Annotated in this window: 98 protein-coding genes and 4 pseudogenes (1 of these 102 only partly in view); 49 read left to right on the top strand and 53 right to left on the bottom strand. The window is 72.6% G+C overall.

Annotated features, from left to right (window positions below; all coding sequences use genetic code 11):
• Positions 1–444 (top strand): annotated as a pseudogene (locus ACH4F2_RS10805) (hypothetical protein); the annotation flags it as partial.
• Positions 445–875: 431 nt separating this feature from the next.
• Here the strand turns inward: ACH4F2_RS10805 and ACH4F2_RS10810 are convergent.
• The 5 genes from ACH4F2_RS10810 to xylB all read right to left on the bottom strand — a co-directional run bounded on the left by ACH4F2_RS10810 (position 876) and on the right by xylB (position 8003).
• On the bottom strand, positions 876–2399 hold the full coding sequence (locus tag ACH4F2_RS10810) for an aldehyde dehydrogenase family protein (protein WP_398132363.1): 1524 nt from the start codon (positions 2397–2399) through the stop codon (positions 876–878).
• Positions 2400–2544: 145 nt separating this feature from the next.
• Positions 2545–3804: a GAF domain-containing protein gene (locus ACH4F2_RS10815; protein WP_398132364.1), complete on the bottom strand. Its 1260-nt coding sequence runs from the start codon at positions 3802–3804 to the stop codon at positions 2545–2547.
• Between the two features lie 121 nt (positions 3805–3925).
• Positions 3926–4531 (bottom strand): N-acetylmuramoyl-L-alanine amidase, encoded by a 606-nt coding sequence (locus tag ACH4F2_RS10820; protein WP_398132365.1) that lies wholly within the window; start codon positions 4529–4531, stop codon positions 3926–3928.
• Between the two features lie 449 nt (positions 4532–4980).
• Positions 4981–6189, bottom strand: a complete 1209-nt coding sequence (locus ACH4F2_RS10825) for an ROK family protein (RefSeq protein WP_398132366.1) — start codon at positions 6187–6189, stop codon at positions 4981–4983.
• 368 nt (positions 6190–6557) lie between these two features.
• Entirely contained in the window at positions 6558–8003 is a 1446-nt protein-coding gene (gene xylB / locus ACH4F2_RS10830) for a xylulokinase (protein ID WP_398132367.1), read from the bottom strand.
• Positions 8004–8225: 222 nt separating this feature from the next.
• Here xylB and xylA point away from each other — a divergent pair, with 222 nt between their 5' ends.
• Positions 8226–9389 (top strand): xylose isomerase, encoded by a 1164-nt coding sequence (gene xylA, locus ACH4F2_RS10835; protein ID WP_398132368.1) that lies wholly within the window; start codon positions 8226–8228, stop codon positions 9387–9389.
• Between the two features lie 406 nt (positions 9390–9795).
• On the opposite strand, the gene ACH4F2_RS10840 is transcribed toward xylA, so the two are convergent.
• Complete coding sequence (locus ACH4F2_RS10840) at positions 9796–11064, bottom strand: SWF or SNF family helicase (RefSeq protein ID WP_398132369.1); 1269 nt, start codon at positions 11062–11064, stop codon at positions 9796–9798.
• Complete coding sequence (locus ACH4F2_RS10845) at positions 11061–13970, bottom strand: DEAD/DEAH box helicase (protein ID WP_398132597.1); 2910 nt, start codon at positions 13968–13970, stop codon at positions 11061–11063. Before ACH4F2_RS10845 ends, ACH4F2_RS10840 begins: the two co-directional genes overlap by 4 nt.
• A 211-nt stretch (positions 13971–14181) precedes the next feature.
• Between ACH4F2_RS10845 and ACH4F2_RS10850 the strand changes: the two genes are divergently transcribed.
• Complete coding sequence (locus ACH4F2_RS10850) at positions 14182–14364, top strand: hypothetical protein (RefSeq protein ID WP_037761886.1); 183 nt, start codon at positions 14182–14184, stop codon at positions 14362–14364.
• Positions 14365–14662: 298 nt separating this feature from the next.
• Here the strand turns inward: ACH4F2_RS10850 and ACH4F2_RS10855 are convergent, their stop codons facing one another.
• Positions 14663–15661, bottom strand: a complete 999-nt coding sequence (locus tag ACH4F2_RS10855; RefSeq protein ID WP_398132370.1) for a hypothetical protein — start codon at positions 15659–15661, stop codon at positions 14663–14665.
• A gap of 140 nt (positions 15662–15801) precedes the next feature.
• Positions 15802–16098, bottom strand: a complete 297-nt coding sequence (locus ACH4F2_RS10860) for a hypothetical protein (RefSeq protein WP_398132371.1) — start codon at positions 16096–16098, stop codon at positions 15802–15804.
• 97 nt (positions 16099–16195) lie between these two features.
• Here ACH4F2_RS10860 and ACH4F2_RS10865 point away from each other — a divergent pair, with 97 nt between their 5' ends.
• The gene (locus ACH4F2_RS10865; protein WP_398132372.1) at positions 16196–17092 is read left to right on the top strand and encodes an oxygenase MpaB family protein; all 897 of its coding nucleotides are present in this window, start codon (positions 16196–16198) and stop codon (positions 17090–17092) included.
• Here ACH4F2_RS10865 and ACH4F2_RS10870 read toward each other — a convergent pair.
• A pseudogene (locus ACH4F2_RS10870) lies at positions 17078–17308 on the bottom strand (PadR family transcriptional regulator); the annotation flags it as partial. The gene ACH4F2_RS10865 and the pseudogene ACH4F2_RS10870 sit on opposite strands and share 15 nt — an antisense overlap.
• Between ACH4F2_RS10870 and ACH4F2_RS10875 the strand changes: the two are divergent.
• Positions 17269–18054, top strand: a complete 786-nt coding sequence (locus ACH4F2_RS10875; RefSeq protein ID WP_398132373.1) for an alpha/beta fold hydrolase — start codon at positions 17269–17271, stop codon at positions 18052–18054. The pseudogene ACH4F2_RS10870 and the gene ACH4F2_RS10875 overlap by 40 nt on opposite strands.
• 14 nt (positions 18055–18068) lie before the next feature.
• Here ACH4F2_RS10875 and ACH4F2_RS10880 read toward each other — a convergent pair whose 3' ends face one another.
• On the bottom strand, positions 18069–18677 hold the full coding sequence (locus ACH4F2_RS10880; protein WP_398132374.1) for a class I SAM-dependent methyltransferase: 609 nt from the start codon (positions 18675–18677) through the stop codon (positions 18069–18071).
• A 151-nt stretch (positions 18678–18828) separates the two neighbouring features.
• Here ACH4F2_RS10880 and ACH4F2_RS10885 point away from each other — a divergent pair, with 151 nt between their 5' ends.
• The 3 genes and pseudogenes from ACH4F2_RS10885 to ACH4F2_RS10895 all read left to right on the top strand — a co-directional run bounded on the left by ACH4F2_RS10885 (position 18829) and on the right by ACH4F2_RS10895 (position 20765).
• Complete coding sequence (locus tag ACH4F2_RS10885; protein ID WP_398132375.1) at positions 18829–19602, top strand: MHYT domain-containing protein; 774 nt, start codon at positions 18829–18831, stop codon at positions 19600–19602.
• Between the two features lie 63 nt (positions 19603–19665).
• Positions 19666–20092 (top strand): annotated as a pseudogene (locus ACH4F2_RS10890) (DUF742 domain-containing protein); the annotation flags it as partial.
• A gap of 67 nt (positions 20093–20159) precedes the next feature.
• Complete coding sequence (locus tag ACH4F2_RS10895) at positions 20160–20765, top strand: GTP-binding protein (protein ID WP_398132376.1); 606 nt, start codon at positions 20160–20162, stop codon at positions 20763–20765.
• Between the two features lie 31 nt (positions 20766–20796).
• On the opposite strand, the gene ACH4F2_RS10900 is transcribed toward ACH4F2_RS10895, so the two are convergent.
• Positions 20797–21225: a PPOX class F420-dependent oxidoreductase gene (locus ACH4F2_RS10900; RefSeq protein WP_398132377.1), complete on the bottom strand. Its 429-nt coding sequence runs from the start codon at positions 21223–21225 to the stop codon at positions 20797–20799.
• Positions 21226–21332: 107 nt separating this feature from the next.
• On the opposite strand from ACH4F2_RS10900, the gene ACH4F2_RS10905 reads away from it, so the two are divergent.
• On the top strand, positions 21333–21746 hold the full coding sequence (locus ACH4F2_RS10905) for a roadblock/LC7 domain-containing protein (RefSeq protein ID WP_398132378.1): 414 nt from the start codon (positions 21333–21335) through the stop codon (positions 21744–21746).
• Between the two features lie 138 nt (positions 21747–21884).
• Positions 21885–22826: a DUF6397 family protein gene (locus tag ACH4F2_RS10910; protein ID WP_398132379.1), complete on the top strand. Its 942-nt coding sequence runs from the start codon at positions 21885–21887 to the stop codon at positions 22824–22826.
• A gap of 1 nt (position 22827) precedes the next feature.
• Here ACH4F2_RS10910 and ACH4F2_RS10915 read toward each other — a convergent pair whose 3' ends face one another.
• Entirely contained in the window at positions 22828–23694 is an 867-nt protein-coding gene (locus tag ACH4F2_RS10915) for an acyl-CoA thioesterase (protein ID WP_398132380.1), read from the bottom strand.
• 19 nt (positions 23695–23713) lie between these two features.
• Positions 23714–26227: a DEAD/DEAH box helicase gene (locus ACH4F2_RS10920; RefSeq protein WP_398132381.1), complete on the bottom strand. Its 2514-nt coding sequence runs from the start codon at positions 26225–26227 to the stop codon at positions 23714–23716.
• A gap of 145 nt (positions 26228–26372) precedes the next feature.
• On the opposite strand from ACH4F2_RS10920, the gene ACH4F2_RS10925 reads away from it, so the two are divergent.
• A complete protein-coding gene (locus tag ACH4F2_RS10925; protein WP_398132382.1) occupies positions 26373–27167 on the top strand; it encodes a metal-dependent hydrolase in 795 nt (264 codons plus the stop codon).
• Positions 27168–27190: 23 nt separating this feature from the next.
• Here ACH4F2_RS10925 and ACH4F2_RS10930 read toward each other — a convergent pair whose 3' ends face one another.
• From ACH4F2_RS10930 to ACH4F2_RS10945, 4 genes are all read right to left on the bottom strand, one after another.
• Complete coding sequence (locus ACH4F2_RS10930) at positions 27191–27463, bottom strand: type B 50S ribosomal protein L31 (RefSeq protein ID WP_398132383.1); 273 nt, start codon at positions 27461–27463, stop codon at positions 27191–27193.
• Between the two features lie 60 nt (positions 27464–27523).
• Positions 27524–27994 (bottom strand): DUF5709 domain-containing protein, encoded by a 471-nt coding sequence (locus tag ACH4F2_RS10935; RefSeq protein ID WP_398132384.1) that lies wholly within the window; start codon positions 27992–27994, stop codon positions 27524–27526.
• 450 nt (positions 27995–28444) lie between these two features.
• Positions 28445–30226, bottom strand: coding sequence for an ABC transporter ATP-binding protein (locus ACH4F2_RS10940; RefSeq protein WP_398132385.1), 1782 nt, complete (start codon positions 30224–30226; stop codon positions 28445–28447).
• Entirely contained in the window at positions 30223–32082 is a 1860-nt protein-coding gene (locus tag ACH4F2_RS10945) for an ABC transporter ATP-binding protein (RefSeq protein WP_398132386.1), read from the bottom strand. Before ACH4F2_RS10945 ends, ACH4F2_RS10940 begins: the two co-directional genes overlap by 4 nt.
• Positions 32083–32333: 251 nt before the next feature.
• Here ACH4F2_RS10945 and ACH4F2_RS10950 point away from each other — a divergent pair.
• Positions 32334–32559, top strand: a pseudogene (locus ACH4F2_RS10950) (hypothetical protein); the annotation flags it as partial.
• A gap of 57 nt (positions 32560–32616) precedes the next feature.
• On the opposite strand, the gene ACH4F2_RS10955 reads toward ACH4F2_RS10950, so the two are convergent.
• The gene (locus ACH4F2_RS10955) at positions 32617–33078 is read right to left on the bottom strand and encodes a MarR family winged helix-turn-helix transcriptional regulator (RefSeq protein ID WP_398132387.1); all 462 of its coding nucleotides are present in this window, start codon (positions 33076–33078) and stop codon (positions 32617–32619) included.
• 143 nt (positions 33079–33221) lie between these two features.
• Between ACH4F2_RS10955 and ACH4F2_RS10960 the strand changes: the two genes are divergently transcribed.
• The gene (locus tag ACH4F2_RS10960; RefSeq protein WP_398132388.1) at positions 33222–35024 is read left to right on the top strand and encodes an ABC transporter ATP-binding protein; all 1803 of its coding nucleotides are present in this window, start codon (positions 33222–33224) and stop codon (positions 35022–35024) included.
• Between the two features lie 43 nt (positions 35025–35067).
• Positions 35068–35937: an endolytic transglycosylase MltG gene (mltG, locus tag ACH4F2_RS10965; RefSeq protein WP_398132389.1), complete on the top strand. Its 870-nt coding sequence runs from the start codon at positions 35068–35070 to the stop codon at positions 35935–35937.
• A gap of 11 nt (positions 35938–35948) precedes the next feature.
• On the opposite strand, the gene ACH4F2_RS10970 is transcribed toward mltG, so the two are convergent.
• A complete protein-coding gene (locus ACH4F2_RS10970) occupies positions 35949–37028 on the bottom strand; it encodes an NAD(P)-binding domain-containing protein (protein WP_398132390.1) in 1080 nt (359 codons plus the stop codon).
• Between the two features lie 109 nt (positions 37029–37137).
• Between ACH4F2_RS10970 and ACH4F2_RS10975 the strand changes: the two genes are divergently transcribed.
• From ACH4F2_RS10975 to ACH4F2_RS11000, 6 genes are all read left to right on the top strand, one after another.
• Positions 37138–37560: a secondary thiamine-phosphate synthase enzyme YjbQ gene (locus ACH4F2_RS10975; RefSeq protein WP_398132391.1), complete on the top strand. Its 423-nt coding sequence runs from the start codon at positions 37138–37140 to the stop codon at positions 37558–37560.
• A 496-nt stretch (positions 37561–38056) separates the two neighbouring features.
• Positions 38057–41374, top strand: coding sequence for a DUF4132 domain-containing protein (locus ACH4F2_RS10980; RefSeq protein ID WP_398132392.1), 3318 nt, complete (start codon positions 38057–38059; stop codon positions 41372–41374).
• A gap of 8 nt (positions 41375–41382) precedes the next feature.
• Complete coding sequence (locus tag ACH4F2_RS10985; protein WP_398132393.1) at positions 41383–42480, top strand: AAA family ATPase; 1098 nt, start codon at positions 41383–41385, stop codon at positions 42478–42480.
• Positions 42477–44810, top strand: coding sequence for a DUF5682 family protein (locus ACH4F2_RS10990; protein ID WP_398132394.1), 2334 nt, complete (start codon positions 42477–42479; stop codon positions 44808–44810). The genes ACH4F2_RS10985 and ACH4F2_RS10990 overlap by 4 nt, the downstream gene beginning before the upstream one ends.
• Positions 44807–45967 carry a VWA domain-containing protein gene (locus tag ACH4F2_RS10995; RefSeq protein ID WP_398132395.1) on the top strand — a complete coding sequence of 387 codons (1161 nt, stop codon included), beginning with the start codon at positions 44807–44809 and terminating at the stop codon, positions 45965–45967. The genes ACH4F2_RS10990 and ACH4F2_RS10995 overlap by 4 nt, the downstream gene beginning before the upstream one ends.
• Complete coding sequence (locus ACH4F2_RS11000; protein WP_398132396.1) at positions 45964–47922, top strand: hypothetical protein; 1959 nt, start codon at positions 45964–45966, stop codon at positions 47920–47922. Before ACH4F2_RS10995 ends, ACH4F2_RS11000 begins: the two co-directional genes overlap by 4 nt.
• A 482-nt stretch (positions 47923–48404) precedes the next feature.
• On the opposite strand, the gene ACH4F2_RS11005 is transcribed toward ACH4F2_RS11000, so the two are convergent.
• Entirely contained in the window at positions 48405–50081 is a 1677-nt protein-coding gene (locus ACH4F2_RS11005) for a hypothetical protein (RefSeq protein ID WP_398132397.1), read from the bottom strand.
• Between the two features lie 492 nt (positions 50082–50573).
• Here ACH4F2_RS11005 and ACH4F2_RS11010 point away from each other — a divergent pair, with 492 nt between their 5' ends.
• Positions 50574–51179 (top strand): class I SAM-dependent methyltransferase, encoded by a 606-nt coding sequence (locus ACH4F2_RS11010; protein WP_398132398.1) that lies wholly within the window; start codon positions 50574–50576, stop codon positions 51177–51179.
• A gap of 33 nt (positions 51180–51212) precedes the next feature.
• Here the strand turns inward: ACH4F2_RS11010 and ACH4F2_RS11015 are convergent, their stop codons facing one another.
• From ACH4F2_RS11015 to ACH4F2_RS11030, 4 genes are all read right to left on the bottom strand, one after another.
• Positions 51213–51983 (bottom strand): aminoglycoside phosphotransferase family protein, encoded by a 771-nt coding sequence (locus ACH4F2_RS11015; protein ID WP_398132399.1) that lies wholly within the window; start codon positions 51981–51983, stop codon positions 51213–51215.
• A 159-nt stretch (positions 51984–52142) separates the two neighbouring features.
• The gene (locus tag ACH4F2_RS11020) at positions 52143–53630 is read right to left on the bottom strand and encodes a tripartite tricarboxylate transporter permease (protein WP_398132400.1); all 1488 of its coding nucleotides are present in this window, start codon (positions 53628–53630) and stop codon (positions 52143–52145) included.
• Between the two features lies 1 nt (position 53631).
• Positions 53632–54192 (bottom strand): tripartite tricarboxylate transporter TctB family protein, encoded by a 561-nt coding sequence (locus tag ACH4F2_RS11025; protein ID WP_398132401.1) that lies wholly within the window; start codon positions 54190–54192, stop codon positions 53632–53634.
• Positions 54189–55175 (bottom strand): Bug family tripartite tricarboxylate transporter substrate binding protein, encoded by a 987-nt coding sequence (locus ACH4F2_RS11030; RefSeq protein WP_398132402.1) that lies wholly within the window; start codon positions 55173–55175, stop codon positions 54189–54191. Before ACH4F2_RS11030 ends, ACH4F2_RS11025 begins: the two co-directional genes overlap by 4 nt.
• 365 nt (positions 55176–55540) lie before the next feature.
• Here ACH4F2_RS11030 and ACH4F2_RS11035 point away from each other — a divergent pair, with 365 nt between their 5' ends.
• On the top strand, positions 55541–57187 hold the full coding sequence (locus tag ACH4F2_RS11035) for an ATP-binding protein (protein WP_398132403.1): 1647 nt from the start codon (positions 55541–55543) through the stop codon (positions 57185–57187).
• On the top strand, positions 57184–58041 hold the full coding sequence (locus tag ACH4F2_RS11040) for a response regulator (protein ID WP_398132404.1): 858 nt from the start codon (positions 57184–57186) through the stop codon (positions 58039–58041). Before ACH4F2_RS11035 ends, ACH4F2_RS11040 begins: the two co-directional genes overlap by 4 nt.
• On the opposite strand, the gene ACH4F2_RS11045 is transcribed toward ACH4F2_RS11040, so the two are convergent.
• Positions 57992–58609: a TetR/AcrR family transcriptional regulator gene (locus ACH4F2_RS11045; RefSeq protein ID WP_398132405.1), complete on the bottom strand. Its 618-nt coding sequence runs from the start codon at positions 58607–58609 to the stop codon at positions 57992–57994. The genes ACH4F2_RS11040 and ACH4F2_RS11045 overlap by 50 nt on opposite strands.
• Before the next feature lie 196 nt (positions 58610–58805).
• Here ACH4F2_RS11045 and ACH4F2_RS11050 point away from each other — a divergent pair, with 196 nt between their 5' ends.
• From ACH4F2_RS11050 to ACH4F2_RS11065, 4 genes are read left to right on the top strand one after another with little or no spacing between them, the layout of a single operon-like run.
• Positions 58806–59408: a 2Fe-2S iron-sulfur cluster-binding protein gene (locus ACH4F2_RS11050; protein ID WP_398132406.1), complete on the top strand. Its 603-nt coding sequence runs from the start codon at positions 58806–58808 to the stop codon at positions 59406–59408.
• Positions 59405–60397 (top strand): FAD binding domain-containing protein, encoded by a 993-nt coding sequence (locus ACH4F2_RS11055; protein ID WP_398132407.1) that lies wholly within the window; start codon positions 59405–59407, stop codon positions 60395–60397. The genes ACH4F2_RS11050 and ACH4F2_RS11055 overlap by 4 nt, the downstream gene beginning before the upstream one ends.
• Positions 60394–62544 carry a xanthine dehydrogenase family protein molybdopterin-binding subunit gene (locus ACH4F2_RS11060; protein ID WP_398132408.1) on the top strand — a complete coding sequence of 717 codons (2151 nt, stop codon included), beginning with the start codon at positions 60394–60396 and terminating at the stop codon, positions 62542–62544. Before ACH4F2_RS11055 ends, ACH4F2_RS11060 begins: the two co-directional genes overlap by 4 nt.
• Entirely contained in the window at positions 62537–63667 is a 1131-nt protein-coding gene (locus ACH4F2_RS11065; protein WP_398132409.1) for an XdhC family protein, read from the top strand. Before ACH4F2_RS11060 ends, ACH4F2_RS11065 begins: the two co-directional genes overlap by 8 nt.
• 43 nt (positions 63668–63710) lie before the next feature.
• On the opposite strand, the gene ACH4F2_RS11070 is transcribed toward ACH4F2_RS11065, so the two are convergent.
• The 4 genes from ACH4F2_RS11070 to ACH4F2_RS11085 all read right to left on the bottom strand — a co-directional run bounded on the left by ACH4F2_RS11070 (position 63711) and on the right by ACH4F2_RS11085 (position 68232).
• Positions 63711–65486: a glycoside hydrolase family 15 protein gene (locus ACH4F2_RS11070; protein WP_398132410.1), complete on the bottom strand. Its 1776-nt coding sequence runs from the start codon at positions 65484–65486 to the stop codon at positions 63711–63713.
• Between the two features lie 4 nt (positions 65487–65490).
• Entirely contained in the window at positions 65491–66318 is an 828-nt protein-coding gene (locus ACH4F2_RS11075) for a polysaccharide deacetylase family protein (protein WP_398132411.1), read from the bottom strand.
• Between the two features lie 105 nt (positions 66319–66423).
• Entirely contained in the window at positions 66424–67350 is a 927-nt protein-coding gene (locus ACH4F2_RS11080; protein ID WP_398132412.1) for a DMT family transporter, read from the bottom strand.
• A 27-nt stretch (positions 67351–67377) separates the two neighbouring features.
• Positions 67378–68232, bottom strand: coding sequence for an SDR family NAD(P)-dependent oxidoreductase (locus ACH4F2_RS11085; protein ID WP_398132413.1), 855 nt, complete (start codon positions 68230–68232; stop codon positions 67378–67380).
• A gap of 254 nt (positions 68233–68486) precedes the next feature.
• On the opposite strand from ACH4F2_RS11085, the gene ACH4F2_RS11090 reads away from it, so the two are divergent.
• The 3 genes from ACH4F2_RS11090 (at position 68487) to ACH4F2_RS11100 (ending at position 70680) form a co-directional block, all read left to right on the top strand.
• Positions 68487–69575 carry a galactosyldiacylglycerol synthase gene (locus ACH4F2_RS11090; protein ID WP_398132598.1) on the top strand — a complete coding sequence of 363 codons (1089 nt, stop codon included), beginning with the start codon at positions 68487–68489 and terminating at the stop codon, positions 69573–69575.
• A 129-nt stretch (positions 69576–69704) separates the two neighbouring features.
• Positions 69705–70091, top strand: coding sequence for a DUF2267 domain-containing protein (locus ACH4F2_RS11095; RefSeq protein WP_398132414.1), 387 nt, complete (start codon positions 69705–69707; stop codon positions 70089–70091).
• An 85-nt stretch (positions 70092–70176) separates the two neighbouring features.
• Positions 70177–70680 carry a DUF1360 domain-containing protein gene (locus ACH4F2_RS11100; protein ID WP_398132415.1) on the top strand — a complete coding sequence of 168 codons (504 nt, stop codon included), beginning with the start codon at positions 70177–70179 and terminating at the stop codon, positions 70678–70680.
• Positions 70681–70683: 3 nt separating this feature from the next.
• Here ACH4F2_RS11100 and ACH4F2_RS11105 read toward each other — a convergent pair whose 3' ends face one another.
• Positions 70684–71088, bottom strand: a complete 405-nt coding sequence (locus ACH4F2_RS11105) for a DUF5997 family protein (protein ID WP_398132416.1) — start codon at positions 71086–71088, stop codon at positions 70684–70686.
• Between the two features lie 110 nt (positions 71089–71198).
• Here ACH4F2_RS11105 and ACH4F2_RS11110 point away from each other — a divergent pair, with 110 nt between their 5' ends.
• Positions 71199–72023 carry a LysR family substrate-binding domain-containing protein gene (locus ACH4F2_RS11110; RefSeq protein WP_398132417.1) on the top strand — a complete coding sequence of 275 codons (825 nt, stop codon included), beginning with the start codon at positions 71199–71201 and terminating at the stop codon, positions 72021–72023.
• Positions 72024–72042: 19 nt separating this feature from the next.
• Here the strand turns inward: ACH4F2_RS11110 and ACH4F2_RS11115 are convergent, their stop codons facing one another.
• The 4 genes from ACH4F2_RS11115 to ACH4F2_RS11130 form a co-directional block, all read right to left on the bottom strand.
• Positions 72043–72783, bottom strand: coding sequence for a DUF4142 domain-containing protein (locus tag ACH4F2_RS11115; protein WP_398132418.1), 741 nt, complete (start codon positions 72781–72783; stop codon positions 72043–72045).
• A gap of 92 nt (positions 72784–72875) precedes the next feature.
• Positions 72876–75704: a beta-L-arabinofuranosidase domain-containing protein gene (locus ACH4F2_RS11120; protein WP_398132419.1), complete on the bottom strand. Its 2829-nt coding sequence runs from the start codon at positions 75702–75704 to the stop codon at positions 72876–72878.
• A 123-nt stretch (positions 75705–75827) separates the two neighbouring features.
• Complete coding sequence (locus ACH4F2_RS11125) at positions 75828–76523, bottom strand: HAD family hydrolase (RefSeq protein ID WP_398132420.1); 696 nt, start codon at positions 76521–76523, stop codon at positions 75828–75830.
• 28 nt (positions 76524–76551) lie between these two features.
• A complete protein-coding gene (locus tag ACH4F2_RS11130) occupies positions 76552–77028 on the bottom strand; it encodes an Lrp/AsnC family transcriptional regulator (protein ID WP_398132421.1) in 477 nt (158 codons plus the stop codon).
• A 215-nt stretch (positions 77029–77243) separates the two neighbouring features.
• Between ACH4F2_RS11130 and ACH4F2_RS11135 the strand changes: the two genes are divergently transcribed.
• Positions 77244–78734, top strand: coding sequence for an FUSC family protein (locus ACH4F2_RS11135; RefSeq protein WP_398132422.1), 1491 nt, complete (start codon positions 77244–77246; stop codon positions 78732–78734).
• Positions 78735–78883: 149 nt separating this feature from the next.
• Positions 78884–79918 carry a lactonase family protein gene (locus tag ACH4F2_RS11140; RefSeq protein WP_398132423.1) on the top strand — a complete coding sequence of 345 codons (1035 nt, stop codon included), beginning with the start codon at positions 78884–78886 and terminating at the stop codon, positions 79916–79918.
• 261 nt (positions 79919–80179) lie between these two features.
• Here the strand turns inward: ACH4F2_RS11140 and ACH4F2_RS11145 are convergent, their stop codons facing one another.
• The 6 genes from ACH4F2_RS11145 to ACH4F2_RS11170 all read right to left on the bottom strand — a co-directional run bounded on the left by ACH4F2_RS11145 (position 80180) and on the right by ACH4F2_RS11170 (position 86429).
• On the bottom strand, positions 80180–81103 hold the full coding sequence (locus ACH4F2_RS11145) for a sirohydrochlorin chelatase (RefSeq protein ID WP_398132424.1): 924 nt from the start codon (positions 81101–81103) through the stop codon (positions 80180–80182).
• A gap of 111 nt (positions 81104–81214) precedes the next feature.
• A complete protein-coding gene (locus tag ACH4F2_RS11150) occupies positions 81215–82228 on the bottom strand; it encodes an N-acetylglucosamine kinase (protein WP_398132425.1) in 1014 nt (337 codons plus the stop codon).
• Positions 82225–82902 (bottom strand): uracil-DNA glycosylase, encoded by a 678-nt coding sequence (locus tag ACH4F2_RS11155; protein ID WP_398132426.1) that lies wholly within the window; start codon positions 82900–82902, stop codon positions 82225–82227. Before ACH4F2_RS11155 ends, ACH4F2_RS11150 begins: the two co-directional genes overlap by 4 nt.
• Positions 82903–82972: 70 nt before the next feature.
• Complete coding sequence (locus ACH4F2_RS11160) at positions 82973–84127, bottom strand: WD40/YVTN/BNR-like repeat-containing protein (protein ID WP_398132427.1); 1155 nt, start codon at positions 84125–84127, stop codon at positions 82973–82975.
• A gap of 217 nt (positions 84128–84344) precedes the next feature.
• Entirely contained in the window at positions 84345–85148 is an 804-nt protein-coding gene (locus ACH4F2_RS11165; protein WP_398132428.1) for a pectate lyase, read from the bottom strand.
• 201 nt (positions 85149–85349) lie between these two features.
• On the bottom strand, positions 85350–86429 hold the full coding sequence (locus tag ACH4F2_RS11170) for an NADH:flavin oxidoreductase/NADH oxidase (RefSeq protein ID WP_398132429.1): 1080 nt from the start codon (positions 86427–86429) through the stop codon (positions 85350–85352).
• Between the two features lie 150 nt (positions 86430–86579).
• Between ACH4F2_RS11170 and ACH4F2_RS11175 the strand changes: the two genes are divergently transcribed.
• Positions 86580–86942 carry a helix-turn-helix domain-containing protein gene (locus ACH4F2_RS11175; RefSeq protein WP_398132430.1) on the top strand — a complete coding sequence of 121 codons (363 nt, stop codon included), beginning with the start codon at positions 86580–86582 and terminating at the stop codon, positions 86940–86942.
• A 22-nt stretch (positions 86943–86964) separates the two neighbouring features.
• On the opposite strand, the gene ACH4F2_RS11180 is transcribed toward ACH4F2_RS11175, so the two are convergent.
• Positions 86965–88311, bottom strand: a complete 1347-nt coding sequence (locus tag ACH4F2_RS11180; protein ID WP_398132431.1) for an FAD-dependent oxidoreductase — start codon at positions 88309–88311, stop codon at positions 86965–86967.
• A gap of 300 nt (positions 88312–88611) precedes the next feature.
• On the opposite strand from ACH4F2_RS11180, the gene ACH4F2_RS11185 reads away from it, so the two are divergent.
• Complete coding sequence (locus tag ACH4F2_RS11185; RefSeq protein WP_398132599.1) at positions 88612–89067, top strand: DUF6214 family protein; 456 nt, start codon at positions 88612–88614, stop codon at positions 89065–89067.
• 18 nt (positions 89068–89085) lie between these two features.
• On the opposite strand, the gene ACH4F2_RS11190 is transcribed toward ACH4F2_RS11185, so the two are convergent.
• Positions 89086–89742, bottom strand: coding sequence for a DUF305 domain-containing protein (locus ACH4F2_RS11190; RefSeq protein ID WP_398132432.1), 657 nt, complete (start codon positions 89740–89742; stop codon positions 89086–89088).
• A 209-nt stretch (positions 89743–89951) separates the two neighbouring features.
• Here ACH4F2_RS11190 and ACH4F2_RS11195 point away from each other — a divergent pair, with 209 nt between their 5' ends.
• Entirely contained in the window at positions 89952–91454 is a 1503-nt protein-coding gene (locus ACH4F2_RS11195) for an LVIVD repeat-containing protein (protein WP_398132433.1), read from the top strand.
• Here the strand turns inward: ACH4F2_RS11195 and ACH4F2_RS11200 are convergent.
• The 4 genes from ACH4F2_RS11200 to ACH4F2_RS11215 form a co-directional block, all read right to left on the bottom strand.
• On the bottom strand, positions 91442–92122 hold the full coding sequence (locus ACH4F2_RS11200) for a TetR/AcrR family transcriptional regulator (RefSeq protein WP_398132434.1): 681 nt from the start codon (positions 92120–92122) through the stop codon (positions 91442–91444). The genes ACH4F2_RS11195 and ACH4F2_RS11200 overlap by 13 nt on opposite strands.
• 281 nt (positions 92123–92403) lie before the next feature.
• The gene (locus tag ACH4F2_RS11205; RefSeq protein WP_398132435.1) at positions 92404–93075 is read right to left on the bottom strand and encodes a phosphatase PAP2 family protein; all 672 of its coding nucleotides are present in this window, start codon (positions 93073–93075) and stop codon (positions 92404–92406) included.
• Between the two features lie 76 nt (positions 93076–93151).
• A complete protein-coding gene (locus tag ACH4F2_RS11210) occupies positions 93152–94087 on the bottom strand; it encodes a M56 family metallopeptidase (RefSeq protein WP_398132436.1) in 936 nt (311 codons plus the stop codon).
• A gap of 203 nt (positions 94088–94290) precedes the next feature.
• Positions 94291–94863, bottom strand: coding sequence for a DUF5134 domain-containing protein (locus ACH4F2_RS11215; RefSeq protein ID WP_398132437.1), 573 nt, complete (start codon positions 94861–94863; stop codon positions 94291–94293).
• A gap of 190 nt (positions 94864–95053) precedes the next feature.
• Between ACH4F2_RS11215 and ACH4F2_RS11220 the strand changes: the two genes are divergently transcribed.
• Both ACH4F2_RS11220 and ACH4F2_RS11225 read left to right on the top strand, forming a co-directional pair.
• A complete protein-coding gene (locus ACH4F2_RS11220) occupies positions 95054–96742 on the top strand; it encodes an FUSC family protein (protein ID WP_398132438.1) in 1689 nt (562 codons plus the stop codon).
• On the top strand, positions 96739–97296 hold the full coding sequence (locus tag ACH4F2_RS11225) for a MarR family winged helix-turn-helix transcriptional regulator (RefSeq protein WP_398132439.1): 558 nt from the start codon (positions 96739–96741) through the stop codon (positions 97294–97296). The genes ACH4F2_RS11220 and ACH4F2_RS11225 overlap by 4 nt, the downstream gene beginning before the upstream one ends.
• 129 nt (positions 97297–97425) lie before the next feature.
• On the opposite strand, the gene ACH4F2_RS11230 is transcribed toward ACH4F2_RS11225, so the two are convergent.
• Together ACH4F2_RS11230 and ACH4F2_RS11235 are read right to left on the bottom strand one after the other, a co-directional pair.
• Positions 97426–98190 (bottom strand): VOC family protein, encoded by a 765-nt coding sequence (locus ACH4F2_RS11230; RefSeq protein WP_398132440.1) that lies wholly within the window; start codon positions 98188–98190, stop codon positions 97426–97428.
• A gap of 102 nt (positions 98191–98292) precedes the next feature.
• Positions 98293–98685 carry a VOC family protein gene (locus ACH4F2_RS11235; protein WP_398132441.1) on the bottom strand — a complete coding sequence of 131 codons (393 nt, stop codon included), beginning with the start codon at positions 98683–98685 and terminating at the stop codon, positions 98293–98295.
• A gap of 118 nt (positions 98686–98803) precedes the next feature.
• On the opposite strand from ACH4F2_RS11235, the gene ACH4F2_RS11240 reads away from it, so the two are divergent.
• Entirely contained in the window at positions 98804–99343 is a 540-nt protein-coding gene (locus tag ACH4F2_RS11240) for a GNAT family N-acetyltransferase (RefSeq protein ID WP_398132442.1), read from the top strand.
• Positions 99344–99362: 19 nt separating this feature from the next.
• Here the strand turns inward: ACH4F2_RS11240 and ACH4F2_RS11245 are convergent, their stop codons facing one another.
• A complete protein-coding gene (locus ACH4F2_RS11245) occupies positions 99363–100046 on the bottom strand; it encodes a glycerophosphodiester phosphodiesterase (RefSeq protein ID WP_398132443.1) in 684 nt (227 codons plus the stop codon).
• A gap of 227 nt (positions 100047–100273) precedes the next feature.
• Here ACH4F2_RS11245 and ACH4F2_RS11250 point away from each other — a divergent pair, with 227 nt between their 5' ends.
• The 4 genes from ACH4F2_RS11250 to ACH4F2_RS11265 all read left to right on the top strand — a co-directional run bounded on the left by ACH4F2_RS11250 (position 100274) and on the right by ACH4F2_RS11265 (position 104205).
• The gene (locus ACH4F2_RS11250; protein ID WP_398132444.1) at positions 100274–101671 is read left to right on the top strand and encodes a DUF6421 family protein; all 1398 of its coding nucleotides are present in this window, start codon (positions 100274–100276) and stop codon (positions 101669–101671) included.
• Positions 101672–101727: 56 nt separating this feature from the next.
• Positions 101728–102474, top strand: coding sequence for an SDR family NAD(P)-dependent oxidoreductase (locus ACH4F2_RS11255; protein ID WP_398132445.1), 747 nt, complete (start codon positions 101728–101730; stop codon positions 102472–102474).
• Positions 102471–103541: a threonine aldolase family protein gene (locus tag ACH4F2_RS11260; RefSeq protein ID WP_398132446.1), complete on the top strand. Its 1071-nt coding sequence runs from the start codon at positions 102471–102473 to the stop codon at positions 103539–103541. Before ACH4F2_RS11255 ends, ACH4F2_RS11260 begins: the two co-directional genes overlap by 4 nt.
• A gap of 85 nt (positions 103542–103626) precedes the next feature.
• The gene (locus ACH4F2_RS11265; RefSeq protein WP_398132447.1) at positions 103627–104205 is read left to right on the top strand and encodes a transglutaminase domain-containing protein; all 579 of its coding nucleotides are present in this window, start codon (positions 103627–103629) and stop codon (positions 104203–104205) included.
• A gap of 21 nt (positions 104206–104226) precedes the next feature.
• Here the strand turns inward: ACH4F2_RS11265 and ACH4F2_RS11270 are convergent, their stop codons facing one another.
• Entirely contained in the window at positions 104227–104955 is a 729-nt protein-coding gene (locus tag ACH4F2_RS11270; protein ID WP_398132448.1) for a lysophospholipid acyltransferase family protein, read from the bottom strand.
• Positions 104956–105256: 301 nt separating this feature from the next.
• Between ACH4F2_RS11270 and ACH4F2_RS11275 the strand changes: the two genes are divergently transcribed.
• From ACH4F2_RS11275 to ACH4F2_RS11295, 5 genes are all read left to right on the top strand, one after another.
• A complete protein-coding gene (locus ACH4F2_RS11275) occupies positions 105257–105637 on the top strand; it encodes a thioredoxin family protein (protein WP_398132449.1) in 381 nt (126 codons plus the stop codon).
• Between the two features lie 146 nt (positions 105638–105783).
• Positions 105784–106293, top strand: a complete 510-nt coding sequence (locus tag ACH4F2_RS11280; RefSeq protein ID WP_398132450.1) for a flavin reductase family protein — start codon at positions 105784–105786, stop codon at positions 106291–106293.
• 221 nt (positions 106294–106514) lie between these two features.
• Complete coding sequence (locus ACH4F2_RS11285) at positions 106515–107312, top strand: electron transfer flavoprotein subunit beta/FixA family protein (RefSeq protein WP_398132451.1); 798 nt, start codon at positions 106515–106517, stop codon at positions 107310–107312.
• 55 nt (positions 107313–107367) lie between these two features.
• Complete coding sequence (locus tag ACH4F2_RS11290; RefSeq protein ID WP_398132452.1) at positions 107368–108330, top strand: electron transfer flavoprotein subunit alpha/FixB family protein; 963 nt, start codon at positions 107368–107370, stop codon at positions 108328–108330.
• 163 nt (positions 108331–108493) lie between these two features.
• A complete protein-coding gene (locus ACH4F2_RS11295) occupies positions 108494–109792 on the top strand; it encodes a DUF6986 family protein (protein ID WP_398132453.1) in 1299 nt (432 codons plus the stop codon).
• On the opposite strand, the gene ACH4F2_RS11300 is transcribed toward ACH4F2_RS11295, so the two are convergent.
• Positions 109773–110567 carry a hypothetical protein gene (locus ACH4F2_RS11300; protein WP_398132600.1) on the bottom strand — a complete coding sequence of 265 codons (795 nt, stop codon included), beginning with the start codon at positions 110565–110567 and terminating at the stop codon, positions 109773–109775. The genes ACH4F2_RS11295 and ACH4F2_RS11300 overlap by 20 nt on opposite strands.
• A 328-nt stretch (positions 110568–110895) precedes the next feature.
• Complete coding sequence (locus ACH4F2_RS11305; RefSeq protein WP_398132454.1) at positions 110896–112017, bottom strand: LacI family DNA-binding transcriptional regulator; 1122 nt, start codon at positions 112015–112017, stop codon at positions 110896–110898.
• A gap of 169 nt (positions 112018–112186) precedes the next feature.
• On the opposite strand from ACH4F2_RS11305, the gene ACH4F2_RS11310 reads away from it, so the two are divergent.
• Positions 112187–112620, top strand: partial view of an ROK family protein gene (locus ACH4F2_RS11310; protein ID WP_398132455.1) — the 5' end (the start) only. 520 nt of this gene lie beyond the right edge of the window; 434 of the gene's 954 nt are visible here — the first part of the coding sequence; the start codon lies at positions 112187–112189; its stop codon lies beyond the right edge, outside the window.

Below are 112620 nucleotides of genomic sequence, written 5' to 3' on the forward strand. Positions count from 1 at the left end.
GTGTTCCTCAGTTTTCTGTTCGCCCTGCGCCGCCTTGTACGGAGTGACCGGAGAGCCACTTTGTGGGTCGCTATCGCCGGGCTGTCCCTCCTGCTGGTCGGTGACTCCCTGCGACTGTGGACGGTCGGCCTGCACGGCCCCGGGGTGATGTCCTGTCGACTGGTGGACGTCTGCGCCACCATGGGGCTGATGGTTGTCGCTGTCGCTCCTTGGGTGTCCGGCGGGGCGAGCGTCCTGGGTACCGCCCGGCCCGCGCTGCGGTGGGGGATGGAGGGTGCGGCGGCGTTCATCCCCTTGACGGTCTGCACGGCCACGACGCTGGGGTACGTGCTGGCTCCGCCCGTCCGGGACCCGGTGCCGCTGTTGGTCGGCGCAATGGCACTGCTGAGCCTCTGGGCCCGCCAGAGGTTCCTGCCGAGCGAGAAAGCCGGACACGACGGCTGAGTCCTCGTGCGGCCGCCCCCGTCGGAGCGGAAAGCGCCGGTTCTTCGTCTGTTGGTGGTACGGCGCAAGCAGCTCGCCCACCCGTGCTCATGGCAGCCGCCGGGATTTTTCCGGGGCCGCCGGCCCGGGGACGGTCCGGGTCTTGACTGATGCAGGCCTCGGGCCGCGGCTCTGTCGGTTCGGCTGCAACCAGCTCATCTGCATGCCCAAGACCTATGCTAGTTGACGCATCAATCACCGACATTCAGCGTAGTGACGCGTCAACCAAGAGGAACCGCCGCCGACACGGTTCGGCCCGCGGTTGGCCCGGGGCGTGCGTACCCGCAACTCGTGCGGCACGCACCATAATGCTCAAGAAGCGTTATGGTGCGTGGCTGCCTCGACGGGTTTCCTGGGGACGTGACCAGGCTCCCCGGCGATCGGCTTGAGTGCTAGAAGAACCCGAGCTTCTGAGGGCTGTAGGAACAAAGAATGTTCTTCGTCTGCTGGTAGTGCTCCAGCATCATCTTGTGGTTCTCCCGGCCGATCCCCGACTGCTTGTAGCCGCCGAAGGCGGCATGCGCCGGATAGGCGTGATAGCAGTTGGTCCAGACACGCCCCGCCTGGAGGGCGCGGCCCGCGCGGTAGGCGGTGTTCATGTCGCGGGTCCACACCCCGGCGCCGAGGCCGTACAGGGTGTCGTTGGCGGTCTTGATCGCGTCGTCGAAGTCGTTGAACGGCGTGACCGACACGACCGGGCCGAAGATCTCCTCCTGGAAGATCCGCATGCGGTTGTGGCCCTCGAAGATCGTGGGCTGCACGTAGTAGCCGCCCTTCAACTCGCCGTCGTGCTCGACGCGTTCACCACCGGTGAGTACCTTGGCGCCCTCCTGTCGGCCGATGTCCAGGTAGGAGAGGATCTTCTCCAACTGGTCGTTGGACGCCTGCGCGCCGATCATCGTGTCGGTGTCCAGGGGGTGCCCCGGCTTGATCAGCTCGGTGCGGGCGACGGCCGCCTCCATGAACTCGGCATAGGTGCCGCGCTGGACCAGTGCGCGGGACGGGCAGGTGCACACCTCGCCCTGGTTGAGCGCGAACATGGTGAAGCCCTCGAGCGCCTTGTCGCGGAAGTCGTCGTCGTGCGCCCAGACATCGTCGAAGAAGATGTTCGGTGACTTGCCGCCCAGCTCCAGCGTGACCGGCTTGATGTTCTCCGAGGCGTACTGCATGATCAGCCGCCCGGTGGTGGTCTCCCCGGTGAACGCCACCTTCGCCACCCGCGGGCTGGACGCGAGTGGTTTGCCCGCCTCCGCGCCGAAGCCGTTGACGACGTTCAGGACGCCGGGCGGCAGCAGGTCCGCGACCAGGCTCAGCCAGCAGTGGATCGACGCCGGGGTCTGCTCGGCGGGCTTCAGGACAACGGCGTTGCCGGCGGCGAGAGCGGGGGCCAGCTTCCAGGTCGCCATCAGGATCGGGAAGTTCCACGGGATGATCTGCGCGACCACACCCAGTGGCTCGTGGAAGTGGTACGCCACGGTGTCGTCGTCGAGCTCGCCGAGTGAACCCTCCTGGGCACGGATCGCGCCCGCGAAGTAGCGGAAGTGGTCGATGGCGAGCGGGATGTCGGCTGCCAGCGTCTCGCGCACCGGCTTGCCGTTCTCCCAGCTCTCGGCGACCGCCAGGCGCTCCAGGTTCGCCTCCATACGATCGGCGATCTTCAACAGGATGCCGGAACGCTCGGTCACCGATGTGCGGCCCCAGCCCGGAGCGGCCTCGTGCGCGGCGTCGAGCGCCCGCTCCACGTCCTCCGCCGTACCGCGCGCGACCTCCGTGAACGGCCGGCCGTTCACCGGTGACGGGTTCTCGAAGTACTGCCCGCGCGCCGGCTTCACGTACTCGCCGCCGATGAAGTGGTCGTAGCGCGACTGATAGGAGACGATCGCGCCCTCGGTGCCGGGCGCCGCGTAACGAGTCATCCTTCTGCCTCCCTCGTCGAGCGCTGCCCGCCGTTGGACAGCTCTGCGGGTGAGGCTAGGCAGCGGGACGTTGCAGGGACGTTGCGTGCGCGGCGGCCGACGACCGAGGGCGGAGACCGGGCCGTGACCGTCGCTCAACGGCCGGTCACCACGGGTTCGGGGCCGCCAGCTCGGACTCCAGCGCGACGAGCCGGGACCGGGCCGTCGGCGTGGGCCGGACCGCGGCCAGCGCGCGCCACACGTCGAGATCGTCCTCGCCCCACGGCGTGTGCGCCCAGTCGGCCAGCAGGTCGGGATCGCGGCAGGCGATCAGCGCGGCGCGCAGACCGTCGGCGAGCCGGTGCCTGTGCCGTACCACCGCCGGAGCCCGGGAGCCGGGCAGCAGCGGACCGGCGTACGCCGCCGCGGCCCCCGTGACCGCACCTGCCCGCAGGCGACGTTCGACGACGATGGCGTCCGACTCGACGGGCATCGCGAGCCGGTACGGCCGGGACGCCAGCCGGCCGGGCCCCAGGATCCCGCGCAGCCGCGCCAGTTCGGCACGCAGGGTCACCGGCGGCACCGTCTCGTCCTCGTACAGCGCACACAACAACTCGTCGCCGGTCAGGCCCTCCGGGTGGTGGGCCAGCAGCACCACGATCTCGCTGTGCCGCCGGCTCAGCCGGACTCGGCGGCCGTCCGCGCTCAGCAGGGCCTCGTCACGGCCCAGCGCGGTCAGCTCGGCCGCCTCGGCTCCGGACCGCTCCGGGGTGAGCAGCGCGAGCTGCGACTCGGCGGCACGCGCGACCGCCTGCACGAACCCCAGACTGTGCGGATGCGCCAGACCGTCCCCGCCGGTGATGTCCACGGCGCCGAGTACGCGACCCGTGCGGGGATCGTGCACCGGGGCCGCCGCACACGTCCACGGCTGGACCCGCCGTATGAAGTGCTCCGCCGCGAAGACCTGGACCGGCCGGCCCACGGCCACCGCCGTGCCCGGCGCGTTCGTCCCCACCGCGGACTCCGCCCACCGGGCACCCGGCACGAAGTTCATCCGTCCTGCCCGGCGCCGGGTGGCCCGGTGCCCCTCCACCCACAGCAGCCTGCCGTGCGCGTCGCACACCGCGAGCAGGTGCTCGCCGTCAGCGGCGAACGCGCCCAGGAGCTCCCGGACCAGCGGCATCACCCGCGCCAGCGGATGCTCGGCCCGGTAGGCGCCGAGGTCACCGTCCATGAGCTCCACGCTCGCGGCGCCGTCCGGACCGACACCTGCCCGGACCGACCGCCGCCAGGACTCCGCCACCACGGCACGCACGGGGCGCGGCACCGTCCCCGCCTCGGTGAACGTCGCGTGTGCGCGCCGCAGCGTCCGGGCGCGTTCGACGGGATCGGCCCCCGGTTCCAGAGCCAGCCATGAATCAGTCAACTCGGCCTCCCCGGACGGTGGTACTGGAGGTGATGCGATGGGAGACATCGTCACTCCGCGGATACGAGCGGACAACCTCTTCGACCGGCCGGATCACCCCGCACGTGAGGACCGCCGACGGTCAGACGAAGTTGACCAGTCTGATGTAACGGGTCCAGTCCCACAGAGGTCCGGGATCCGTATGGTCGCTGCCCGGTACCTCGTGGTGCGCGATGATGTGGGTGCGGTCCTTGGGGATGCCGTACGTGGTGCAGATCGCCGCGGTGAGCCGGGCCGACTGTTCGTACAGGGCGTTGGTGAAGTACTCGGGCCTGTCCACCCACCCCTCGTGTTCGATTCCGATGCTGCGGGTGTTGTAGTCCCAGTTCCCCGCGTGCCAGGCGATGTCCGCCTCACGGACACACTGCGCCACGTGCCCGTCGGAGGACCGGACGACGTAGTGCGCGGACACCTGCTTCTGCGGGTTGCGGAAGATGGAGAGGGTGTCGGCGTACGTCTCCTGCGTGACGTGGACGACCACGTGGTCGACGGGATAGGCGGTGGGGCGGCTCGACCGGGTGCAGTTGGACGTACTCGCCGGCTGCCACTCGGCGTCGGGGTAGTCGACGGCCCGGGGCCGGGCGGCGGCCCGTGTACCGGAAAGCAGGGCATACGGGACGGTGGCGAGCGCGGCGCCCTGCAGGAGACGCCGTCTGGTCGGAACCGGTGCTGTCCTTTCCCTTTCCATGGAGACCTGCCCTTCGTCGGTGGGGCCCTCGGGCTCTGTGTGTGTGGGGGTGCTCAGCTGCGCGACATGGCTGAGAAGGAGACGCTGACGTGACGTCCCCCGCCGGCCGTGCGAGGAGCGTCCGCGCGAATCACCGTACGGGCAGCGGGGGTTGTGCAGAAGGGCGCCGCGCCGTTCCGTGGACAGCCGCCGCCGTGTGGACACCGCGCTCACTCGATCGAGTGGCGAGGGCGTGAAGGGAGGGCATTCGGCGGGTCTCACGGCCGGGCCGGTTCGGCCACGACCGCCGTCCGGGGGTCGGGTCGGGGCTTGGGCCGTGTCCGTCCCGGGTCGGGGCTTGGGTCGCGTCCGTCCTGGGTTCGGGTCCGGGCTGTGGCCGTCCCGGGTTCGGGTTCGGGCCGTGTCCGTCCCGGGTTCGGGCCCGCTCCGTACCTGTCACCAGTCCGGCTTCAGGCCCGTTCCGCCACCACCGAAGGGTCGTCCAGGACGGCCCGCACAACCGAGTGCGCGGCGCCGAGCAGCGGTCCTTGAGGGCCGAGCCGAGACACGGAGACCGGGCAGGCCGGACCTGCCGTGCGCCGGGCCAGTTCGTCCCGCAGCGACGGCAGCAGCCAGGGGGCGAGGCCGGCCAGTGCGCCCCCCAGCACCACGCTCTCGGGGTCGAGCAGGTTGACCGCCCCGGTCAGTGCGATGCCGAGCGCCGTGCCCGCGTCGCGCAGGGCACGCCGTACCGCCTCGTCGCCCTCCTCGGCGCGCCCCGCGAGCAGCCCGACGCGGTCCGCGCCCGGCTCCACGCCCGCCGCGCGCAGTACCGCCTTCTCACCGGCGTACTGCTCCAGGCACCCTCGCCCGCCGCAGGCGCACTCCGGTCCGTCGGGGTTGACCGGGACGTGCCCCAGTTCGCCGGCGAATCCCCGGGTACCGCGCAGCAGCTGCCCGTCGACGACCACGGCCGCTCCGATGCCGATCTCGGCCGAGACATGAAGGAAGTCCCGTGGGGTGCCGTCACCGAGCCATAGTTCGGCGAGCGCGCCGAAGTTGGCCTCGTTGTTCACGGTCAGCGGCAGGTCCGCGGGCAGCAGCGCGCCCAGATCCGTGTCGTGCCAGTCCAGGTTCGGAGCGCGTACGACGGTACGGGCGTCCCGCGCCACGAGACCCGGCACGGCGACCGCGAGCCCGGCCGGCCACAGTCCCTCGGCCTCCGCCTCCGAGACGACCTGCCGCACCAGGCCGGTGAGCTGCTCGATCACCGGCTCCAGCGAGCGGCCCCGGTTGCTGCCGTACCGCACGACCCGCGACCGTACCCGGCCACGCAGGTCGACCGCGCAGACCGCGAGGTGGTCGACGCCGACCTCCGCCCCGATGCCGGCCGGGCCCTTGGCGCTGACAGCGAGCGCCGACCCGGGCCGTCCCACCCGGCCGGGCCGCTCGGGGCCCAGCTCTTCCAGCAGGCCGGAGCGGATGAGCTCGTCCACGAGCGTCGACACCGCCGCACGTGTCAGCCCGATCCGTGAGGCGACGGCGGCCCGGGACAGCGGGCCCTCGGCGCTGACGGTGTGCATCACCCGTGCGAGGTTGCGGCGGCGCATGCCCTGCTGGGTGTCCGGCAGCGCGCGTCCGGGGCGGGCGGGGTGTGCTTCGTGCGGCGGTGCGGTCATGCCTCCGTCAGTCCTTGGTCGGTCTTCGGTCTGTCTCCGGTCCCGGCGGGCGGCGGCCGAGGGCGCCGCCCGCGGTACCGCCGGGCACGCCCATGGGGGACGCCCCTCGACGGCCCGCCTCAGGACGCCCCCCGACGGCGAGCGTCGGCTCGTGGTCCATGTCCCTGCCCTCCGTCGACGAGTGCCGGACGCGGTCCACGCGGACGCACGCCGTCGGTGAGAGTGCCCCGGTCCAGGGGCATGCCCTCCGGCAGTGTGCGCACGGGTCGCCGTTCACGCCGACCGGCCCCCGACGACACCCTCTCGGGGGAGTCCCGCGGGAATCGCCCGTGACGGTTCCCGTCGGTGGCGTCCGCGTGAACGTGTCCTCAGTGGGAGTCCGCGTTCCGCTCCAGCAGCGGTGCCGCGTCGGAGAGTACCCCGGTGATCCTGGTCAGTGTCGTCTCGTCCCGTTCCACGGCGTCGAGTACCGGACCCGCGGCCGTGTTCCAGCGCCGGGCGACCGCCGCCGCGTCCTCGCCGGTCAGTAGTCCGGCCGCCTGCGCCGCGGCGCCGAGGGCGACCAGTTCCTTGGCCTCGGGGATCTGGACGGGACGTCCCGACAGCCGTCGTACGGTCTGCTGCCAGGCAGTCCCGCGCGCGCCGCCGCCGATCAGCAGCAGTGGCGCGGACGGGTCCGCGTCGGCGTCGAGGACCAGGTCGAGCGCGCCGAGCAGCGAGTGGACGGCGCCGTCGTACGCGGCCTGGAGCAGTTGGCCCGCGGTCGTGTCGTGGCGCAGTCCGTGCAGGAGGCCGGAGGAGTGCGGCAGGTTCGGCGTGCGTTCGCCGTCCAGGTAGGGCAGGAGCGTGACGCCGGTGCCGGGCTCCACGGCTTCCCGGTCGAGGCCGAGCAGGGCCGCGACGCGGTCGACGGCAAGGGTGCAGTTGAGGGTGCAGGCCAGCGGCAGCCAGTCGCCTCGCGCGTCGGCGAAGCCCGCCACGGTGCCGGTCGGATCGGCGGCGCGTCGTCGCGACACGGCGTACACGGTGCCGGACGTGCCGAGGCTCATCACCGGCACGCCGGGACGCAGCCCGAGACCCAGCGCGGCGGCCGCGTTGTCACCGGTGCCGGCGGCGACGAGGGTGCCCTTGGAGAACGGCAGTCCGTGGCCGTCGCGCACGGTGCCGGCCACCTCGCCGGGCCGGACCACTCGTGGCAGCAGCGCCGGGTCGAGCCCCACGCGCGCGAGGATCTCGTCGTCGTACGCCTCCGTGCCGGACGCCCACCAGCCGGTTCCGGACGCGTCGCCGCGGTCGGTGGTCCCCTCACCGGTGAGGCGTTCGGTGAGGTAGTCGTGGGGGAGGCGCACGGCCTTCGCCGCGCGCGCCGCCTCCGGCTCGTGCTCGGCCAGCCACGCCCACTTGGTGACGGTGAACGAGGCGCTGGGCACGCTGCCCGTGCGCTCCGCCCAGGTCTTCGGGCCGCCCAGTTCCTCGATCAGACGGCGGGCCTGCGGGGCCGAGCGCACGTCGTTCCACAGCAGGGCCGGGCGCACCGGATCGCCGTGGGCGTCCAGCGTGACGAGCCCGTGCTGCTGCCCGCCGATCGACACCGCGGCGGCCTCCCGCGCGGCGTCACCGCACTGGTGCAGGGCCTCGCACAGCGCGTCCCACCACTGGCGCGGATCGCTCTCGCGGCCGACTCCCGCGGACACGGTGTGGGGCGCCTGGCCGCTCGCCACGACCCGGCCGGTGGCCGCGTCGACGACCAGCGCCTTGGTGGACTGGGTGGACGTGTCCACGCCGACGACGAGCGGACCCTCGGCTGCTGACATCGGACTTCTCCCTCTTCCGCGGCTTAGCGGGATATGACTGGACTGCCTGGACGGACCTGCACTGAACAGGGGTTTCACGGTTCCTCGGGTCCTGGTGACCCGGGCGTCACTCCTTCGGGGACACCTTGTGCCTTCCCAGGACCGTGTGTGCATACTAATTTGTAAAGCGCCATGACGAAATAGTCGGCGGCAAGTGATCGGCAGCGAGCGAGGAGCCACGGAATGAACTACCAGCCCACTCCCGAGGACAAGTTCACGTTCGGTTTGTGGACGGTCGGCTGGCAGGGTCGGGACCCCTTCGGCGATGCCACCCGGCGGGCGCTGGACCCGGCGGAGTCGGTGCGCCGTCTGGCCGAGCTGGGCGCGTACGGGGTCACGTTCCACGACGACGACCTGATCCCGTTCGGGTCGAGCGACAGCGAGCGCGAGGAGCATGTCAAGCGGTTCCGGCAGGCGCTGGACGCTACGGGCATGAAGGTCCCGATGGCGACGACGAACCTGTTCACGCACCCGGTGTTCAAGGACGGCGCGTTCACCGCCAACGACCGCGACGTGCGTCGGTACGCGCTGCGCAAGACGATCCGCAACATCGATCTCGCGGTGGAGCTCGGCGCGAGCGTGTACGTCGCCTGGGGCGGCCGGGAGGGCGCGGAGTCCGGGGCGGCCAAGGACGTGCGGGACGCGCTGGACCGCATGAAGGAGGCCTTCGACCTGCTCGGCGAGTACGTCACCGAGCAGGGCTACGACCTGAAGTTCGCGATCGAGCCCAAGCCGAACGAGCCGCGCGGTGACATCCTGCTGCCGACGGTGGGCCACGCGCTGGCGTTCATCGAGCGGCTGGAGCGGCCGGAGCTGTACGGCGTGAACCCCGAGGTCGGCCACGAGCAGATGGCTGGGCTGAACTTCCCCCACGGCATCGCGCAGGCGCTGTGGGCGGGCAAGCTGTTCCACATCGACCTCAACGGTCAGTCGGGCATCAAGTACGACCAGGACCTGCGGTTCGGTGCGGGCGATCTGCGGGCGGCGTTCTGGCTCGTCGACCTGCTGGAGAGGGCGGGGTACGCGGGACCGCGCCACTTCGACTTCAAGCCGCCGCGGACCGAGGACCTCGACGGAGTGTGGGCGTCGGCGGCGGGCTGCATGCGCAACTACCTGATGCTCAAGGACCGGGCCGCAGCCTTCCGCGCCGACCCCCAGGTGCAGGAGGCCCTCGCCGCGTCCCGGCTGGACGAACTGGCGCGTCCGACCGCCGAGGACGGCCTCGCGGCGCTGCTGGCCGACCCGACCGCCTTCGACACCTTCGACGTGGACGCGGCCGCCGCCCGTGGCATGGCCTTCGAGCACCTCGACCAGCTCGCCATGGACCACCTCCTCGGCGCCCGCTGAGCGGTCCGGCCTCGGTACGAAGGCACCGGCCCCTTCCGGTCCACGGACGCTGTTGGCGAACCCCCGTCGCAGGATGCCGGTCGGAGTGCTTGTCCCGGCGACACGCCGCGTGCGCGCTGTCTGCCGGGGCCGTCACTCCGATCGAGGCCCCAGGGCGGCTGCCTGGCAGCCGCCGGACGGATTCACCGAAGCGTACGGTTCTCGGACGAGGCCGGAGCCCGTCGACCGGTGCCGGGAGGGCCCGGTCTCCGCGCTCGCCGTGGGCGATGTTCCTCGCGGGGACCGGCGCCTTGTCGCCGATGCCGGGACGGCCCTGTCACCCGGCGCTCGTCCTTGGGGACCGTCGCTCCTCGCCCGGTCCCGTTCCCGGTGTCGGCCGATGTAGCCCCGACGCCGGGACCGGGCATCAGGGTTCGTCCCCGGCCGTGAGTGCCGCCGTGGCCAGCGCCGTCGCCGGGTCCTGAGTGGCGCCGCCCACGGGGACCCAACGGCCGCGTTCCTTGCGGTAGGGCCACCAGCGGCCGTCGCGGTCCAGGCGGAGCTGGTGCGGCGCGCCGACGACGGTCCACCGGTTGGACCGCGCCCGCAACGACGGCCGCTCGCCCTCGTCCCACGCCGATTCCAGTGCCGCACGCGCGCGTGCGAGCGTGTCGCCCTCCACCGTCCACTCCTCCTCGAGCACGGAGAGAGCGGCTGCACCCCCGAGCCGCCAGGCGCGTACCGCGACCGCCAGCGCCTCCTGGGAGCGCCCCGAGCCGGCGCCGAGGCGGTGCAGCGCCTCCGCCCCGGGATCGTCCGCGGCCAGGCGTACCGCGTCCTGCGCATCGGTCACCTCCGCACCCACCGCCTGCCGGCCGTGCCCGCTACGCAGGGCCTCGGCGAGCAGGCGGTGTGCCTCCGCAGCCGCCCGGGAGGCCAGAAAGGCCAGGGCGGCCGGGTCGACGCCTGGAGGCGGCGCGCTCTCGGTGTCCAGGGACGGCGGTACACCCGGACGCTCCTGGAGGTCGGGGAGGGCAGGCAGCGGAGGCAGCACGAGCCCCGCCGCGTACGCCTCCGCGGCGTCCACGCCCTCCGGACGGGAAGCGGCATCCTCTGACGGTGCGTTGCCGCGGGACTGAAGGGCGTCGAGTACGGCGTGCTCCGCGCGTCCCCGCATCAGCAGCAGGACGAAGGGGTCCTGATCAAGCAGCCTGGCAACCTGGTAGCAGAGAGCCGCGGTGTGGCCGCAGTGGTCCCAGGCACCGCAGTCGCACTTCGGTTCCAGGTCGCCCAGTCCCGGCAGCAGGTCGATGCCGGCGTTCGCGGCGTCCTCCACGAGATGCGGCGGCATGTCGCGATCCAGCAGTGCCGCGACATGCCCGGACCGCTCGATCGCCATGTCGGCGAAGTGGTCCCACTGCGCGTCGGACAGCTTCTCCAGCAGGACGTCGGCCCGGTGCGCCGTGCGGTCCCGGTCCTGGACGACCGCGGTGATGCGTCCCGGGCGTACCGACACCGCACCGACCGCTCCCGCGCGCGCGAGCCGACGGCCCGTCTTCACCTGCGCCGTGTCCAGGGCCGCGTCCTCCAGTGCCTTCAGCCAGGCCTGACCCCACCAGGTCTGCGCGAAGCCCCGTCCGTGTGCGGGCGGCAGTGCGGCGAACGTCCGTTCCGTGTCATCGTCGTACCGGGTCATCGCGTACCCCCTCGCAGCTCGACCAGGTCGGCCAGTTCCGCGTCGGTCAGCTCCGTGAGCGCCGCCTCGCCCGCTCCCAGCACCGCGTCGGCAAGTTGCCGCTTCCGGTTCAGCAGGGCGGCGATGCGGTCCTCGATGGTCCCCTCGGCGACCAGCCGGTGCACCTGCACGGGCCGGGTCTGGCCGATGCGGTAGGCGCGGTCGGTGGCCTGTGCCTCGACGGCGGGATTCCACCAGCGGTCGTAGTGCACGACGTGCTCCGCGCGCGTGAGGTTCAGGCCGGTGCCCGCGGCCTTCAACGACAGCAGGAAGACCGGGACCTCGCCGTCCTGGAACCGCCGCACCAGCGTCTCCCGAGCCGTGACGGACGTGCCGCCGTGCAGGAACAGCGAGGGGACGCCGCGGGCGGCCAGGTGCTGTTCGAGCAGGCGTGCCATCTGCACGTACTGCGTGAAGACCAGCACACTCGCCTCCTCGGCGAGGATGGTGTCGAGCAGCTCGTCCAGCAGTTCCAGCTTCCCCGAGCGGCCTGTGATCCTCGGCCGGTCCTCCTTGAGGAACTGCGCGGGGTGGTTGCAGATCTGCTTGAGGCTCGTCAGGAGTTTCACGATCATGCCGCGTCGCGCCATGCTGTCGGCCCCGGCGATCTCCGCGAGCGCCTCGCGCACCACCGCCTCGTACAGCCCTGTCTGTTCCGCGGTCAGCGACACCGGGCGGTCCGTCTCGGTCTTCGGCGGCAGCTCCGGCGCGATGCCGGGATCCGACTTGCGGCGCCGCAGCAGGAACGGGCGCACGAGCCGCGCCAGCCGCTCCGCCGCCGCCGGGTCCTGGCCGCCCTCGACGGCCTGTGCGTAGTGCCTGCGGAAGGTGCCGAGCCGGCCCAGCAGCCCCGGGGTGGCCCAGTCGAGGATGGCCCACAGTTCGGAGAGGTTGTTCTCCACCGGGGTGCCGGTGAGCGCCACGCGCGCGCGTGCGCCGATGGAGCGCAGTTGCCGCGCGGTCTCCGAGTACGGGTTCTTCACGTGCTGGGCCTCGTCGGCCACGACCATGCCCCACTGCACGGCGGAGAGCCGGTCGGTGTCCAGGCGCATCGTGCCGTAGGTGGTGAGCACGAACTCGCCGTCGGCCAGCCCTTCCAGATCGCGCCGGGCACCGTGGAAGCGACGTACGGGCGTGCCGGGCGCGAACCGCTCGATCTCGCGCTGCCAGTTGCCCATGAGGGAGGTCGGGCACACCACCAGAGTGGGTCCGGCCGCCGACGCGTCGGTCTGCCGGTGCAGGTGCAGGGCGATCAGCGTGATGGTCTTGCCGAGCCCCATGTCATCGGCGAGACAGCAGCCCAGGCCCAACGATGTCATGCGGGCCAGCCAGTTGAGCCCCCGTCGCTGGTAGTCGCGCAGGGTGGCGTCGAGGGCGGCGGGCTGTGCGACGGCATCCTGGGCCTCGGGGTCGGCGAGCCGTTCCCGCAAGGCCGCCAACCACCCCGTGGGGCGCACCTCCACGCGGTGCCCGTCGACCTCCGTCGAGCCCGTCAGGGCCGCGGCGAGCGCGTCGACCGGTGTGACCTTGCGGTCCTGCCGGGTGCGGGCTCGGCGGGCCTCCTCCGGGTCGACGAGTACCCACTGGTCGCGCAGGCGCACCACGGGACGGTTGGCCTCGGCGAGCTGATCCAGTTCCTCGCGCGTGAGCCGCTGCTCGCCCAGGGCGAACGACCAGTTGAAGGCGAGCAGCGCGTCGGCGGACAGGAATGACGGGCCGGCGTCGGACGAGCCGGTGCGCGGCGCCGGGTCGTCGTCGGGCGGCCCGACCTCCGCGCGGGCGGTCAGGTCCCGGGCCAGCTCCCTCGGCCAGTGCACGTCGACTCCCGCGCCGGCGAGTGCCCGGGAGCCCCACCCGAGAAGCTCGGTGACCTCCTCGTCGGCGAGTTCGACGGCGTCCGGCACGGCGGCGGACAGGAGTGGTGTGAGGGCGGGCCAGGCCCGTGCCGCACGGCGGAGTGAGAGCAGGACGTCCATCCGCGCGCGCGTGCCGAACGCGCCGCCCGCCCACACCTCGGCGGTGTCCGCGACGAGCGCGGGATCGCTCACGCTGTGTACCTGGAGCACGGCTCGGAACGCCGGCCCGGTGTCCTGGGAAGCCACGGCCGACAGGCCACGCACCTCGACACGCAGTGACAGCCGGACGCCCGTGTCGTGTCCCGCGGCGATGTCGGCGGCCCATTCGCTCAGCTCGGGCGTGCGCCTGGTCTCCTGCGCGGCGTAGGCGGGTCCGGCAGTCACGAGTTCGGCGGCGGGGGAGCGGGGGAGTGTGTCGGCCAGGGCGTCCAGGAAAGCGCGCACCAGCCGTTCCGGGTCGGGCAGCCGCAGGGGTTCGACGTCGTCGACGGGTACCGCGTGGGCCTCGGGCGGCATGGCGGCGGCGAGATGGCGTACCCGTTCGGTCTCCTGCGCGCCCAGCGGGCCGGTGCGCCAGGCGTCGTGGTCGGCCGCGGACAGGCCGGGCAGCAGCAGCCCGCGCGCCACGAGGTGCAGTGCCTCGACGGCGACCGCGCCCCAGAACACGGTCGCCCGGTGGCCGTTCGCGTCGGCACGCGCGCGTGTGAGAACCGGCAGGGCCGCCCGCAGCGGCAGCAGCACCGCGGGCACGCGCACCGGACCCACGCCGTCGTCGTCGGGCAGTACGACCGTCAGGTCTTCCACGGACCCCGACGACATGGCCGCGGGGGCCTCGCCGTCGGGCCGCCAGAAGGCGACTGCGCCGGTGCGGGCGGGATCACCGGGTACGAAAACGGCACAGCAGCGGGCGAGTTCGGAAATCTCGGAAAGTGTCGCCGGGAGGGTGGTCTGCACAGCGATGATGTATTCCTCAAATTTGACTAGCCGGGGACGCGGTCGCCGACTGTACATGACTGCCGAGATCTCGGGGTGTGATTGGGGTGTGGCTTGGGTCACTATTCAGATGGGGAGGTGCTCTCTCCGGAAGGAGTCGCCGACGGGCTCTCAGGGGTGCGTGAGGGTACGGCCTCAGGGATGTCTCAGGGTCGCGGTACGGAACTGCCGGGAGCGCGGGTCCGTTTTCAGCACAGAGAGCGGCAGTGGCCGCGAAGGAGGCGACACCATGTCGAAGAACGCCAAGGTCGCAGCAGGGGGTGTGGCGGCCGGGCTCATCCTGCTGATCTGGCTGCCCTGGTGGGCCGCCCTGCTCATAGTTCTGGGGGTCCCGGCGGCCGCGTACCTCACCCTCGACCCCGCGCAGAGGCGCCGGCTGCGCCGCGTCACGCGCAAGGAGATCGGCCGCTGAGGCGCTGACGCCGCGTTGAGGCCGTGTCGGCAAGGGCGGCGAAGGGACCGCGTCACCGTCCGTGGTCCCGTCGGCCGTGCGTTCCGCGGGTGGCGCGGTGCCCCCGCTCCGCCCGCGCGGTCGGCGCCTCGAAAGCCGGCCGGGGGTGGGAGAGGGTCGGCCGCGGCTGCCCGGGCCACGTGGTGCCTGGACCGTCGACGTGCGTGCCGCCCCGGACCGTGCGGTAGTGGTGCGCCTCGCCCGCAGTGTCGACCACGCGCGGGTACACGCCGGAGTCGGCGGGCTTGGGCGCCCCGGCTCAGCTCGGCCGTACGGCCATCTTGTCGAGGGCCTTCAGGAGTCCGGGCAGCGACGGTCCCCGGCCCACCGGCAGGACCTCACCGGGTTCCTCGTCGAGGAGGATGAAGGCGATGTCGTCGGTTCTGGCGACGAGCGACCAGCCGGGGCCGTCGGCACGCAGTGTCCGCGCGTCACCCGGCGCGAAGGACGACCGGACCCGGCCGAGCGGCGGGGGCGTGTCGACGTAGGCGCGGGCCTCCGCGAGCACCCGCCGGACACCGCGGTGCCCGGGCGGGCGGGCACCGGCCTGGTCCGTGGCGTCGGCCTGGTCCGTAGCGCCGGCCTTGTCGGTAGCACTGGCCTTGTCAGTAGCGCTGACCTTGTCGGTCGTGCCGGCCTCGTCCGTGGTGTTGCTCTCCGCCCCATCGCCGGTCCCCGCGTCCCCCTCCGCGGCGTTGTCTGAGGCGTCCCCCGGCGCGCCGTCCGCCGCACCGGCGCCGCCGCGCGCCGCCGAGAAGTCAGCGTCGTCGACCTGCTCCCGCCACTGCGCCCACCGCAGGGCGATCTCGTCGGCCCCCAGGCGCCGCTGCGCCGACCCCCAGACACTGGTGTCCGGCGGCGACAGCGCGGGCTGGTCGGTCGACTCGGGGCCGGGATCGTGCGGCGCGGGCAGGCCGGGGGCCGCCACGGCGACCGCGAGGGGCCAACCGGGCAGCGCGGCGACGACCGTACGCTCGTCCGGCGACAGGTCGTGCTCCATTCCGCAGTCCCAGGACGCCACGGCGACGGCGACCAGCGAGACGTCGTCGATGACGACGGTCCACCGGGCGCCGCCACCGTCCTGACCGAGCACCATGCCGTAGCCGTCGGCCAGCGGTGGGAGACCGATCGCCGCGCACGCCTCCGGGTAGTCGTCGCCGAGCACACTCGGGAACTGCGCCGGTGTCAGCAGCGCCGCCGTGAGCACATAGAGCGCGTCGTCCGCGGCGGCGACGGCGTCCTCGTCCGTCCCGGCCATCCCAGCCTCCCCATCGGTTCGTCCAATGGCGCGCACCCTAGTGCGACCGGGAAGCCGTTGTCACGACTCCCAGACGCACCCCAGCTGCGGCTTTTCCGGGTGGACGGGGGCGAAACGACCACGTGAGCCTGACCGGCGGGTCAGGCCGTGGGCAGTCCCAGAAGCTCGCGGGCCACGCTCCGCGGCGGCTCGTCGCGCTCCCGCGCGAGCGCGATCACCGCCCGGCACGCCAGTTCGTTCACGCCGAACGACAGGGCCTCCGGCGACACCCAGCCCGCCGCCTCGTCCATTCGCTCCTGGTCGTCGTCGGCACACGCCGAGACGTACGCGGCCGCGGCCTCGAACAGGTTGTGCGAGCGCTGCTCCCCTCCCGTTTCGCCCTCTGCGCGCCGAGCGGCGCGAGATCTGTCCCATGCCTCGCGGATCCGGTCGAACAAGCGGACCACCCCTCCCTGCCGATAGCCATGGCCGGACGTACATCCCTCGTTGCTCAACGTAGAGTTGAAGCTTCGACGGCAGAAGGGGGCAGCCACGGTGAAGCGTTACGAACGGCTGGCACAGATCCGGCGGATGGACCCGTACGAGGACGCTTCGGAGATCTACCGCCTCGCTTCGGCCTACGAGTTCCCCTGGGACTTCACCCGTGCCCTCGAGCTGGCGCTCTACCGCACCTACGCCGTTCCCAGCATCGGCCGGCTGCTGGCCGAGACGGCGGAGTTCACGGGCCGGGCGCAGAAGCGGTACGACGACACGGCGCTGCTGCTCGACGCCGTGGTCGAGCACGGTTTCGGCAGCGAGCAGGGCCGCACGGCCATCCGGCGGATCAACCGGATGCACCGCAGCTACGACATCACCAACGACGACATGCGGTATGTCCTGTGCACGTTCGTCGTGACACCCAGACGCTGGATCGACGCCTACGGATGGCGCAGGATGTCGCGCCACGAGACCATCGCCTCCGCCGTCCACTACCGCACGCTGGGGCAGTACATGGGCATCAAGGAGATCCCCGGTTCCTACGAGGAGTTCGAAGCCTGCCTCGACGCCTACGAGGAGGCCCACTTCGCCTGGGACGAAGGTGGTCGCCGGGTCTCCGACGCCACTCTCGACCTCATGGCCTCCTGGTACCCGAGTCCCCTCGCCCCGCTCCTGCGGACCGGGACCCTCGCCCTGCTCGACGAGCCGCTCCTGCGGGCCTTCCGGTACACCCCGCCGAGTCCCGCCACCCGCGCGTTCGTGCGCCGCGCCGTGCGGCTGCGCGGCCGTGCGGTCCGTCTGATGCCGCCGAGGCGTGCCCCGCACCACGCCCGGCAGAACTGGGAGATCAAGGGATACCCGAACGGCTACCGGCTGGCGGAGCTGGGCACCCACCCGGCCCCTGGCGTACGGGGCTGTCCGGTCCGCCACCTCGGCACGTCAGCCGCCGAGTGAACCGATCGTCTCGCGCAGCCAGCTGAGCTCGGCCCGGGAGGTGGCTCGCGCGACGGTCAGCACGCCACGCCGGAACGGGTCGTCCACCTCCTCGGCGCGCAGCGGCCGGTCACCGTCGTAGAAGAAGCTCACGGGCTCTTCCAGGAAGGCCAGCCGACGGCGTAGTACGGCGGTCTGTGCGGCGGCGTCGTCCAGGTGCCGGAGGAAGGCGAGCACCCGGGTTCGACGGCGAGGGAAGCCGCATCCGCTGGACGGAGACACCGGGGGCGGAACCCGCGCGGGTGTACGTGCACGGACTCGGATCGGTCTCGTCCGTGTACCACGCCCACATCGCGGCACGTCCGGAACTCGCGGGCCGGCGCAGTCTCTTCGTCGATCTGCCCGGACACGGTGTCAGCGACCGGCCCGGGCACTTCGGTTACACCCTCGACGACCACGCCGACGCGCTGGCCGCCGTGCTGGACGCGGCGGGTCTGGCCGGCGCCGAACTGATCGCGCACAGCATGGGCGGCGCCGTCGCCGTGGTCCTCGCCCACCGGAGGCCCGAGCTGGTCTCCCGCCTGGTCCTCCCCGAGGCCAACCTCGACGCCTCCCCGCCGCCGACCGCGGGCAGCAGCCGCATCGCCTCCTACAAGGAGGACGATTTCGTCGACCACGGCCACGCGCGCGTGCTGGAGAGCGTCGGCCCCGTGTGGGCGGCGACGATGCGACTGGCCGACCCACGCGCCCTGCACCGCTCCGCCGTCGGACTCCGCCGGGGAACGGAACCTGTGATGCGCACGCTCCTCGAAGGGCTTCCGGTCGACCGTGTGTACCTGCAGGGCGAGCTCAGCGGTGAACTGGAGGGCCGGGAGGGACTGGAGGCCGCGGGCGTGCGTGTGGTGACCGTGCCGGGGGCCGGGCACAACGTCATGTTCGACCGTCCCGACGCGTTCGCGGCGGCCGTCGCGGGACGGAGCTGACCGGCCCTTCCCGCTCAGGCGGTCAAGCCCTCGCGCACGGCCAGGGCCAGGAAGCGGACGTCCTCGTCGACGTACGACGTCATGCGCCACCCCGAACCGGCCAGCATCGACCGGAGGCTGGGCTCGGCACGCAGATCGTCCGGGGCGATCCGCCGTCCCTGCCGCGCCGCGAGCGCCGCCCTTCCGATCGGGTGGAACAGCGCCAGCACACCGCCGGGACGTACGACGCGCGCCAACTCCCGCAGAGCCCGGGCGGGGTCGGGCAGATGTGCGACGAGGCCCGCCGCGAACACGGCGTCGAGCGACCGCGACCGCAGCGGCAGCGCCGCGACGTCGGTCAGCAGCAGCTGTCCGTCACGGTCCCTCCCGGCCCGTGCGGCGGCCTGGAGCATGGCAGGTGTCAGATCAGCCCCGACGACGAGGCCCGACGGCCCCACGGCCGCACGCAAAGGGGGCAGGGCGCGTCCGGTGCCGCAGCCCGCGTCGAGCACGTGGGCCCCCTGGCGCAGGCCCAGCTCGGCGACCGCGGCCGCATAGGCGGGTCCGTCGTCGGGGAACCGGCTGTCCCAGTCGGCGGCACGGGCGCCGAAGAACTCCTGGACGTGCGTGTGGTCGTTGCTCATCACCGCATGATCCCCCAATGGCACAGAAGCTGCCGCAGTGCACATGTTCGAGCGTGACGCGATCGTTCCAGCGTCTTCCTGCGTCAGACAGCAACAACTTTCGAAAGGTGCCCCCACTGTGCGCCCTCGCCGGGACTAGCGTCCCGGGGTCATGGGACACCTGGACCACGCCGCCCTGGGCTGGCTGACCCCCGTGCTGTCGTACGCGATGGCCTGTACCGGCGCGGCCCTCGGACTGCGATGCACCGTGCCCGCCCTCGCCACCACCGGGCGTGCGCGCCGCAACTGGCTCCTCACCGCGGCCTCGGCCATCGGGACGGGCATCTGGACGATGCACTTCGTCGCCATGCTCGGCTTCCGGGTCAGCGGCACCGACATCCGCTACGACGTGCCGCTCACCCTCACGAGCCTGCTCGTCGCCGTGCTCGTCGTCTGCGCCGGTGTCTTCTCGGTCGGCTACGGACGCGACCGCGGGCGGGCACTCCTGCTCGGCGGACTCACCACGGGGCTCGGCGTCGCGAGCATGCACTACCTCGGCATGGCGGCCGTGCGCCTGCACGGCGACGTGAGCTACGACCCGACGCGCGTCGCACTCCCCGTCCTCATCGCCGTCGCCACGGCCACGGCGGCCCTGTGGGCAGCGCTCAACACCAAGGCACCGCTCGCGGTCGCCCTCGCCTCGCTGATCATGGGCGCGGCGGTGAGCAGCATGCACCACACGGGCATGTCCGCGGTGACCGTGCGGGTCACGCCCTCCGGGGAATCACTGCCCGGGGCCACGGCGATGCAGTTCATCTTCCCCCTCGCCGTCGGCCTCGGGTCCTACCTCTTCCTGACCTCCGCCTTCGTCGCGCTGTCGCCGACCGCGGGGGAGCACGCGGCGTCCGCCTCGGCCCGGCACCCCGTCGACAGCACCGCCCGGTAGCGGCGGCCCCGGGGCGCCACCGGCCCGGACACAACGCCCGACCCCGTCCCGAGCGAGGAGGCCATGCCCACACCCCGTACGACACGCGCGACCGGCGCCGAGGCGCCGCCCCAGCCACCCGTGCGCGGCCGTCGCGCGCACGCGGGACCACCGGCGGCCGAGGAGGAGCCGGTGGCACCCACGGGCGAGGCACCGGACCCGCCGCTCACGCGCGTCCCTGACGCACCGGGCGTCGACGACGCCCGTGCTCGGGCCCGAACACCGGACCCTGATCGCCTTGTGCCGCACGGAGCCCCAGTCGGTCGCCGAACTCGCCGCGGACGCTGATCTGCCCGTGGGCGTCGTCAGGGTGCTCCTCGGTGACCTGGTGGAGCTCGGCTCCGTGACCGTCAGCCGCCCCGTCCCGCCCGCGCAGTTGCCCGACGAACGCATTCTGCGCGTGCCCGACGAACGCATTCTGCGCGAAGTGATCGACGGACTGCGCGCACTGTGGAGGAGACCGAAAGACCATGACCGGCACATACGTTCACGACCGTCCGGACCGGGAGAAGTGATCGATGGGCTCCGAGCACTCCGACGCCACGGACGGCGACACGACCGCGCTGGCGTTGAAGATCCTGGTCGCCGGAGGATTCGGCGTGGGCAAGACCACCCTGGTGGGCGCGGTCAGCGAGATCAGGCCGCTGCGCACGGAGGAACTGCTCAGTGAAGCCGGACGGCTGGTGGACGACACCGACGGCATCGACCGGAAGGTCACCACGACCGTCACCATGGACTTCGGGCGCATCACCATCCGGTCCGGCCTCTCCCTGTACCTCTTCGGCACACCGGGCCAGGACCGCTTCTGGTTCCTCTGGGACGAACTCGCACAGGGAGCACTCGGCGCCGTCGTCCTCGCGGACACCCGGCGTCTGTCGGACTGCTTCCCGGCGGTGGACTACTTCGAGCACCGCCGCATTCCGTTCGTGGTGGCCGTCAACTGCTTCACGGGGGCGCGCCGCTACGACGCCCAGGACGTCCTGCGCGCCCTCGACCTCGACCCGGGAACCCCGGTGGTGCTGTGCGACGCCCGGGACCGCGCATCGGGGAAGGAGGTGCTGATCCGGCTCGTCGAGTACGCCGGGCGGATGCACACCGCCCGGCTGCTCGACTCCGTGCGCTGACCACACCGGCCTCCCCGGGGCCCGGCCGGCCTCAGTCCGCCACAGCCGCCTGGGCCAGGACCTTTTCCACGGTGACGCGGACGAGGAGCTCGCCCGGGACGCCGTTGCGGGCCCCGAACTCCTCGGCGCGTTCCTCGCCCATGTACCGGGCCCCGAGGCGGGCGGCCCAGTGACGGAGTTCGTCGAGGTCCTCCGAGATCCGGGCGCGTCCCTGCAGCACGACGAAGTCGAACGGCGGCCGGTCGTCGTCCACGCACAGGGCGACCCGGCCGTCACGGACCAGATTGCGTCCCTTCACGGTGTCCTTGCCGGTGTTGAACACCACGTCGTCCCCGTCCAGCAGGAACCAGATCGGCGCCACGTGCGGGCTGCCGTCCGCCCGCACGGTCGAGAGCTTCGCGGTACGGGTGCCGTCCGAGACGAACGCCCGCCATTCCTCATCGGTCATCTTGTGTGCCATGCCCCCATCCTCCTTGCCCGCAGCACGGGCGTGGTGAAGGCTTGCGGGCAGATCCTCCGAACAGGAGGGCGACCATGCACATGGGGACGACACGGGGAGATCGGATCATGGTGCAGAATCAGGGACTCGGCTGGCTGCTGGACGACCTGACCGAGCGCGTCGAACACGTCCGGCACGCGTTGGTCCTGTCCAACGACGGGCTGGTCACCGGAGCCAGTACGGGCCTGCGACGCGAGGACGCCGAGCACCTCGCCGCCGTCTCGTCCGGCCTGCACAGCCTGGCCAAGGGCTCGGGCCGCCACTTCGGCGCGGGGCAGGTACGGCAGACGATGGTCGAGTTCGACGACGCGGTGCTGTTCGTCACCGCGGCCGGCTCGGGCAGCTGCCTGTGCGTGCTCAGCGGCGCGGAGACCGACATCGGGCAGATCGCCTACGAGATGACGCTGCTCGTGAACCGCGTCGGTGAGCACCTCGACGTCGATGCGCGACAGCCGGGACGAATAGCACCCACGGAGCTGTGACCTGGGCATTCAATGGACCGATGGGGTCGGCCGCAGAGTTGTCCACAGGCCGGCCATGGATGTCGCGACAGCAGCTACGGTTTTTGTGTCAGGCGGGCGCGGACGGCGTCGGCCGCACACTCCACGGGGGAGACGAGCATGTCCGGCAACACCGCCACGCACGAGATCACGGCCACCACCGAGCCGGTCACCACGAAACGCGGCACCACCCGCGACAACTCGCTCGCCCCGAGCCGCGCGGCGCGAGAACTCGGTCTCAAGCGCCGTGACTTCGACCTCGCCGTACGTCTCGGCCGCATCCGCACCGTGCCCGACGAGGGAGGAGGAGGCGGCCGGCGCGTCGACCGCGACGAGATCGAGCGGCTCCGAGCGAGGGAGGGCCAGGCCGAGGCGCTGAGGGACAGCGTCCGAGCCGTCGGGACCACCGAGGGGGCGGCCCTCATGGACGTGACCAGGGCCCGCTTCACCCGCCTCGCGCGGCTGGGGCTACTGGTGCCCGTGGCCTTCTACGTCAACCGCTACCGCGCCGTCGTCTGGCTCTACCTGGCCGACGACCTCCGGCAGTTCGCGGCCGACGAGAGGAATGCCGCACTGCTGCGGGGCCGAACGCCCGAAGGACTGCGGGACCAGTTGACCGAAGGCCTCGACCTGCGTCCCCGTAACTGGCGGGGCCGGCACCTGGGATTCCTGCTCCGCCAGGCCGACGACCCGTGGGCCCGGGCCGCGGCCGTGGCGTCGCTGCTCGACCCGGTCGAGGTCTCGGAGGTCGTCAAGGACCCCTACGAGCGTTCCCACCTGAACCGGTTCCGTCCGGTGTCGCCGGCCCACGGCTCGCCCGGCTCGCCCGCCGCGCAGCTCGTGGAGGAGATCACGACGGCGGCCGACCCGGACGAGATCGACTGGCTCCGCACGGACCTGGCGGGCGCGGTGGAAGCCGCTCGCCGGCAGCGTCCGGCGCCACGCCCCGCCCAGCGCCAGGTGCCGCCGCTCCCGCCCGAACGGGAACGCAGGGGGCACGAGGCGGAGCAGACCGGACGGTTCCGCGGCCTGTTCGGCCGGCTGTGGCGCCAAGACGCCTGACCTACAGGGCCCGGAACAGCCCTTCCTGGACGACGGACACCAGCATGCGCCCCTCCGTGTCATAGATCCGCCCGCGGGCCAGGCCCCGCCCGCCGGTCGCGATCGGCGACTCCTGGTCGTACAGGAACCACTCGTCCGCGCGGAACGGCCGGTGGAACCACATGGCATGGTCCAACGACGCCATGTCGAAGCCCCGCGGCCCCCACAAAGGTTCCACCGGGATGCGCACGGCGTCCAGGAGGGTCATGTCGCTGGCGTAGGTCAGGGCGCAGGTGTGCACGAGCGGGTCGTCGCCGAGCGGCCCGACCGCGCGCATCCACACCGCGCTGCGGGGTTCGGCGCCCTGGACGTCCTCGGCGTTCCAGCGCAACCGGTCGACATAGCGGATGTCGAAGGGCTGACGGCGGGCCATCCGCTCGAACTGCTCCGGCAGCGCCCCCAGATGCTGCCGCACCTCGTCGGCGACCGTCGGCAGGGACTCGGGATCCGGCACCTTGCGGGCCGGCGGCAGCTGGTGCTCGAAACTCCCCTGCTCAGGCTTGTGAAAGGAGGCGGTGAGATTGAAGATCGTGCGGCCCTGCTGCACCGCGGTGACCCGGCGGGTCGTGAACGACCGCCCGTCTCGTACCCGTTCCACCTGGTACACGATCGGCACGCCAGGGCGTCCCGGGCGCAGGAAGTACGCGTGCAACGAGTGCACCGGGCGGTCCCCCTCCGTGGTGCGGCCCGCGGCGACGAGCGCCTGGCCGGCCACCTGGCCTCCGAAGACCCGCTGCAGCGACTCCTCGGGGCTGCGGCCACGGAAGATGTTGACCTCGATCTGCTCCAGGTCGAGCAGGGCGACGAGGCTTTCGGCCGGGTTCGTCATCGGTGGGATTCTCCTGTGCTCACAGCTGGCCGACATCGGTGATGCGGACGACCGCCCGGCCCTCCGCGTCGGAGGCCGTGAGGTCGACCTCCGCGCTGATGCCCCAGTCGTGGTCGTCGTTCGGGTCGTCGAAGATCTGCCGCACACGCCACAGGCCGTTCTGCGGCTCCTCCTCGATGACCAGCAGCTTGGGGCCGCGGGCGTCGGGACCGGTGCCGAGGTCGTCGTACTCGTCCCAGTACTTGTCCATGGCCTCGCCCCACGCGTCGGCGTCCCAGCCGGCGTCGGAGTCCATCTCGCCCAGCACCTCGACCTGGTCGAGGGCCGCGAGCTCGACACGGCGGAACATGGCGTTACGGACGAGGACACGGAAGGCGCGCGCGTTGGCGGTGACCGGCCGCACCTGGTCGGCCTTCTCCTGCGCCTCCTCGGCGGTCATCTCCTCCGGGTTGGCGAGCTGCTCCCACTCGTCCAGCAGGCTGGAGTCGACCTGGCGCACCATCTCGCCGAGCCACTCGATCAGGTCCTGCAGGTCGTCGGACTTCAGATCGTCCGGCACCGTGTGGTCGAGGGCCTTGTAGGCGCTCGCCAGGTAGCGCAGCACGATGCCCTCGGTGCGGGCCAGTTCGTAGTGGGAGACCAGCTCCGTGAAGGTCAGCGCCCGCTCGTACATGTCCCGGATGACGGACTTCGGCGACAGCGGGTGGTCACCGACCCAGGGGTGGCTCCTGCGGTAGGTGTCGTAGGCGTGGAAGAGCAGCTCCTCCAGCGGCTTCGGGTACGTGACGTCCTGGAGACGCTCCATGCGCTCCTCGTACTCGACACCGTCCGCCTTCATCGCGGCCACGGCCTCACCGCGCGCCTTGTTCTGCTGGGCGGCGAGGATCTGCCGCGGGTCGTCCAGAGTGGACTCGACGACGGACACCATGTCCAGCGCGTACGACGGCGACTCCGGGTCCAGCAGCTCGAAGGCGGCCAGGGCGAACGTGGAGAGCGGCTGGTTCAGCGCGAAGTCGTGTTGCAGGTCCACCGTGAGACGGACGATGCGTCCCTCGGCGTCCGGCCGGTCGAGCTTCTCGACGATGCCGCCGTCCAGCAGCGAGCGGTAGATGGCGATCGCCCGACGGATGTGCCTGAGCTGCTGCTTGCGCGGCTCGTGGTTGTCCTCCAACAGGTGCCGCATCGCCGCGAAGGCGTCGCCGGGCCGGGCGATCACCGACAGCAGCATGGTGTGCGTGACCCGGAAGCGGGACGTCAGCGGCTCCGGATCGGAGGTGATGAGCTTGTCGAACGTGGTCTCCGACCAGGCCACGAAGCCCTCGGGGGCCTTCTTGCGGACGACCTTGCGCCGCTTCTTCGGGTCGTCACCGGCCTTGGCGAGCGCCTTCTCGTTCTCGACGACGTGCTCGGGCGCCTGGGCGACGACGAAGCCCTCCGTGTCGAACCCGGCGCGCCCGGCCCGGCCGGCGATCTGGTGGAACTCCCGGGCCCGCAGGGTGCGCACCCGGGTGCCGTCGTATTTGGTCAGCGCCGTGAACAGCACGGTCCGAATGGGGACGTTGACGCCCACGCCGAGCGTGTCCGTTCCGCAGATCACCTTCAGCAGGCCGGCCTGCGCGAGCTTCTCCACCAGCCGCCGGTACTTGGGCAGCATGCCGGCGTGGTGGACACCGATGCCGTGCCGGACGTAACGAGAAAGGTTGCGGCCGAACTTCGTGGTGAAGCGGAAGTTGCCGATCAGCTCGGCGATCCGCTCCTTCTCCTCACGCGTGCACATGTTGATGCTCATCAGGGCCTGCGCCCTCTCCACGGCCTGCGCCTGCGTGAAGTGCACGATGTAGACGGGAGCCTGCCGGGCGGCCAGCAGGTCGGTGAGCGTCTCGGTGAGCGGCGTGTAGCGGTACTCGTAGGAGAGCGGCACCGGCCGGGTGGCCGAGCGGACCACCGCGGTGGGACGACCGGTGCGGCGCGCGAGATCCTTCTCGAAGAAGGAGACGTCACCGAGCGTCGCCGACATCAGGACGAACTGGGCCTGCGGCAGTTCCAGCAGGGGAATCTGCCAGGCCCAGCCGCGGTCCGGTTCCGCGTAGAAATGGAACTCGTCCATGACGACCTGACCGATGTCCGCGTGCTTGCCGTCACGCAGCGCGATGGACGCCAGGACCTCGGCGGTGCAGCAGATGACGGGGGCGTCGGCGTTCACGGAGGCGTCGCCGGTGAGCATGCCGACGTTCTCGGTGCCGAAGATCTTGCACAGCTCGAAGAACTTCTCCGACACCAGCGCCTTGATCGGCGCCGTGTAGAAGGTGACCTCGTCCCGGGCCAGGGCGGCGAAGTGGGCGCCTGCCGCGATCATGCTCTTGCCGGAGCCGGTGGGCGTCGACACGATCACGTTCGCGCCGGAGACCGCCTCGATCAGCGCCTCCTCCTGGTGGGGGTAGAGCGTGAGACCGCGCTCCTGGGCCCACGCCTCGAAGGCTTCGTACAGGGCATCGGGGTCGGCGGTCCGCGGCAGCTGGTCGATGAGGGTCACGCCCCCATCTTGCCTGCCCCGAGTCGTGATGGGGGAATCGGCTGTCCGTGTGAAGATCACGAACGCTACGCTGGGTCGCCGACGAGGCATCAGCGGACCCGGACAACTGCACAGCGGTACACGAGGAATGGGGCGGGCAACGGCGATGATGGGACCAGCGCACTCACTCTCGGGCGCCGCGGCGTGGCTCGGCGTCGGGGCGGCGACCACCGCCGCGGGGCATCCGATGCCCTGGCCCGTGCTGCTCGCCGGGGCCCTGATATGCGCCGGAGCGGCGCTCGCCCCGGATCTCGACCACAAGGCGGCCACCATCTCCCGGGCCTTCGGGCCCGTCTCACGGGGATTGTGCGAGATCGTCGACAAGCTGTCGTACGCCGTCTACAAGGCCACGAAGAAGCAGGGCGACCCGCGCCGCTCCGGCGGGCACCGCACGCTGACGCACACCTGGCTGTGGGCGGTCCTCATCGGTGGGGGCACATCGGTTCTGGCCATCACGGGCGGCCGCTGGGCGGTCCTGGCGATTCTCTTCGTGCACATGGTGCTGGCCATCGAGGGCCTGCTCTGGCGGGCGACCCGCGGCTCCAGCAGCGACGTGCTGGTCTGGCTGCTGGCCGCGGCCAGCGCATGGATTCTCGCCGGGATACTGGACAAACCGGACGGCGGCGCGGACTGGCTGTTCACCACACCGGGCCAGGAGTACCTGTGGTTGGGGCTGCCGATCGTGCTCGGCGCGCTGGTGCACGACATCGGGGACGCGCTGACCGTCTCCGGCTGCCCCGTGCTCTGGCCGATACCGATCGGCCGCAAGCGCTGGTACCCCATCGGCCCGCCGAAGGCCATGCGGTTCCGGGCGGGCAGCTGGGTGGAGCTGAAGGTGCTGATGCCGGCGTTCATGCTGCTCGGGGGAGTGGGCGGCGCGGCCGCCCTCAACTTCATCTGAGGGACGCGAGGGGTCCCGGCCGGTCAGCCGCTCCCGTCGGCGCTCTGCCCCTCGCCCGTGCCGTAGCGCCGTTCGAACCGGGCGACACGTCCCTCCGAGTCCACTGTCCGTGCCTTGCCCGTGTAGAAGGGGTGGCTCTCGGAGGAGATCTCCACATCCACCACCGGGTAGGTCTCGCCGTCGTCCCACGCGATGGTCTGATCGCTGGTCGCGGTGGACCGGGTGAGGAAGGCGTACCCGGCGCTGCGGTCCCGGAAGACGACGGGCCGGTACTCGGGGTGCTTGTCCTGCTGCATGGCTGCTCCTCGTGCGGCGGGGATCATCGGGGCGACGGCGCGGGACCGCCGCGGGTGGTGTCAGCCGGGCAGGGAGTCCTCGTCGACGACGTGCATCGCGGCCTCCTCGGCGGAGGCAGCCGCGCCGTCGATGCCCACGTCCACGGCGACCAGCGCCGGCTCCTCGTCCTCGTGCGCGCCCTCGTCGGGTGCCACGAGCCGGCCGGAACGGTCCGCGCCGACCTCGTTGTCCAGCAGTTCCCCGTCGGTACCGTCCAAGTCGCCCAGGCCGTCGCCGTCGGGCGCGAGCACGTCAGGCCGCTCCTCGGCGAGCCGCTGCTCCAGCGTCTCGCCCTGGTGGCGTTCGGCGGCCGTCACACCGGTGTGCTCCACCGCCCAGGGGCGCTCGGGCGGGGACCAGCCCCGGTCGAGGGGATCGTCGACACCGTCGTACTCGAGGGTGTCCTCGCCGTCGAGCAGCCCGGTGTCCTCCCTCTGCTCGGAACCGTCGGGCTGGTAGACGTCATCTCCCCATCCGTCGGCGCTGTTCACGGGTACCTCCAGGGGGTTGGACGGGCCCCTTCTGTCCGCGGACCGCGGCGGGCCGCCGCTGCACGGGGGCACAGGCGTCGCCCGTCGCGGAACCGCATGGTCCCAGGGCCTGCCCCGAGCCGGTGCCTCCTTCCAGCCTTCCACTCCCGTTCGGGACCCCGCAACGGCACGGCCGCCGACCGGGCCACCGACGACCCGGCCCACCGGGCCGGCCGGCGGCCCGCTCCGGCCGGCCAGGGCCCGGAGCCTGCCGAGCGTCGACGGAGTCCGGCCGAACACCGCCGGGGCCCCATTGGGCACCAACCGCCTCCCTGCCCTCACCGCGCCCAACCGCCGCCGGCACGTCCGAACGGGCACCGCGGCCGCAGCCGGCCGATGCCGGCAACCGCCCGGGTGGGGCGTGTCCCAGCTGCCCGGGCGGGGCGTATCCCCCCGCCCGGGAGGGTCCTGCTACCCGTGCCAAGACCGCCACAGGGCCGCATACGCGCCGTCCGCCGCGACCAGCTCGTCGTGGCTGCCGAGTTCGCTGATCCGGCCGTTCTCGACGACGGCGATGACGTCCGCGTCGTGGGCGGTGTGCAGGCGGTGGGCGATCGCGACGACCGTTCGGCCGTCCAGGACCCGGGCCAGGGACCGTTCGAGGTGGCGAGCGGCCCGGGGGTCGAGCAGGGACGTCGCCTCGTCCAGTACCAGGGTGTGCGGGTCGGCCAGTACCAGGCGGGCCAGCGCGATCTGCTGGGCCTGCGCCGGAGTGAGCGCGACACCGCCCGAGCCGACCTCGGTGTCGAGTCCTTCGTCGAGGGCGCGGGACCAGTCGTCCGCGTCGACCGCGCCCAGTGCCGCCCACAGCTCGGCGTCGGTGGCGCCGGTCCGCGCGAGGCGCAGGTTGTCGCGCAGGGAGCCCACGAAGACGTGGTGCTCCTGGTTGACGAGGGCGACGTGCGAGCGGACCCCTTCGGCGGACATCCGGGACAGTTCCGCGCCGCCCAGGGTGATCCGGCCGTCACGGGGACCGTAGATGCCGGCCAGCAGCCGGCCGAGGGTGGACTTGCCGGCACCCGAGGGCCCCACCAGGGCCAGCCTCGTGCCGGGGGCGACCTCCAGGGACACCTTGCGTAGGACGTCCACGCCCTCGACGTAGCCGAAATGCACACGGTCGGCGTGCACGTGCCGTCCGTCGGGGGTCAGGGAGGGGTCACCCGCGTCGGGCTCGATGTCCCGCACGCCCACCAGCCGGGCCAGGGACACCTGGGCCACCTGGAGCTCGTCGTACCAGCGCAGGATGATGCCCACCGGGTCGACGAGCATCTGCGCGATCAGGGCCGCCGTGGTCAGCTGGCCGACCCCGATCCAGCCCTGCAGGACGAAGACACCACCGATCAGCAGGACGGAGGCGAGCACCGTCACATGAGTGACGTTGATGACCGGGAAGAGCACCGAGCGCAGCCACAGCGTGTAGCGCTCCCAGGCCGTCCACTCCTTGATCCGGCGCTCCGACAGCTCGATGCGGCGGGCGTCCAGACGGTGGGACTCGACGGTGCGTCCGGCGTCCACGGTCTCGGCGAGCGCGGCCGCCACGGCGGCGTACCCGGCGGCCTCCGAACGGTACGCGGAGGGCGCCCGCCGGAAGTACCAGCGGCAGCCGACGACGAGCAGCGGCACCGCGATGAGCACCGCCGGTGCCAGCGCAGGCGCAGTGACCACCAGCCCGCCCAGCAGCAGCACCACCCACACGACGCCGATCGCCAGCTGGGGCACGGCCTCGCGCATGGCGTTGGCGAGCCGGTCGATGTCCGTGGTGATCCGGGAGAGCAGATCACCCGTGCCGGCCCGCTCCAGCACTCCCGGCGGCAGTCCGACCGACCGCACGAGGAAGTCCTCGCGCAGATCGGCCAGCATCCGCTCGCCGAGCATGGCCCCGCGCAGCCGCACCTCCCGTACGAACACGGCCTGCACGGCGAGCGCCACTACGAAGAACGTGACCGTGAGACCGAGGTTCGGTTCCCGGGCGTCGTCCGACACCCCTTCCACGAGCCCGCCCAGCAGATAGGGCCCCGCCATCGAGGCGATGACGGCGACGGTGTTGACGGTGACGAGGAGGAGGAACGCGCGGCGGTGCCGGCGCAGCAGTTCTCCCGCGTACGCGCGTACGGTCGCGGGCGCGCCGACGGGCAAGGTGCTCGCCGTGGTCGGGGCCGCCGGGTCGTACGACGGTGGCGCGACGCCGATCATGCCGTCTCCTCGATCTCTTCCAGTCGGTGCAGTACGTCGTCGCCGAGGACGTCGCCGTCCAGGGCCTTCGCCGGCTCGTCCCCGGGCGTTGCCCCGGCTGTCCCGTCGGGGTGCGCCGCGGTCTCCTCGTCTGTCTCGCGGGTCACCACCGCCCGGTACCGGGGCTCGGTCCGCAGCAGGTCCCGGTGGGTGCCGACCGCCGCGACCTCGTCGTCGTGCAGGAACACGATCCGGTCCGCGCGGTCCAGCAGCAGCGGCGACGAGGTGAACACCACCGTGGTGCGTCCCGCCCGCAGTGTCCGCACGCCCTCCGCGATCCGTGCCTCGGTGTGCGAGTCCACGGCGGAGGTCGGTTCGTCCAGGACGAGCGCCTCCGGGTCCGTGATCAGGGACCGGGCCAGCGCGAGCCGCTGGCGCTGGCCGCCCGACAGCGAGCGGCCCCGCTCGGTGATGCGGGCGTCCATCGGATCGTCGGCGCCGAGTGATCCCTGCGCGAGTGCCGCCAGTACGTCCCCGCACTGGGCGGCGGCCAGCGCGTCCTCGGCGCCGACGGTGCCGGACGCGGGTACGTCGAGCAGTTCCCGCAGCGTGCCGGAGAGCAGCACCGGGTCCTTGTCCTGCACCAGCACGGCGGTGCGCGCGGACTTCAGGGGCAGCTCGTCCAGCGGCACTCCGCCCAGCAGGGCCGACGTGCCCTCCTCGGAGGGGTGTCCGCCGAGCCGTTCGGCCAGGCGCCCGGCCGCGTCGGGGTCGCCGCACACCACGGCGGTGAACCGGCCCTTCGGCGCGAGGAGACCGGTGGTCGGGTCGTACAGGTCCCCGGCCGGGACCTCGGCGGCACGCGACCCCGCGGTGTCGGTGGCCCGCTCCAGCGCCAGCACCCGTGCGGCCCGTTTTGCCGAGGGCCGGGAGAAGGAGTACGCCATGGCGATCTCCTCGAAGTGCCGCAGCGGATAGGTGAGGATCATGACGGAGCTGTAGACGGTGACCAGTTCGCCGACGCCGATGCTGCCCTCGCGCGCCAGGTGGACGCCGTGCCAGACCACCGCGACCAGCAGCAGTCCCGGCAGCAGCACCTGGATCCCGGAGATCAGCGACCACATCCGGGCGCTGCGCACGGCCGCGTGGCGCACGTCCTGGGAGGCGCTGCGGTAGCGGTCGAGGAAGAGCTCCTCGCCGCCGATGCCGCGGAGCACGCGCAGCCCCGCGACGGTGTCCGAGGCGAGTTCGGTGGCGCGGCCGGCCTTCTCGCGCTGCACGTCGGCCCGCCGGGTGGCCCGGGGGAGGAGGGGCAGTACCGCGAGGGCCAGCACCGGCAGGCCCAGGATCACGACGACACCGAGCGCCGGCTCGTAGACGACCAGGGCCACGCAGACCAGCACGATGGTGAGCGCGGCCGCGGTGAAGCGTGAGACGGCCTCGACGAACCAGCCGATCTTCTCGACGTCGCCGGTGGATACGGCCACGACCTCGCCGGCCGCGACGCGACGGGTCAGTGCCGAGCCCAGCAGCGCGGTCTTGCGGGCCAGCAGTTGCTGGACGCGGGCCGCGGCGGTGATCCAGTTGGTGATGGCGGTGCGGTGCAGGAAGGTGTCGCCGATCGCGTTGCCGAGGCAGCACAGCACCATGACCCCGCCGGCGAGGGCGAGCCGGGTGCCGGAGCGGTCGACCACGGCCTGGATGGCGAGACCGACGCAGAACGGCAGGGCGGAGACGGAGGCGAAGTGCAGCAGGCCCCAGGCCAGTGACTTGAGTTGTCCGCCCAGCTGGTTCCGGAACAGCCACCACAGGAATCGGGGGCCCGAACGCGCGTCCGGCACGCCCGGGTCGGGAAACGGAAGGTCTCGGATCTGCATGGCATCCCAGTGGCTCGTGTCAGGGGGTGCCGTTCACGACGGCATCAGGCTGCAAACTGTGAAAGGTTCGCGTCGCGGCATGCCCAAAATCAAGCGGTTTTCCGCGGTGGGGTACGAATCAGGCTGCATCCGCCACCCACCTTCCGCGCCGGTGCGGCGCGCGTGCGACCCCGGACCGATGCGGAGCCGTCGTGACGGCGTACGGCGGTCGCGACGGCGGCCCTCGGATCCCTGCGCTCAGTGCTGCCCGCCACGACTTCGACCACGTCACCGCCATCGACTGGAGCCGGGCCAAGGGCACTTCACCGAACGACCCGGCCTGCCCGGAGGGCGTGTCCAGGGGTGGGATCTGGCCGCATACGGACCACGGCAGCGGACGCCGGCCTGCCCGGGCCGGCGATGGAGCATCTGCTGCGCACGCTGGATCCCGACCGGCACCCGGTGGTGGTCATGGGGGACAGGGCACGGCTGGAAGCCCGACCAGGCATCCGGAAACCTGACCACGCGTCCGAAGGCGTGACCGCGAGCCCTCGGTCACGCCGTCCGTCGGCCCCGCCCGACGTCGGGTCCGTCGATCAGCGTGTCCAGGAGCCCGCCGAGCACCGCGCGCTGCTCGTCCGTCAGCGGGGCCAGGATCTCTTCCGCGGCGCACCGGCGCGCGCCGTGCAGTTCCCGCAGGGCCGCGTGCCCTTCGTCGGTGAGCTCGATCCGGATCACCCTGCGATTGGCCGGGTCCGGGACACGGCGCACCTTCCCGGCCGCCTCCAGTCCGTCGACCAGCGTCGTCACCGCCCGCGGCACGACCTCCAGGCGCTCGGCCAGATCCGCCATACGGGGCGGCGAGCCGTAGTGCGCCAGAGTGCGCAGCAACCGGGACTGAGCCGGTGTGATGCCGAGGTCGCGGTGCTCGAGATGGCGCTTTTGGATGCGGTGCACGCGGCGGGTGAGCCGCAGCAACTGCTCTGCGAGCAGGCCGTCGGGATCGGGGGCGGTCATGGGGGAACAATATCAGGATGATGTTCATTGTGAGTATAGGTAACAATGACCTATGATCCGTAAGGTCCGCGCAGGCCTGCCGAGAGCAGGCGGCGCCGGCCACCCCCACCGTCTGGCCTCCCCCGCCGTCTCCGAAGGAGCCCATGCACCCCGAGCGCGAATCCACCTGGACCGCACCCGCCGACGCCAAGGAACAGCCCCGGCAGGTGCGCCGCATCCTGAAACTGTTCCGTCCCTACCGCGGCCGCCTCGTGATCGTGGGACTCCTGGTCGGCGCCGCGTCGCTGGTGTCGGTCGCCACGCCCTTCCTGCTGAAGGAGATCCTCGATGTCGCGATCCCCGAGGGCCGCACGGGCCTGCTGAGCCTGCTCGCCCTCGGCATGATCCTCGGTGCCGTCCTCACCAGCGTCTTCGGCGTGCTGCAGACGCTGATCTCCACTACCGTCGGCCAGCGCGTCATGCACGATCTGCGCACCGCCGTCTACGGCCGGCTGCAGCAGATGTCCCTCGCCTTCTTCACCCGCACCCGCACCGGCGAGGTCCAGTCCCGCATCGCCAACGACATCGGCGGCATGCAGGCCACCGTCACCTCCACGGCGACCTCCCTGGTCTCCAACCTCACCAGCGTGGTCGCCACGATCGCCGCCATGGTCGTTCTCGACTGGCGCCTGACCGTCGTCTCGCTGCTCCTTCTCCCCGTCTTCGTCTGGATCAGCCGTCGCGTCGGCAGGGAGCGCAGGAAGATCACCACTCGGCGCCAGAAGCAGATGGCCGCGATGGCCGCCACGGTCACCGAGTCGCTCTCCGTCAGCGGCATCCTGCTCGGCCGCACCATGGGCCGCTCCGACTCGCTCACCCGCGCGTTCTCCGACGAGTCCGAGAGCCTGGTCGACCTGGAGGTGAGGTCGAACATGGCGGGCCGCTGGCGGATGGCCGTCATCACGATCGTCATGGCCGCCATGCCGGCCGTCATCTACTGGACCGCGGGCATCGCTCTTCAGCTCGGCGGTCCGGACGTCTCCCTCGGTACCATCGTCGCCTTCGTCTCGCTCCAGCAGGGACTGTTCCGTCCGGCCGTGAGCCTGCTGTCGACCGGCGTCCAGATCCAGACGTCGCTCGCGCTCTTCCAGCGCATCTTCGAGTACCTGGACCTTCCGGTCGACATCACCGAGCGCGACAATCCGATCCGCCTGGACCGCGTCAAGGGCGAGGTCCGCTTCGAGGGCGTCGAATTCCGCTACGACGGAAAGGCCGGCCCGGTCCTCGACGGCATCGACATCACCGTCCCCGCGGGCAGCAGCCTCGCCGTCGTCGGCCCGACGGGCGCCGGCAAGTCCACGCTGGGCCACCTTGTGCCGCGGCTGTACGACGTGACGGGCGGCCGGGTCACCCTCGACGGGGTCGACGTGCGCGACCTCGACTTCGACACCCTCGCCCGCGCGGTCGGCGTCGTCTCGCAGGAGACGTACCTCTTCCACGCCTCGGTCGCCGAGAACCTGCGCTTCGCCAAGCCGGACGCCACCGACGAGGAGCTGGAGGCGGCGGCGCGGGCTGCGCAGATCCACGACCACATCGACGCTCTGCCGGACGGCTACGACACGGTGGTCGGCGAGCGAGGGCACCGCTTCTCCGGCGGTGAGAAGCAGCGCCTGGCCATCGCCCGCACCATCCTGCGCGACCCGCCCGTCCTCGTCCTCGACGAGGCGACCAGCGCCCTGGACACCCGTACCGAGGCCGCCGTGCAGGACGCCATCGACGCCCTGTCCGCCAACCGCACCACGATCACCATCGCGCACCGCCTGTCCACCGTCCGAGGCGCGGACCGGATCGTCGTCCTCGACTCCGGGCGCCTGGCCGAACAGGGAAGGCACGAGGAGCTGCTGGAGCGGGACGGGCGGTACGCGGCCCTGGTCCGCCGGGACGCCCGACTGGAGCCGACAAGATGACGATATGCCGGGTTTGCGTGCAAGCGGAGGTTACCGTGCCCGCATGCAGACGAACACTCCGCGACGGAGCACGAGAGGCACCAGGAGAACGATCCGACTGACGCGCCGGGGCCGCATCGCCCTGATCGTGACCGGCGCCGTCGTGGCCGGTACCGCCGTGGCGGTGCCGCTGCTGACGACGGACGAGGAGGGCGAGTCCCGCCCCACGTCCCTGGTGATCCCGGAGGGCTGGCGCGCGACCCAGGTGTACGAGGCCGTCGACAAGACCCTTGCCCTGCCTCCCGGCACGACCGGGAAGTCCCTGGCCAAGGCCAACCTCAAGCTGCCGAACGACGCCCAGGGAAACCCGGAGGGCTATCTCTTCCCGGCGACCTATCCGCTCGGCGAGAACCCGACGCCCGAGAAACTGCTGACGGCCATGGTCGACACGGCGAACGAGAGATTCGCCGGCGCGCCGATCGCCGCGGGCGCCCAGCGCAACGCGCTGAACGTCTATCAGGCGGTCACCATCGCCAGCATCGTGCAGGCGGAGGCCGCCACCGAGGAGGACATGGGCAAGGTCGCCCGGGTGATCTTCAACCGGCTGGAACGCGGTATGCCGCTCCGGATGGACTCCACCATCAACTACGCCCTGCGCCGCTCCACCCTGAAGACCACCACCGAGGACACCAAGGTCGACAGCCCCTACAACTCGTACCAGCGCATGGGCCTGCCTCCCACGCCCATCGACAACCCGGGCGACGCGGCGATTCGCGCCGCGATCACGCCGACCCCCGGCGACTGGCTGTACTTCGTCACCGTCAAGCCGGGCGACACCCGCTTCACCGCCGACTACGCCGAACACCAGCGCAACGTCGCCGAGTTCAACCGCGTCCGGCCGAGCACCTCGAAGGAGCCGGCCGCGGGCCGGTGACCCGGCGGGATTCACAAAGCGACCGGCGCCGGTTCGGCCAGCAGTCGCCTGATGTCCCGTACGGCCGCGCGCCCGGCCCTGTTGGCGCCCACGGTGCTGGCCGACGGGCCGTAGCCGACGAGATGGACCCGAGGGTCGGCGACCGCGCGCGTCCCCTCGACACGGATCCCGCCGCCCGCCTCCCGCAGCCGCAGCGGCCTCAGGTGGTCGATGGCGGCCCGGAACCCGGTCGCCCACAGAATGACGTCGGCGGCCGCCCGCCGCCCGTCGCTCCACTCGACCCCCTCGGTCGTGATCCGGTCGAACATGGGCCGCCGGTCCAGCACACCCGACTCCAGACCCGCCCGGATCGCGTCGTTCAGCGGCAGTCCGGTCACCGACACCACGCTCTTCGGCGGCAGCCCCTGCCGCACCCGTTCCTCCACGAGGGCCACCGCTGCCCGGCCGGCGTCCTCGTCGAAGGGCCCCTCACGGAAGACGGGGGGCCGCCTGGTCACCCACGTGGTGGCCGCGGCGTACGGGGCGATCTCCAGCAGATGCTGCGTCCCCGAGGCGCCCCCGCCCACCACGAGCACGCGCTGCCCGGCGAACTCCTCGGGACCGGCATACTGCGAGGTGTGCAACTGCCGCCCCCTGAAGGTCTCCTGGCCCGGATAGCGCGGCCAGAACGGCCGGTCCCAGGTGCCGGTCGCGTTGATCAGTGCCCGCGCCGTCCAGAGGCCGGCCGACGTCTCGACGAGCAGCCGCCCGCCCGCCCCCTCGCGCACCGCCCGCACGTCGACGGGTCGCCGCACCCGCAGGTCGAAGGTCCGCTCGTACGCCGCGAAGTACTCGCCGACCACCTCGGCGGACGGCCGCGCCGGGTCCGCACCGGTCAACTCCATACCCGGCAGGGAATGCATTCCGTGCACCTTGCCGTACGTCAGCGACGGCCAGCGGAACTGCCAGGCGCCGCCGGCCCGGGGCGAGTGGTCGAGCACCACGAAGTCGCGCTCGGGCTCGAACCCGGTGCGCCGCAGGTGATGGGCCGCGGCGAGCCCCGCCTGACCGGCACCGATGACGACGACCTCGACCTCGTGTGTGTTGTTCACGTTTCTACCAACGAAGCCGGCGGCCCCGATCTTCCCCGGAACCGCCCCAGGACGAGCACGGGCCCGACGCTCCCACGCCCGGCTCGCCGCGTACGTCAGGATGGGAGACATGCCAGATGCCTTCACCACCCGAGTCCTGAACCTCGCCACCGGCTCGTCGGAGCGGGTCGCCGACATCACCGGTGACTGCGAGTCCTTCCTGCGCGAGACGGCGGCCGGCCGCGACGGTCTCCTCAACGTCTTCGTCCCGCACGCAACCGCCGGCATCGCGATCATCGAGACCGGCGCCGGCAGCGACGACGACCTGCTGGCCGCCCTGCACACCCTGCTCCCCGCCGACGACCGCTGGCAGCACCGCCACGGCAGCCCCGGCCACGGCCGCGACCACGTCCTGCCCGCCTTCGTACCGCCGCACGCCACGCTGCCGGTGATCGACGGACGGCTGGAGCTCGGCACCTGGCAGTCGGTGTGCCTGGTGGACACGAACGTCTCGAATCACAACCGTCAGGTGCGGTTGAGCTTCCTCGGATAGGGCGCCGGCTCGGTGCGGAGTGTAGACGGCAAGTCCGGCCGCACCAACTGCCCCGGAGTGAGGCTGCTGTCAAGGCTGCCGACGGGTTCCTCGCCTGCTGGCGGTACAGCAACCTGCACCCGCGTACACGTTCATGGACACTCGATTCTGGTCGATGGACATGGCGGAACGTCCGCAGGAGTCGGCCCACGTGGGAACGTGGCATCCAGGAATCGGCCTCAGCCGCCACTTCCCGTCGCTGCCCTTGACGGCGCGCGTGTTCACGTACTGACCGCCAGATTCGACAGGGTTCGGGATCTGTCCGCCCCACTTCGTCGGCATGCCGGCACTTTGGTAGGGCGAGGCGGACGGGAACTCGGGGGCAGGGGATCCTGCGATGCGGATGTGCCGCCGCCCGGGCGTGCACGGGCCCGACCGTTGTCAGTGCCCAGGTCTAACGTGATCGGTAACTGCTCATGAGGTCCCCGTGCAACGGGTGACGGGGAGGAACAGCGCCATGCACCAGGACATTGCAGACGAGGACCGGTTCGAGATGCCCGCCGCCTGGCTGCGGGCCCTGCCCACGCTTCGGGCCGCCGCGAAGCCGGCCGAGGACGCGGTGGAGAAGGCCGCTCGCCGCTACGCGCAGGAGGCGGTCTGGTTCGAGGAGATGTTCTCCTCCGCCGGCAGCGACCCGGAGCTGGTGAAGGAGGGCCGGGCCCACCGGGAGGGCAGTCCCTCTCCGCTCGGAGCCGCCGTCGAGATCGCCGTCGGCTGGCACTACGCGATGGTGGACGCGCTCGTCGACGCCTGCGTGACCGAGCACGGCCTGCCGTTCGCCGCCCGTGCCGTCGTGGAACTGGGATGTGTCAACCCCCATTACATGCAGGCGGGTTCCCGACGGTACGACGCCGAGCTGCGAAGAGCGACCGGTTACCAGACCTACTACGTGCGGGAGACCGCTGCCCGTGTCCGGGACCTGCTCGCGGCTGTCGACGAGGAGACCCGACGGCGGACCGTCGAGGCCCTCGCCGGCCTCCGGGACAGCGCCGAGCGCCGCATCGTGGTCTCCTACCTGGTACCCGAGGAGCATGCCTGGGTCGACGAATGCTGCGACGGCCCGATACCGAACGACTCCGTCCTGCGGCGCATGCTCCTTCTCTCCCTGTACCGGCCGAAGCAGATCGCCCACATCGGCGAAGGGGTACGACTCGGCTGGAACGGCTGGAACCTCCAACTGCTCGCCACTCTCGCGAACCGGCTCGGTCCCGCCGTCGGGTCCCTGCTGGAGGACGCGTTCGACGGAGCCTACGGATCCGACGGACACCGGGACGTCGCGGGCTGGGCCGCCGAACTGCCCACCGACGACGCCTTCCGCCTGCTCCTGAAGAAGGGCGGCGACCGCAATGTCCGCCCCGCCCTGCTCGACGCCATGAACCGCTACCCGCGGCGGGCCCTGCGGCTGCTCTCCGCCGCCGCGGCGGGCGACGGCGAAGAGGCGTCCCTCTCCCGGATGCTGCTGCCCCTGCACGTGGTGACCCACCCGGAGCTCACGAAGGAGACGTTGCCCGCCCTGCCCGAAGCGTCCGCAGCCGTCGTCGCCCCGCTGCTGAAGCGAGGTGGACGGGACGCGGAAGCGCCTGCGGAGGCGCTCCCCGCCCTGCTGGTCGCCCCGCCGTGGACCCGGAAGCGCACCAGCCGCAAGACCCGCGTGGCCCGCGACGTTCCCCGGGCGCCGCAGGCCGAGGTGGCCTGGAAGCCCGGGGAGCAGGAGGCCTGGGCGGCCACCGTCGTCGACGAAACCCCCTGGTGGCGCGAGCACGACTGGTCCCGCGAGATCCAGCAGATGCAGCAGGGGACATGGCGGGGCAACATCCACGCCGCCCGCCTCTTCGTCACCGGCCCCGAGGACGTCGTACGCCCACTGCTCGACGCCTTCGCCCCCGAGCACGTCTGGGACACCGAGAGCCACCTCAGGCCCGTCGCCGCCCGCCACGGCCTGCACGCCCTGCCGATGCTGAGCCGGCTCGCCGCCCGGTACCCGGCCACCGCCCGCGGCCTGCTGCTGCCCTACCGCAGCGTCGAGGTGGCCCGGCAGATGGCCGAGTGGCTGGTGCGCCGCCAGTCCCTGAGGCCCACGGTTCTTGCCTGGCTCCGCCGCCACGGCCGGGCCGCGGCCGCCCTCCTCGTTCCCGACGCCGTCGGCCCGGCGGGCACGCCCCGCACCCACGCCGAACACGCCCTGCGGCAACTCGCCGCGGAGCTGGGCGCCGAGGCCGTGCGGGAGATCGCCGTCGGCTGCGGCGCCGAGGCCGAGGAGATCGTCGCCGACCTCCTCGCCGGCGATCCGCTGGAGGCAGCCCTCCCGGCGAGGATGCCGTCCCCCTGTACGTGGGCCGACCCCGCCCTGTTCCCGCAGATCGGGCTCACCGACGGCCGCGGCGCCCTGCCCGCCGACGCCGTCCGCCACATCACGACCATGCTGCAGATCTCCAAGCCCGGTGACGTCTACCCCGGCCTCGCCACCGTCACCGAGCAGTGCGACGCCGGCTCCCTCGCCGAGTTCGCCTGGGCCCTCTTCGAGACGTGGCGGTTCCACGGCATGCCGGCCAAGGACAGCTGGGCCCTCCACGCCCTCGGCCTGCTCGGCGACGACGAGACCGTCCGCCGTCTCACCCCCCTCGTGCGTGCCTGGCCCGGTGAGAACGCCCACCACCGGGCCGTCGAGGGCCTCACCGTCCTCGCTGCGATCGGCACCGACACCGCCCTGCGCCATCTGCACGGCATCTCCCAGCGTGTACCGTTCAAGGCCCTCAAGAAGCGAGCCCGGGAGAAGATCGACGAGGTCGCCGAAGGACTCGGCCTCACCACCGACCAGCTCGCCGACCGGCTGATCCCCGACCTCGGCCTCGGCGACGACGGCAGCACCGTCATCGACTACGGCCCGCGCCGCTTCACCGTCACCTTCGACGAACAGCTCCGCCCCTGTGTCCGCGACGAGACCGGCAAGCTACGCAAGACCCTGCCGGCCCCGGGCGTCAAGGACGACCCGGAACTCGCTCCCGCCGAGCGCAAGCGGTTCGCCGCCCTCAAGAAGGAGGTCCGGACCATTGCCTCCGACCAGCTGCGCCGCCTGGAGGCCGCCATGGTCACCGGCCGCTCCTGGACCGCCGCCGAGTTCCGCGAACTGCTCGTCGAACACCCCCTTCTGCGCCACTTGGTGCGCCGCCTTGTCTGGCTCGGCGACGGCGACGGCGACGGCGACGGCGACGGCATGGTGACCGCGTTCCGTGTCGCCGAGGACCTCACCCTCGCCGACGTCCACGACGACGCATGGGCCCTGCCCGCCGACGCCACCGTGCGCCTCGCCCACCCCCTCCATCTGGGAGACGAACTCGAGGCCTGGGCCGACCTCTTCGCCGACTACGAGATCCTCCAGCCCTTCCCGCAGCTCGGGCGCCCCGTGCACGCCTTCACCGACGAGGAGGCCAGCGGCCACCGGCTGACCCGCTTCGAGGGCGTCACCGTCCCCGTCGGGAAACTCCTCGGCCTCACCAAGCGCGGCTGGGAACGCGGCACGCCCGAGGACAACGGCGTGGAACGCTGGTTCTCCCGCCCGATCACCCGCGACCGCCACCTCGTCATCGCCCTCGACGAAGGCATCGCCGTCGGCATGGTCGAGGAGTTCCCCGACCAGACCCTCGAGACCATCTGGATCGACACCGCCCCCGGCGACTACTGGCCCAGCCACGCGTACCCGCACCGCCTCGGCGAGATCGACCCCGTCATCGCCTCCGAGATCCTCGCCGACCTGACCGACATCACCGCCAAGTGAGCGCCGCCATGACCACAGTGAGCGACCCGCACCCGCCCCGCCTGCAGCGCCCGCCCGCAGAAGCGCGCCACGCCGACGAACTCGCAGAGCTGCGTGCCGGGGACACCGACCCGCGGCCGCCCGGCTGGCGGCTCAGCCTCCGTGCCGCCCTCCGCTTCGTGGTCGGCGACCCCGACGCCGGCATCAGCCGCAAGTTCGTCGGCAGCCCCTCGCTCGTCGAACGGGCCCTGGTGACCCTGGCCACCAACCGGGGCCTGATGCTCGTCGGCGAACCCGGCACGGCCAAGTCGCTGCTCTCCGAGCTCATCGCGGCAGCCGTCAGCGGCACCTCCACACTCACTGTGCAGGGCGGCGCGGCCACCACCGAGGACCAGATCAAGTACTCCTGGAACTACGCCCTGCTGGTCTCCGAAGGCCCCTCCCGCCGCTCCCTGGTACCCGCCCCCATGTTCCGCGGCATGGCCGAGGGACGCATCGTCCGCTTCGAGGAGATCACCCGCTGCCCTCTTGAGGTTCAGGACTGCCTGCTCTCCCTGCTCTCCGAACGCGTCGTCGCCGTCCCCGAACTCGACGGCGACGACGGCATGGTCTTCGCCCGGCAGGGCTTCAACGTCATCGCCACCGCCAACACCCGCGACCGCGGCGTCAATGAGATGAGCGCCGCACTCAAACGCCGTTTCAACTTCGAGACCGTCTTCCCGATACCCGACCTCGACACCGAACTCGCCCTCGTCGAAGCCGAGTCCACCGCCCTGCTCCGCGACTCCGGAGTCGAGCGGGCACCCGACCCGGACGTCCTCGAGGTACTGGTCGGTACCTTCCGCGAACTGCGCGGCGCACCCGGCCAGGGCGACCGGCCCTCCGCAGTGATGAGCACCGCCGAAGCCGTCTCCACGGCCCACGCCGTCGGCCTGCGCGGCTGGTTCCTGCGCGGCGAGGCCGGCAACGCCGCCGACATCGTCTCCTGTCTCGCCGGCACCGCCGCCAAGGACAGCCCCGAGGACCTCGCCCGCCTGCGCCGCTTCCTCGAACAGCAGGCCCGCCTGCGCCGAGGCCCCCAGTGGCAGGCCCTCCACGACGCCCGGCACCTGCTGGACCAACGGTGAGCGATGCCCGCGTCACCTTCCTGGGGGTGCGCCACCACTCACCGGCCTGCGCCGGCCTCGTCCGCCGCACGATCCGCGAACTGCGCCCGGCATACGTCCTGGTCGAGGGCCCCGCCGACATGAACGACCGGATCGGCGAACTGCTCCTCGGACACGAACTGCCCATCGCCGTCTTCAGCCACTACCGCGGCACCGAACGGGTCGCCACCTCCTGGGCCCCGCTGTGCGCGTACTCCCCGGAATGGGTGGCACTCACCGAGGGCAGTACCGCGGGCGCCGAGGTCCGGTTCATCGACCTGCCCGCCTGGCACCGCGCCTTCACCGACCGCCCCGACGGCGCGGCCAACCGCTACGCCGACGCCGAGGCCCGCTACAGCCGCGCCACCGAACGGCTCCGCGCCCGTTACCGGGTTGACACCGTGGACGCCCTGTGGGACCGCGTCTTCGAGATCGCCGATCCGGACGGCCTGCAAGACCGTCTGGACGCCTACTTCGCCCTGGTGCGCGGCGACACCGAGGCCGACGACGGGGACCGCGCCCGCGAGCAGTACATGGCCTCCTGGGTCCGTGCCGCAGTCGCACACGCCGGCAACCGGCCGGTCCTGGTGGTGACCGGTGGCTTCCACCAGCCCGCCCTGCGCGCCCTCACCGCCGCCCCCGGCACGTCTGCGGGCGCGGAACCCGCCGCATGGCCCCCGGTGCCCGTCCCGCCCGACGGGGCTGCGGGCGGCAGCTTCCTGGTGCCTTACTCCTTCCGCCAGATGGACGCCTTCGCCGGCTACCAGTCCGGCATGCCGTCCCCCGGCTACTACCAGCACCTGTGGGACGAAGGCCCCGACGCGGCCGCGAAAATCCTCCATCGCACCGTCGTGGAACGGCTCCGCGCCCGCCGCCTCCCCGCCTCCACCGCCGCCCTGATCTCCGCCCACACCCTCACCGAAGGCCTCGCCGCCCTCCGCGGACACCCCCGCCCCGCCCGCGTCGACGTCCTGGACGGCCTCGCCGCCGCACTGATCACGGACGACCTCGACCAGCCGCTCCCCTGGAACACCGACGGCCCCCTGAGGCCCGGCGCCCACCCCGCCGTCGTCGAAACGGTCGTCGCCTGCACCGGCGACCGCACCGGTCGCCTCCACCCCGACACCCCGCTGCCACCCCTGGTCCACCACGTGACTGCCGAGGAGATCCGTCTCGGCCTCGACGGCGACCGCACCCTCGACCTCGACCTCACCAACCCCCGAGGGCTCGAACGCAGCCGCTTCCTCCACCAGCTGCGCATCCTGGGCATCCCCGGCCACACCCGCCTCACCGGCCCCGACCACGGAGCCGACCCCCGCGACCACGAAACCTGGGAACCCTGCCCCCGCACCGGCCGCGACGCCGCACTGACCGAGGCCGGCGCCTACGGAGCCCGCCCCGACGAGGCCGCCACCGCCCTCCTCGCCCGCCGCGTCCGCGACACCGGTACAGCCGCCGACGCCGGGACCACCGCCGCCCTCCTTTTCGACGCCGTCCTCTGCGGAGCCGGAACCCTCTCCCGCGACCTCCTGGACGGCCTCGCACACCGGATCCGCACCACCGCCGACCCCGGCTCCCTCGGGCGGGCCCTCGCCGTGGTCCTGGGACTCTGGCGCCATGACCGCGTCTTCGGTACCGCCCGTGACCCGCTGCTCGGCACCGTCCTCGACCACGCCGTCGACCGGCTCTTCCACCTCGTGGAGGGCCTCCACGGCGGCTTGCCCGGCGTCGACGTCCCCCGCCTGCGGGCCCTGACCGCCGCCCGCGACGCCCTCCTCCACGCCGCGCCCGCCCTTGCGCTCACCCCGGAAACCGCCGCCGCAACCGCCGCCCGCATCGCCCGCGACCAGCACGCCCCCGCCGACCTGCGCGGCGCCGCCCTCGGCCTGCGCCGCGCCCTCGGAGCCCCGGCCGAACCCGCCGGCGAGGCCGAAGCGTTCGCCGCCGCGGCCGACCCCGCCGTCCTCGGCGACTGGCTGGCCGGCCTGCTCGCCCTCGCCCGCGAAGAAGTCCTGCGGCCCGCCCCGAAGGGCGAACAGTCCCTGCTCGACACCCTGGACGGCGTCGTCACCACCATGACCGACGACGACTTCCTCCACGCCCTGCCCGCCCTGCGTCAGGCCTTCGCCTTCTTCCCGCCCCGCGAACGCGAACGCGTCGCACAACTCCTCCTCGACCGCCGGAACCTGCACGGCTCCGCCCGCACCCTGCTGCGCACCACCGCCGACCCCCTGCTCCTCGCCCGTGCCGCGGTCCTCGACGAGCACACCGACCTCCTGCTCGACCGGCACGCCCTCGGAGCACCCCGATGACACCCGACGACCCCCGCGCGGGACTGGAACGCTGGCGGCTGATCCTCGGTGCCCCCGCCGAACGCCGCACCGGCGGCCTCGACGGCCCGGACGCCGCCCGCGACACCGCCCTCCAGTGGCTCTACGGCCGCGCCGACGACCTCGCCCGCCGTGGCGAACGCCGCGGCACCGCCGACGGCCGGGAGGGCGGCGACGGCCCCTCCACGCTCGCCGTCGTCGACTGGCTCGACGACATCCACCGTCTCTTCCCCCGGGAGACGGTCGAACGCCTCGAACGCGACGCCGTGGAGACCTACGGCATCGACGAGATCGTCACCGATCCCGACGTTCTTCTCCGCGTGGAACCCAGCACCAGCCTGCTGCGGGCCGTGCTGCGGACCAAGCACCTGATGAACCCGCAGGTTCTGGCCGCCGCCCGGCGCATCGTCGAAGCCGTCGTGCGGGACCTGACCGAGCGGCTGAGGCCGGAGATCCGGCGCGCCCTCACCGGAGCCCGCTCCCGCCGCCCCAGCCGAACCCCCCTCGCCCGGAACTTCGACTTCAGAGCCACGATCCGCGCCAACCTCGCCCACTACCGGCCCGAGGACCGCCGCATCCTCATCGAGCAGCCGCACTTCCACTCCCGCACCCGCCGCCACATCGAGCAGTGGCAGCTGATCCTCCTCGTCGACCAGTCCGGCTCCATGGCCGGATCCGTGATCCACTCCGCCGTCACCGCTGCCTGCCTCTGGGGCCTGCCCGGACTGCGCACCCACCTGGTCGCTTTCGACACGCAGGTCGTGGACCTCACCTCCGACGTCACCGACCCCGTCGAACTCCTGATGAAGGTCCAGCTCGGTGGTGGCACCGACATCGCCCGCGCCGTCGACTACTCCGCCGGCCTCGTCGGCAACCCGCGCCGCACGATCATCGCCCTGATCACCGACTTCTACGAGGGCGGCGACGCCCACCGCCTGACCCGCACCGTCCGCGACCTGACCGGACAGGGCGTCACCGTCCTCGGCCTCGCCGCCCTCGACGAGGAGGCCGCCCCCTCCTACGACCGCGACCTGGCCGGCCGCGTCGCCGAGGCCGGCGCACACATCGGTGCCATGACCCCCGGCCACCTCGCCGAATTCGTCGCCGAGAGAATGGCCCACGGAGGACGAACGGCATGACCCGCACCGACCTGCTCGCCCTCACCCCCGACACCCTCGCCGCCCTCGCCAACCGCGGCCTGGTCAAACGCGCGGCCAAGGACCTCGACGCCGGAGCGGGCCCCGACCTGGACGTCGCCGGCGACCACACCGTGCACGGTTGCTTTCCTGACGGCACCGAGACCCGACTGCCGCCCGGCACCACCCTGCAGGACGCCCACTGCAGCTGCGAAGCCCACGGAGTCTGCCGCCACCGCATCGGCCTCGTCCTCGCCTACCAGCGCACCGCGACCGCATCGGACACCCCGCCGCCTTTCACCGACTGGTCCCCCGGAAGCATCGACGACACCGCCCTCGCCGAGGCCTTCGGCCGTCCCGCCCTCACCGCAGCCCGTCGCACCCGCGACCGCGGCTACCGGGCCGTCCTCCACCGCCCCACCCCCGCCGACCCCGTTCCGGCCGTCGAACTCCCCGCCTGCACCGTCCGCTTCCCCGTGCCCCACCGCCCCGGCTTCGCCGTCACCGACGCCGCCGAGCCGCTGCGCGGCGCGACGGTCGTACTCGCCGTCTGGGCCTTCCGAGCCGCCGACACCGAGGGCAGCGACCGAGTCACCGTCGGAGGAAAGGGAACAACCCCGGACCACGGTGACAGCGCCCACCGTGCGGCCATGGACCTTGTCGACGAACTCCTCGTCGAAGGCGTCCCCCAGGCCGGCCCCGTCCTGGACGGAACCCTCCGCCGTGCCGGCGCCGCCCTCACGGCCGCCGGCCGCCACTGGCCCGCCGCGGCCCTCGAGGGGATACGCCACCAGCTCGCCGAGCACGCCGTCCGCGGCGCCCGCCACGACCGCGAGACCCACGCCCTGCTCCTCGCCGAACTCCACGCCCGCCACCGCGCCGCCCCCACCGACCCCGCAGCCGTCCTCGGCACTGCAGAGACGGCCCGCACAGCCTTGCGCCGAGTCCGCCTCGTCGCCCTCGGCTGCCACGTCGACGGATCCGCCCGCGACCGCACCGCCGACGTCTTCTTCGCCCACCCCGATGCCGGTATCGTCCTCGTTCTGCACAAACGCTGGGAGCTGCCCGACGGTCAGGCGCCCACCGGCCACGACCTCGGCTCCCGCCGGATCCTCGGTACAAACCTGCGCACCCTTGCCGCCGCCAACGTGGTCAGCGAGGCCACCTCCCGCACAGCAGGCCGCGCCGTGGAGATCTCCCGCGGCCGGATCGCCACCACCTCCGTCACCCCCGTCGGCGCCTCCTGGGACGACCTGCCGCCCGGGCTGCTGGTCACCGACCTCGCCGCACAGTTCCCGGCCCCAGGTACCCTCCCTCCCCGCCTCGTCCGCCCTCGAGTGGAGGCCGAGTCCATGCGCGTCCTCGCCGTCACGGAGGCCGGACCCGTGCGGTACGACGCGGCCGCACAGCGCCTCGAAGCCGTCCTTCGCGACCCGGCCGGCAACGAGGTCCTGCTGAGCACCGCGCACAACCCCCACTGCCCCGGCACCCTGGACGCCCTGGCCGACGCCCTCGCCTCCGGCACCGCCGACCGGATCAGCGGTTCCCTCCGCCATGACCGGGGCAGGGTCCTCCTCGCCCCCCTCGCCGTCCGCACCTCCCACGGCGTCCTCGTCCCCGACCTCGCCCCCGGCGACGGCGACACCGCCCTCCCCGTCGCCCCGCACCCCCCGGACGACCCCCTCACCACCGCCCTGGAACAGGCCCTCGCCGCCCTCGCCGAGGCCGCCCACCACGGCCTGAAGAACCTGACTGCCACCGACCACGACACCCTCGAATCAGCAGCCGCCCTCCTGCACCGGACCGGCTTCCACACCACCGCGGACAAGGTCTCCGCTGTGACAACCACCCTCCGCACCCACGGCCCGGCCGCCGCCACTTCCCACTGGCACACCGCCGTCATCCGCCTCGCCACAACCCTGGAACTCCACCGGACCGGCCCGTACACATTGCCGTGACGGGAAATGATGGTCCGGTGCATTCGCGTTGAGCCCCAGCATCCTGTGCACGTCATCCTCGATCTGCTTTCGGTTCGGTGGGGCCGGCCGGGTCCACGTGGGGCGGTCGTGGGGCGGGCGGCTGATGGCGCCGACGCGGACGCCGTCCTGGCCGGAGACGGAGCCGACGGCCGGGACCAAGAGGTCCTGACAAAGGGTGTGCGAGCGCTCAAGAGCGGCGGGCCCCGGGAGGACAGAGGAGCGCGACCAGCCTCCCTTCAGGCAGGCCCGCTGTCCTCGGGGTTGCCTTAACGGAGGTTGGCGGACACGAACGTCTCGAATCACCACCGTCAGGACCGGTTGTCGTTCCTCGGGTAGGGCTGTGTCCGCCGTCAGGAGGGGCGGCTTCGGGCCGCACCGAACGCCCCTGTCTCACAAAATGAGACAGGGGTACTCGTTCGACAGCCCCCTCACCCGGTCGTGACCGGTCGACGGGAGGCCGCTCAGACGGAGTAGGTCCCCGGCGGGGGTGTGCTGGCCCAGGCCGGCTCCCTCACGGTGGGCGAGCGGGCCAGGTCCTCGCAGAGCCACGTGTACTCGGCGAGCGCGTCCTGCAGGGCCAGGGCCGCCTCGCGGCGGGCCACCGCCCTCGTCTCGGGGTCGGCGAGGAGCATCCACCCGGTGCCCCGGGCCGCCGTGTCCACCTTCTCACGCAGAGCCCGGTACCGGCCCGCCAACTGCTCGCCGTCGCCGTCGGCGTCGGCCGTACGATCGTGCTGCTTCACGGCCTCGCCCAGGCCGATGAGGTCCTTGCGCAGTTCCGCGATCGTCTCCCGCATCGATTTCAACAGGGTGCCGGGGCGGTAGTCGGCCAGGCCGGCGCCCCGGTCCAGCATGTTGTAGGAGACACCGAAGTTCGACGCCATGTCGAGGGTCTCGTGCAGGGTGTGGTACGCCAGCCGCGACGTGTGGTCGTAGTTGACACGCCAGAACGCGAACAGCGCCCAGGCCATCGCTCCCAGCTCCCCCGTGGTGCCACCCGCCTCGGCACCGAGGTGGAGCATGCGGACCGTGGTGAAGGACTGGCCGGGCCCCACCGGCACGTTGTGCCGCCGGGCCAAGAGGGTGGTGGGGTCGGCCTCGTCGCGGGTGGCGAGGGGCCCCCTCCAGTTCTCGGTCCGCATACCCCGTGACTTTGTGCTCTCGGTCCGCCGGCCGGTGACGGGGTCTATCTCCTTGGTGCTCAGGAACCGGCTGCTGGGAGGGGACAGGAGCAAGTCCGTACCCGCGGTGCGCGGGTTGCCGTGCCCGGGGTTCCCCAGATACTCCATCACATCGTGCAGCACGACGATCTTGTCCGCCTGGCCGTACTTCTCCGGATGTTCCATTACGGCGGCCATGTCCTGCCCGATCCGGGTGGCCTCACCCCGCCCTTTCCCGGCCATCCGAGCGGTGTGCTGCCGGTAGACGCCCAGCGGGACCGTCTCCCCGTCCGGTCTCCTCACCTGGCTGGTCCGCAGCTCCTGCCACAGGCGCTTTCGCAGGACCGGATCGTCGTTCATCTCCGGCTGGTCGTCGATCCAGCGCTTGACCTTCACCAGCAAGGCGTCGAGCTGACGGTCGATGTCGGAGGAGCCGCGGACCTGATCGGCCAACTCCCGCTCCTCATGGCGTCCCGGCTTCTGCTTGACCCAGCCCAGCAGGCCCGCGTACAACTCCTCGACGCTGCGGTAGGACCGCGCCTGCTGCTTGCGGCCCCGAGGGTGGGTACGGGCCTTGTCCGGGTCCGGGTGCAGCCGGCCGACCGCGCGGTCGTCCACCCACTTGTCCAACTGCGCCCGCATCTGCCGGCGGTACGTCTCGAACTCCGCCCGTTCCTCGTCCGTCCCGCCCTCGGCGACCTGGACGACGGACTCCCACAGCGACTCGACGGACGGCTCGCTCTCGGGCAGCCGGAGATCGTTGGAGTACACCTTCCCCCCGAGCTTGACCAGACGCTGCACCGGCATCGTGGCTCTGCCGGAGCCGAGCATCCGGTTCGTCGCGATGTTGCCCGCGGTGCGTTGCAACGCGAGGACATGAGGCACAGCCCCCTGGCGCGGGGCGGACGGGCGTCCGACGGCAGGCCGGTCCCGGACCGCTCCGTCCCGTCCGTCCTCGCGGGATCGTTCAGCATGCATGGCGGTCTCTTCCGCGAGCGTGGGTGTTTGCGGTTACACCTACCGCGCCCGCGATGCCACCGGCAGGTGCTTATGGGCGATGACGGGGGCAGCGCCCGGCCCCCACCGGGGCAACTGCGCCCGGCGAGACCCCGCGTGAGGTGGGCCGCCGGGCGAGGTGGCAGCGGAGCTGCCCCCTTTCCCAGCGGCCTCCTCCTCCCGGACCCGTCGTGCGACGTTGCTGACTTCGGCCCATCAGGGTCCGTCCGGTCTGTCGAGCGCGAGGCCCGTTCCGGCGAGGCGTCCGTCACGGTCCGCCCCTGTCGCTGGGCGCCTCCGGCCCCGACTCCTGACGCCGGTCCCGGCCTGGCGCCACTGGTACGCAAAATCCCGCCGATCCGCTCCCGGCGCGGGCCGCGCCGCCGACGACCGGCCGAGCTCCTCGCCGGCAAGGGCTACGACTACGATCAGCCACTGCCCCAGCCCTCATCGAGTCGGTCTACAGTTGCCCTCATGAGCCGCTGGACGGAGTTGGCAGGGAAGACGTCGGGGGAGGACTACGCCGCACGGTTCGCGAGCCTGGCCCGTGGCGGCGCAGACGTGCACGGTGAGGCGCGGTTCTGCGCGGCTCTCGTGCCTGTCGGAGCGCGGGTGCTGGACGCCGGGTGCGGTACTGGACGGATCATGATCCGGCTCGCGGAGCTCGGGTACGACTGTGTCGGGGTGGATCTCGACGCGTCGATGCTGGCGGTGGCGCGGAAGCAGGCGCCACAACTGTCCTGGTTCCAGCTCGATCTGGCCGAGTTCGAGCCGGCCCCGCTCGGTCTCGCAGCGGACTTCGATCTTGTGGTCGCCGCCGGCAACGTGTTCCCGTTGCTCACTGCCGGCACTGAGGCCACGGTGGTCGGACACCTGTCCGCGGCCCTGCGCCCGGGCGGCCTGATGGTCGCGGGCTTCGGCCTGGACGAAGCTCACCTGCCCGTGGAGCCGAGCCTCACGCTGTCGGACTACGACGACTGCTGCGCCGCGTCCGGCCTCACCCTCGTCGACCGCTTCGCCACCTGGGACGCCGACCCCTACGACGGCGGCGGTTATGCCGTCAGCGTCCACCGCCGGTGAGGAGGGGCCGGTCTTCTCCGACGCGCGAATCGGCTACTCGACCAGATGCCGGTGTGTCTTGCTCCAGTCGATCCTCTTGCCGAGTTCGGTCAGGAGCCCGTCGGCGACCCAGGTGGCCTGAGGCTCGTGCCCCTGCTCAGCCAGTCGGCGCACGAGGTCGGCGTTGTCCTGCTGCCTGGCGATGACGGCGTCGACGATGCCCGCGGTCGACTCGAGGCCGTACGCGTCGCAGAAACCCTCCAGTCGCGCACGGCGGTCGGGCGGCGCCGGGTAGTGCAGCCAGCGCAGGCAATCGGCGTCGTCGCGGAACGGAGCGACGTACTCCAGGGCGTAGGCCACGTCGTGCAGGCGTGGTGCCGGCCGGGCGAAATCCCAGTCGATGATGCCGACCGGCTGGTCGCCCTGCCAGACGACGTTCCAGGGCCCGAAGTCCCCATGGCAGACGACCTCGTCGCCGCCCGGGTCGACCGCGTCCGTGGACCAGGCCGCTCCCGGCGGGGGCGTGAAGCCACTGCAGGCTTCGTGGTAGTCGCGCAGCAGCCGGGCGAAGTTCCTGAGGCCTCGGTCGTCCGCGACCTTGGCCCAGCCCGACGGACCGGATTCCCCCTCGATGTAGGTGAGGACCTCACGCCCCTCGTCGTCGAATCCCAGTGGCCGCGGCGCGCAGGCGAAGCCGACCTTCGCCAGGTGCCGCAGCAACGCGTGGATGGTGGGAGTCCACGGCTGGACGGGTCTGCGGACGGTGTCACCGATCCGCACCACGCGACGATGGGCACCGTCCTGCATCACTTCCTCACTCGTCACGTGGTTCACAGTACCCAGGCTCCTGAGGAGTCGGACCGTGGAGCCCGCAGCGGAAGGTGACGGAACCCGGTCCGGCCGGGACGTTCCGCCACGCGCGCCGGGTGCCGTGGCGGTGATCACGTCGTGGCCGCAGGCTCGGCGTCCCCTCCGGCTGCCGGGTCAGCCACGCCCCCGGCGCACCAGCCGCTTCAGCAACGGCCACGCGAGCAGCAGCACGATGACCGCGTAGACCGTCACCGCGAACGGCGTGTCGACCAGGCCCGTCACGCTGCCGTCGCTGATCTGCAGGGCCCGGCGCAGCTGTTGTTCGGCGTTCGGGCCGAGGATGACACCGATCACGGCCGGCAGGATCGGAAGGCCGTAGCGCCGCATGCCGAAGCCGACCAGGCCGATGATCAACAGGGTCACCAGGTCGACGACCTCGCCGCCGACCGCGTAGGCGCCGACTGCCGCGAAGAACATGATCCCCGCGTAGAGGTACGGCCGCGGGATGCGCAGCAGCTTGGCCCACAGCGGTGCCAGCGGCAGGTTGAGCGCGAGCAGCAGCACCATGCCGACGAAGAGCGAGGCGATCAGGCCCCACACCAGTTCGGGTTCGCGCTCGAAGAGCAGCGGGCCCGGCTGGATGCCGTACTGCTGGAAGGCGGCCAGCATGACCGCCGCGACCGCCGTCGTCGGCAGACCCAGCGTCAGCATGGACACCAGCGTGCCCGCCGCCGAGGCCGACGCCGCCGACTCCGGGCCGGCCACCCCCTCGATGGCGCCCTTGCCCCACTCGTCCTTGTTCTTGGACAGGCGCTTCTCCGTGACGTACGACAGGAACGTGGGGATCTCCGCGCCGCCCGCCGGGATGGCGCCGAACGGGAAGCCGATGAACGGGCCGCGCAGCCAGGACTTCCAGGTCCGTTTCACATCGGCGCGGCCGAGCCAGGGGCGGCCCACCGGGATCGGCTCGGCCGCCCCGCGCCGCAGGTGGGCCGCCACCCACAGCGCCTCGCCGATCGCGAACAGACCGACCGCCACGATCACCACGTCGACGCCATCGGCGAGTTGGAGGGAACCGAAGGTCAGACGCTGCTGTCCTGTCATCTGGTCCAGGCCCACCAGGCCGATCGTCAGACCGATCAACAGGGAGGCCAGACCTCTGACCCGCGACGAACCCAGCACCGACGTCACGGCGATGAACGCCAGCACCATGATGGCGAAGTAGTCCGGCGCGCCGATGTCCACCGCCAGGTCGGCGACCGTCGGTGCCAGCGCGACGAGCAGGACCGTGCCGATCATGCCGCCCGCGAAGTGACCGATGGCGGCGGCCGCCAGCGCCTGGGCGCCGCGCCCCGCCTTGGCCATGGGGTTGCCCTCCATGGCGGCCACCACGGCGGCGCTCTCGCCGGGTGTGTTGAGCAGGATGGAGGTGGTCGAACCGCCGAACATCGCGCCGTAGTAGATGCCGGCGAACATGATGAACGCGGCGACCGGATCGAGCCCGTACGTCACCGGCAGCAGCAGCGCCACCGCCATCGCCGGGCCGATGCCGGGCAGGACGCCGATCGCCGTGCCGAGCAGCACGCCGAGGGCGGCCCACAGGAGATTGAGGGGGGTGAGGGCCGTACCGAAGCCGTCCATCAGGGAGTTGAGGGCGTTCATGTCAGAGCACTCCCATCAGCGGACCGCCGGGCAACGGCACTCCGAGCAGTTTGTCGAAGACGACGTAGGTGAACAGGGACAGCCCCGCGGCGATCAGCGGATCGCGGTCCACGCGACGGCTGCCGAGAGCGAAGGCGGCACCCCAGAACAGCAGCGCCCCGGCGACGGGGAAGCCGGCCGGCTCGATCAGCACGGCCGCGCCGAGGAAGATCCCGGACAGCAGCAGGACCGTGCGCCAGTCGGCCGGCTCGGACAGGTCGATGTCCTCGCCGCCCTCGGCCTCGCCCCGGCCGCCGCGCAGGACGTCGACGGCGAGCAGCGCGGCGATCACCAGCAGCCCGATGCCGACCACCATGGGGACGGTCTTGGGGCCGACCGGCCCGCGCTGGGTGATGTCGACGTCCATGGTGAGCGCGTCGGTCAGGACGAGCGCGCCCAGCGCCAGCAGCAGTACGCACACGCCCAGTTCGGAGTGCTCGCGCAGCCATGAGCGCCGGGCGGCCGCCGGGGACGGAGGCGGGGGAGGGGTCGGGCCCGGGGAAGAGTCGGTCCGCGTCGTCACAGTCCAAGCTCCTTCAGTACCGACACCACACGCTTGTCCTGGGCGTCCAGGAACGCACCGAACTCCTCGCCCGTCAGGAAGGCGTCGTCCCAGCCGTTCTGGTCCATCGACTTCTTCCATTCCGGGGAGTCGTGCAGTTCCTCGGCCAGGCGGATCAGCTTGTCCCGTTCCGCCTCCGACAGGCCGGGCGGGGCGACGATGCCGCGCCAGTTGGTGAAGTCCACGTCGTAGCCGGACTCCCTCAGCGTCGGCGCGTCCTTCAGGTCGTCGACCCGCTCCGGGCCGGTCACGGCGAGCACCCTCAGCTCACCCGCCTTGATCTGGTCGAGGTACTCGCCGACGCCGGAGACCCCGAAGCCGACCTTGTCGCCGAGGATCGATGCGAGCAGCTCGCCACCGCCGTCGAAGGGGATGTAGTTGACCGACTTGGGGGAGATCCCGGCGGCCTGCGCCATCAGCATCGGCGCGAGATGGTCGGGCCCGCCCGGCGACGAACCGCCGCCGACGGGAATCTTGCCCGGGTCCTTCTTCCAGGCGGTGATCAGCTCGTCGATCGTCTTGTACGGAGAGTCCTTGCCGACCACGACGACGTCCTGCTCCTCGGTGAGCCGCGCGATCGGCGTGGTGTCGGCGAGGGTCTTGGGCGCGTGGTTGGAGCGGGCGGCGCCCACCACACCGAGGCCCATGGACATGGCGAGCTTGCCGTTGCCGTGCTCGCTCACCAGCCGGCTCAGGCCCACGGTGCCACCCGCGCCGGGCAGGTTGAACACCTCGATGTTGTGTGTGAGCCCGGCGTCCTCGGCGTTCTTCGCGGCCGTGCGGGCGGTGATGTCGTAGCCGCCGCCGGGCGTGTTCGGAACCATGAAGCGCAGGCCGGGGATCTGTGTGCCGGTCTCGGAGTCGCTGCCCGTGGAGAGCAACGGCGGTCCCGCGAGCACGAGCACGGCGGCCCCGAGCAGGGCAAGGGGGGTGCGCAGGCGCACGTATGACACCACCTGTCGGTTGGGTAGATCGGTACGGGGGAGCCCTGTGGGGGAGGGTGACGTGGGCCACATGGTGCCCGTGCGGCGGCGCCCTGTCTTCCTTCCGGAACCAAGGGAGGTTGTGGTCATTGCGGTCGCCGGTGGGTCGCCGGTTTGTTGCGAAGACAGCACATCTCTTTCTTTCGCCGCAGGTGGGCGCCATGATGGCGACCCGGCACACCCCGCCGGTCGCCCCCGCCCCGTCTCCCGTTCCCGCCTACGTCTCCCGTCCCCCCGCCTACGTCCGCCGTCCCCCTGCTTACGTCCGCCGTCCCCCTGCTTACGTCCGCCGTCCTGCGCCCCCGTCAGCCGAGATCGAGTCCGCCGTGGCCCCCACCTTCCGTCGTCAGACCCTCGCGGGCGAGATGCTGGTCCTCCAGCTCGCCATCGTCGTCGTGGTCCTGCTCGCGGTCGCCGCCGTCTCGCTCGCCCAGTCCAAGGCCACCTTCAACCGCGTCGAGGGCCGCCGGGTCACCGCTCTGGCCGAACAACTGGCCGCCACCCCCCTGGTCCGCAGCCAGCTCCTGCGCCCCGTGCCGCGGGAGGCCCTTGCTCCGCTGGTGAACTCCACCCAGACCCAGTCCGGGGTCACCTCGGTCACGGTGGCCGACGCCGACGGCCGCGTGGTCAGTTCCACCGACCCCACGATGATCGGGGGCCGGCTGCCGCGCGGCGAGGACGCCGCCGAGGGACGTGGCTGGTCGGGCCCGCTGACCGTGCAGGGCAGCCGGGAGCTCGTCGCGCAGGTCCCGGTGCTCGGCGCCACCCGCCAGACCCTCGGCCGGCACCTCGGCACGGTGATGGTCGGCGAGGCCGACCCGACGGTGTGGCAGCGCCTGAGTGGTGCCTCCTCCTACCTCCTCGCCTACCTCGGCATCGCCAGCTGTCTGGGCGTGGCCGGCTCCTGGCTGCTCGCCCGGCGCGTCAAACGCCAGACCCTCGGCCTGGAGCCGCGCGAGATCGCCGGGCTCGCCGAGCACCGGGAGGCCATGCTGTACGGCATCGCCGAGGGCGTGGTCGCCCTCGATCCGCAGCACCGGATCACCCTGGTCAACGAGATGGGCCGGCGCCTGCTCGGCCTGCCGGCCGATTGCGTGGGCCGGAGCCTGGACGGCCTCGGTATCGACGGAAGGCTGCGCGACGTCCTGGCCGGCGCCACGGCGGACACGGCCGAGCCTCGCGACGAGGTCGTCGTCCGGCACGGCCGGGTCCTGGTGATGAACCGCATGACCGTCAGCAAGGACGGCCGGCCGCTCGGCTCCGTCACCACCCTGCGCGACCGCACCGAACTGGCCCGCCTGGAACGGGAGATCGGCTCCTTCCGCAGCACCTCCGAGCTGCTGCGCGCCCAGGCCCACGAGTTCGCCAACCAGCTGCACACCATCTCCGGGCTCATCGAGATCGGTGAGCAGGACGAGGTGGTGCGCTACATCCGCGCGCTCAACCAGCGCCGCCAGTCCCTGGACGTCACCCTCAGCCGTCGGGTGCGCGACACCGCCGTCGCCGCGCTGCTGACGGCGAAGTCCTCCCTCGCGGCCGAGCGCCGGGTCGCCCTGCGGGTGTCGGACCGCACGGCTCTGGACCGGCTCGCCCCCCAGGACGCCGCGGACGTGGCGACCGTGGTCGGCAACCTCGTCGACAACGCCGTGGATGCCGCCGCGGCGCCCGGCACCGGCCATGAGGCCTGGGTCGAGGTCGAGCTGAGTCACGACGCCTCCAGCGTGGAGATCGTGGTCCGCGACTCCGGGCCCGGCGTGGCGCCCGAACTGGCCCGCGAAGTCTTCTCCCACGGCTTCACCACCAAGGCCGCCCGGCAGGGCGAGCGCGGTATCGGCCTGGCGCTGACCAGGCTGGTCTGCGAGCGTCACGGCGGTGAGATCTCGGTGACCAACACCCCCGAGGGGGCCATGTTCACCGCACGCATGACCGTCAGCCACCTCACCGACGCGGTGGCGGAAGGAGCAGCACCATGACGGGTAGGAGCGGCACGGTCGACACGACCGCTGCGACCGGTACGGCCCACGCGGCGGCTACGACGGGTAGGACCGGTACGACCCACGCGGCCGCTGCGGCCGCAGCGACGGAGGCCGTGTCCCATGCCGCCGGCGCCGCGATCGGCGTGCTCGTGGTCGACGACGACTTCATGGTGGCCCGGGTCCACCGGGCCTTCGTCGAGCGCGTCGAGCCCTTCCGGGTCGTCGGGGTCGCCGGCACCGGAGAGCAGGCGCTCGCTGCCGTCGGGGAACTGCGCCCCGACCTCGTTCTGCTCGACCTGTACCTGCCGGACGTCTTCGGCCTCGATGTCATCCCCCGGCTGCGCGCCGCCGGCCACGACTGCGATGTCATGGTCATCAGCGCGGCCAGGGAGGCGGACGCGGTGCGCGGCGCCGTCCGGCACGGCGTGGTCGACTACCTCCTCAAACCGTTCGAGTTCGAGGACCTGCGGGTCCGGCTGGAGCGCTACGCCGTCCAGCGGGGCCGCCTGCTCGGCACGGTGGTGCGCAGTCAGGCCGACGTCGACCGGGTACTGGCGGGAGCGGCGGCGCCGGCCGCCGCGGTCCCGGCGCTGCCCAAGGGCATGAGCGTCGAGACCGCCGAGTTGGTCGAACGAACCCTGCGTGAGGCCGACGGCACGCTGTCCGCCAGCGAGTGCGCGGCTCGGACCGGCGTCTCCCGGGTCAGTGCCCGCCGCTATCTGGAGTACTTCCACACCGTGGGCAGCGCGGAGGTCTCCCTGCGCTACGGCGTCGCGGGCCGCCCCGAGCGCCGTTACCGCTTCAGGGGCGCGGTGGCCGGCCTGGCGCTCCCGCCCGCAGCCCGTCCATGACGAAGTCCAGGAACCGGGTAACCCGAGGCTGCCAGTCCTCGCCGGGATCGATCAGCCAGAGACCGCCGATGACGAGGAAGAAGTCGTCGGCGCAGACCCCGGGCCGGATGGTGCCGGCCACCTCGTTGGCGTGGAGCAGGAGTTGGGCCGCGTCCATGACCGGGGTGGGGCGCGGTTTCTCCGGCCCGCCGGGCGCGCTGGTGACCAGCCGGATCGCGTCCGCCAGACCGGCCTTGGTCATGGCGAACCCGGCGAGTCGGTCCATCCACTCGCGCAGGGCCTGTTCGGGCTCCCGGGTGGACAGCAGTTGGGGCGCGGCGTCGGCAACCTGCCGCATCTCGTAGCGGTAGACCTCCAGGACGAGAGCCTCCCGGTTCGGGAAGTTGCGGTAGAACGTGCCCTGGCCGACGCCCGCCTTCTTGGCGATGGCGCTCAGCGGGGCGTCCGCACAGCGCGTCAGCTCCTCCGTGGCCACGTGCAGGATGCGCTCGCGGTTGCGCAGAGCGTCCGAGCGCAGGGGAGCGTCCTTCTTGTCCCTGTCCGACTTTTCGTGGTCCGACTGCGGCACTCGTCCTCCTTCCGGGTTCGTGGCCGAATCCCGTCCTTGCTAAGCGGACAACTGTCCGTTACGTTTCCAGTGAGCGGACAGTTGTCCGTTTGTTCGCCCACTCTAGCGGCGGATACGGCCGGCGGCCCCGGCCACGCACGAACCCCACCGCCTACAGCCCGTTTTCACTGTCACCAGACACCAAAGAAGGCTGATCATGGCCCCAGCGCCCTCGTCGACGTCCAGCGCCGTCATCCTGAACATCAACGGCGAGAAGCACGAGCTGACCGTCGACCACCGCACCACCCTCCTCGACGCCCTTCGCGAGCGCCTCGACCTCACCGGCACCAAGAAGGGCTGCGACCAGGGGCAGTGCGGCGCCTGCACCGTCCTGGTCGACGGGCGCCGCGCCGTCTCCTGCCTGAACCTCGCGGTCGCCGCCGAGGGGCGCGAGATCACCACCATCGAAGGCATGGCCGAGGGCGACCGGCTGCACCCGGTGCAGCAGGCCTTCCTCGATCTCGACGGCTACCAGTGCGGCTACTGCACCCCCGGCCAGATCTGCTCGGCCGTCGCCGTCATCGAGGAACACGCGGCCGGCTGGCCCAGCGCCGCCACCGACGACGTACGGCCCGAGGCCGGACCGCCACCTTTGACACCGGACGAGATCCGCGAACGGATGAGCGGCAACCTGTGCCGTTGCGGTGCCTACGTCTCCATCGTCCAGGCGGTCGCCCGCGCGGCGGAGGCCCATGAGAAGACCCGGGGCGCGTCCCGGACGGAGACGGCGCAGGAGACAGTGAAGGGGGCGGCGGCATGAGGGAGTTCGGCTACCAGCGCGCCGACGACGTCTCGGGCGCGGTGGCGCTGCTCGCCGCCGACCCGGACGCCCGCTACCTCGGCGGCGGCACCAACCTCGTCGACCTGATGAAGACCGGCGTCGAGCGCCCCGCCCGGCTCGTCGACGTCCGTGAGCTCCCCCTGGACCGCATCGGGCCGACCGCCGACGGCGGCCTGCGCGTCGGCGCGACCGTCACCAACAGCGACCTCGCAGCCCACCCCGAAGTGCGCCGCCGCTACCCGGCGTTGGCCCAGGCGGTGCTGGCCGGCGCCTCCGGGCAGCTGCGCAACATGGCCACCGTCGGCGGGAACCTGCTCCAGCGCACCCGCTGCGGCTACTTCACCGACGTGAGCAAGCCGTGCAACAAGCGTGCCCCCGGCAGCGGTTGCCCCGCGATCACGGGCGAGCACCACAACCACGCCATCCTGGGCGCCTCCGACCACTGCGTGGCGGTGCACCCCTCGGACATGGGCGTCGCCCTGACGGCCTTCGACGCCGTCGTCGCCTACGAAACCCCCGAGGGGCCCGGGGAGTCGCCGCTCGCCGACTTCTACCTCCCCGTGGGCGACACCCCGGACCGGGAGACCGCCCTCCCGTCCGGCGCGCTGATCACCGGCATCACCCTGCCGCCCGCCCCGGTAGCCGCCCGCTCCCGCTACCGCAAGGTGCGCGAGCGCGCCTCGTACGCCTTCGCGATCGGCTCGGTCGCCGCCGCGCTCGACGTCGAGGACGGCGTCGTACGCGACGCGCGGCTGGCCTTCGGTGCGGTCGCCTCCCGGCCCTGGCGGGCCCGCGCGGCCGAGCACGTGCTGATCGGCCGACCGGCGGGCGGCGATACCTTCGCCGCCGCCGCGGACGCCGAACTCGCGGCCGCGAGGCCGCTGTCCGACAACGGATACAAGGTGACCCTCATGCGCAACCTCGTGGTGGCCGTCCTGACCGAACTCGCCGAGGAGGCCGCCCGATGAGCACCGCCACGACCGGCCGTACGACGGTGAGGGGTGCCGTCGGCACCGCGCACACGCGTGTGGAGGGCCGCGACAAGGTCACCGGAGCGGCCCGCTACGCCGGCGAGATCCCCTTCGCCGACCTCGCGCACGGCTGGCTGGTGCTCTCCACCGTCGCCCGCGGCCGCATCCGCTCGATCGGCACCGACCCGGTCCTCGGCATGCCCGGCGTCCTCGCCGTCCTCCACCACGGCAACGCCCCGCGCGTCGACACCGACTACGTCGGCATGCTGGGCATCCCGCCCGACCCGACCGCCGCCGTCTTCCAGAACGACCGGGTGCCGCACGCGGGCTGGCCGGTCGCCCTCGTCGTCGCCGCAACGTCCGAGCAGGCGAGGGAGGCCGCCGAGGCCCTCGTCGTCACCTACGACGCGGAACCGCACGACGTCACGCTCACCGCCGACCGCCCCGACGCCTACCCGGCCGACGGACACATGCCCGCCCGGACCGGGAAGGGCGACCTGGCGGCAGGGCTCGCCGCGTCCGCCGTCGTGGTGGACGAGGAGTACACCACTCCCGAAGAGCACCACAGCATGATGGAGCCGCACGCGGCCACGGCCCTCTGGGACGCAGGCCGCCTGGAGGTCGTCGACTCCAACCAGGGCGCCACGTGGATCCAGAGCGAACTCGCGAAGATGTTCTCCCTCGACGAGTCCTCGGTGCGGGTGCGATCCGAACACGTCGGCGGCGGCTTCGGCAGCAAGGGGCTGCGTGCCCACCAGGTGTCCGCCGTGATGGCCGCGACCGTGCTGCAACGGCCGGTGCGGGTCGTGATGACGAGGCGTCAGATGTTCTCGCTGGCCGGCTACCGCAGCCCCACCGCCCAGCGCGTCCGGCTCGGCGCCGACCCCGACGGCAGGCTGCGCGCCCTGGAACACCGCTCGCTCAACCAGACGTCGACCGTCCACGAGTTCGTCGAGCCCGGCACCGGCGTCGCCAGGATCATGTACGACGCCGAAGCGCACCACACGGCCAACCACGTCGTACGGCTCGACGTGCCGTCGCCCACCTTCATGCGTGCGCCGGGCGAGGCGCCGGGGTCCTTCGCGATCGAGGCGGCCCTCGACGAACTCGCCGAACGCTGCGGCGTCGACCCGATCGAGCTGCGGCTGCGCAACGAGCCCGAGGCCGGCCCGGTCTCCGGGCTGCCGTTCAGCAGCCGCAACCTGGCCGCCTGCTTCAACGAGGGAGCCCGCCGCTTCGGCTGGGCGGAGCGCGATCCGCGCCCCGGGGTGCGCCGCGACGGGCGCTGGCTGCTGGGCACCGGCACGGCCGCGGCCTCCTTCCAGGCGGGAGCCGCTCCGTCCACCGCCGCCGTGACCGCGGAGGCCGACGGCACCTTCACCGTGCGGATCTCCGCCGCCGACATCGGCACCGGCGCCCGTACCGCGCTCACCCTGATCGCCGCCGACGCGCTCGAGGTCACGCCCGAGCGGGTCCGGGTCCGCATCGGAGACAGCGACTTCGGACCGGCGATGATCGCGGGCGGTTCGATGGGCACCCGCTCCTGGGCCTGGGCGATCACCATCGCGGCCGGCGAACTGCGGGAGCGGCTCGCCCTGGGCGCGAGCATCCCGCCCGAGGGCATCACCGTACGGTCCGACACCACCGAGGCCCTCGGTGCCCTCGCGCAGAAGGAACGGCACTCCTTCGGGGCGCAGTTCGCCGAGGTCGCCGTGGACACCACCACAGGCGAGGTGCGGGTGCGCCGCATGCTCGGCATCTTCGCGGCGGGCCGCATCGTCAACCCGCTCACCGCCCGCAACCAGCTCGTCGGCGGCATGGTCTGGGGCATCTCCATGGCCCTGCACGAGGAGGCGGTCCGGGACCGGGCGAGCGGCGGCCTCTACGGCCCCGACCTCGCCGGCTACCACGTGGCCACGCACGCCGACGTCCCGGACATCGAGGCGGACTGGGTGGACGACCCCGACCCGGACGACCCGGTCGGCATCAAGGGCGTCGGCGAGATCGGCATCGTGGGCGCGGCGGCGGCCGTGGCCAACGCCGTGTGGCACGCGACCGGTGTACGTCACCGGAGCCTGCCGATCCGGCCCGACCGAGTGCTGTCGGCGACGGTGCCCGCGGTCGGGGGCGGGACGGATGCTTGACATCGCCGACGAGCTGGACCGCTGGCTCGCCGAGGGCAGGGAGTTCTCCGTCGCCACTGTCGTCTCCGTCGGCGGCAGCGCGCCGCGCGGGCCCGGCGCCGCCCTCGCCGTCGACAGCGCGGGCACGGTGATCGGCTCCGTCTCCGGCGGCTGCGTGGAGGGTGCGGTGTACGAGCTGTGCACCACGGCCCTCCGGGACGGCGAGACGGTGCGCGAACGGTTCGGCTACAGCGACGAGGACGCCTTCGCGGTCGGGCTGACGTGCGGCGGGGTGATCGACGTGATGGTCACGCCGGTCGGCGCGCAGGCGCCCTCGCGGGAGGTGTTCCGGGCGGCGCTGTCGGCCGCCGCGCGGGGCCGGGCCGCGGCCCTCGCCCGGGTCGTCCGGGGCCCGGCCGGCCTCCTCGGGCGGTCCCTGCTCGTCCGCCCCGACGGCTCGCACGAGGGCACCCTCGGCGGGCATCCGGACCTGGACCGCACGGCCGTGGCAGAGGCCGGGGCCCTGCTGGACACCGGCCGCACCGGCACGGTCGGCCTCTCCGAGGACGGTTCGCACTGCCCCGGCGGGCTCACACTGCTCGTCGAGTCCAGCGTGCCGCCGCCCCGCATGATCGTCTTCGGCGCGGTCGACTTCGCGGCGGCGCTGGTGCGGGCCGGCAAGTTCCTCGGCCACCACGTGACGGTCTGCGACGCCCGGCCCGTCTTCGCCACGCCGGCCCGCTTCCCCGAGGCGGACGAGGTCGTCGTCGACTGGCCGCACCGCTATCTGCGGAGCACTCCTGTCGACGGGCGCACGGTGCTGTGCGTCCTCACCCACGACGCCAGGTTCGACGTACCGCTGCTCACCGAAGCCCTGCGGATGCCGGTCGCGTACGTCGGCGCCATGGGCTCGCGCCGCACCCACGAGGACCGTGACCGGCGGCTGCGGGAGGCCGGCCTCGGCGAACGCGAACTGTCCCGGCTCCGCTCGCCGATCGGCCTGGACCTCGGCGCCCGGACGCCCGAGGAGACCGCCCTGTCCATCGCGGCGGAGATCGTCGCCACCCGGCGCGGCGGCACGGGTGTGCCGCTGACGGGCGGGGCGGCGCCGATCCACCGGGACCTGACCGGGGCGGCTGCCTGACGGAGAGGGCGGGGGACACTCCTGGGGGAGGTCGTCCGTCGGGTCAGGGCAGCGCCGACTCGCCGGCCAGGCGGACGGCGCACTCCAGCATCATCGCGTGCACGAAGGCCTGCGGGAGATTGCCGCGCAGCTGCCGCTGGCGCACGTCGTACTCCTCGGCGAACAGCCCGGGCGGCCCGCAGGCCGCCCGGGTGCGTTCGAACCAGCGGAACGCGCCGACCCGGTCACCGACGCGGTGCGTGGCGAGTGCCATGGTGAACCCGCAGAGCAGGAAGGCTCCCTCGGCGTCGCCGAGTGGCTCTCCGGGATGCTCGAAGCGGTACAGGTACCCGTCCTCGGCCAGCCGGGACTCGATGTACGCCCGGGTGGTGGCACCGTCGTCCTCCCCGAACGCGCAGCCGCGGGCCATCGGCACCAGCAGCGCGGCCTCGGGCCCGTCGTCGTCGGCGGCCCGCCGCCAGCGGCCGTCGGCGTCCAGGCACCGTCGCCGGGTCTCCCGCAGCACGGCGTCGGCGAGTGCGGCGGGGCGGCGCCCGGCCTTCCCGGGCAGCGCTTGCGCCATGCGCCGCAGACCGCACACCACGCTCAGCCGCGAGTGGGTCCACCAGCGGTCCTCCAGCTCCCACAGCCCGGCGTCCGGCTCGAGCCACCGCCGTTCCACGACGTCCACGGCGACGGCGGCGGCCCGCTGCGCCTCCTGCGTCAGCCGGTCGTGCGCCGCCGCCGCGGCGAAGAGCTGCAGCGCCTCGCCGAAGGTGTCCAGCTGGAACTGGGCGCCCGCGTCGTTGCCGATGTGGTCGGTGCCGCCGGGATAGCCCGGCAACCGCAGGGAGCGTTCCCCGCCCACCGGCCGCCCGTCGACCGTGTAGGCGGGGCGGACCCTGTCGCCGTCCTCCAGGATGCGCTCGGCGACGAAGCGCACGGCGCCGTCGGCCAGCGGGTGGGGGCCGTGCGCGGCGACCGAGAGACCGGCGTAGCACTGGTCGCGCAGCCAGGCGAAGCGGTAGTCGTAGTTGCGTCCGCTGTTGGCCCGCTCCGGCAGGGAGGTGGTCGCGGCGGCCACCATGCCGCCGGAGACGCTGGTCAGCCCGCGCAGCACGGCGTACGCGTGGCGGGCGTCACGTGGTGCGACCAGCCGTGAGCAGTCCGGGACGGCCCGCCGCCACTCGCGCTCCGTGGCCCGCCACAGCGCGCCGGCGTCGAGCGGTTCGGTCTCCCGCCCCTCGGCCAGTTCCAGCACCAGGTCGTGCGTCTCGCCCTCGCGCAGCCGGAACTCGCCGCACAGTCCGGCGCCGGCCCGCCACACCGCCTCGGGGGCCCCGGCGAGCCGCATCCGCAGTCCCGCCGCCTCGGCCGTCCAGACCCCGTCCTCCTGCCGGTGGCCGCGCATCCGGCCGTCTCCGAAACCGGGCCGGGGGTCCAGGTCCAGGCACAACCGCGCCTCGCCGCGCCGCACGCCCATCCGGCGCAGCAGGACGAGACGGTCGGTGCGGGCCGGCAGGGCCAGGGCCTCACGGCATTCGATCACGCACTCGGCGGTCACCCACCGGCTCACCCGGATCAGCGTGCCCTCCTCGTAGGAGCCGCCCCAGACGTGCCAGGGGTCCGTCGGCTCCACGGTGAAGTGCCCGGTCCCGCCGATGAGCGCGGAGAACACCGCGTCGTCGTGCCACCGAGGGGCGCACAGCCACACGATCCGGCCCAGGGGATCCAGGACCGCTCCCCGCTCACCGTCGGCGAGCACGGCGTACTCGCGCAGGACCCGGGGAGGAGACGCCGGATCCGGCGCCGCCGCGCACTGATCGTCCCTGTCCGTCATGACGCTACGGCCGTCCCGGCGCCGTCGACCGAAACGGTGACGCCACCGGCATCACCGGGGTGCGCCCCGACGGCCCGGCCCCTGGGTACGGGGGCGTCCCGACCACCCCGTGCTCCTCCAGCGGCCCCACCGTCAGTCCCGCCTCACGGCAGTCGCGCACGATGTCCGCCAAGGCGCCGAGGGCGGCTCGCCAGCTGCCCTCGGCGCAGGCGTGGTCGGTGTCGTGCAGGAGGACCGTGCCGCCCCCGCGCAGGTCCGCCGCGACGGTCGCCCGTACCGAGGCGGACGTGGCGTCCTGCCGCCAGTCCTTGCCCCACGCCGTCCACAGCACCGGCCGCAGCCCGGCCCGGCGGGCGGCGGCCCAGCGTCCGGAGGTGAGGATGCCGTAGGGCGGGCGGTACCAGCGCGGAACGCGTCCGGCGGCCTCGCCCACCGCGCGGACGGCACGCAGCAGCTCGCGCGCGTCCCGCGCCGGCGACGGCAGCCAGGGGCGGTCGTGCGCCCAGCCGTGCACGGCGAGTTCGTGCCCCCGCCGGGCCAGCTCGCGGGCCGGCGCCGGGTGGCGTACGACGTTCTCGCCGAGAAGGAAGAACGTCGCCCGTACACCGAGCCCGTCCAGTACGTCGAGGAAGTGCGGCGTGGACGCCGGATCGGGGCCGTCGTCGAAGGTGAGGGCGACGTGGTCGGGGCGGCCCTGTCCGGCCAGGCCCGGGAACCGGCGCCGGCGCAGCTCCGGCAGCCAGGTCGCGGCCGGACCGATGTGGGCCAGCGCGGCGACGACGACCGGCGCGACGGCGTACACCGTCGGTCCGGCGTGGAACCCCTCACGCATCGGTGTGCCTCCTGTCCGTCCGCTGTCCCGCTGTCCCGCTGTCCCGCTGTCCCGCCGTCCCGCCGTCCCGCCGTTCATCTGTTTCGGCCGTCCGGCGCAGCTCGGTCATGCCCGCCGCCGCTCCTGTGTCCGGCTGCCCGGCCCGGGGCCGTCCCGTGCCGCCGGCACCGTGTCCCACGCACCGTGGACCGACGGCGCGCGGGCCAGCCCGACACTGCCGAGCCCGATCAGCGCCACGCCGATCAGCTCGGGCAGCACCCGCACCCCGAGGGCGATCTGTTCACCGAACAGGGCCCAGCCGAGGGCGACGCTGGTCAGCGCGTCGCCGAGGGTCAGCGCCGGCTGCGACGCCGCGAGGGTCCCCGCCCGCAACGCGCTCTGCAGCAGCAGGAAGCTGATCACCCCGACCACCGCGGTGGCGTACGGAGGCCATTGGGTCAGGACGGCGCCCACCCCCTGGGGGAGCCGCCCGGTGACCTCCTTCAGCAGCCCCGCCGTACCGCCGAACGCCACCGCGGACGCCGATCCGAACAGCGCGGCGCGGGGCGCGCCCCGCGCCAGGCTGCCGATCGAGGTGAAGGCGGTCACCACGACGAAGAGCGCGAGGCCCGCCCAGCCCCACCGGCCCGGAGTGGCGGTGTCGTGCCCGGCCGAGGGTGCGGCGGCGCCCAGGAACAGCGCCAGCCCCACGGCCAGTGCCACGAACGCCAGCCAGGTCCGCGGGTCGGGACGCCGGTGGAAGACGACGCTGCCCACCATCAGGGTGAACAGCAGCTCACTGGCCATCAATGGCTGGACGACGGCCAGACTGCCCACCGCCAGCGCGGCCGCCTGCAGCACCGTCGTCAGCGCGAGGAGCGCCGCGCCGCCCACCCAGTACCGGTCGCGCACCAGTCGCAGCAGCGAGCGCACCACCGTGTGGACGGCGCCCGCCCGGCCCTCGTCCTGCGCCGCGGCCCGGCGCTGCAGCACCGACGCCGCCGCGTTGGACAGCGCCGCGAAGAGGGCCAGAAGGACGGTGAGGACACTCACCGCCGCGGGCTCCCGCTCATCCGGAGTTCATCCGAACCGCGCCGCCAGCCGCCGGTACAGCCCCGGAGCCGCGCCCCGCACCCGGCACGGCAGTCGCAGCCAGCCGGGGACGTAGACCTCGTCCAGCCCCCGCACCACCGCGGTCCGTACCGCCTCGGCCACGCGCTCGGCGGGCACCGGACGCGGCCTGGACCGGAGGTAGGGAGCGCCGCGGCGCTCGAAGAACGGTGTGTCGACGACACCGGGCACCACATGCGTGACCCCCACGCCGGTGCCCCGCAACTCGTAGCGCAGGGCGTCCGCGAAGGCGCCGACCGCGGCCTTGGCGGCGGAGTACACGGCCTCGTCGCGTACCGCCACACAGCCCGCCAGCGAGCCGACGAGCACCACTCGCCCCGACCCCGCCTCGACCATGCCCGGCAGCAGCAGCCGCACCAGCCGCAGCGTGGCCAGCACGTTGATGTCGAGCACCTCGTCGATGGTGTGCGGCGGCATGTCCAGGAACTCCCCGGCCCAGCCGACCCCGGCACCGGCCACCAGCAGATCCACCCGCCCGACCGTGGACTGCGCGAAGTCGGCGAGCCGCCGGTCGGCGCCGGGCAGGGTGAGGTCCGCGGCGAAGGCGGTGGCCGACGCGTCCTCGGCGACCTCGCGCAGCCGGGACGGGTCACGTCCGCTGAGTACCAGCCGCCAGCCGCCCTCGTCGCCCAGCCGGCGGGCCACGGCCGCGCCGATGCCGGAGGACGCCCCCGTCACGAGCGCCGTGCGGGTGCGCGTGCCCCGGCCACCGACGGGCTCCCGCCGGGGCCTGGCGTGGTCCGCGTCGGGCGCGACGACCTGCGGTCCCGGAGCGGACCGGGGGCGGGAGAAGGCATGGACCATGGGCACCACCTTGGCTCGGGGCGGACACCGGCGAAGCGGCCGACCAGGAGGTCGGCTTCCGGCGGCCGGCCGGACGGGCGGTCACGGAGTATCCCTGACGCGGCGCCCGAAACGTCCGCTTATGGGGCGGTTTGGAACATGCCGGGTGGGCAACTTGCACCGCCGTGCGTTCCCGCAGCTCATCAGCGCCCCGCCGTCCCGCCGCCCCGCGAGCCCCGCGGGACGGCAGACGGCTGCTGGTGGTCAGCGCGAGCATGGGCGCCGGGCACGACACGGTCGCCGCCGAACTGGTCCGCCGGGCCCGGGAACGCGGTGACGACGCCCTCGTCGTCGACGTCCTCGCCCTGCTCCCGTACGGCCTGGGCGGTGCGCTGCGGCACTTCTACCGAGGGTCGGTACGCCGCTTTCCCTGGGCGTACGCCGCCCTGTACCGCCTGTTCCTGCGCCCCGGCGCGGGACACCGCCCCGGCGGCACGCCCCTGGCCCGGCTCGCCGGCGGCCGCCTGCGCGAGCTGGCCGAGCGTACGGAAGCGGACGTGGTCGTCCCCGTCTTCCACCTCGGCGCCCAGCTCACCGGCCACCTCCGGGCCCGAGGTCTGCTGGACGTGCCCAGTGTCGTCATCGTGATCGACTTCGCCGTCCACCGTCAGTGGCTCCACCCGGGCAACGACCACTGCCTGTGTCTCACGGAGGACGCGGCACGCGAGGTGCGGGAGAGCACCGGTACGTCCGCGTGGACGTGCGGTCCGGTCGTGGCTCCGGAGTTCTTCGCGAAGACTCCCGACGTCCCCGACACCCCCGGAGCGGCCGGGTGGCGGGGGCTGTTCGACCGTCTCGGCCCCGGGCGGCCCGCCGTGGTGCTGTCCGCCGGCGCCTGGGGAGTGGGCTCACGCCTGGACGCCACCGTCCGGCTCCTCACGGACCACGGCATCCTCCCGGTCGCGCTCTGCGGGGACAACGAACGGCTGCGCCGCCGACTGTCCGGCACACCGGGCGTGGTCGCGCTGGGCTGGGTGACGGACATGCCCGGCCTGATGCACGCCGCCCGCGCCCTGGTCGACAACGCCGCCGGCCAGACCGCCGTACAGGCGCTCGCCGCCGGACTGCCGGTCGTGGGGTACCGCCCCATCCCCGGCCACGGCGCGGACGGTGTCCGGCGGATGGCCGCGCTCGGCGTCTCGGACGTCGCCGAGGACGAGACCGCGCTGCTCGGCGCGCTGCGGCGGCTCACCGCCCCCGGCCCGGCCCGGCGGGAGCGGATCGCCGCCGGACACGCGCTGTTCAGGGACGACGCCATGACCCGGGTGGCCATGCTTGCCGACGCCGCCCGCGCACCCCGGTGAGACCGCGCCGTTTCCCCGAGACCGCGCCGTTTCTCCGAGACCGCGCCGTTTCTCCGAGACCGCGCCGTTTCCCTGGCCCGTGCCGAGGGCACCCGGGGCCGGAGCGAGAACCGGCGGAAGGACGACGCCATGCGCCTCGACGAATTCCTGACCCTGGTCCGCGACCGCGGCGAGTACCACAGCGAGGAGGAGGCCGAGCAGGTCAGTACGGCCGTCCTGTGGGTGATCGCGTCCCGCATCGCCCCGGAGGAGGCCGCCGGCCTGGCCGCGGACCTGCCCGCGCCCCTGGACGACGCGCTGCGCCTGGAACGCGGGCGTCCCGAGTCCTTCGGCCGTGAGGAGTTCCTGCGGCGCGTGGCGCAGCAGACCGGCGCCCGGCCGCGCACCGCGGAGTGGGACGCGGGCGCCGTGCTGTCCACCCTCACGGAGGCGGTGCCCGGCGAACGCATCGACCATCTCCTGGCCGACCTGCCCGCGGACTGCGCCGACCTCTTCGGCGGACCGGCGCCGCACTGACAGCGGCTCCCGCGCACGTGCTGGACACGGGACGAAGCGGGTACCCGGCCCCGGCGAAGAGGCGGGGCCCGTACAGGAGGCATTCATGACGGACGGCGAGCAGAGCTACGTCGAAGGCCACGACAGAGACGACGACACCCCCCTCGGGGGATACGCGGCGCTCGCGACGACCTTCGCGGCGGGGGCCGCGGTGTTCGCCGTGACCGCGCGGCGCCGTGGGCTGCGGCTGCCCGACACCGTCCCGGCCTGGGACGTGGCGCTGCTGGGGGCGGCGACGTTCAAGGTGTCCCGGCTGCTGACCAAGGACAAGGTCACCAGCTTCCTGCGGGCGCCGTTCACCCACCGCGAGCGGGAGAGCAACGCCAACGAGGTGATGGACGCGCCGCGCGGCAGCGGCCTGCGCCGCGCCGTCGGCGATCTGGTGTCCTGCCCGTTCTGCACCTCGACCTGGGTGGCCGGCGGGCTCGTCGGCACCTACGCCGTCGCGCCGCGGGCCGTGAGGCTGCTGTGCGCGGGGCTGAGCGCCGTAGTGCTGTCGGACTGGCTCCAGTACGCGTGGAGCGTGACGGAGCAGAAGGCCGAGGGGTGAGCGTCAGCCGCGTTCCGCGCGTTCCCGCTCCGCGCGCTCGGCGTGCAGCTTCTTCACACGGGCCGCCTCCTTGCGGACGTCGGCCTGGACGGCCTGCTCCCGCTCCAGCCACTCGGGGCGCTCCTGCTTCAGCGCCTCGATCTGCTCCGTGGTGAGCGGTTCCGTGACCCCGCCCCGGTGCAGACCCGCGATGGAGACACCCAGCTTGGCGGCCACCACCGGCCGCGGGTGCGGACCGTCGCGCCGCAGGTCCCGCAGCCACTCGGGCGGGTCGGCCTGGAGCGTGTTCAGCTCGGCGCGCGTGACGACGCCCTCTTGGAACTCGGCGGGTGTGGCCTCGAGGTACACACCCAGCTTCTTCGCCGCGGTCGCGGGCTTCATGGTCTGGGTGTTCTGGTGCGACGTCATGGTGTCAAGGGTATCGAGCGTCTGCGCGAGTGCCGACCACGCCCGGTGACCGGGGGTCCCAGCCGTGCCCGGTGGCCGCCGCCCCCGGCCACGCCCGGTAACCTGGCCGGGTGACAGGCTCGGAAGAACCCCCCTCGTTCCGGCTCGCGTACGTCCCGGGGGTGACGCCCGACAAATGGGTGCGCATCTGGAACGAGCGGCTGCCCGGTGTCCCGCTGTCCCTGACCCAGGTCACCGCCGGCGAGGCGGGCGGCGTGCTGCTGCGCGGCGACGCCGACGCCGGGCTGGTGCGGCTGCCCGTGGACCGGACCGCCCTCAGCGCGATCCCGCTCTACACCGAGACCACGGTCGTGGTGGTCCCGAAGGACCACCTCGTCACCGCGGCCGACGAGGTGACCGTCGAGGACCTGGCCGACGAGCTCGTGCTGCACCCCCTGGACGACGTCCTCGGCTGGGAGCGGCCGCCCGGCCGGCCCGCGCTCGAGCGTCCGGCCACCACGGCGGACGCCGTCGAACTGGTGGCGGCCGGGATCGGGGTGCTGCTCGTGCCCCTGTCGCTGGCGCGCCTGCACCACCGCAAGGACCTCACCTACCGGACGGTCACGGACGCCCCCGAGTCGAGTGTGGCGCTGTCCTGGCCCGAGGACGCGCACACGGACCGGGTGGAGGACTTCATCGGCATCGTCCGGGGCCGGACCGTCAACAGCACCCGTGGCCGGCAGTCCGCTCCGGCGTCGGCGAAGGGCGAGCGCACCGAAACGGCCTCCACGCGGCGCAAGCCGGCGGCCGGGAAGCAGACCGGCGGCAGCGGCAGGAGCGGCGCCAAGGGCAGCGGCAGGAGCGGCGTCAAGGGCGGCAGCAAGGGCAGCACCAGGAGTGGCAGCCGGAGCGGCGGCACCAAAGGCGGCAGGGGCGGCAAGCCCCGCCGCGGCTGACGCGGCGGACGCCCCCGGATCAGCGGACCGTCGGACTGGGCGTCGGCGCCGAGGTGTTGACCTCCAGTCCTGGCGGCGCGGTCAGGGAGAGCACCGGTTCACCCGGCTGCGGAGCCGGCGGCGTGAGCTGCGCCTCGGGCAGGCTCGGCGGGGCCGACTGCTGGAAGTTGACCTGGTCGAAGTTGACCAGGCCGGTCTTCTCCAGCACGGTGATGTGGTCCAGCACGGTGTCGTTGGCCTGGTCGGCCAGCTGCCGCACGAGGCTGTTCTTGGTGTTGGCGCGGATCTCGGCGATGGCCGGGAAGATCTGGCCGTGCGTGATGCGCATGATGTTGACCGCGGTGGTGTCGAACTGCCGGCCCGTGGTCCCGTCGACGGTCGACACGAACTGCTGCTGCTGCGGGGACGCCAGGTTGGGCAGGGTAATGCCCAGCTCGGGCGCGATCCTGCGGCAGGTCGCGTCGAGCCGGGCGTGCCCGACGACCAGGTGCTCGCCGGCTTCCTTCATCTCCGGTGTCGAGCCCCGCTCGATGGCCATCAATCCCAGAGGGTGTTCCCACAGCCCGGCGGCACGGACCTTCACCACGAAGTCCCGGTCGGCCTCGGTGAGCGGCCCGAACAGCGTGTTGGTGATGACCCGGTCCTGGGTGCCGGCCGTGTTCCGCACTCCGAGCACGGCCGGGTAGGCGAGCGCGGTGACGGTGAGGACCAGGGCACCGGCCACGAAGGCGGTCCCTGCGGTGGTGCGCGTGATGCGCATCGTGCCTCCTGGGACGAAGACAGGCTCGGACACCAGGAGGTACGGACGCGGGCCGCGAACCGATCACTTCCGCGGGTAAAAACTCGCTCCCGTCAGTCCGCGAACGCCGCCCTCCGCGCGGTCCGCACCACCCGCTCGCCCTCGTCCTCCCCGAGCAGCCCGGCCTCCACCCACGCGCCCACCGTCGACCGTACGTGTGTCACCAGCGCGCCCTTGTCGCGGAACGGTGCCGCCGCCCAGATGGCGTCGAGCAGCGTGGTGCCGTCGTCCTTCGCCGGGTTGGCGACGCCCGAGTCGGTGCCGCCGAGGACCACCCGGGGTTCCGAGCGGCGGAACCAGGCGTGCGTCGGGTCCTCGGTCCCCTCGGCGAACGGCGCCCACTCGGTGCCGTCCAGCGTGTAGTGGAGCGGCTTGCCGGGCACGGGGGTGAGCGTGGGCAGCAGGTCGCCGGAGAGCCCCGCGTCGCGGTACAGCCCGCACTCCAGGAGGTCCGTGGACGGATTGCGGCCGACCAGGTTGACCGGTCCGTAGAACAGGGCCTGCAGCGACGGGTCGTCGAGTGCCTTCTCCACCCGCAGCCGGAAGGGCACCCGGACCCGCACCGTGTCGCCCCGGCGCCAGGTCCGAGACACGGTGAAATAGCTGCCGGGAGTCGCAGTCCCCGGTACGGCACGGCCGTTCACGGTGACCCGGAACCCCGCGGTGGCCCAGGCCGGCACCCGCAGCCGCAGCGCGAACGAGGCGTCGGCGCCGCCGATGGTGAGGGTGCTGCCCTGCTCCCGGGGATAGTCCGTGGCCTGGGTGACGGTGACGCCCCGCTCGGCCCAGGTGAGGGTGGACCGGCTGTAGAGGTTGACGTACAGGGCGCTGCCGTCGGCCGCGGCGAAGTACACCGAGTCCTGGTACTTGGTGGCGCTCTCCATGCCGGTGCCCTCGCAGCAGGTCGTGCCCTGCTTGGGCGTGTAGTCGCGCACATGGCCGGGCGTCAGCCCGATGAAGTAGGTGACGAGCGGCTTCTCCGCGTCCGGGGTGTCCTGCTTGGAGCCGAGCACCTGGTTGTACAGAGCCCGCTCGTAGTAGTCCATGTACGCCGGGTCCTGGTCGTGGAAGAACAGCGTCCTGCTCAGCTTGAGCAGGTTGTACGCGCAGCAGGTCTCGGCCGTGGTGGCACCGATCGTGCCCGCGATCACGTCCCGCGCCTTCCAGAACTCACCGGTGCTGGTGCCGCCGATGGCGTACATGCGGTGCGGTACGACCATGCCCCAGAAGTTCTTGGCGGCCGTGAGGTAGCGCTCCTCGCCCGTCTCGTCGTACAGCCGCACCAGGCCGGTGAAGATCGGTATGTGCTGGTTGGCGTGCAGGCCGTCGAGGACGTCGGTGTCCGCGGCGCAGGCGTCGATCAGCCGGTCGAGGTCGAACAGCCTGGCCAGCGCGAGGTGGTCCGCCTCACCGGTGACCGCGTGCAGGTCGCAGATCGCCTCGACGATGCCGCCGAACTCCCCGCTGGAGAAGATGCCCCACATCCGCTGCAGGGTGGCCGCGGGCAGCACGGACAGCCGGGCGTACATCCAGTCGCACATGCCCGACGCGAGGTCCAGCGCCCGGTCGTCGCCGGTGGCGAGGTGGGCGTCCAGCAGTCCCTTGAGGATCTTGTGCGCCGTGTAGTACGGCGCCCAGACCTTCGTGTAGTCGCTGCCGGTCATCGACTCCAGCTGGACGAACTGCGTCTCCGGGTACGCCGCGAGGAAGCCGGGGTGGCTGGGCCCGCCCCAGGTGCGGCGGAGCGTGGCCGTCAGACCCCGGCCGGAGGCGTCCGCGAACGTCCCGCCGTCCCTCTCGTCGAAGGCGTACGACGCCAGGTCGCCCCGGCCCGCCGGTGTCCCGGCGGCGCGGCTGTCCCGCAACGCGCCGACCTCGGCGGCGCTCAGGGCGCGTGACCAGACGTTGAACTCCTCGAAGGCGCCCGCGAAGACGGGGTCGGCGGGGTAGTGAGAGCGGCCGAGCCAGTGGTGGGCGAGTGGGCCGAGCACCGCCGGGGTCATGGTCATGGCCGTGTTCCGGGCCACGGCGACGCCGTCGACGTAGAGGGTGCCGGTGCCGTCCGCGAGCGTCACGGCCAGATGGCTCCACTCGCCCGGAGGCAGCGCGGCCGTGCCGTCGAGACCCTGCTCGCCCGCGGCACCGCTGCCGGTGATGGCGAAGCGCGGCACGCCGTCGGCGTTGCGGGCGGCGAGGTAGAGGTAGCGGTTGGTGTCGTCGCCGAAGTCGAGGACGCGGGCCCAGTCGTCGTCGTGCGTGGGCTTCACCCAGGCGGCCAGCGTGATCGCCGGGGTGTCGCCGAGCACGCCGGCGGGCAGGTCGACGTACTGGTAGGAGCCGCGCACGTTCTCCGCCGCGGCGCCGAAACGTCCGTCCGTGCTCAGCACGGCGGGATCGTGCCGCAGGGCCTCGCGTACCTCGGTCAGCGCGCCGACCATGGTGTCGATCCGCTCGGCGAAGACCCGCTCCCCGGTGCTGCGGTACGCCTGGGACAGCATGGTCAGGAAGTGGCCGGTGTAGTGACCGCGGAGGTTGCCGTTGGCCTCGCCGTCCAGTCCCTCCCAGCCGCCGGGGGCGACGGCGCCGAGGGTGGAGAGGCCGGCGTTGGCGCGGAAGACCTGGAGCAGCCGGTTCACGTCGTAGCCGCGGGCGTGGTCCAGCATCAGCCGCCGCTTGTCGGCGAAGACGCCCCGGCCGAGCGTCACGTCCTCCAGTCCGAACGGCCGCACGGACCAGGCCGCCGGTGCCGCGGGTCCCGCGAGCGCGGCCGGTGCCTGTGGCGCGGCGCCGGGCCGGCCGCCCGCCGCGTACGAGACCGCGGGCGTTCCCGCGGCGATCGCCGTGGCCAGCAGAAGGGTCCGCCGGGAGAGGGGCGCTGCCATGTGCTCCTCGTTTCTTCGGTGTCTCTTCAGTGTCATTCGGTTCGAAATACCGGATGCCGTTCGAGAGTTCGCCCAGAAGATAGGCAAGGGGCACCGGAGCGTCAACGGTACCGACGAGTACGTTCAGGCCGGCCGTGCCGCCCGCACGAGCCAGTCGTACGCCGCCCGCGCGGTGAACTCCGCCTGACCGCCGCGCACCAGCAGGCCGGCGCTCGCGAACTCGGGCGCCTCGGCCTGTGCCGCGACGTACGGGATCGCGATGCAGCGCATGCCGGCCGCGTGCGCGGCGGCGGCGCCTGGAACGGCGTCCTCCAGGACCACGCAGTCGGCCGGGGCCGTCCCGAGCCGGCGCGCCGCCTCGAGGAAGACGTCGGGAGCGGGCTTGCCCCGCGCGACCTCGTCGGCCGAGACGACCGTGCGCAGATGGGCGTCCAGCCCGGTACGGGACAGGATCGCCGCGATGGCCTCGGCCGACGAACCCGACGCCACCGCCAGCGGAACGCCCTCGCCGGCCAGCAGCTCGACGAACTTCCGCATCTCCGGGTACGCGCGGGCGGAGGTACGGGCCAGCTCCAGATAGTGGCGGTTCTTGACGGCGAGCAGTTCCTCCACGGGGGCGCGCAGGCCGTACCGCCGCTTCCAGTCGGCGACCGTCTCCTGGGTGCTGATGCCCACGTATCCCTCGTGATCGGCCCACGTGAAGCCGGGTACGCCGTACTCGGCGAGGGTCTGCCGGCCCGCCTCGTAGTAGTTCGGCTCGCTGTCCACGAGTGTTCCGTCGAGATCGAATACGACCGAGATGCCGCCGAGAGTGCTCATGGGGTACAGGATGCCAAGGACTCGACGGTCACTTCCGCGCCGTGCGGCCGATCGACTCCACCAGCGGCAGCAGCCGGTGCGGGACGCGCTCGCGCAGCGCCACCTCGCTGCGGGTGCGGACCACCCCGGGCAGGCTGATCAGCTTCTGGACCACGTCCTCCAGGTGCGCGTTGTCGCGGGCCACGACCCGGGTGAGCAGGTCGCCGCCGCCCGTGATGGAGAAGGCCTCCACGATCTCCGGGACGGCCGCCAGCGCCTCGCCCACCTCGTCCAGGTGGCCCTGGGTGACCTCGATGTGCACGAACGCGAGCACCGGGTGGCCCAGCGCGGCGGGGGAGAGGGACGGTGCGGTGCCGGTGATCACGCCGTCCCGCTCCAGGCGGTCGAGCCGGGCCTGGAGCGTGCCGCGGGCGATCCCGAGGAGACGGGCGTACTCCCGCACGCTGGTGCGTGGCTGCTCCAGCAGCAGCCGCAGGATGCGGGTGTCCAGTTCGTCGACGGCCATGGCGTCCGGGTCCCCTCGTCGGCCATTGGCTCTTCGGTGGCCGTAGTAATGCCGAGATGACTGTACCAATGGACCACTCCAGAAAGAGCCTGTTGAGCCACTGGTGCCGGAGATGCTCCTATGGACGGGTCGATGGCGCTGCGGATACCGCGGCGCCTTTTTCGTGCCAGTGGCTTCGGGCCGGTGGGCGCCAGTACACGAGGGGGCGGTAATCAGTGCTGAAGAGGGTGTTCGTGAGCCCGGACCCGGGACGGTCCCGGCTGCGGTTCGCCGCGCGGGCCGTTCTCGGTATCGGACTGGCCGTGGTCGTGTGCGGCGTGGCCGGTACTTCTCTCGTGGGCGCCGTCATCGGCGGGCTCGCCGCGCTGCTCGCGCTGTTCACCGTCACCGACGCCACCGTGCGCGGCCAGGCGGTCACCACCGCGCTGCTGCCGGTGGCCGGACTGCCCGTGCTGGCCGCCGCGGCCGCGCTGCACGACCACCCCGTGGCCAGGGACCTCACCTTCCTCGCCGTCGTCGGCGCCGGCGTGTACGCGCGGCGCTGGGGCCCGCGCGGACACAGTCTCGGTGTGTTCGCCTTCATGACCTACTTCATCGCCCAGTTCCTGCACGCGACCACGGACCGGCTGCCCGAGATGTACGCCGCCGTCCTGCTGTCCGTGGCCGCCGCCGCGGCGGTGCGCTTCGGCCTGTGGTGCTACGAGCGCCGCCTGCCCCCGCCCGCCGTCCCCGCGCCGCCCGCCGGTACCGGACTCGCCCGCATCACCACCCGCCAGGCCGTCCAGGCCACCGCGGGCGCCGGCTTCGCCCTGGTCGTGGGCCAGCTGGTCTCCGACGAGCGCTGGTACTGGGCCGTCGGCGCCACCTGGTGGGTGTTCGTCAACACCACCTCGCGCGGCGAAACCCTGGTCCGCGGCTTCCGACGGGTCCTCGGCACCGTCGTCGGCATCGGCCTCGGCTTCCTGGTCGCCTTCCCGCTGGCCGGATCCGCGGTGCCCACGGCCGTCCTCGCCGCCGCCTGCGTCTTCGGCATCTTCTACACCGCCGCGGTCTCCTACACCTGGATGATGCTCTGCGTGACGCTGCTCGCCGAGCTGCTCTACGGCCTCCTGGACGTCCTCAGCCCCGGCCTGCTCGCCCTGCGGCTCGCCGAGACCGGCGTCGGGGCGCTCGGCGCCGTACTCGCGGTGCTCTTCGTCCTGCCCGTCACCACGCACGCCGTCACCGACGCCTGGATCCAGCGCGCCCTGCGCTGCGTCCACGCCTGCACCGCAGAGGCGGCCGCCCGCCTCGCCGGAACCGAGGGCGCCGATCCGGCGCCGCGCGTGGCCGAACTGGAACAGCTGCTCGGCCGGGTGCGGCTGTCGGTCGCCCCCCTCGTGCACCCGCTGAACCCGATGCGCGAGCGCAAGCGGCGCGCCCGCCGCGTACTGGCCCTGCTCGACGACTGCGCCCGGGAGATCCGCGGCCTGGTCGCCGTCGCGGCCGACCCGGAGGCCTCGCACGACGCCCGGCTGGCGGCAGCCTGCTGGCGTGTCGAGACCGCGGTCGAGGCGCTCACCGGCGGTGGAACCGTCCCGGCGCACGAGGGCGGCCCGCGCGCCGCCGAACCCGCGTTGGCCCACCTCCACGGCCTGGAACACGCCCTGGCCGAACTCGCCGCGCCCCTGCGCAGCCCCTCCGGCTCGCCGCTCGTCGGCGCCTGAGCCGTCCGGAGACCCACGCCACCCATTTGGTCTAGACCGCAGCTGATCGACTGCTACCGTCGCCCCGGGGCAGACGATCGGTCGGCACCCGACGAGGCGCGGGGCGACGCGAGACGGCGCGGGACGGCGCGGAACGAGAAGGAGCAGCGGTGGCAGACGGCGGCAGGCGGCAGCGGCGGGCGTTCATCGGGTCGTTCACGGCGGCCGGCGGCCCCGGCATCGTGACGGCGACCGTCGCACCCGGCAGCGGCGCGCTCACGGTCCTCAGCGGCACGGACCGCGTGCCCGACCCCTCCTACCTGGCCCTGGCCGCCGACGGGGACATTCTCTACGCCGTCAGCGAGACGGCCGAGGGCGCGGTGGCCGCCCTCCGCGTGAGCGGGGACAAGCCCGAGCCCGCCGGGCGGCCGGTGCACGTGGGAGGCGACGGGCCGACCCACCTCAGTCTGTACGCCGGGCACGTCCTGACCGCCAACTACGGCTCCGGCAGCGTCACCGCCGTGCCCCTGCGCCCCGACGGCTCCCTCGCCCGGTCCGCGTCCGGCGTCCTGCGGCACACCGGCTCGGGCCCGCACGCCCAACGCCAGCAGGGGCCGCACGCCCATCAGGTGCGGCCCGACCCGAGCGGGCGGTGGGCCGTCAGCGTTGACCTCGGCACCGACTCGGTGCGTGTCTGCACCCTGACGGACGGCACCCTCGCCGTGCACCGGGAGATCGCGCTGCGCCCCGGGTCGGGCCCGCGGCACCTCGCCTTCCATCCGGACGGCTCCCGCGCCTACGTGGTCAACGAACTGGCGCCCACCGTCACCGTCTGCCGCTGGGACGCCGCCGACGGCGTACTGCAGCCCCTCACCGAGGTGCCGGTGCTGCCCGAGGCCCCGGCCGGCGACGCCTATCCGTCCGGCATCGTGGTCTCGCCCGACGGCCGCTTCGTGTGGACCGCGACCCGCGGCGAGGACGTCCTGTCCGTGTTCGTCGTGGAGCAGGACGGGCTGCGGCTGTCCGCGACCGTGCCCTGCGGCGGGCACTGGCCGCGGGAGATCGCCGAGTCCGACGGCTTCCTGTACGCGGCCAACGAGCGCTCCGGAGACGTCACCTGGTTCGCGCTCGACCCGGAGACCGGCGTACCCCGGCGCACCGGCTCACTCGCGGTACCGGCGGCGTCCTGCGTGGTCTTCGGCTGATCGGGGCGGCACTGCGCCCTCACCCCTCGGCCCGTACCCGCGCCGCCCGGCTCACCCGCGTCCACCCGCACGGCACGGCGAAGGGCTGTACCCCCGTACCGGCGTGCGCTGTCGCCCGCGGGTGTACGGCGCGGGCCCGTGCGGCTCCTCCGGTCGCCCCGGCGACAGCCCGCCGGCCCGTCGTACGGCATGACGAAGGGCCCGCTCCGGTATGTGAGCGGGCCCTTTCGGTCGGGCTTGCGGGGCGCGGGCACCCGTGGGTCAGCGGACCGGCGTGCCCTGCGGCTGCTGCGGCGAGATGCCGAGCGCGGTCGTGTACTTGGCCAGCGTCAGCTTGCCGATCGCCGGGTACGGGCCGAGCGGCTCGGCAGTCGAGCAGCCCACCTCCTCGGCCGCCTCCGCCAGCAGGGACGCCTCGATCTCCGGGCCGATCAGATACGGAGCGAGCGCCAGCTGCTGCGAACCCGAGGAGCGCAGCTGCTCGGCGACGGACGCGATCGAGCCCTCCTCGTCCAGGGCCGCCGCCATCACCGGCACGGCGAGGCGCGCGGCGAGCAGCATGCCGGTGATCCCGGCCGCCTGGACGGCCTCGTCACCGCCGACCGAGGCCAGGATGATGCCGTCGGCGGCGGTCGCCACGGTGAACAGACGGGCGCGGTCGGCGCGGGCGAGGCCCGCCTCGGAGAGCCGCACGTGCAGCGCCTCGGCCAGCAGCGGGTGCGGGCCGAGCACGTCGGTCAGCTCGGCAGCGATGCGGCTGTCCATGACGGCCTGCCGGATCCGGCGCAGCAGCGCGCCGTCCGGGCCGGCGAGCAGCGGCACGACGACGGCGACGGGGCCCTCGGGCTCCTTCACCTCCAGGCCGGCGGCGCGCGCCTGCTCGTAGCGGGCGGTGCGCTCCTCGGCGGCCCGCACGAGGACGGTCGACAGGGAGAGGTGTTCCCCGTCGTCCCCGTCGAGGTGGCCGATCCTGGCGTCGAGGCCGGGCAGCTCGGACCGGGCGATGCTGATGACCTCGTCGGCGAGGCCTCGGGTGGCGCTACTGGGCGTCCCCGGCACCGCGAGGACGAGCGCCGGCGCGCCCTCGGGAGCCACCAGGGGTTCGGGACGGCGGTGCCGTCCGGGCTGGCGGGGGCGCGGCATTCGTACTGGCAGGCCGGACGCGGGCCCGGTGGGGGAGCTCATGGCGCCGCATGTTACTGGTTTCCTGGGCTTCCCTGTTCGGGGAGGGTGCAGGTGAGCGGTATCCGTCCGGTTTTGTCTGATGAGTGATGTACGGATCGGCCGACATCGGCACTATTCACCTCGCCGGCGGACCGATTGTCGGCCACCCGGCGCAGTCGTCACCCACAGCATCCTGTCGTCACTCGGAAGGGTGAGTGAGCCGGTCGCCAGGCCGGTCGCGATCCGCACCGAACCGTGCAGGGGATCACCCTCGGCGGCCGTCCGCCGCGCATGCGGCAGCCGCTCCGCCAGCTCCTCCTCCAGCGGTACGACGAGGGGATCGCCCAACCTCAGCAGACCACCGGTGACCGCGACACGGGGCTCGCCGCCGGGCGGGCAGACCGCGGCGGCCGAGTCGGCCATCTGCCGGGCGGCGGCCCGCAGGATCTCCGCGGCAACGGGGTCGTCGGCCGCGCAGGCGGCCACCTCGGGAGCGAAGGACGCGAGGACGGCGGGACGGTCCGTACGCGGATACAACTGCCCGGGCAGCCCCGCCACCGGCCCGAACCGCTCCTCGGCGCGGGTGAGCAGCGGGGAGGAGCCGCCCTGTCGCCCGTCGTGCGCACGCAGTGCCGCCTCCAGGCCGGCCCGCCCGATCCACGCGCCGCCGCCGCAGTCACCCAGCAGGTGGCCCCAGCCGTCCGCCCGGCGCCAGCGAGTGAGGTCGGTGCCGATCGCGATCAGACCGGTGCCCGCGGCGATCACCGCACCGGCCCGGGGGCCGAGGGCGCCGGCGTACGCGGTGACGGCGTCGGCGGCCAGCGCGACCGTCCGCGCGCCCAGCTCCCGGGCCAGCGCGCCCGGCAGTTCGGCGCGCAGGGCGTCGCCCAGGGTGGCCAGTCCGGCGGCCCCGACGACGACGGTGCCGATCCGCGTCACACCGGTCTCGGCGGTCAACGCCCTGGCCATCGGCAGCAGTTGGGCCATCAGATGACCGGGATCGATGCCGCGCGCACCGGTGCGGACCGGTTCCCGCGACGCACGCCGCCCGAGCCCCTCCGGGCCGCGTCCGTCGCCTCCCGCCGCACCGACGACGACGCGCAGCCCCGAGCCGCCGGAGTCCACGGCCAGGAAGCCGCCGCTCACGGCAGGCGCCAGTCGACCGGCTGACCTCCCAGCCGGACCAGCAGGTCGTTGGCCCGGCTGAAGGGGCGGGATCCGAAGAAGCCGCGGTCGGCCGACATCGGCGACGGATGCGCTGACTCCACGGACGGCAGGTCGCCGAGGAGCGGGCGCAGATTGCGGGCGTCGCGGCCCCACAGGATGGACACCATGGGCTTGCCGCGTGCCGCCAGGGCGCGGATCGCCTGTTCGGTGACCTGCTCCCAGCCCTTGCCGCGGTGGGCGGCGGGTTTGCGCGGGGCGGTGGTGAGCGCCCTGTTGAGCAGCAGCACGCCCTGCCGGGTCCACGGGGTCAGGTCCCCGCTGGAGGGCTGCGGGAGCTGCAGATCGGCGTTCAGCTCCCGGAAGATGTTGACGAGGCTGCCGGGCAGCGGACGCACCTCGGGCGCGACCGAGAACGACAGCCCCACCGCATGCCCCGGGGTCGGATACGGGTCCTGTCCGACGATCAGGACCCGGACGTCGTCGAAGGGCTGCTGGAAGGCCCGTAGGACGTTCGCTCCGGCCGGCAGGTACGTGCGTCCGGCGGCGATCTCCGCGCGCAGGAACTCACCCATCGAGGTGATCTGCCCGGCGACGGGTTCCAGAGCCTTAGCCCAGCCCGCTTCGACGATTTCATGCAAGGGTCGTGGTGCCACGGGCGTCACCCTACTGCCGTACGGGTGACGCCGATCAAGCGGTGGCCATGGCCGGCCCACTGGTCCGCCTCTATCCGACTACCGCGGCCCGCACGCACAGCACGTCCGGCAGGTGGGAGGCCAACTGCCGCCAGCTGTCCCCGTCGTCGGCCGACGCGAACACCTCGCCGTTGCGGTTGCCGAAGTACACGCCCGCCTGCTCCGCTTCGTCGGTGCACAGCGCGTCGCGCAGCACCGTGCCGTAGTGGTCCTCCTGGGGCAGCCCCGCCGTGAGCGGCTCCCAGCTCCTGCCCGCGTCGGCCGTGCGGAAGACCCGGCAGCGGCGGTCCGCCGGGACCCGGTCCGCGTCGGCGTTGATCGGGAAGACGTACGCCGTGTCGCCGCGGTGCGGATGGGCGGCGACCGCGAAGCCGAACGTGGACGGCAGACCCTCGCCGATGTCCGTCCAGTGCCCGCCCGCGTCGTCGCTGCGGTACACCCCCCAGTGGTTCTGCAGATACAGCCGGTCCGGTGCAGCGGCGTCCCGCGCGACCTTGTGCACGCACTGGCCGAACTCCGGGTTCGGGTCCGGCAGGAAGACCGCGGAGACCCCGGAGTTGGACGGCGCCCAGCTCGCGCCGCCGTCCAGCGTGCGGAACACGCCCGCGGCCGATACGGCGACCGTCACCGACTTCGGGTCCCGCCGGTCGGTGAGGACGGTGTGCAGCCCCTCGCCGCCGCCGCCAGGCATCCACTGGGACCGCGTGGGGTGCTCCCACAGGGGGCGGACGAGCTCGAAGCTCTCGCCGCGGTCCTGTGAGCGGTACAGCGCGGCCGGTTCGGTGCCCGCGTAGACGACGTCCGGCTCGGCGGCGGCCGGATGCAGCTGCCACACCCGCTCCAGTGAAGCGCCGGTCTCCTTGGGGAACTTGACGGCCGGCTGCGCCGGTTCGCTCCAGGTGCGGCCCAGGTCGTCGGAGTGGAACACCGACGGACCCCAGTGCGCGCTGTCGCCGCCGGCCAGCAGCCGCGGGGTGTCACCGCGGGTGTCGAGCGCGACCGAGTACACGGCCTGCGCGTTGAAGTAGGGACTCTCGTCGAACTCCCAGGTGCCACCCCGCCGGCGCCCGATGAACAGGCCCTTGCGGGTGCCCACGGCGAGCAGTACCTCGGTCATGCCGATCACCTCCGCGGCGTCGTCGTCGACGCCTTTGTCTCGGACACGGGCCAGTCTGCACCCCGGCACTGACAGTCAGCCCCGCAAAGGGTGACGTCGCAGGTCAGGGCGGTGGCGTCGCAGGGCCCGGTCCTGCCCCACAACCGCGCCGCGCCGTGCCGGGCCGGCCGGCCCGGCACGGCCCTGCGGGCCGACCGCGTGCAGTACCGGCGGGAGCAGCCGGACAGGTCCGGGCGCGGGGCACCCGGACCTGCCGCGGAGGGATCATCCGTCCATCACGCGCGCATCACCTGTAGGTGATGTCGGACGACGCGTACTTGCAGTGCGTGCCGTCGGGGCCCGAGCCGTTCGAGTCCGGCTCGTCGCCGTCGTCGTTGCCGATGTACTTCTGGCACGGGACGATCTTCTTGCTGCTGTCCCCGACGATCGTGATGTTGCGCAGGGTGACGCTGTCGCCGTAGTTGGTGTTGATGCCGGCGATCCGGCTGCCCTTCCAGCTCACCTCGAGGGTGTTGAGGTTGATCGTCCGCTTGTACTGCGTCGAGCAGTTGCCGCAGGAGCGGATGAACGTGCCGAAGTTCTTGACGGCGAAGTTGGACACGTTCAGCGTCCCGGCGCCGTTGAACTGGAACACCTTGTCACTGGCCTCCTTGGCGCCGCCGCCGGAGACGGTGTAGACGTTCGACGACGAGGAGCCCCGGAAGGTCGCCGCGTCCTCGCCGACGTCCTCCCACCAGACGTTCTGCAGGGTGCAGCTGCCCTTGCAGTGGATGCCGTCAGCCGCCGGGGCGCCGATGATGACGTTCTTGAGGACGGCGCCGGGGGCCAGTTCCAGGATCGGGCCCTGGTCCTCGTCCTGGCCGCCGGAGCCCAGGTCGCCGGTGCCGTAGAGGCGCTTCATCCCGTAGTCCTTGGTTCCGGAGACCGAGATGGTGGAGGAGACCCCTTCGCTGCCGTTGGGGGCCGGCCAGGTGGCGGCGTGCGCCGACGAGGCTCCGGAAGTCATGAGCATGCCAACCGAGAGGCCGAGCGCGGCCAGCGCGCCGGTCGCGGCGCGTCGCCGCACGCGGGGGCGTGTCGCAGCGGTCATGTTCTGATCCCTTCCATTAGGGAGTGGGGGTGGAACGGAACATGTACGTGAACGATGTGCATCAAAATGACCGGCGTTGCGAACGCGGCGGGCGCTGGTGGGGATTTGGCGACCCGCAGCGTTCGCGGCGGTCATGCTGATGAACGGACCGTAAAGGGCAAGCGCTTTCTAGTCAACGCTTCGGGCAGGATGAAGACCGGCTCACATACCCCAGCCGTACTGGTCCGGCATCCGGGCGTCCGCCCCCAGCTCCCGTGCCGCATGCTGGGCCCAGGACGGGTTGCGCAGCAGCTCCCGGCCCAGCAGCACCGCGTCGGCCTCGCCGTTGGCCAGGATCTTCTCGGCCTGCTCCACGTCGGTGATCAGGCCGACGGCGGCGACCGGCATGGTGCTTGCGGCCTTCACCCGCGCGGCGAACGGGACCTGGTAGCCGGGCCCGGTCGGGATCCGGACGCGCGGGACGTTGCCGCCGGTGGAGACGTCGAGGAGGTCGATGCCGTGCGCCCGGAGGTCGCCGGCGAAGCGGACGGTGTCGTCGGGCGTCCAGCCGCCCTCCTCCAGCCAGTCGGTCGCCGATACGCGGAAGAACAGCGGCTTGTCGGCGGGCCACACCTCCCGCACCGCGTCGACGACTTCGAGGGCGAACCGGGTGCGGTTCTCGTACGAGCCGCCGTAGGCGTCGGTGCGGTGGTTGGAGTGCGGCGAGAGGAACTCGTGGATCAGGTAGCCGTGGGCGCCGTGGATCTCGACGATCTCGAACCCGGCCGCGAGGGCCCGGCGCGCGGCGTCCGCGAACTGGCGGACGACCTCCTGGATCTGCGTGGCCGTCAGTTCGGCGGGTACCGGGTGCCGCTCGTCGAACCCGAGCGGGCTCGGGGCCACCGGCTGCCAGCCGTGTGCGTCCGGGCCCACCGGCGCCCCGCCCTTCCAGGGCTGCGCGGTCGACGCCTTGCGGCCCGCGTGGGCCAGCTGGATCGCCGGAACCGTGCCCTGGGACCGCAGGAAGTCCGTGATCCGGCGGAACGCCTCGACCTGGGTGTCGTTCCACAGGCCGAGGTCCTGCGGGGAGATGCGGCCCTCCGGCGACACACCGGTGGCCTCGACGACGATCAGGCCGGTGCCGCCCACCGCGCGTGCGCCGTAGTGCGCGAAGTGCCAGTCGCCGGGGACCCCCGCCGGCGGGCCCTCCGGTGCGGCGGAGTACTGGCACATCGGCGGCATCCAGACCCGGTTCGGGATCGTGGTGTCACGCAGCTGGAGGGGCTGGAAGAGGGCACTCATGACGGGCTGCTCCCTTGGTCGCGGCAGGACGGAACAGCTCGTACGATAACTCTCGTAGTACGTCAGGTGTCAAACTACGGCGTCCTTCGTACAATGGAAGCCCATCGGAGCCCCCTGAACGGCGGGGCTCCCGGACCGACTGGAGCCGCCGTGACCTCCGCAGCCACCGCCGCCGGCACCCGTGACCTGCCGCACCCGGCGCGCGAGGAGATCCGGCTGGAGGGAGTGCTGCACGCACTCTCGGACCCGGTACGACTGCGGATCGTGCGGGACCTCGCCGCCGACAGCGACGAGCTCTTCTCCTGCTCGTACTTCGACCTGCCGGTCACCAAGTCCACCACCACCCACCACTTCCGGGTGCTGCGCGAGAGCGGGGTGATCCGGCAGACCTACCGGGGCACGGCCAAGATGAACGGCCTGCGCAGGGGTGACCTGGACGCCCTCTTCCCGGGCCTGCTCGACGCCCTCCTGGCCGCCGCGGCCCGGCAGGCCGCCCGCCTCGGCGCCGGCTGACAGCGGGCGAGGGCGGACGCGCTCAGGCCGTCGCCCTCCGGGCCGCGGCCAGCAGCGACTCCCAGTCGGGCAGCTTCACCACGCGCCGCCCCAGTGAGGCGCCGAGTTCCGCCTCGGCCCGCTCGATGGCCCGCCACCCGGTCCACTCGACCGGCTCGACGCCCTCGGCGCGCAGGATCCCAAGGGGGTCCGCGAGGAGGCCTCGGTCCGCGAGCGCGGGGGCGTCCGCCAGCAGGGACGTCACCGTCTCCTTCGCGCAGGGACGGTTGGTGCCGATGACACCGGTGGGACCCCGCTTGATCCAGCCGGCCACGTACTCACCGGGGGCGACGGCGCCCGCACGCAGGACGCGCCCCGCCCGATGCGGCACCGTGCCGCTCGCCGCGTCGAAGGGCAGCCCCTCCAGAGGCACCCCCCGGTAGCCCACCGACCGCAACACCAGTCGGGCCTCGATCTCCTCGTACCGTCCGGTGCCCGTCACGCCGCCGCGCCCGTCGGGCGCCGTCCGCTCGAAGCGCACGGCGCCCACGTGCCCGTCGCCGTCCGCCGTCAGCTCCACCGGGCGCAGGAAGAAGCGTGGCCGGATCCGCCGGGCGGCGTCCGGCCAGGCCTGCCCGGCCCAGCCGCGCAGCACCTCCACATTGCGGCGCAGCGGTCCGGGGAGTCCCGCCGGGTCCCGGTACGCCGGGTCCAGTGCCAGCTCCGCCGGGTCCACCAGGACGGCCGTGTCCGGCAGGGCGCCCAGCTCGCGCAGCTCCTTCGTGGTGAAGCGGGCCTGCGAGGGACCCCGCCGGCCCACCATGTGCACGTCGGCCACCTGCCCGGCGGTCAGCGTGTCGAGCGCCGCCTGCGGCATGTCGGTGCCGCTCAGCTCGGCCACGCCGCGGACCAGCATCCGCGCCACGTCCACGGCGACGTTGCCCACTCCGATCACGACCGCCGACCGCGCCCCGCGCAGGAAGCCGTCGTCCACGGCGTCCGGATGGGCGCTGTACCAGGACACGAACTCGGTGGCCGACCAGCTGCCCGGCAGATCCTCGCCGGGGATGCCCAGCCGCCGGTCCGCGGCGGCGCCCACGCAGTACACCACCGCGTGGTACAGCTCCCGCAGCCGGGCGGACGGCACACCACCGGGGCCGACCGGGACGCCGCCGAGGAACCGCACCCGCTCGTGTTCGAGGACCGTACGCAGGGTGCTCTGGAGCGACTTGATCTTCTCGTGGTCCGGCGCCACGCCGTACCGCACCAGACCGTACGGGCACGGCAGACGGTCCAGGACGTCCACGTACACGTCGCGGCCGAGCTGGACGAGGCTCTGGGCGGTGTAGCACCCGCTGGGTCCCGAGCCGACGACGGCGACATGCAGCACGGCGGAACTCCTTGTCCGGGAGTCGGATGGCCCGGGAGTCGGATGGCCCGGGGGTGGCCGGTCCGGGAGTCGGCCGGTCCGGGAGCCGGGCGGTCCGAACGCAGGAGGGGATCGTTGGTCTCCCAGCATCCCACCGCTTTCGCTCCGCTGACAGGGTGCTGCGTCCGGTGAACGGCACGTGTTCTGTGCGTGTTCCGTTCTTATGGAATGTGATCATGCGGTTACGTATGGTGTGTGCTCGAAGCATCCTTCGTTGATCGTTCTCTTCAGCTTTCCGACCGCTGTCCGGACGACGGTGAGATGTCCGTGCGGCACACCTGGGTGGTGCGTGAGGGCACCACCACCACCTCGTGGTTCGACGTGCGGCTGACGTTCACCGACGGCGCCCGGGTGGACGCGCTCGCCGTGCTGTCGGGCCGGGACGTGCGGGTGGAGGACGTACGCGCCGAACCGCCGTTGTCCCTCGACGACCTGGCCATGCTCGCCGAGTGGCTGGAGAACCCGCTCTTCGAGGCCTGCGTGCCGGCCTCCGCCCGTGCCGTACCGGCCGCGTCGCGGCGTGCGCGCCCCGCGTGGCCGGGCGGCAGGGAAGGGCGCCGGCTCCTCGCGCAGGAGTACCGGGCGGCCCGGGAAGAGGGCGGCGACCCGGTCCTCGCGGTGATGCGCGTGACCGGGCACAGCCGGCGGAAGTCGCTCAGACTGATCGGCCAGGCACGCGACGAGGGCTTTCTGGCCCCGCGCCGCGCACGGCGCTGAAACGCTTCCGTGGGGCCGTCACAGCATCCCGCGCATCCGTGCGATCTCGCTCGTCTGCTGGGCGACCACGTCGTCGGCCATCTCCTCGACCTGCACGTTGTTGCCCTGCGACTTCACATCGGTGGCCATGGTGATCGCGCCCTCGTGGTGAGTGATCATCAGCGTGAGGAAGAGCTGATCGAAGGCCTTGCCCTCTGCCGTGCGCAACGTCGCAAGCTGGGCCTCGGTCGCCATCCCCGGCATCGCGGCGTGGTCGTGCCCGCCGCCCGTCTCCTTCTCGCCGTGGCTCTTCAGCCAGCCCTTCATCGCCGTGATCTCCGGCCCCTGCGCGGCGGAGATGCGTTCGGCAAGCGCTTTGACCCGGCCCGACTCGGCGCGTTCCGGAACGAGGTCGGTCATCTCCAGCGCCTGGGTGTGATGCTGGACCATCATCCGCGCGTAGGAGACGTCCGCCGAGTTGGGGGAGTCGTCGTCGGCGCGCTGCTCCTCGGCGTCCTCGGCCGACAGGGTCCGGTTGCCCTCGCCCGGTTTGCCCGGAGCGATCACCGAAGGTCCGGCCGCGGCCGCCGACCCGGTGTCCGAACCTGAGTCGCAGGCCCCGAGCCCGAGCACGGCCAGTGCGGTCAGCGAGGCCGTGAGGAGCGACGCGCGGGACGACGCGGGACGAAAGGGCACAACAACCTCCTGTGCGGCTGGGGATACCCCCTCTGGGGGAGGGACGCGAGACACCTCGTGAGTGTCATGACCGTCCTAGCACGCTTCCGCGCGTCACTGATCAGAAAACTTCGTTGCGTGTTTGTTTCCCACTGTTGATATGTGCATGGCTAAGACGATACTGCGGGGGCGTGAACCGTTCCGACGGGAACGGACGTAGGGAGGAAACAGTGACCCTGTTGAACGACCCGCGAACACGGCGCAGACGCCTGGGAGTCGCGGCCGCCGCCGCCGGACTCCTTTCCGCTCTGCTCACCGCCGGGCCGGCCGTCGCGACCCCTGACCCGGGGGACAGTCCGGCCACGCCGAAGGAGGTGTCCAAGAGTGCGCGCGCCGAGGTGCGCGACGCGATCGAGAGCGGAGAGATACCCGGACAGGACGAGACGGTCCACTCCGCGAACATCGAACACCTGGCCAACATCCCCAAGGACGCGCTGTCCGGCACCAATTCGGACCTGGCCTTCCAGGGCCGGTACGCCTTCGCCGGCAACTACGACGGCTTCCGCATCTTCGACATCAAGAATCCGAAGAAGCCGAAGACCGTCGCCCAGGTGCTGTGTCCCGGCTCGCAGAACGACATATCCGTCTCCGGCGACCTGCTGTTCCTGTCGACCGACTCCTCGCGCAGCGACAGCAGTTGCAACAGCACCACGCAGCCGGCGACCGAGAAGTCCTCCTGGGAGGGCATGAAGGTCTTCGACATCAGCGACAAGCGGAACCCGAAGTACGTCGCCGCCGTCGAGACCGCCTGCGGCTCGCACACCCACACGCTGGTGCCCGAGCGCAGGGACGTCTACATCTACGTCTCCTCGTACTCGCCGAACGCCGCCTACCCCGACTGCCGGCCGCCGCACGACGGCATCTCCGTCATCAAGGTGCCGCGCAAGGCGCCCGAGCGGGCGGCCGTCGTGGGCTTCCCGCTGCTGTTCCCCGGTGAGGGCCCCGACGGCGGCGGCAACCCGGGCGGGCCCACCAACCCGGGTGTCTCCAAGACCACCGGCTGCCACGACATCACCGTCCTGCCCTCGAAGGACCTGGCGGCGGGCGCCTGCATGGGGGACGGCATCCTGTTCTCCATCAAGGACCCCGAGCGACCGAAGGTCATCGACCGTGTCCAGGACAACGTCAACTTCGCGTTCTGGCACTCGGCGACCTTCAACCAGAAAGCGGACAAGGTCGTCTTCACCGACGAGCTGGGCGGCGGCGGCGCCGCCACCTGCAACGCGGAGATCGGCCCCAACCGCGGCGCCGACGGCATCTACGACATCGTCGGCAGGGGCGACCACCGCGAGCTGGTCTTCCGCAGCTACTTCAAGATCCCCCGCCACCAGGCGGACACCGAGAACTGCGTGGCCCACAACGGCTCGCTGATCCCGGTCAAGGGCCGCGACATCATGGTCCAGGCCTGGTACCAGGGCGGCGTCTCCGTCTGGGAGTTCACCGACTCCGCGCGTCCGAAGGAGATCGCCTACTTCGAGCGCGGCCCGCTGACCACGGACGGCACCAAGACCGGCGGTTCCTGGTCGGCGTACTACTACAACGGCTACATCTACTCGAACGACATGGCCAAGGGCTTCGACGTCCTCAAGCTCAGCGACCGGCGCACCGACCCGGCCGAGCGGGTCCACCTGCGTGAGCTCAACACGCAGACACAGCCGGACTACTTCGACTGAGCCGGCCGACCGGGCACACCGGTCGCGAAGAACCGCGACAGATCCGTGTCGCACGTCCCGTCGGGCGCTTCCGCGTCCGGCGGGACGCCCAGCTCCCAATCCAGCCGGTAACGCCCGAACAGCTCGGCGCGCAGCACCGGCACGGGCATCGGCACCCCCGGTACCAGGGCGGCGAAGACGGCTCCCATGAGCAGCGCGCGCAGCATCGGGTAGTCGCGGTCGACGTCCCGTGAGCCGTGACGGGCCACGGTGTCCCGCAGCAGCTCCGCCAGCCGCCGCTGCTCCGGGCACGGCACGAAACCCACTTCTGCCTGGAGCAGGCCCGCCATGTGCTGGCGCATGAGCACCGGCCGGTCACGGGCGAGGCCCAGGATCGCGTCGATGGCCCGCGCCATCCGCTCCGGCCCCTCGGCGGTGCGCGGCTCGCGCTCCAGCGCCTCCTCCAGCGTGCGGTGCATCAGCCGGTGCACGGCGGACTGCAGCAATTGCCGCTTCCCGGGGAAGTAGTACGAGACCAGACCGCGCGCCGAGCCCGCCCGGTCGGCGATGGCGCCCAGCGTGGTCGCGTCGTACCCGTACTCGCCGACGAGCTCCACCGCGGCCTGCAGGAGCCGCTCCTTCGAACGCCGCCGCAACTCTTCATTGACCGAGGCGCTGCGCGGGGACATGCTGTACTCCTGCGTTGACTGGCTGGCAGCCAACTATACTCGGCGCAGGCGGACGGGCCCCCTCGACGGGTTCGTTCCGGATACCGTCTGCCTCGGGCGACACGGGGGATCGTCCGAGGCGGACGGTGGCCCCACTGGTTGCCTCGGGCTACCCGCGGCGGGATCGCGCCGCCCGGCAGCGCCTCGCCGTCCGGAGCGCCCGGACCGTCGCGGCCGGCTCGGGGCCGGACAGCCTCACTCCGGGACCGGCGAGCGCCGCGTGCCACCGTCCATCCGCGTGGTCACGGGTGCCGGCGCCGGTGGACCAGTACCGCCAGGGCTACGACCAGGACGCCCAGGAGCCAGCCGCCGACGACGTCCGTGGCCCAGTGGACGCCGAGCCAGACCCGCGTCACGCCGACGCCGGCCACGGAGACCACCGCCACGGTCAGGGCGGTCAGGCGCAGGGGGCGGGCGGCGCCGTAGTGGTGGAGGAGCCAGACCAGGAGGCCGCACACGAACGTGGCGGTCATGGCGTGGCCGGAGGGGAAGGCCGCGTAGTGCGCCAAGTCCACCGGGTCGGGCCAGACCGGGCGGGCGCGGTTCACCGCCGCCTTCAGAGCCTGCTGCGCCAGACTGCCCAGCAGGCAGGTCATCCCCAGCCACACCGCCGTCCACCGGTCCCCGCGACGGAACCACAGCCACAGCACCACCACCGCGCACAGCAGTCGCATCGTCCACGTGTCCCACACCCAGTCGGTGAGGATCCGCATGGCGTGCGTGATGCCCGGTTCGTCGACCGCCCAGCGGTGCGTCGTGCCGGCGATGTCGTCGTCCAGGCCGATCAAGGGGCGCCACTCGAGGGCGACCAGGGTGAGGAGCAACGCGGAGCACACGGCCAGGATCCAGGTGGCGTGGAGGGCGGTGCGGGGCCGCGTCGGGCAGGGCAGGGAGTGGACGGGCGGCGTCTGCATGCTGCGATACTCCCGGAACCGGGGGGTCCGGGGCCAATTCCCGGGGCGTTTTCCGGGACGGGAGAGCGGCGCGGGACTACCCGAGCGCCCGCAGCCCCGGCACGAAAGCCACCAGTACCGGCACCACCGGAACCAGCGCTGCCGCCGCCGTCAACCGCAGCCGCCGCCCCGCCGTCAGCCGGTTCGGCGGGGTGAGCAGCCGGTGCACCCGCTGCGGGACGTGGGCCTGCGTGGTCGGGCAGGGGCCGAACACGCCCCGGTCCTCGTTGAGTTCGACCAGCGCCAGCGCGGTCGTCAGCCGGCCGAAGCGGCGGGAGGCCACGTCGTCTGCGGCGAGTTCGACCAGGCGGTGCATCTCGTCGCGGAACGCGGCGAACACCGGGACCTGCGGAAACCCGTCCGCCAGTGCGGCCGAGCAGTGCAGCAGCCAGTCGTGCCGCGCCTGCGCGTGGCCCTTCTCGTGGGCGAGGACCGCGTCCAGCTGCCGGCCCCGCAGGCGGCGCAACGCGGCGGTGGTGACGACCAGTTGCGGGGGAGTGCCGGGCAGCCACCAGGCGTCGGGCCGCTCACCCTCCAGGACGACGAGCGGTTCCGTGCCGGGCACCTCACCGGGCAGCGCCGGAGCGCGCAGCAGGAGTTCGGCCCGGCGCCGCCGACGCCTCGTCCGGGCCCGCACGACTTCCCGGGCCAGCATCGCGGCACTCCACAGTCCGCCGCAGGCCAGGGTGACGGCGGTGGTGTCCGCCCAGAGACCGGACGTGCCGAGCGCGTAGGCCTCGACCACCGGGCCGGGCGCCGTCGAGAAGACGGGCCCGCCCACCGCGTGCCAGGCCGCCGCCGCGCTGAACGTCATCGACAGCGCGCAGCACACGAGCACGGCCGCCACCACGCACTGCCACACCCACAGGGCGACCACCGGTTCCCGGTCCGGCCAGTCGGCCCGGGCGAGCAGCCTGGGGGCGAGCACGGCGGTCAGGGCGCCGAGCAGCAGCAGTGCCGCGGGGAGTGTCATGGGGGCAGCCTATGAGCGTCGTGCTCGCGGCAGTACGGCCCGGCGCGCGAAGTGACGCAGACAACGGTTGGGTACACGGTGTGCCGGGTAAGTGACCGCGGCCGCCGGGTGCCGATCGGCCGCCACCGCGTGGCCGCCCCGTGTCCCATGGCCGCCCTGCGGCCGTCCGGCGCCCATGGCCGCCATCGTGGTGACCGCTCGTGTCACATGGCCAGCAGCATGGCCAGCATCGCGATCCCCATGGAGAGCCGGCAGGCCCGCGCCAGCTCCGGGCGGTCGCCCCACCCGGCCGCAAGGCTGCCTCCGGCCCCCGGGCCGCCCCCGGCCACGGCGGCGACGGGTATCAGGCGTACGCCGGTCAGCAGCACGTATCCGGTGAAGTAGAGCAGCAGTACCCCGGTCAGCGCGGGGATTCCAGAGGTGCCGTGGGCGTGGGCGTGGGCGTGGGCGGGGGAGCCGGCCATCACCACCGCCATGTAGACCATGGCACCGGCCCCGACGAGATGGTGCAGATGGTGACGCCCGGACCGGGCGGCCCACAGGGCGTGCAGCCCGGTGGCGCCGAACACCACCGCGTAGCCGGCCCAGGTCCATCCGGGCGGGGTGAACACCGCCGTCGGCACGGCCATGGCGGCCATGCCGAAACCCATGAGGGCCTCGCCGCCCGCGGCGCGGCGCTGCTCCTCGACGCTGCTGCGCATCCGCAGCAGGCAGTAGGCGCCGGTCGCCGCGCAGAGCGCGACCAGCAGCCAGCCGGACGGCGCCGGTCCGTGCACACGTGCCTCCCCGCTAGACGCTCGACGGTCGGTCAAGGACTGCCCGGTCCGTGCGGCGCGCACGCGAGCGCAAGGGTGTACACGCGGGGCATTGGGGGAGCGCGGGAGGCACCGTGCCTGGTGGGCGGCCGGACCGGCGTCACACCGGAGAGAGTTATTTACTGGTAAAACACCTGTTAAGGTTAATCGTATGAGCAGTGCGACCCCCACCACCGGCACCTCACTCGGCCGACGTCTGTCCCTGACCGGCGTGCTGCGGCTGCGCCGGCCCTCCGAGATCTGGTTCAAGCCCGCCCTGAGTTCGGTCGCGGCCGTCGCCCCGCCCAACCTGATCCTGCTGGCGCTCGGCCGGCTCGACCTGGCGATGTACACCATGGCCGGGTCCCTGTGCGCGCTCTACGCCCACAGCCGCCCCTACGCCGCCCGGGCCCGCACCCTGGCGTGGGTGGTGGTCGGCATGCTCGGCGGCGTCGCCGTCGCCCTGGTCGCCGCCTCGCTGACGCAGAACGCCGTCGTCCTGGTCACCGTCGGTGCCCTCCTCGCCGCCGTACAGAAGGCGCTGTGCGACGCCACCCGCGTCGGTCCGCCGGGCAACGTGGTCCTGACCTTCATCAGCTCCGCCGCCCTGTTCGTCCCGCAGACCCTCGGCCAGATCCCCGGACACCTCGCACTGGCCGCCGCCGCGGGCGCCTGGGCCTGGCTCGTCGGCATGGCACCCGCACTGGTCCGCCCGCACGGCCCGGAACGCCGGGCCACCGCCCAGGCCCTGAACGCCGCCGCGGCGTACGCCGACACCAGCGGCGCCGGTGACGGCCACACCGCCGCCCGCGCCGCCGGGTACGCCGCCGTGCAGGCCGCCTGGCAGACGCTGCTGTCCCTCCCGGCGACGGGCACCCGCGCCACCACACGGCACGCCCTGGAACACCTCGTCGTCCGCGCCGAGGTAGCGCTCGCCGCGCCCGCCGACACGGACCCGGAGCGGCTGCGCGCCTGGGCCCGAGCCCTGCGCGGCACCGGCCGCGTCCCCCGCCCCGGCGCCACCCCGGGGGCCACCGAAGAACTCCTCGGCGTGGACGCCGAACTCGCCGCGCGCCCCGCGCCCCTGTGGCAGCGGCTCGGCCCGCTGGCCCCGATCGCCGCCCGCACCGCCCTCGGCTGCGCCCTGGCCGGCTACGCCTCCCTCGCCCTCGGCATCGGCCGCCCCTACTGGGCGCTGGTCACCGCCGCCGCCCTTTACCAGGCCAACATGGCGCTGACCTGGAGCCGTGCCGTCCAGCGCGTCGTCGGCAACATCGCGGGGGTGCTGCTGTTCGCCGTCATCGCCCCGCTCGCCCACCTCGGGCAGGCCCTCCTCGTCCTGCTCTGCCTCGCCCTCAACTTCGGCGCCGAGGCGCTCATCACCCGCAACTACTGGCTCGGCAGCGTCTGCGTGACCCCGATGGCGCTGCTCATCACCGAGTTCGCCGGCTATCAGGCACCCGGCGAGCTGATCACCGAGCGGGTGGTGGACACCCTCGTCGGCGCCCTGGTCGGCTTCCTGGCCGCTGTCGCCGTCACCAACCGGCGCGCCGGGAACCGCGTCGAACAAGCGGTGACCGCGGCCGACCGCGCCCGCGAACGTGCCGCCCGCCTCCTGGCGGAGTCAGCCCCCGCCCCCGGTGCCCTGGAGGCCGCCCGCCGGGGTCTGGCCGCCGCACTGACCGACCTGCGGGCCACCGTCGACGCGGCGGCCGGCGAATGGCGGGGGCGCGCCCTGCCCCAGGAGAGGGTCGTGCTCGCCGAGCAGTCCGGACACCGTACGCTCGCCGCAACGGTGCGACGCCAGGCAGCGCGTCCGGACCGGGACACGGGCACGAGAACGGAGGACGTACGGCCATGACCGCAACCGACGGGGGCTCGGCGACCGAGGGCGACGGGAGAGGCGGACCGGGCGGTGACACCGTCGCCGCGGTCGTGAGGCAGTGGCGGGCCGTCCACCCCGACCTGGACACCGGCCCGATGGAGATCATCGGCCGTATCAACCGCTGTGCGGCCCTCCTCCAGCAGGCCGAGGACGCCCCGCTGCGCCGGGCCGGCCTCAGCCGCTCCGAGTTCGACCTGCTCGGCGCGCTGCGCCGCACCGGCCACGAGCTGACCCCCGGCGACCTGGCCCGCGAGACCTTCTCCTCCGGCGCCGCCGTCACCAAGCGCCTCAAGCAGCTCACCGAGCGAGGCCTGGTGGAGCGGCGCGGCGACACCCGCGACCGCCGGGTCGCCCACGTCCGCCTCACGGACGCCGGACGCGACCTCGTCGACCGCATCCTGCCCGAACAGCTCGCCTACGAGTCCGCCGTCCTGTCCGGCGTCGACGGCCCCGAGCAGAGCGAGCTGGCGGCGCTCCTCGGGGCACTGCTGGGCCGGCTGGAGGGCCGCCTGGGCGCGCTGCGGATCTGACCGGCCGGCGCGGTCCAGTGGCTCAGAGCACGGCGCGTCACAGCCCGCCCCGGCGTCCAGGATCCGGGCGCCGGTCTCCTTCGCGGCGCCGTGTTCGAAGCCGCGGCCCGGCCGGGCGGTGCCCGAGGCTCAGCGCTCGTCGTCCGCCCGGTACACCCCGAACATCGCGCCCTGCGGATCCCGCAGCACCGCGATGCGTGGTCCGTCGGGAGGCGAGGTGGGTTCCATGAGCACGGTGCCGCCACCGTCGGTCGTGTCGACCGCGGCGGTGTTCACGTCCGCCACCGCGAAGTACGGCAGCCAGTGCGCCGGTACTTCGTGCGGGAACTTGTCGTCCATCGTCACCATGCCGCCGAAGTCCGCCCCGTCGATCCCCCACTGCGGGTAGCGGTCCGAGGCGGTGACGCTCCAGCCGAACACCGTGGTGTAGAAGTCGGCGGCCCGGTCGGGCTCCCGGGTCAGCAGCTCGACCCAGCCCAGCGAGCCGGGGGCGTTGAACAGTCCGGCCCCCGGGAACGAGCGTCCCTGCCACAGCTGGAACACCGCACCGGTCGGATCGGCGGCCACCACGAACCGGCCCGAGTCGAAGACGTCCGTGGGGCCCTGCGGGACCGCCCCGCCTGCCGCCGTCACCTGCCGGACGGCGGCGTCCGCGTCGCGCACGGCGAACGACACGTTCCACGCGACTGGCTGCGCCTGCTGGTACAGCGGGGCCAGGCCGGCGACCGCCGCGTCGCCGAGGCGGGCGATCGTGTAGCCGCCCGCCTGCTGCCGGGAGTCCGTCTCGGGACGCCAGCCGAACAGCTTGGTGTAGAACCGCTTGGCCGCTGCCAGATCACTGGTCCCCAGCTCGGCCCAGCAGGGCCCGCCGGTCACCGGTTCGTGAAGTCTCATCGTGTGGGGCGTCCTTCCGCAGAGCCGCAGACCGTCCGTCCCCCACGAGCACGCTAAGGCCGCCTCCGGAACGCGGCCATCCGGCACGTACCGTCCTGGGGCTCAGATCCCGGGCCGGTACCGCAGCGGATGGTCGGCGGGCACTTCCACCAGCACGATCCGGGTGCCGTCCGGGTCCGCGATCCACATCTCCACCAGTCCCCACGGCTCCTGGACCGGCGGCCGGACGATCGCGACGCCCTTCGCGCGCAGTTCGTCGTGGGCCGCCGCCGCGTCCTCCACCTGGAGCCACAGCCGCAGCGCGGGGGAGAGCGGCGCTTCGGAGCGGCCGGAGACCTCCAGGAATCCGCCGCCGAGGAAGTAGACGGTGCCCCGCTCGGGGCCGGTACCGAACTCCCGGTGGACGGCGAGGCCCAGCTGCTCGCCGTAGAAGGCGCGGGAGCGGTCGGGGTCGGTGGGGCGGAGCAGGATCCGGCTGCTGAGTACATGCACCATGCGCCCCGAGACTACTGGCAGCGTTACCCTCATCGGTGCCCGCGCCGCGCCCGGGAAAGAACCGCCGGCAGCGAACCGCCGGCAGCGAACCGTCGAGAACGAACCGGAGACGCCCCACATGGACACCGCCGCCAGCCCACTGACCTACCGCGACGCCACCGACGCCGACGTGGACGGGATCGTCGCGCTCATCGAGTCCGCGTACCGCGGGGAGTCCAGCCGGGCCGGGTGGACCACCGAGGCGGACATCCTCCACGGCCGGCGCACGGACCCGCAGGGCGTGCTGGAGGTCGTCAAGGCACCGGACAGCCGCCTGCTGACGGTCGAGCGGGACGGCGGGATCGTGGCCTGCTGCCAGCTGGAGCACCGCGGGGCGCACGCCTACTTCGGGATGTTCGCGGTCAGTCCGGCGCTCCAAGGCGGGGGCCTCGGCAAGACGATCATCGCGGAGGCGGAGCGGCGGGCCCGCGAGGCGTGGGGCGTGACGGAGATGCACATGACCGTGATCTCCGTACGCGAGGACCTCATCGCCTGGTACGAGCGCCGTGGCTACCGCCGTACGGGAGAGATGACCCCGTTCCCGTACGGCGACGAGCGCTTCGGCATTCCGCAGCGCGACGACCTTCAGTTCGAGCTGCTGGTCAAGCCGCTGACCTGACGTGGACCCGCCGTGGCGTTCACGCGGTGAAGCGGCCGGTGCGTTTGATCTCCGGGTAGTCGGTCGTCGCGCCGTCCAGGCCCAGGGCGCGCACCAGCCGCAGATGGTCCTGGGTGTTCACCGTCCAGGAGAAGACCCGCAGGCCCGCCTTGCGGGCCCGCTCCACGATCTCCAGGGTGATCCGGTTGATGTCCAGGCACAGGGTCTTGGCCCCGGCCTCGACGGCACGGTCCACGACCTCGGGGCCGTAGTACTGCGCGACGAGTGCGGTCCGCACCCCCGGCACCAGCCCGGCGATCTCGACGATGGCCTCGTCGTGGAAGGAGATCACCTCCACCCGGTCCACCAGGTCCCGCCGGCGCATCACCTCGGCGAGCGCCCGGGCGGCGGCCGCGTCCTTGATCTCGGCCTGCAACGGCACGGACACGGCGTCCAGCACCTCCTCGAAGACCGGGACCCGCTCGCCGCGGCCCGCGTCCAGCGCGCGCAGCTCGTCGAGGGTCTGCTCGGCGATCGCGCCCGTGCCGTCGGTGGTGCGGTCCACGGCCGCGTCGTGCATGACGACGAGCGCGCCGTCCTTGCTCAGGTGCAGGTCCAGTTCGACGACGTCGAGGCCGGCCTGCTCGGCGGCGACGAAGGAACGCAGGGTGTTCTCGGGTTCGACACCCATCACTCCGCGGTGACCGATGGTGAGGAAGTTCAAGGCTCGACTCGCTTCCGTCGACGGCGGCGATGGCAGGGCGCAGCCTAACGGCCCTGCGGGACCGTTTCCCCTCTGCCGCGCCTGGTATACGGAGTCCGGCATCCCGCAGGAAAAAATGCGGTGAGGGATGGGGTGAGGCAGGATAATTTACGGGGCCTCCCCTTGCTGGGAGAAACCCCATATGCATACGGTGTCCTGACGCAAGCTTCTCCCGTGGAGGATGGGACATGACGGAAATTCTTGTGCAGGTGGGTGCGGAGGAGAACATTCCTCCGGCGAGCAGGGTGGTGGAGCACCCGGCGTGGCCCGTGCTCAAGGATGCCGTGGAGCAGATCCGGCCATGGCAGTCCAAGGACGGGTCGATCGACTTCGACGCCGAGGGCGCCCCGGAGCGGGCCGTCGCCGAGGACGCCGTACGCCGCGTCGCCGGTGCCGTCGAGGAGCTGTCCCCGCTGCTGCCGCACGACCACGCCTACCACGAGGCACTGGTGACGGACCTCGGCCGCTGGGCCGACGACGGCTTCCAGGTGCCCGACTTCCTCGACTCGCTGCTGGCCTTCCAGCCCGCCGCGAACCGCGCGGACGGCCTCCAGCACCTGGTCGTCTTCCCGATGTACACGCAGAACGGCAACCCCGACCGCAACCTCGAAGCGGTCGTGCTGCGCATGGTCTGGCCCGACTGGCTGGCCGAGCTGGAGCGCACCCGCTACGACAACCCGCTGTTCTGCGGCATCACCTTCGAGGACTTCACGGCCGGCTACGACACCAACTCGGCCGTCCTCTTCCCGGAGACCATCGCCGTGCGCGAGGCGCCCGAGCGCTTCTCCTGGGGCGGCATCTTCTGCGACCGCGAGGCCGCCCGCTTCCGCCGTGTCACCGAGGCCGCCGTCGGCATCCTGGGCCTGGAACTGCCCGAGGACGTCGCCGCCATGGTCCACGACCAGAAGCGCTGCGAGGAGGCCTTCGTCCTGTGGGACATGGTCCACGACCGCACCCACAGCCACGGCGACCTGCCCTTCGACCCGTTCATGATCAAGCAGCGCCAGCCGTTCTGGATGTACGGCCTGGAGGAGCTGCGCTGCGACCTCACCGCCTTCAAGGAGGCCGTGAAGCTGGAGGCTGACGGCGTCCCGCAGGCCCGCGACGTGCAGTACGCGGTCCTCTTCGACCGCATGTTCCGCTTCCCGGTCACCGGCGAGCGCGTGCGCAACTACGACGGTCTGGGCGGACAGCTCCTCTTCGCCTACCTGCACAAGCACGACGTCGTCCGCTGGACCGACAACAAGCTCTTCATCGACTGGCAGCGCGCCCCGCAGGTCACCACCCGGCTCTGCGCCGAGATCGAGACGCTGTACCGCGACGGCATCGACCGCCCGAAGATCGTCCACTGGTTCGCCGGGTACGAGCTGGTCTCCACCTACCTCGCCCCGCACCCGGGCTCGAAGTGGGCCAAGGGCCCCGACGCCCTGGACCTGACCCTGCCGCCGCGCAAACTCGTCGATGACGTGCTTGCGGACGAGTTTCCGCTGAGCATGTTCTACGAGGCCCTGTCCAAGAAGCTCAAGAACGTCATCGCGTCGACCCGGGGCATCACCAGGGACGGCGCCGAGCGGGCCGCCGCGTGAGCGACGGCACCGGCGGGCAGGAACAGGCACGGCAACACGTTCGGGAGGCGAGGACCATGGGGAACGGGGCGCTCGACGGCGCGGTGATCGCGGTGGCCGGAGCGGGCGGGCCCGCAGGGCGGGCCGCGCTGCTGCGGCTCGCCGAGGCGGGTGCGACGGTCGTCGGCTCGGACAACGACCCGGAGCGGCTGGCCGAGGCGGTCGACGCGGCGCGCTACGCGCACGGCGGCGCCACGGTCACCGGCGAAAAGGTCGATCTGCTCGACCTCGACACCACCCGTGCCTGGGCCGACCGCATCGAGAAGGACTTCGGACGGGTCGACGGCCTGGTCCACCTCGTCGGCGGCTGGCGCGGCAGCCAGACCTTCACCAAGACCGACCTCGGTGACTGGGACCTGCTGGAGAAGCTGCTGATCCGCACCGTCCAGCACACCTCGCTCGCCTTCCACGAGGCGCTCCAGCGCAGCGACCGCGGCCGCTACGTCCTGGTCAGCGCGGCGGGTGCGTCCAAGCCCACCGCGGGCAACGCCGCCTACTCGGCCGCCAAGGCCGCCTCCGAGGCCTGGACGCTGGCCATGGCGGACTACTTCCGCAAGGCGGGGGGCGAGCAGGGACCGACGTCAGCGGCTGCGATCCTGGTGGTCAAGGCGTTGGTGCACGACGCGATGCGCGCCGAGCGCCCCAACGCGAAGTTCGCGGGCTTCACGGACGTGCGTGACCTGGCCGAGGCCGTCGCCGGAGTCTGGGAGAAGCCCGCCGCGGAAGTGAACGGAAACCGTCTGTGGCTGACCGAGAAGCCGTGAACCCCCCGAAGACCGACGCGCGTCGCCACCACGACCCCGAGGTCCGCGGTTTCGCCAGTGACAACTACGCCGGCGCGCACCCCGAGGTGCTCGCCGCCCTGGCCCTGGCCAACGGCGGGCACCAGGTCGCGTACGGCGAGGACGAGTACACCGAGAACCTCCAGCGGGTGATCCGCAGCCACTTCGGCTCAGGCGCCGAGGCGTTCCCGGTCTTCAACGGCACCGGCGCCAACGTCGTCGCGCTCCAGGCGGTCACCGACCGCTGGGGCGCGGTGATCTGCGCCGAGAGCGCGCACATCAACGTCGACGAAGGCGGCGCCCCCGAGCGCATGGGCGGCCTGAAGCTGCTCACCGTCCCCACCCCCGACGGCAAGCTCACGCCCGACCTGATCGACCGGCAGGCGTACGGCTGGGACGACGAGCACCGTGCGATGCCGCAGGTCGTGTCGATCACCCAGAGCACCGAGCTGGGCACGCTCTACACGCCCGACGAGATCCGCGCCATCTGCGAGCACGCCCACGCGCACGGCATGAAGGTGCACCTGGACGGCTCCCGGATAGCCAACGCCGCCGCCTCGCTGGACGTCCCGATGCGGACGTTCACCAACGCGGTCGGCGTCGACCTCCTCTCGCTCGGCGGCACCAAGAACGGCGCCCTGTTCGGCGAGGCGGTCGTGGTCCTGAACCAGGACGCCGTGCGCCATATGAAGCACCTGCGCAAGCTGTCGATGCAGCTCGCCTCGAAGATGCGTTTCGTCTCGGTGCAGTTGGAGGCACTGCTCGCCAGGGACCTGTGGCTGCGCAACGCCCGGCACGGCAACGAGATGGCCCAGCGCCTCGCCGAGGGCGTGCGTGCCGTGCACGGCGTGGAGATCCTCTACCCGGTGCAGGCCAACGCGGTCTTCGCCCGCCTGCCCCACGAGGTGAGCGAACGCCTGCAGAAGCGGTTCCGCTTCTATTTCTGGGACGAGGCCGCCGGTGACGTGCGCTGGATGTGCGCCTTCGACACGACCGAGGACGACGTCGACGCGTTCGTGGCCGCGCTCAAGGAGGAGACGGCGCGCTAGGGGGATGCTCCGAGTTATGCATAGGTATGCGGTCATCTGAAAAGTCATTGACTGACGGGTGATCGCGTTCCTATGCTCTGCAGGCATGGAGCTGATCCAGAAGACCCCTGACCTGTCCGCCTATTTGGCCGCCGACGAGGCCATCGACCACGACCACCCGCGGGTTCGGGAGGTGGCCGGGCGGCTCGCCAACGAGGCGGAGGACTCGTATGCCTATGCGCGGCTCGCCTTCGAGTTCGTGCGCGACACCATCCCGCACTCGCAGGACTCCGGTGACCCCCGTGTCACCTGGCGGGCATCCGACGTCCTGGAGCAGCGCACCGGCATCTGCTACGCGAAGGCGCACGCGCTCGCCGCGCTGCTGCGGGCCGAGGACATCCCGACCGCTCTGTGCTACCAGCGGTTCGACGTGGTGCACGGGCTGGTCGCCGTACGGTTCAACGGCGCCTGGCACCGTCAGGACCCGCGCGGCAACAAGCCCGGCGTGGAAGCCCGGTTCTCCCTGGACCGGGAACAACTGGCCTTCACGCCGGACACCGCGGCCGGCGAGGCGGACTACCCGGACCTGTACGCCGCACCGCCCCCGGTCGTGCTCGATGTCCTGAAGGCGGCCATCGACCGGACCCACCTGTGGGCGACGCTGCCGCCCGCGCTGCCGTCCTAGGAGGAGCCGCCCCGGGCCGGGTCAGCGCGCCTCGGCCGTGCGCAGCTGCTCCTGCGTCGGGGCGGTGCCGCCGAGATGGGCCGGCATCCACCAGGTGTCGTCCGCGCCCTTGGGGCGTACCGGATAGGCGCGCTGCGCGGCCTCCAGCAGCTCCTGCACGCGCTCGCGCAGCCGGCGGGTGATGGCACCCGCGTACTGCTCGCGGGATGCCTCCATCGCCTCGCCGACCCGGATCGTGACCGGGATGTGGCTGCGCTTGAAGTTGCGGGGGTGCCCCTTGGTCCACAGTCGCTGTGTGCCCCACACCGCCATCGGGATCAGCGGAACGCCCGCCTCCTGCGCCAGGCGCGCGGCGCCCGACTTGAAGCTCTTGAGCGTGAACGACTCGGAGATCGTCGCCTCGGGGAAGACCCCGACGATCTCACCGGACCGCAGCGAGTCCAAGGCGTGCGCGTACGCCGCCTCGCCCTGCTTGCGGTCCACCGGGATGTGCTTCATGTTGCGCATCAGCGGACCGGAGACCCGGTGCCGGAAGACCGACTCCTTCGCCATGAAGCGCACCAGCCGCTTCTGGGGCAGCGCCGCCAGGCCGTCGAAGATGAAGTCCAGGTAGCTGATGTGATTGCTCACCAGCACGGCGCCGCCCGAGCGCGGGATGTTCTCCGAACCCTGGCAGTCGATCTTGAGGTCCCACACCTTGAACAGGGTGCGGGCGAGACCGATGGCCGGGCGGTAGGCGAGTTCTGCCATGGGCGGGTCGGACCCTTCCTTGTCAGCCTGGGAAGGGGGCTCCCAGTCGAAAGTTACGCAGCCGTAGGTTTGCGGCTTGTCGCAGATCGTGCCCCAAGAACGGCCCGTGTACCAGCCTTGGTGCCCGCCCGCGGCGAGATCCTCATCACGTCGCTGGCCGTGTCGTGGCCGAAACGCGATGGTGAGCCGGGAATCTCGGCAGCCCTGCGAACGCTGCACGTGGGGACGATGGGACTGGACCGGACCGAGTGTCGAGCGGTCCGGTCCGGGCCGGTGGCGCGCGGGCGACGCGTGCTCATGCATGCCGCTCAGGCGGCGGAACGGAGGCGCGCGGGTGCGCGGGCAGGGTGAAGACAGGCGGCTCGGCGCGTCCGGTTCGCGGCTCGACGCGGCCGACCTCGGCGCGCGACTCGGCGTCCGCGCCACGCTGGTGCAGTTCTCCAGCGCCTTCTGTGCTCCCTGCCGGGCCACCCGGCGGGTCCTCGGGGAGGTGGCCGGCATGGTTCCCGGCGTCGCCCATGTCGAGATCGACGCCGAGGCCCGCCTCGACCTGGTCAGGGCCCTCGACGTGCTCAAGACCCCGACGGTGCTGGTGCTCGACGCCGATGGCCGCGTCGTGCGGCGCGCCGTCGGGCAGCCGCGCACCGCGGACGTGATCGCCGCACTGGGCGAGGCGGTGTGAGAACCGCCACGCCACCGGTGAGGCGTTCTCCACAGCTTCCATGTACCGGGACGTATTTGACTATGTGTGCCACCCGTCGTCAGCCTGCCCCTATGCCTTCGCTCCCCTCTCCCCGGGCCGAGGCGCAACGCAGAAGGACATTCCGAATGACGGCCACACCCGACCTCGCCGCGCCGCGGCACGCCACCTCCGACCTGCTGCGGTCCGTCTTCCGGCGGCACGCCGCGGGGGTCGCCGTGATCACCGCGCGCGGTGACGCGGGCCCGGTCGGTTTCACGGCGACGTCCCTCGCCTCCGTCTCCGCCGAGCCGCCGCTGCTCTCCTTCGGTATCGGCGCCGGTTCCTCCAGCTGGCCCACGGTGTCCGCGGCCGAGTACGTCGGCGTCCACCTGCTCGGTGAGCACCAGCAGGACCTCGCGTCCACCTTCGCCCGCAGCGGCGCCGACCGCTTCGCCGCGCCCACCGCGTGGCGCGACGGCCCCGAGGGTGTGCCCGTGCTGGACGGCGTCCTCGCCTGGCTCGTGTGCCGGATCGCCGGCCGCGTGCCCGCGGGGGACCACCGCATCGTGCTGGCGGAGGTTCTTTGCGGCGACTCCGCGGGCGCCGGCCGTCCTCTGCTGTACCACCAGGGGCGTTACAACGGACTGCGCGACTGACCGGTCACCGGGACCGCTTCTGCGGAGCCGTCGGGTTCCGGTTACGCTGCGTTGCGAAGGTCACAGTTCAAAGCGCTTGCTTAGCGGGAAAGAACTGGGTGTACTGACGAGTAATATTCCGGCGTGGAGCGCAGGTCGCCCCGCCCGGGATCGGCCGCTTGGGGCGCCTATGCTGCCTGCAAGAGGCAGCACTGAAATGTCGACGCAGTAGGAGAGCCGGCGTGAGCTTGAGGATCGTTGTCACTGTGAAGTACGTGCCCGACGCCACTGGCGACCGGCACTTCGCCGATGACCTGACCGTCGACCGGGACGACGTGGACGGTCTGCTCTCCGAGTTGGACGAGTACGCGGTCGAGCAGGCGCTGCAGATCTCGGAAGCACGCCAAGAAGCAGGCGACGACGTGGAGATCACCGTCCTGACGGTGGGCCCCGAGGACGCCAAGGACGCGCTGCGCAAGGCGCTGTCCATGGGCGCGGACAAGGCGATCCACGTCGAGGACGACGACCTGCACGGCACCGACGCCATCGGCACCTCCCTGGTCCTGGCCAAGGCCGTCGAGAAGGCCGGCTACGACCTGGTCATCTCCGGCATGGCCTCCACCGACGGCACCATGGGCGTCGTGCCGGCGCTGCTCGCGGAGCGCCTGGGCGTGCCGCAGGTGACGCTGCTGTCCGAGGTCTCGGTCGAGGACGGCACCGTGAAGGGCCGCCGCGACGGCGACTCCGCCACGGAGCAGCTTCAGGCGTCGCTGCCGGCCGTCGTGTCGGTCACCGACCAGTCGGGCGAGGCGCGTTACCCGTCCTTCAAGGGCATCATGGCGGCCAAGAAGAAGCCGGTTCAGTCCTGGGACCTGTCCGACCTCGACATCGACGAGGACGAGGTCGGTCTCGAGAACGCCTACACGGTCGTCGAGTCGGCCGCCGAGCGCCCCGCGCGCTCCGCGGGCACGATCGTCAAGGACGAGGGCGAGGGCGGCAAGCAGCTCGCCGAGTTCCTCGCGGGCCAGAAGTTCATCTGAGCCCCGGATTCGCCGACCGCCCCTCACATCTCGCAAGCAGGAGAGAAGAAGTCCCATGGCTGAAGTTCTCGTCTACGTCGACCACGTGGACGGTGCCGTCCGCAAGCCCACCCTGGAGCTGCTGACCCTCGCCCGCCGCATCGGCGAGCCCGTCGCCGTGGCCCTGGGCAACGGCGCCGCCGACACCGCCGCCACGCTCGCCGAGCACGGCGCGGTGAAGGTGCTGACCCACGAGGCCGCCGAGTACGCCGACTACCTCGTCGTGCCGAAGGTGGACGCCCTGCAGGCCGCGGCCGCGGCGGTGTCCCCGGCCGCCGTGCTGGTCCCGTCCTCCACCGAGGGCAAGGAGATCGCCGCCCGCCTGGCGCTGCGCCTGGGCTCCGGCATCATCACCGACGCCGTCGACCTGGAGGCCGGCGACGAGGGTCCGGTGGCCACCCAGTCGGTGTTCGCCGCCGCCTTCACCACCAAGTCCCGGGTCTCCAAGGGCACCCCGGTCATCACGGTCAAGCCCAACAGCGCCGCCGTCGAGCCGGCCCCGGCCGCGGGTGCGGTCGAGGCACTCTCGGTGTCCTTCTCCGCCGCCGCGACCGGCACCAAGGTCACCGCGCGCACGCCGCGCGAGTCGACCGGCCGTCCGGAGCTGACCGAGGCCGCGATCGTCGTCTCCGGCGGCCGCGGCGTCAACGGCGCGGAGAACTTCGCGATCATCGAGGCCCTTGCGGACTCGCTCGGTGCGGCCGTCGGCGCCTCGCGTGCCGCGGTGGACGCCGGCTGGTACCCGCACACCAACCAGGTCGGCCAGACCGGCAAGTCGGTCTCGCCGCAGCTGTACATCGCCTCCGGCATCTCGGGCGCGATCCAGCACCGCGCCGGCATGCAGACCTCGAAGACGATCGTGGCGGTCAACAAGGACGCCGAGGCCCCGATCTTCGAGCTGGTCGACTACGGCGTCGTCGGCGACCTCTTCGACGTCGTCCCGCAGCTGACCGAGGAAGTGAAGACCCGCAAGGGCTGAGCATCCCCTCCGGAGTTCCGGACTCCGGCCGAGGCCCCCGCGACCGTCCTGGTCGTGGGGGCCTCGGCGTCTGCGCAGGATGGTGTTGACCGGCGACGGACCGACAGATAACTTCGCTCTACGGATTATTGATTCCGTTCAGCGGAAAACAGGAGGGTATGGGATGGGTCAGCAGGAGAAGGTGGCGACGAGTCTCGCGGGCGCCGTCGGCGAGGAGATCAGCGCCTCCCTCGCACCGGTCGACGCGGAGCTGGAGCGCCGCTACCCCGGAGACCCGGGCACCCGCCAGCCCGTCCACACCGTCTACGTCCCCGGTGACGTCTTCGCCGCCGACACGATCCGCTCCTGGGGCGACAAGGCCCTCGCCGCCCTCGACGAACACGCCCCCGACGCCGCGTCCTTCGCCGCCGTCCTCGGCCTCACCGACGACCTCGCCGAGCCGGTGTACAGCCGCGTACGCGCCAAGCTGGAGCGCGAGCCGATCGAAGACCTCCGCGTCGACTTCGAGGACGGCTACGGCAACCGCACGGACGCCGAGGAGGACGAGGCCGCCGCCCGCGCGGCCCGGCTGATCGCCGAGGCGTACGACCAGGGCACGGCGGCCCCGTACATGGGCATCCGCATGAAGTGCATGGAGGCCCCGGTGCGGGCCCGGGGCATCCGCACGCTCGACGTCTTCCTCAGCAGCCTGATGGAGGCCGGCGGACTGCCCGACGGGCTGGTCCTCACCCTGCCGAAGGTGACCTACCCCGAACAGGTCACCGCCATGGTGCGGCTCCTGGAGGCCTTCGAGAAGGCCCGCGGCCTGGAGCCCGGCCGCATCGGCTTCGAGATCCAGATCGAGACCAGCCAGTCCATCCTGGCCGCCGACGGCACCGCCGCCGTCGCCCGCATGATCCAGGCCGCCGAGGGCCGCGCCACCGGCCTCCACTACGGCACCTTCGACTACAGCGCCTGCCTCGGCGTCTCCGCGGCCTACCAGGCCAGCGACCACCCGGCCGCCGACCACGCCAAGGCGGTCATGCAGGTCGCCGCCGCGGGCACCGGCGTACGCGTCTCGGACGGTTCCACCAACGTCCTGCCGGTCGGCCCCACCGAGAAGGTCCACGACGCCTGGCGCCTGCACTTCGGCCTCACCCGCCGTGCGCTGGCCCGCGCCTACTACCAGGGCTGGGACATGCACCCCGGCCACATCCCGACCCGGTACGCGGCCGTCTTCGCCTTCTACCGCGAGGGCTTCGAACAGGCCGCCGCCCGCCTCGCCCGCTACGCCAACCGCACCGGCGGCGACGTCATGGACGAGCCCGCCACCGCCAAGGCCCTGAGCGGCTATCTGCTGCGCGGCCTGGACTGCGGCGCCCTCGACATCGGCGAGGTCGCGCGGCTGACCGGGCTGACCCGGGCCGACCTGGAGGGCTTCTCGTCCCCGCGGCGCGGTGACCTCACGGCATCGGCGCAGTAGGCGGCGGCCGGGTCCCAGGGAGTGGTTCGCCCGTCCGGCCCGAGCGCACGTACCGCTCCAGGCCGGACGCCGTCACCCGCTCCTCCTCGGCGAACAACCGCGTCCCCCGCTCGCACAGCCGCCGGTCGGCTCGCGCCCGCGCGCAGAACTCCTCGGGCGTCGCCCCGAACAGCTCCCGCAGCCGGGCCGACCCCCGCAGCAGCTCGGTGATCAGTACGCGTTGGTCGCCGGGGTGCCGGCGCGGCGCTGCTCCGGTGCCGTCGTGCAGCACGCCGTGGCGGTTGACGTAGGCGTACGCGCCGCGCAGCACCGTGGTGCCGTCCCCTTCCGCCTGCTCGACGCGTACGTCGGGCCCGCAGAGCCAGGCGCGGTCGAAGTTGCCGGACGCCATCGGCACCCCCTCGCTCGCGTCGATCACGGCGAGCTGCTCGGCGTCGAGCCACAGGACGAACAGCTCCCGTACGAAGCCCGGGGCGCCCACCGGCGAGGCGGACACGTAGCCCATGCGGCTCACGTGGGCGGAGACGCCGATGTCGATCCCGGTGACCCGCGCCTTGATCATCGGGATGGGCGAGTCGATCCCGAACTCGGCCATCTTGTGCCGCAGCTGGCCCGGGGCGGCGTTGGAGCCGATCGCGATCACGGGGACCCGCTCGACGCGGTCCTCGTGAACCGGCCCGTCCAGCGGCAGCAGCCGGTCCCCGTCCAGCAGCCCGGACTCCCGCGGCCATGCCCCCGGATACAGCAGCGGCTCCTCACGCGGTACCCCGGCCAGCCCGAGCGCGCGTAACGTCCGGTCCTCGCTGGACGGTTGCGCCGGCGCGCGGTCGCTTTCCGGTGGCCGGGCAGTCGCCCGGTCCTCGCCGAACGGCTTCGACACAGTGTGATTCCCTCCCGGCGGCCGCGGTGGTGTCCGGCCGGCGCCCTCCGTCAACGGCCGGAAGCCGGTCCGCCCCGTGCGGCGAGGCGGCGCTCCGTCCTGTGCGGGGAGGTGTTCCGCCTCGTGGTGCGCCGAGGCGGTTCCTCCCGTACCCGCGCGGGGCCGTCCGGTCCGGGCACAGCCGCCCTCGCGAGGCCCCGCGGCCTCGTGCGCAACGGGCCGCTCACTGTGCCGGTGGCAGCTCGCCCGAGCCGCGGGTGACCAGCCTGGTCGGCAGTTCGATGCGGTCGGGTGCGAGCAGCGTGCCGTCCAGCTGCCGGAAGAGCCGCTCGGCGGCGGTGCGGCCGAGGGCCGCCGCGTCCTGGGCGACCACGGTGACGCCCGGCTGGAGCAGGTCGGCCAGTTCGATGTCGTCGAAGCCGACGAGCGCGACGCTGCGGGCATGCTCGGCGAGCACGCGGATCACGGTGACCGTCACCCGGTTGTTGCCGGTGAAGATCGCGGTGACCGGGTGCGGGTCGGCGAGCATCTCCTCGGCGGCCCGGCGCACTCGCACGGGGTCGGTGACGCCCAGGGACATCCAGGAGTCCTTCACCGGTATGCCCGCGTCCTCCATGGCGGCCCGGTAGCCGCGCAGCCGCTCGGCGGCGGTGTGGATGCGGGGCATGTCGCCGATGAAGCCGATCCTGCGGTGCCCGTGCGCGATGAGGTGGGCCACGCCGTCGCGGGCGCCGCCGAAGTTGTCGGACACCACCACGTCCGCGTCGATCTTCCCCGCAGGACGGTCCACGAACACCGTGGCGACGCCCGCCTTCAGTTCGGGCTCCAGGTACCGGTGGTCGTCCCCCGCGGGGATCACCACCAGCCCGTCCACGCGGCGCGCGCACAGCGCCAGCACCAGCTCCTGCTCCCGGTCCGGGTCCTCCGCGCTGGACCCGTTGATCAGCAGGGCCCCGTGAGCGCGGGCCACCTCCTCCACGGCACGGCTGAGCGGCCCGTAGAAGGGGTCGGCCAGGTCCTCCAGGACCAGGCCGATGCTGGCGGTACGGCCCTTGCGGAGCACGCGCGCACTGTCGTTGCGGCGGAATCCGAGCGCGTCGATGGCCTCCTGGACGCGGCGTTCGGTCTCCGGAGTGACGCCCGGCTCCCCGTTGACCACCCGGGAGACGGTCTTGAGACCGACCCCGGCCCGGGCGGCGACGTCCTTCATGGTCGGGCGATTGCCGTAACGGTTCCCGGGAAGGTGGGCTGCGCGGCGGGTCGTGTCGGGCACGATGCGGTGTCCTGTCCTGTCGTCCACGGGATTGCGTCGGCTCCTGTTGTCCACGGGGGATGTGTCGGTCATGGGTTTGTATGAGGATGTGGCGTCGAGCATAGAGCCTGGACAACGTTGTCAGATGCGGGAGACACTGTTCATCGCACTCTCCGGTCCTCGTCCCCACCGTGGGGCCGGTTCACTGTGCGTTCTTTGGTTCGTCATTCTTCATTCGGTCCGACGGGGAGATCCGACTCTGATGCACACCGACCTCGTGGCAGCGCTGGACATCGGCGGCACCAAGATCGCCGGCGCGCTGGTGGACGGCCACGGCCGCATCCAGGCGCGCGCACAGCGTGCGACGCCCGCCCAGCAGGACGGCGACACCGTGATGCGGGCCGTCGAGGCGGTGCTCGGGGAGCTGACCGCGTCGCCGCTGTGGGGGCGGGCCGCGGCCGTCGGCATCGGCAGCGCCGGACCGGTGGACGCCTCCGCCGGCACGGTCAGCCCGGTGAACGTGCCCGGCTGGCGCGACTACCCGCTCGTCCGGCGGGTCCGCGAAGCCGCCGGGGACCTGCCCGTCGAGCTGATCGGCGACGGCGTGGCCATCACAGCGGCCGAACACTGGCAGGGCGCCGCCCGCGGGCACGACAACGCGCTGTGCATGGTGGTCTCCACGGGCGTCGGCGGCGG

It is taken from the genome of Streptomyces sp. NPDC017890 (assembly GCF_044328675.1).
GTDB lineage: Bacteria > Actinomycetota > Actinomycetes > Streptomycetales > Streptomycetaceae > Streptomyces.

What these genes read in the sequence shown, in the direction of transcription:
- ACH4F2_RS11095 (WP_398132414.1), top strand. Translation starts at nt 69,705, where the DNA reads ATGCGCCTCGACGAATTCCTGACCCTGGTCCGCGACCGCGGCGAGTAC.
- ACH4F2_RS10975 (WP_398132391.1), top strand. Translation starts at nt 37,138, where the DNA reads ATGCCAGATGCCTTCACCACCCGAGTCCTGAACCTCGCCACCGGCTCG.
- ACH4F2_RS10810 (WP_398132363.1), bottom strand. Translation starts at nt 2,399, where the DNA reads ATGACTCGTTACGCGGCGCCCGGCACCGAGGGCGCGATCGTCTCCTAT.
- mltG (WP_398132389.1), top strand. Translation starts at nt 35,068, where the DNA reads ATGCAGACGAACACTCCGCGACGGAGCACGAGAGGCACCAGGAGAACG.
- ACH4F2_RS10840 (WP_398132369.1), bottom strand. Translation starts at nt 11,064, where the DNA reads ATGACCCGGTACGACGATGACACGGAACGGACGTTCGCCGCACTGCCG.
- ACH4F2_RS11295 (WP_398132453.1), top strand. Translation starts at nt 108,494, where the DNA reads ATGGGTCAGCAGGAGAAGGTGGCGACGAGTCTCGCGGGCGCCGTCGGC.
- ACH4F2_RS11280 (WP_398132450.1), top strand. Translation starts at nt 105,784, where the DNA reads ATGACGGCCACACCCGACCTCGCCGCGCCGCGGCACGCCACCTCCGAC.
- xylB (WP_398132367.1), bottom strand. Translation starts at nt 8,003, where the DNA reads ATGTCAGCAGCCGAGGGTCCGCTCGTCGTCGGCGTGGACACGTCCACC.
- ACH4F2_RS11305 (WP_398132454.1), bottom strand. Translation starts at nt 112,017, where the DNA reads ATGACCGACACATCCCCCGTGGACAACAGGAGCCGACGCAATCCCGTG.
- ACH4F2_RS10845 (WP_398132597.1), bottom strand. Translation starts at nt 13,970, where the DNA reads ATGTACAGTCGGCGACCGCGTCCCCGGCTAGTCAAATTTGAGGAATAC.
- ACH4F2_RS10905 (WP_398132378.1), top strand. Translation starts at nt 21,333, where the DNA reads ATGGTGCAGAATCAGGGACTCGGCTGGCTGCTGGACGACCTGACCGAG.
- ACH4F2_RS11060 (WP_398132408.1), top strand. Translation starts at nt 60,394, where the DNA reads ATGAGCACCGCCACGACCGGCCGTACGACGGTGAGGGGTGCCGTCGGC.
- ACH4F2_RS11230 (WP_398132440.1), bottom strand. Translation starts at nt 98,190, where the DNA reads ATGAGACTTCACGAACCGGTGACCGGCGGGCCCTGCTGGGCCGAGCTG.
- ACH4F2_RS10960 (WP_398132388.1), top strand. Translation starts at nt 33,222, where the DNA reads ATGCACCCCGAGCGCGAATCCACCTGGACCGCACCCGCCGACGCCAAG.
- ACH4F2_RS11225 (WP_398132439.1), top strand. Translation starts at nt 96,739, where the DNA reads ATGACCGCAACCGACGGGGGCTCGGCGACCGAGGGCGACGGGAGAGGC.
- ACH4F2_RS11250 (WP_398132444.1), top strand. Translation starts at nt 100,274, where the DNA reads ATGACGGAAATTCTTGTGCAGGTGGGTGCGGAGGAGAACATTCCTCCG.
- ACH4F2_RS11185 (WP_398132599.1), top strand. Translation starts at nt 88,612, where the DNA reads ATGTCCGTGCGGCACACCTGGGTGGTGCGTGAGGGCACCACCACCACC.
- ACH4F2_RS11170 (WP_398132429.1), bottom strand. Translation starts at nt 86,429, where the DNA reads ATGAGTGCCCTCTTCCAGCCCCTCCAGCTGCGTGACACCACGATCCCG.
- ACH4F2_RS11255 (WP_398132445.1), top strand. Translation starts at nt 101,728, where the DNA reads ATGGGGAACGGGGCGCTCGACGGCGCGGTGATCGCGGTGGCCGGAGCG.
- ACH4F2_RS11090 (WP_398132598.1), top strand. Translation starts at nt 68,487, where the DNA reads ATGGGCGCCGGGCACGACACGGTCGCCGCCGAACTGGTCCGCCGGGCC.
- ACH4F2_RS11130 (WP_398132421.1), bottom strand. Translation starts at nt 77,028, where the DNA reads ATGGCCGTCGACGAACTGGACACCCGCATCCTGCGGCTGCTGCTGGAG.
- ACH4F2_RS11290 (WP_398132452.1), top strand. Translation starts at nt 107,368, where the DNA reads ATGGCTGAAGTTCTCGTCTACGTCGACCACGTGGACGGTGCCGTCCGC.
- ACH4F2_RS11200 (WP_398132434.1), bottom strand. Translation starts at nt 92,122, where the DNA reads ATGTCCCCGCGCAGCGCCTCGGTCAATGAAGAGTTGCGGCGGCGTTCG.
- ACH4F2_RS11070 (WP_398132410.1), bottom strand. Translation starts at nt 65,486, where the DNA reads ATGACGGACAGGGACGATCAGTGCGCGGCGGCGCCGGATCCGGCGTCT.
- ACH4F2_RS11265 (WP_398132447.1), top strand. Translation starts at nt 103,627, where the DNA reads ATGGAGCTGATCCAGAAGACCCCTGACCTGTCCGCCTATTTGGCCGCC.
- ACH4F2_RS11275 (WP_398132449.1), top strand. Translation starts at nt 105,257, where the DNA reads ATGCCGCTCAGGCGGCGGAACGGAGGCGCGCGGGTGCGCGGGCAGGGT.
- ACH4F2_RS11120 (WP_398132419.1), bottom strand. Translation starts at nt 75,704, where the DNA reads ATGGCAGCGCCCCTCTCCCGGCGGACCCTTCTGCTGGCCACGGCGATC.
- ACH4F2_RS10940 (WP_398132385.1), bottom strand. Translation starts at nt 30,226, where the DNA reads ATGATCGGCGTCGCGCCACCGTCGTACGACCCGGCGGCCCCGACCACG.
- ACH4F2_RS10825 (WP_398132366.1), bottom strand. Translation starts at nt 6,189, where the DNA reads ATGACCGCACCGCCGCACGAAGCACACCCCGCCCGCCCCGGACGCGCG.
- ACH4F2_RS11075 (WP_398132411.1), bottom strand. Translation starts at nt 66,318, where the DNA reads ATGCGTGAGGGGTTCCACGCCGGACCGACGGTGTACGCCGTCGCGCCG.
- ACH4F2_RS11100 (WP_398132415.1), top strand. Translation starts at nt 70,177, where the DNA reads ATGACGGACGGCGAGCAGAGCTACGTCGAAGGCCACGACAGAGACGAC.
- ACH4F2_RS10925 (WP_398132382.1), top strand. Translation starts at nt 26,373, where the DNA reads ATGATGGGACCAGCGCACTCACTCTCGGGCGCCGCGGCGTGGCTCGGC.
- ACH4F2_RS10955 (WP_398132387.1), bottom strand. Translation starts at nt 33,078, where the DNA reads ATGACCGCCCCCGATCCCGACGGCCTGCTCGCAGAGCAGTTGCTGCGG.
- ACH4F2_RS11010 (WP_398132398.1), top strand. Translation starts at nt 50,574, where the DNA reads ATGAGCCGCTGGACGGAGTTGGCAGGGAAGACGTCGGGGGAGGACTAC.
- ACH4F2_RS10930 (WP_398132383.1), bottom strand. Translation starts at nt 27,463, where the DNA reads ATGCAGCAGGACAAGCACCCCGAGTACCGGCCCGTCGTCTTCCGGGAC.
- ACH4F2_RS11055 (WP_398132407.1), top strand. Translation starts at nt 59,405, where the DNA reads ATGAGGGAGTTCGGCTACCAGCGCGCCGACGACGTCTCGGGCGCGGTG.
- ACH4F2_RS10895 (WP_398132376.1), top strand. Translation starts at nt 20,160, where the DNA reads ATGGGCTCCGAGCACTCCGACGCCACGGACGGCGACACGACCGCGCTG.
- ACH4F2_RS10915 (WP_398132380.1), bottom strand. Translation starts at nt 23,694, where the DNA reads ATGACGAACCCGGCCGAAAGCCTCGTCGCCCTGCTCGACCTGGAGCAG.
- ACH4F2_RS10910 (WP_398132379.1), top strand. Translation starts at nt 21,885, where the DNA reads ATGTCCGGCAACACCGCCACGCACGAGATCACGGCCACCACCGAGCCG.
- ACH4F2_RS11210 (WP_398132436.1), bottom strand. Translation starts at nt 94,087, where the DNA reads ATGACACTCCCCGCGGCACTGCTGCTGCTCGGCGCCCTGACCGCCGTG.
- ACH4F2_RS11270 (WP_398132448.1), bottom strand. Translation starts at nt 104,955, where the DNA reads ATGGCAGAACTCGCCTACCGCCCGGCCATCGGTCTCGCCCGCACCCTG.
- ACH4F2_RS11115 (WP_398132418.1), bottom strand. Translation starts at nt 72,783, where the DNA reads ATGCGCATCACGCGCACCACCGCAGGGACCGCCTTCGTGGCCGGTGCC.
- ACH4F2_RS11105 (WP_398132416.1), bottom strand. Translation starts at nt 71,088, where the DNA reads ATGACGTCGCACCAGAACACCCAGACCATGAAGCCCGCGACCGCGGCG.
- ACH4F2_RS10945 (WP_398132386.1), bottom strand. Translation starts at nt 32,082, where the DNA reads ATGCAGATCCGAGACCTTCCGTTTCCCGACCCGGGCGTGCCGGACGCG.
- ACH4F2_RS10820 (WP_398132365.1), bottom strand. Translation starts at nt 4,531, where the DNA reads ATGGAAAGGGAAAGGACAGCACCGGTTCCGACCAGACGGCGTCTCCTG.
- ACH4F2_RS11205 (WP_398132435.1), bottom strand. Translation starts at nt 93,075, where the DNA reads ATGCAGACGCCGCCCGTCCACTCCCTGCCCTGCCCGACGCGGCCCCGC.
- ACH4F2_RS11165 (WP_398132428.1), bottom strand. Translation starts at nt 85,148, where the DNA reads ATGACCGCTGCGACACGCCCCCGCGTGCGGCGACGCGCCGCGACCGGC.
- ACH4F2_RS11005 (WP_398132397.1), bottom strand. Translation starts at nt 50,081, where the DNA reads ATGCATGCTGAACGATCCCGCGAGGACGGACGGGACGGAGCGGTCCGG.
- ACH4F2_RS11220 (WP_398132438.1), top strand. Translation starts at nt 95,054, where the DNA reads ATGAGCAGTGCGACCCCCACCACCGGCACCTCACTCGGCCGACGTCTG.
- ACH4F2_RS11085 (WP_398132413.1), bottom strand. Translation starts at nt 68,232, where the DNA reads ATGGTCCATGCCTTCTCCCGCCCCCGGTCCGCTCCGGGACCGCAGGTC.
- ACH4F2_RS10850 (WP_037761886.1), top strand. Translation starts at nt 14,182, where the DNA reads ATGTCGAAGAACGCCAAGGTCGCAGCAGGGGGTGTGGCGGCCGGGCTC.
- ACH4F2_RS10880 (WP_398132374.1), bottom strand. Translation starts at nt 18,677, where the DNA reads ATGAGCAACGACCACACGCACGTCCAGGAGTTCTTCGGCGCCCGTGCC.
- ACH4F2_RS11145 (WP_398132424.1), bottom strand. Translation starts at nt 81,103, where the DNA reads ATGAGCTCCCCCACCGGGCCCGCGTCCGGCCTGCCAGTACGAATGCCG.
- ACH4F2_RS11065 (WP_398132409.1), top strand. Translation starts at nt 62,537, where the DNA reads ATGCTTGACATCGCCGACGAGCTGGACCGCTGGCTCGCCGAGGGCAGG.
- ACH4F2_RS10900 (WP_398132377.1), bottom strand. Translation starts at nt 21,225, where the DNA reads ATGGCACACAAGATGACCGATGAGGAATGGCGGGCGTTCGTCTCGGAC.
- ACH4F2_RS10980 (WP_398132392.1), top strand. Translation starts at nt 38,057, where the DNA reads ATGCACCAGGACATTGCAGACGAGGACCGGTTCGAGATGCCCGCCGCC.
- ACH4F2_RS11020 (WP_398132400.1), bottom strand. Translation starts at nt 53,630, where the DNA reads ATGAACGCCCTCAACTCCCTGATGGACGGCTTCGGTACGGCCCTCACC.
- ACH4F2_RS10985 (WP_398132393.1), top strand. Translation starts at nt 41,383, where the DNA reads ATGACCACAGTGAGCGACCCGCACCCGCCCCGCCTGCAGCGCCCGCCC.
- xylA (WP_398132368.1), top strand. Translation starts at nt 8,226, where the DNA reads ATGAACTACCAGCCCACTCCCGAGGACAAGTTCACGTTCGGTTTGTGG.
- ACH4F2_RS10855 (WP_398132370.1), bottom strand. Translation starts at nt 15,661, where the DNA reads ATGGCCGGGACGGACGAGGACGCCGTCGCCGCCGCGGACGACGCGCTC.
- ACH4F2_RS11240 (WP_398132442.1), top strand. Translation starts at nt 98,804, where the DNA reads ATGGACACCGCCGCCAGCCCACTGACCTACCGCGACGCCACCGACGCC.
- ACH4F2_RS11125 (WP_398132420.1), bottom strand. Translation starts at nt 76,523, where the DNA reads ATGAGCACTCTCGGCGGCATCTCGGTCGTATTCGATCTCGACGGAACA.
- ACH4F2_RS10885 (WP_398132375.1), top strand. Translation starts at nt 18,829, where the DNA reads ATGGGACACCTGGACCACGCCGCCCTGGGCTGGCTGACCCCCGTGCTG.
- ACH4F2_RS11000 (WP_398132396.1), top strand. Translation starts at nt 45,964, where the DNA reads ATGACCCGCACCGACCTGCTCGCCCTCACCCCCGACACCCTCGCCGCC.
- ACH4F2_RS11050 (WP_398132406.1), top strand. Translation starts at nt 58,806, where the DNA reads ATGGCCCCAGCGCCCTCGTCGACGTCCAGCGCCGTCATCCTGAACATC.
- ACH4F2_RS11040 (WP_398132404.1), top strand. Translation starts at nt 57,184, where the DNA reads ATGACGGGTAGGAGCGGCACGGTCGACACGACCGCTGCGACCGGTACG.
- ACH4F2_RS11235 (WP_398132441.1), bottom strand. Translation starts at nt 98,685, where the DNA reads ATGGTGCATGTACTCAGCAGCCGGATCCTGCTCCGCCCCACCGACCCC.
- ACH4F2_RS10995 (WP_398132395.1), top strand. Translation starts at nt 44,807, where the DNA reads ATGACACCCGACGACCCCCGCGCGGGACTGGAACGCTGGCGGCTGATC.